111 protein-coding genes, 1 tRNA gene and 1 pseudogene (2 of these 113 cut by a window edge) are annotated in these 113418 nt (G+C 68.5%); 31 read left to right on the top strand and 82 right to left on the bottom strand.

What is annotated here, in order from left to right:
* The 8 genes from ACIPJI_RS10605 to ACIPJI_RS10570 all read right to left on the bottom strand — a co-directional run.
* On the bottom strand, positions 1-1251 hold the 5' portion of the coding sequence (locus ACIPJI_RS10605) for a methylmalonyl-CoA mutase (RefSeq protein WP_307708344.1). It extends 450 nt beyond the left edge of the window; only the first 1251 of its 1701 coding nucleotides appear in the window; the start codon lies at positions 1249-1251; its stop codon lies beyond the left edge, outside the window.
* A gap of 78 nt (positions 1252-1329) precedes the next feature.
* Positions 1330-1659: a DUF3817 domain-containing protein gene (locus ACIPJI_RS10600; protein WP_307708343.1), complete on the bottom strand. Its 330-nt coding sequence runs from the start codon at positions 1657-1659 to the stop codon at positions 1330-1332.
* A gap of 52 nt (positions 1660-1711) precedes the next feature.
* On the bottom strand, positions 1712-2221 hold the full coding sequence (locus ACIPJI_RS10595; protein ID WP_356621057.1) for a MarR family transcriptional regulator: 510 nt from the start codon (positions 2219-2221) through the stop codon (positions 1712-1714).
* Positions 2222-2340: 119 nt separating this feature from the next.
* Positions 2341-2973, bottom strand: a complete 633-nt coding sequence (locus ACIPJI_RS10590; RefSeq protein ID WP_402245574.1) for a TetR/AcrR family transcriptional regulator — start codon at positions 2971-2973, stop codon at positions 2341-2343.
* Positions 2970-3650: a DUF4166 domain-containing protein gene (locus tag ACIPJI_RS10585; RefSeq protein ID WP_307708340.1), complete on the bottom strand. Its 681-nt coding sequence runs from the start codon at positions 3648-3650 to the stop codon at positions 2970-2972. The genes ACIPJI_RS10590 and ACIPJI_RS10585 overlap by 4 nt, the downstream gene beginning before the upstream one ends.
* Positions 3647-4336, bottom strand: coding sequence for a hypothetical protein (locus tag ACIPJI_RS10580; RefSeq protein WP_402245572.1), 690 nt, complete (start codon positions 4334-4336; stop codon positions 3647-3649). Before ACIPJI_RS10580 ends, ACIPJI_RS10585 begins: the two co-directional genes overlap by 4 nt.
* A gap of 133 nt (positions 4337-4469) precedes the next feature.
* Positions 4470-4763, bottom strand: coding sequence for an MTH1187 family thiamine-binding protein (locus ACIPJI_RS10575; protein ID WP_137308723.1), 294 nt, complete (start codon positions 4761-4763; stop codon positions 4470-4472).
* Complete coding sequence (locus ACIPJI_RS10570; protein ID WP_307708338.1) at positions 4760-5104, bottom strand: DUF3817 domain-containing protein; 345 nt, start codon at positions 5102-5104, stop codon at positions 4760-4762. The genes ACIPJI_RS10575 and ACIPJI_RS10570 overlap by 4 nt, the downstream gene beginning before the upstream one ends.
* Positions 5105-5269: 165 nt before the next feature.
* Between ACIPJI_RS10570 and ACIPJI_RS10565 the strand changes: the two genes are divergently transcribed.
* From ACIPJI_RS10565 to ACIPJI_RS10550, 4 genes are all read left to right on the top strand, one after another.
* Entirely contained in the window at positions 5270-5908 is a 639-nt protein-coding gene (locus tag ACIPJI_RS10565; protein WP_005311786.1) for an AIM24 family protein, read from the top strand.
* On the top strand, positions 5908-6558 hold the full coding sequence (locus ACIPJI_RS10560; RefSeq protein ID WP_356621054.1) for an AIM24 family protein: 651 nt from the start codon (positions 5908-5910) through the stop codon (positions 6556-6558). The genes ACIPJI_RS10565 and ACIPJI_RS10560 overlap by 1 nt, the downstream gene beginning before the upstream one ends.
* On the top strand, positions 6555-7337 hold the full coding sequence (locus tag ACIPJI_RS10555; protein ID WP_402245569.1) for an AIM24 family protein: 783 nt from the start codon (positions 6555-6557) through the stop codon (positions 7335-7337). The genes ACIPJI_RS10560 and ACIPJI_RS10555 overlap by 4 nt, the downstream gene beginning before the upstream one ends.
* A gap of 123 nt (positions 7338-7460) precedes the next feature.
* A complete protein-coding gene (locus ACIPJI_RS10550) occupies positions 7461-7937 on the top strand; it encodes a MarR family winged helix-turn-helix transcriptional regulator (RefSeq protein ID WP_159687071.1) in 477 nt (158 codons plus the stop codon).
* A 68-nt stretch (positions 7938-8005) separates the two neighbouring features.
* Here the strand turns inward: ACIPJI_RS10550 and ACIPJI_RS10545 are convergent, their stop codons facing one another.
* Together ACIPJI_RS10545 and ACIPJI_RS10540 are read right to left on the bottom strand one after the other, a co-directional pair.
* Positions 8006-9415, bottom strand: a complete 1410-nt coding sequence (locus ACIPJI_RS10545; protein ID WP_402245566.1) for an ATP-binding protein — start codon at positions 9413-9415, stop codon at positions 8006-8008.
* A complete protein-coding gene (locus ACIPJI_RS10540; RefSeq protein ID WP_356621051.1) occupies positions 9412-10083 on the bottom strand; it encodes a response regulator transcription factor in 672 nt (223 codons plus the stop codon). The genes ACIPJI_RS10545 and ACIPJI_RS10540 overlap by 4 nt, the downstream gene beginning before the upstream one ends.
* Before the next feature lie 132 nt (positions 10084-10215).
* Between ACIPJI_RS10540 and ACIPJI_RS10535 the strand changes: the two genes are divergently transcribed.
* A complete protein-coding gene (locus ACIPJI_RS10535) occupies positions 10216-10830 on the top strand; it encodes a PepSY domain-containing protein (RefSeq protein ID WP_402245564.1) in 615 nt (204 codons plus the stop codon).
* A gap of 324 nt (positions 10831-11154) precedes the next feature.
* On the opposite strand, the gene meaB is transcribed toward ACIPJI_RS10535, so the two are convergent.
* The gene (gene meaB / locus ACIPJI_RS10530; protein ID WP_307708332.1) at positions 11155-12111 is read right to left on the bottom strand and encodes a methylmalonyl Co-A mutase-associated GTPase MeaB; all 957 of its coding nucleotides are present in this window, start codon (positions 12109-12111) and stop codon (positions 11155-11157) included.
* A gap of 61 nt (positions 12112-12172) precedes the next feature.
* Entirely contained in the window at positions 12173-13375 is a 1203-nt protein-coding gene (locus ACIPJI_RS10525; RefSeq protein WP_307708331.1) for an acetyl-CoA C-acetyltransferase, read from the bottom strand.
* Positions 13376-13518: 143 nt separating this feature from the next.
* On the opposite strand from ACIPJI_RS10525, the gene mce reads away from it, so the two are divergent.
* From mce to ACIPJI_RS10490, 7 genes are all read left to right on the top strand, one after another.
* Positions 13519-13947 carry a methylmalonyl-CoA epimerase gene (mce, locus tag ACIPJI_RS10520; RefSeq protein WP_100109188.1) on the top strand — a complete coding sequence of 143 codons (429 nt, stop codon included), beginning with the start codon at positions 13519-13521 and terminating at the stop codon, positions 13945-13947.
* A gap of 167 nt (positions 13948-14114) precedes the next feature.
* Positions 14115-18155: a polarized growth protein Scy gene (scy, locus tag ACIPJI_RS10515; RefSeq protein WP_356621048.1), complete on the top strand. Its 4041-nt coding sequence runs from the start codon at positions 14115-14117 to the stop codon at positions 18153-18155.
* 113 nt (positions 18156-18268) lie between these two features.
* Positions 18269-19207, top strand: a complete 939-nt coding sequence (locus ACIPJI_RS10510; RefSeq protein ID WP_005311808.1) for a cellulose-binding protein — start codon at positions 18269-18271, stop codon at positions 19205-19207.
* Positions 19208-19382: 175 nt separating this feature from the next.
* Entirely contained in the window at positions 19383-20378 is a 996-nt protein-coding gene (locus tag ACIPJI_RS10505) for an ATP-binding cassette domain-containing protein (protein WP_356621047.1), read from the top strand.
* Between the two features lie 3 nt (positions 20379-20381).
* On the top strand, positions 20382-21161 hold the full coding sequence (locus tag ACIPJI_RS10500; RefSeq protein WP_307708328.1) for an ABC transporter permease: 780 nt from the start codon (positions 20382-20384) through the stop codon (positions 21159-21161).
* Between the two features lie 124 nt (positions 21162-21285).
* Positions 21286-22434 (top strand): ABC transporter ATP-binding protein, encoded by a 1149-nt coding sequence (locus tag ACIPJI_RS10495; protein WP_356621046.1) that lies wholly within the window; start codon positions 21286-21288, stop codon positions 22432-22434.
* A complete protein-coding gene (locus ACIPJI_RS10490; protein WP_402245559.1) occupies positions 22431-23258 on the top strand; it encodes an ABC transporter permease in 828 nt (275 codons plus the stop codon). The genes ACIPJI_RS10495 and ACIPJI_RS10490 overlap by 4 nt, the downstream gene beginning before the upstream one ends.
* Positions 23259-23266: 8 nt before the next feature.
* Here ACIPJI_RS10490 and ACIPJI_RS10485 read toward each other — a convergent pair whose 3' ends face one another.
* Positions 23267-23596: an ATP/GTP-binding protein gene (locus tag ACIPJI_RS10485; RefSeq protein ID WP_356621044.1), complete on the bottom strand. Its 330-nt coding sequence runs from the start codon at positions 23594-23596 to the stop codon at positions 23267-23269.
* Positions 23597-23810: 214 nt separating this feature from the next.
* Here ACIPJI_RS10485 and ACIPJI_RS10480 point away from each other — a divergent pair, with 214 nt between their 5' ends.
* Positions 23811-24842 (top strand): LLM class flavin-dependent oxidoreductase, encoded by a 1032-nt coding sequence (locus tag ACIPJI_RS10480; RefSeq protein ID WP_356621043.1) that lies wholly within the window; start codon positions 23811-23813, stop codon positions 24840-24842.
* Positions 24843-24940: 98 nt separating this feature from the next.
* On the opposite strand, the gene ACIPJI_RS10475 is transcribed toward ACIPJI_RS10480, so the two are convergent.
* Positions 24941-25333, bottom strand: coding sequence for an SCO5389 family protein (locus ACIPJI_RS10475; RefSeq protein ID WP_005311822.1), 393 nt, complete (start codon positions 25331-25333; stop codon positions 24941-24943).
* A gap of 244 nt (positions 25334-25577) precedes the next feature.
* Here ACIPJI_RS10475 and nucS point away from each other — a divergent pair, with 244 nt between their 5' ends.
* The gene (nucS, locus tag ACIPJI_RS10470) at positions 25578-26240 is read left to right on the top strand and encodes an endonuclease NucS (protein ID WP_037773735.1); all 663 of its coding nucleotides are present in this window, start codon (positions 25578-25580) and stop codon (positions 26238-26240) included.
* 686 nt (positions 26241-26926) lie between these two features.
* Here nucS and ACIPJI_RS10465 read toward each other — a convergent pair.
* From ACIPJI_RS10465 to ACIPJI_RS10455, 3 genes are all read right to left on the bottom strand, one after another.
* Positions 26927-29368: an ATP-binding protein gene (locus ACIPJI_RS10465; RefSeq protein WP_402245556.1), complete on the bottom strand. Its 2442-nt coding sequence runs from the start codon at positions 29366-29368 to the stop codon at positions 26927-26929.
* Positions 29369-29771: 403 nt separating this feature from the next.
* Positions 29772-30095: an STAS domain-containing protein gene (locus ACIPJI_RS10460; RefSeq protein ID WP_018845393.1), complete on the bottom strand. Its 324-nt coding sequence runs from the start codon at positions 30093-30095 to the stop codon at positions 29772-29774.
* A 195-nt stretch (positions 30096-30290) separates the two neighbouring features.
* Positions 30291-31139 (bottom strand): 3-hydroxyacyl-CoA dehydrogenase family protein, encoded by an 849-nt coding sequence (locus ACIPJI_RS10455; protein WP_402245554.1) that lies wholly within the window; start codon positions 31137-31139, stop codon positions 30291-30293.
* Positions 31140-31384: 245 nt separating this feature from the next.
* On the opposite strand from ACIPJI_RS10455, the gene ACIPJI_RS10450 reads away from it, so the two are divergent.
* On the top strand, positions 31385-31957 hold the full coding sequence (locus ACIPJI_RS10450; RefSeq protein WP_189471091.1) for a cob(I)yrinic acid a,c-diamide adenosyltransferase: 573 nt from the start codon (positions 31385-31387) through the stop codon (positions 31955-31957).
* Here ACIPJI_RS10450 and ACIPJI_RS10445 read toward each other — a convergent pair.
* Positions 31954-32526 carry a hypothetical protein gene (locus ACIPJI_RS10445; RefSeq protein WP_307708321.1) on the bottom strand — a complete coding sequence of 191 codons (573 nt, stop codon included), beginning with the start codon at positions 32524-32526 and terminating at the stop codon, positions 31954-31956. The genes ACIPJI_RS10450 and ACIPJI_RS10445 overlap by 4 nt on opposite strands.
* 152 nt (positions 32527-32678) lie before the next feature.
* Here ACIPJI_RS10445 and ACIPJI_RS10440 point away from each other — a divergent pair, with 152 nt between their 5' ends.
* From ACIPJI_RS10440 to ACIPJI_RS10430, 3 genes are all read left to right on the top strand, one after another.
* Positions 32679-33884 carry a sensor histidine kinase gene (locus ACIPJI_RS10440; protein WP_402245551.1) on the top strand — a complete coding sequence of 402 codons (1206 nt, stop codon included), beginning with the start codon at positions 32679-32681 and terminating at the stop codon, positions 33882-33884.
* Positions 33881-34564, top strand: coding sequence for a response regulator (locus ACIPJI_RS10435; RefSeq protein ID WP_402245549.1), 684 nt, complete (start codon positions 33881-33883; stop codon positions 34562-34564). The genes ACIPJI_RS10440 and ACIPJI_RS10435 overlap by 4 nt, the downstream gene beginning before the upstream one ends.
* 157 nt (positions 34565-34721) lie before the next feature.
* On the top strand, positions 34722-36575 hold the full coding sequence (locus ACIPJI_RS10430; protein ID WP_402245547.1) for a glycosyl hydrolase family 18 protein: 1854 nt from the start codon (positions 34722-34724) through the stop codon (positions 36573-36575).
* Positions 36576-36676: 101 nt separating this feature from the next.
* Here the strand turns inward: ACIPJI_RS10430 and ACIPJI_RS10425 are convergent, their stop codons facing one another.
* The 25 genes from ACIPJI_RS10425 to ACIPJI_RS10305 form a co-directional block, all read right to left on the bottom strand.
* Positions 36677-37123, bottom strand: coding sequence for a DUF2550 domain-containing protein (locus ACIPJI_RS10425; protein WP_189471081.1), 447 nt, complete (start codon positions 37121-37123; stop codon positions 36677-36679).
* A gap of 128 nt (positions 37124-37251) precedes the next feature.
* Positions 37252-37626, bottom strand: coding sequence for a F0F1 ATP synthase subunit epsilon (locus tag ACIPJI_RS10420; protein ID WP_005311845.1), 375 nt, complete (start codon positions 37624-37626; stop codon positions 37252-37254).
* 110 nt (positions 37627-37736) lie between these two features.
* Complete coding sequence (gene atpD, locus ACIPJI_RS10415) at positions 37737-39179, bottom strand: F0F1 ATP synthase subunit beta (RefSeq protein ID WP_189887562.1); 1443 nt, start codon at positions 39177-39179, stop codon at positions 37737-37739.
* Positions 39179-40096, bottom strand: a complete 918-nt coding sequence (locus ACIPJI_RS10410; protein ID WP_307708316.1) for a F0F1 ATP synthase subunit gamma — start codon at positions 40094-40096, stop codon at positions 39179-39181. Before ACIPJI_RS10410 ends, atpD begins: the two co-directional genes overlap by 1 nt.
* A gap of 21 nt (positions 40097-40117) precedes the next feature.
* Positions 40118-41710, bottom strand: coding sequence for a F0F1 ATP synthase subunit alpha (gene atpA / locus ACIPJI_RS10405; protein ID WP_356621035.1), 1593 nt, complete (start codon positions 41708-41710; stop codon positions 40118-40120).
* A 133-nt stretch (positions 41711-41843) separates the two neighbouring features.
* Positions 41844-42659, bottom strand: a complete 816-nt coding sequence (locus ACIPJI_RS10400) for a F0F1 ATP synthase subunit delta (RefSeq protein WP_356621034.1) — start codon at positions 42657-42659, stop codon at positions 41844-41846.
* Positions 42656-43213, bottom strand: coding sequence for a F0F1 ATP synthase subunit B (locus ACIPJI_RS10395; RefSeq protein ID WP_307708313.1), 558 nt, complete (start codon positions 43211-43213; stop codon positions 42656-42658). Before ACIPJI_RS10395 ends, ACIPJI_RS10400 begins: the two co-directional genes overlap by 4 nt.
* 38 nt (positions 43214-43251) lie before the next feature.
* Entirely contained in the window at positions 43252-43488 is a 237-nt protein-coding gene (gene atpE, locus ACIPJI_RS10390; protein WP_307708312.1) for an ATP synthase F0 subunit C, read from the bottom strand.
* Positions 43489-43563: 75 nt separating this feature from the next.
* Positions 43564-44334, bottom strand: coding sequence for a F0F1 ATP synthase subunit A (gene atpB, locus ACIPJI_RS10385; protein WP_307710492.1), 771 nt, complete (start codon positions 44332-44334; stop codon positions 43564-43566).
* Positions 44335-44607: 273 nt separating this feature from the next.
* Positions 44608-45045, bottom strand: a complete 438-nt coding sequence (locus ACIPJI_RS10380) for a hypothetical protein (protein WP_307708311.1) — start codon at positions 45043-45045, stop codon at positions 44608-44610.
* 421 nt (positions 45046-45466) lie between these two features.
* Positions 45467-46807 carry an MraY family glycosyltransferase gene (locus ACIPJI_RS10375; RefSeq protein WP_356621031.1) on the bottom strand — a complete coding sequence of 447 codons (1341 nt, stop codon included), beginning with the start codon at positions 46805-46807 and terminating at the stop codon, positions 45467-45469.
* Between the two features lie 117 nt (positions 46808-46924).
* Positions 46925-48190, bottom strand: coding sequence for a serine hydroxymethyltransferase (gene glyA / locus ACIPJI_RS10370; RefSeq protein ID WP_356621030.1), 1266 nt, complete (start codon positions 48188-48190; stop codon positions 46925-46927).
* A 458-nt stretch (positions 48191-48648) separates the two neighbouring features.
* Positions 48649-49299: a low molecular weight phosphatase family protein gene (locus ACIPJI_RS10365; RefSeq protein WP_005311870.1), complete on the bottom strand. Its 651-nt coding sequence runs from the start codon at positions 49297-49299 to the stop codon at positions 48649-48651.
* Entirely contained in the window at positions 49296-49943 is a 648-nt protein-coding gene (locus ACIPJI_RS10360) for an L-threonylcarbamoyladenylate synthase (protein ID WP_005311872.1), read from the bottom strand. The genes ACIPJI_RS10365 and ACIPJI_RS10360 overlap by 4 nt, the downstream gene beginning before the upstream one ends.
* 40 nt (positions 49944-49983) lie before the next feature.
* Positions 49984-50829 carry a peptide chain release factor N(5)-glutamine methyltransferase gene (prmC, locus tag ACIPJI_RS10355; RefSeq protein ID WP_005311874.1) on the bottom strand — a complete coding sequence of 282 codons (846 nt, stop codon included), beginning with the start codon at positions 50827-50829 and terminating at the stop codon, positions 49984-49986.
* Positions 50830-50915: 86 nt separating this feature from the next.
* Positions 50916-51995, bottom strand: coding sequence for a peptide chain release factor 1 (prfA, locus tag ACIPJI_RS10350; RefSeq protein ID WP_307708308.1), 1080 nt, complete (start codon positions 51993-51995; stop codon positions 50916-50918).
* Positions 51996-52109: 114 nt separating this feature from the next.
* Positions 52110-52334 (bottom strand): 50S ribosomal protein L31, encoded by a 225-nt coding sequence (gene rpmE / locus ACIPJI_RS10345; protein ID WP_307708307.1) that lies wholly within the window; start codon positions 52332-52334, stop codon positions 52110-52112.
* 148 nt (positions 52335-52482) lie between these two features.
* Positions 52483-53622, bottom strand: a complete 1140-nt coding sequence (locus ACIPJI_RS10340) for an LCP family protein (protein ID WP_402245539.1) — start codon at positions 53620-53622, stop codon at positions 52483-52485.
* A gap of 278 nt (positions 53623-53900) precedes the next feature.
* Complete coding sequence (rho, locus tag ACIPJI_RS10335) at positions 53901-55994, bottom strand: transcription termination factor Rho (protein WP_356621028.1); 2094 nt, start codon at positions 55992-55994, stop codon at positions 53901-53903.
* Positions 55995-56398: 404 nt separating this feature from the next.
* Positions 56399-57316: a homoserine kinase gene (gene thrB / locus ACIPJI_RS10330; RefSeq protein WP_307708304.1), complete on the bottom strand. Its 918-nt coding sequence runs from the start codon at positions 57314-57316 to the stop codon at positions 56399-56401.
* A gap of 342 nt (positions 57317-57658) precedes the next feature.
* A complete protein-coding gene (gene thrC / locus ACIPJI_RS10325) occupies positions 57659-58729 on the bottom strand; it encodes a threonine synthase (protein ID WP_402245537.1) in 1071 nt (356 codons plus the stop codon).
* Positions 58730-58736: 7 nt separating this feature from the next.
* Entirely contained in the window at positions 58737-60026 is a 1290-nt protein-coding gene (locus tag ACIPJI_RS10320; RefSeq protein ID WP_307710491.1) for a homoserine dehydrogenase, read from the bottom strand.
* Positions 60027-60126: 100 nt separating this feature from the next.
* Positions 60127-61518, bottom strand: coding sequence for a diaminopimelate decarboxylase (gene lysA, locus ACIPJI_RS10315; RefSeq protein ID WP_307708302.1), 1392 nt, complete (start codon positions 61516-61518; stop codon positions 60127-60129).
* Positions 61519-61541: 23 nt separating this feature from the next.
* Positions 61542-62648 (bottom strand): ArgS-related anticodon-binding protein NrtL, encoded by a 1107-nt coding sequence (gene nrtL, locus ACIPJI_RS10310; RefSeq protein ID WP_402245536.1) that lies wholly within the window; start codon positions 62646-62648, stop codon positions 61542-61544.
* Between the two features lie 229 nt (positions 62649-62877).
* Positions 62878-63408, bottom strand: a complete 531-nt coding sequence (locus ACIPJI_RS10305) for a response regulator (RefSeq protein WP_402245533.1) — start codon at positions 63406-63408, stop codon at positions 62878-62880.
* A 274-nt stretch (positions 63409-63682) separates the two neighbouring features.
* Between ACIPJI_RS10305 and ACIPJI_RS10300 the strand changes: the two genes are divergently transcribed.
* The 3 genes from ACIPJI_RS10300 (at position 63683) to ACIPJI_RS10290 (ending at position 67000) form a co-directional block, all read left to right on the top strand.
* A tRNA-Arg gene (locus ACIPJI_RS10300) sits at positions 63683-63754 on the top strand.
* 308 nt (positions 63755-64062) lie between these two features.
* A complete protein-coding gene (locus ACIPJI_RS10295; protein ID WP_402245531.1) occupies positions 64063-64530 on the top strand; it encodes a hypothetical protein in 468 nt (155 codons plus the stop codon).
* Between the two features lie 664 nt (positions 64531-65194).
* Positions 65195-67000 carry a hypothetical protein gene (locus tag ACIPJI_RS10290; RefSeq protein WP_402245529.1) on the top strand — a complete coding sequence of 602 codons (1806 nt, stop codon included), beginning with the start codon at positions 65195-65197 and terminating at the stop codon, positions 66998-67000.
* Positions 67001-67025: 25 nt separating this feature from the next.
* On the opposite strand, the gene ACIPJI_RS10285 is transcribed toward ACIPJI_RS10290, so the two are convergent.
* The 13 genes from ACIPJI_RS10285 to ACIPJI_RS10225 form a co-directional block, all read right to left on the bottom strand.
* The gene (locus ACIPJI_RS10285) at positions 67026-68396 is read right to left on the bottom strand and encodes a tyrosine-type recombinase/integrase (protein WP_402245808.1); all 1371 of its coding nucleotides are present in this window, start codon (positions 68394-68396) and stop codon (positions 67026-67028) included.
* Between the two features lie 71 nt (positions 68397-68467).
* Positions 68468-68659 carry a helix-turn-helix transcriptional regulator gene (locus ACIPJI_RS10280; RefSeq protein ID WP_402245527.1) on the bottom strand — a complete coding sequence of 64 codons (192 nt, stop codon included), beginning with the start codon at positions 68657-68659 and terminating at the stop codon, positions 68468-68470.
* Between the two features lie 303 nt (positions 68660-68962).
* Positions 68963-70507 carry a YfjI family protein gene (locus ACIPJI_RS10275; protein ID WP_402245525.1) on the bottom strand — a complete coding sequence of 515 codons (1545 nt, stop codon included), beginning with the start codon at positions 70505-70507 and terminating at the stop codon, positions 68963-68965.
* Between the two features lie 93 nt (positions 70508-70600).
* Entirely contained in the window at positions 70601-71515 is a 915-nt protein-coding gene (locus tag ACIPJI_RS10270; protein WP_402245523.1) for a bifunctional DNA primase/polymerase, read from the bottom strand.
* Positions 71516-71601: 86 nt separating this feature from the next.
* On the bottom strand, positions 71602-72069 hold the full coding sequence (locus ACIPJI_RS10265) for a hypothetical protein (protein ID WP_402245521.1): 468 nt from the start codon (positions 72067-72069) through the stop codon (positions 71602-71604).
* A 2-nt stretch (positions 72070-72071) separates the two neighbouring features.
* The gene (locus ACIPJI_RS10260; RefSeq protein ID WP_402245520.1) at positions 72072-72680 is read right to left on the bottom strand and encodes a hypothetical protein; all 609 of its coding nucleotides are present in this window, start codon (positions 72678-72680) and stop codon (positions 72072-72074) included.
* 10 nt (positions 72681-72690) lie between these two features.
* The gene (locus ACIPJI_RS10255; RefSeq protein WP_307707147.1) at positions 72691-72879 is read right to left on the bottom strand and encodes a hypothetical protein; all 189 of its coding nucleotides are present in this window, start codon (positions 72877-72879) and stop codon (positions 72691-72693) included.
* A 6-nt stretch (positions 72880-72885) separates the two neighbouring features.
* Positions 72886-73167 (bottom strand): hypothetical protein, encoded by a 282-nt coding sequence (locus tag ACIPJI_RS10250; protein ID WP_402245518.1) that lies wholly within the window; start codon positions 73165-73167, stop codon positions 72886-72888.
* Between the two features lie 139 nt (positions 73168-73306).
* Positions 73307-75526 (bottom strand): cell division protein FtsK, encoded by a 2220-nt coding sequence (locus ACIPJI_RS10245; protein WP_402245516.1) that lies wholly within the window; start codon positions 75524-75526, stop codon positions 73307-73309.
* A 33-nt stretch (positions 75527-75559) separates the two neighbouring features.
* Positions 75560-75946 (bottom strand): RRQRL motif-containing zinc-binding protein, encoded by a 387-nt coding sequence (locus ACIPJI_RS10240; protein ID WP_402245515.1) that lies wholly within the window; start codon positions 75944-75946, stop codon positions 75560-75562.
* On the bottom strand, positions 75946-76791 hold the full coding sequence (locus ACIPJI_RS10235) for a DUF2637 domain-containing protein (protein WP_402245513.1): 846 nt from the start codon (positions 76789-76791) through the stop codon (positions 75946-75948). Before ACIPJI_RS10235 ends, ACIPJI_RS10240 begins: the two co-directional genes overlap by 1 nt.
* Positions 76788-77435, bottom strand: a complete 648-nt coding sequence (locus ACIPJI_RS10230) for a GGDEF domain-containing protein (RefSeq protein WP_402245511.1) — start codon at positions 77433-77435, stop codon at positions 76788-76790. The genes ACIPJI_RS10235 and ACIPJI_RS10230 overlap by 4 nt, the downstream gene beginning before the upstream one ends.
* Positions 77432-77749, bottom strand: coding sequence for a hypothetical protein (locus ACIPJI_RS10225; RefSeq protein WP_402245509.1), 318 nt, complete (start codon positions 77747-77749; stop codon positions 77432-77434). The genes ACIPJI_RS10230 and ACIPJI_RS10225 overlap by 4 nt, the downstream gene beginning before the upstream one ends.
* Before the next feature lie 712 nt (positions 77750-78461).
* Between ACIPJI_RS10225 and ACIPJI_RS10220 the strand changes: the two genes are divergently transcribed.
* Together ACIPJI_RS10220 and ACIPJI_RS10215 are read left to right on the top strand one after the other, a co-directional pair.
* Positions 78462-79220, top strand: a complete 759-nt coding sequence (locus tag ACIPJI_RS10220) for a helix-turn-helix domain-containing protein (RefSeq protein ID WP_402245507.1) — start codon at positions 78462-78464, stop codon at positions 79218-79220.
* A 2-nt stretch (positions 79221-79222) separates the two neighbouring features.
* A complete protein-coding gene (locus ACIPJI_RS10215) occupies positions 79223-79696 on the top strand; it encodes an NUDIX domain-containing protein (protein ID WP_402245505.1) in 474 nt (157 codons plus the stop codon).
* On the opposite strand, the gene ACIPJI_RS10210 is transcribed toward ACIPJI_RS10215, so the two are convergent.
* The 16 genes from ACIPJI_RS10210 to ACIPJI_RS10135 form a co-directional block, all read right to left on the bottom strand.
* Positions 79684-80256 carry an HD domain-containing protein gene (locus tag ACIPJI_RS10210; RefSeq protein WP_402245503.1) on the bottom strand — a complete coding sequence of 191 codons (573 nt, stop codon included), beginning with the start codon at positions 80254-80256 and terminating at the stop codon, positions 79684-79686. The genes ACIPJI_RS10215 and ACIPJI_RS10210 overlap by 13 nt on opposite strands.
* Positions 80253-80720: a GntR family transcriptional regulator gene (locus ACIPJI_RS10205; RefSeq protein WP_402245500.1), complete on the bottom strand. Its 468-nt coding sequence runs from the start codon at positions 80718-80720 to the stop codon at positions 80253-80255. Before ACIPJI_RS10205 ends, ACIPJI_RS10210 begins: the two co-directional genes overlap by 4 nt.
* A 157-nt stretch (positions 80721-80877) precedes the next feature.
* Entirely contained in the window at positions 80878-85335 is a 4458-nt protein-coding gene (locus ACIPJI_RS10200; RefSeq protein ID WP_402245498.1) for a hypothetical protein, read from the bottom strand.
* A gap of 607 nt (positions 85336-85942) precedes the next feature.
* Positions 85943-86239, bottom strand: a complete 297-nt coding sequence (locus ACIPJI_RS10195) for a GYD domain-containing protein (protein ID WP_402245496.1) — start codon at positions 86237-86239, stop codon at positions 85943-85945.
* Positions 86240-86483: 244 nt separating this feature from the next.
* Positions 86484-87857, bottom strand: coding sequence for a tyrosine-type recombinase/integrase (locus tag ACIPJI_RS10190; protein WP_402245494.1), 1374 nt, complete (start codon positions 87855-87857; stop codon positions 86484-86486).
* Positions 87854-88027, bottom strand: a complete 174-nt coding sequence (locus ACIPJI_RS10185) for an AlpA family transcriptional regulator (protein WP_307710490.1) — start codon at positions 88025-88027, stop codon at positions 87854-87856. Before ACIPJI_RS10185 ends, ACIPJI_RS10190 begins: the two co-directional genes overlap by 4 nt.
* Positions 88028-88038: 11 nt before the next feature.
* Complete coding sequence (gene repSA, locus ACIPJI_RS10180; RefSeq protein WP_402245492.1) at positions 88039-89418, bottom strand: replication initiator protein RepSA; 1380 nt, start codon at positions 89416-89418, stop codon at positions 88039-88041.
* Positions 89415-89609, bottom strand: coding sequence for a hypothetical protein (locus ACIPJI_RS10175; protein ID WP_402245490.1), 195 nt, complete (start codon positions 89607-89609; stop codon positions 89415-89417). The genes repSA and ACIPJI_RS10175 overlap by 4 nt, the downstream gene beginning before the upstream one ends.
* Before the next feature lie 91 nt (positions 89610-89700).
* Positions 89701-90006 carry a SpdD-like protein gene (locus ACIPJI_RS10170; protein WP_402245488.1) on the bottom strand — a complete coding sequence of 102 codons (306 nt, stop codon included), beginning with the start codon at positions 90004-90006 and terminating at the stop codon, positions 89701-89703.
* Between the two features lie 17 nt (positions 90007-90023).
* Positions 90024-90218, bottom strand: a complete 195-nt coding sequence (locus ACIPJI_RS10165) for a hypothetical protein (protein ID WP_402245486.1) — start codon at positions 90216-90218, stop codon at positions 90024-90026.
* A 14-nt stretch (positions 90219-90232) separates the two neighbouring features.
* Positions 90233-90424 carry a mobile element transfer protein gene (locus ACIPJI_RS10160; protein WP_402245484.1) on the bottom strand — a complete coding sequence of 64 codons (192 nt, stop codon included), beginning with the start codon at positions 90422-90424 and terminating at the stop codon, positions 90233-90235.
* 19 nt (positions 90425-90443) lie between these two features.
* A complete protein-coding gene (locus ACIPJI_RS10155; RefSeq protein ID WP_402245482.1) occupies positions 90444-91115 on the bottom strand; it encodes a DUF2637 domain-containing protein in 672 nt (223 codons plus the stop codon).
* A gap of 192 nt (positions 91116-91307) precedes the next feature.
* Positions 91308-91577 (bottom strand): hypothetical protein, encoded by a 270-nt coding sequence (locus ACIPJI_RS10150; protein WP_402245481.1) that lies wholly within the window; start codon positions 91575-91577, stop codon positions 91308-91310.
* Positions 91578-91657: 80 nt separating this feature from the next.
* Positions 91658-93016: an FtsK/SpoIIIE domain-containing protein gene (locus ACIPJI_RS10145; RefSeq protein WP_402245479.1), complete on the bottom strand. Its 1359-nt coding sequence runs from the start codon at positions 93014-93016 to the stop codon at positions 91658-91660.
* 2 nt (positions 93017-93018) lie between these two features.
* Positions 93019-93375 (bottom strand): hypothetical protein, encoded by a 357-nt coding sequence (locus tag ACIPJI_RS10140; RefSeq protein ID WP_402245478.1) that lies wholly within the window; start codon positions 93373-93375, stop codon positions 93019-93021.
* A 138-nt stretch (positions 93376-93513) separates the two neighbouring features.
* On the bottom strand, positions 93514-94293 hold the full coding sequence (locus ACIPJI_RS10135) for a GntR family transcriptional regulator (protein WP_402245477.1): 780 nt from the start codon (positions 94291-94293) through the stop codon (positions 93514-93516).
* A gap of 18 nt (positions 94294-94311) precedes the next feature.
* Between ACIPJI_RS10135 and ACIPJI_RS10130 the strand changes: the two genes are divergently transcribed.
* Entirely contained in the window at positions 94312-94779 is a 468-nt protein-coding gene (locus tag ACIPJI_RS10130) for an NUDIX hydrolase (protein ID WP_402245476.1), read from the top strand.
* Between the two features lie 10 nt (positions 94780-94789).
* Here the strand turns inward: ACIPJI_RS10130 and ACIPJI_RS10125 are convergent, their stop codons facing one another.
* From ACIPJI_RS10125 to ACIPJI_RS10115, 3 genes and pseudogenes are all read right to left on the bottom strand, one after another.
* Positions 94790-95632 (bottom strand): nuclease-related domain-containing protein, encoded by an 843-nt coding sequence (locus tag ACIPJI_RS10125; protein ID WP_402245475.1) that lies wholly within the window; start codon positions 95630-95632, stop codon positions 94790-94792.
* Positions 95633-96090: 458 nt separating this feature from the next.
* A complete protein-coding gene (locus ACIPJI_RS10120; RefSeq protein WP_402245820.1) occupies positions 96091-96693 on the bottom strand; it encodes a hypothetical protein in 603 nt (200 codons plus the stop codon).
* Between the two features lie 9 nt (positions 96694-96702).
* Positions 96703-97071 (bottom strand): annotated as a pseudogene (locus ACIPJI_RS10115) (restriction endonuclease); the annotation flags it as partial.
* Positions 97072-97232: 161 nt separating this feature from the next.
* Between ACIPJI_RS10115 and ACIPJI_RS10110 the strand changes: the two are divergent.
* From ACIPJI_RS10110 to ACIPJI_RS10100, 3 genes are all read left to right on the top strand, one after another.
* Positions 97233-98306: an HNH endonuclease gene (locus ACIPJI_RS10110; RefSeq protein ID WP_402245474.1), complete on the top strand. Its 1074-nt coding sequence runs from the start codon at positions 97233-97235 to the stop codon at positions 98304-98306.
* A gap of 212 nt (positions 98307-98518) precedes the next feature.
* Positions 98519-99166, top strand: coding sequence for a restriction endonuclease (locus tag ACIPJI_RS10105; RefSeq protein ID WP_402245473.1), 648 nt, complete (start codon positions 98519-98521; stop codon positions 99164-99166).
* A 777-nt stretch (positions 99167-99943) separates the two neighbouring features.
* On the top strand, positions 99944-100183 hold the full coding sequence (locus ACIPJI_RS10100) for a hypothetical protein (protein WP_402245472.1): 240 nt from the start codon (positions 99944-99946) through the stop codon (positions 100181-100183).
* 7 nt (positions 100184-100190) lie between these two features.
* Here ACIPJI_RS10100 and ACIPJI_RS10095 read toward each other — a convergent pair whose 3' ends face one another.
* The 5 genes from ACIPJI_RS10095 to ACIPJI_RS10075 form a co-directional block, all read right to left on the bottom strand.
* Positions 100191-103493 carry a type ISP restriction/modification enzyme gene (locus ACIPJI_RS10095; RefSeq protein WP_402245471.1) on the bottom strand — a complete coding sequence of 1101 codons (3303 nt, stop codon included), beginning with the start codon at positions 103491-103493 and terminating at the stop codon, positions 100191-100193.
* 1047 nt (positions 103494-104540) lie between these two features.
* The gene (locus tag ACIPJI_RS10090; RefSeq protein WP_402245470.1) at positions 104541-105026 is read right to left on the bottom strand and encodes a hypothetical protein; all 486 of its coding nucleotides are present in this window, start codon (positions 105024-105026) and stop codon (positions 104541-104543) included.
* Positions 105027-105120: 94 nt separating this feature from the next.
* A complete protein-coding gene (locus ACIPJI_RS10085; protein WP_402245468.1) occupies positions 105121-105387 on the bottom strand; it encodes a hypothetical protein in 267 nt (88 codons plus the stop codon).
* Positions 105388-106026: 639 nt separating this feature from the next.
* Complete coding sequence (locus ACIPJI_RS10080; RefSeq protein ID WP_307708280.1) at positions 106027-106758, bottom strand: hypothetical protein; 732 nt, start codon at positions 106756-106758, stop codon at positions 106027-106029.
* Between the two features lie 322 nt (positions 106759-107080).
* Positions 107081-109390 carry an LPXTG cell wall anchor domain-containing protein gene (locus tag ACIPJI_RS10075; RefSeq protein ID WP_402245466.1) on the bottom strand — a complete coding sequence of 770 codons (2310 nt, stop codon included), beginning with the start codon at positions 109388-109390 and terminating at the stop codon, positions 107081-107083.
* 196 nt (positions 109391-109586) lie between these two features.
* Here ACIPJI_RS10075 and ACIPJI_RS10070 point away from each other — a divergent pair, with 196 nt between their 5' ends.
* Positions 109587-110090, top strand: coding sequence for a hypothetical protein (locus ACIPJI_RS10070; RefSeq protein WP_402245464.1), 504 nt, complete (start codon positions 109587-109589; stop codon positions 110088-110090).
* A gap of 206 nt (positions 110091-110296) precedes the next feature.
* Here ACIPJI_RS10070 and ACIPJI_RS10065 read toward each other — a convergent pair whose 3' ends face one another.
* Positions 110297-110578: a hypothetical protein gene (locus ACIPJI_RS10065; RefSeq protein WP_402245462.1), complete on the bottom strand. Its 282-nt coding sequence runs from the start codon at positions 110576-110578 to the stop codon at positions 110297-110299.
* Between the two features lie 338 nt (positions 110579-110916).
* Between ACIPJI_RS10065 and ACIPJI_RS10060 the strand changes: the two genes are divergently transcribed.
* Together ACIPJI_RS10060 and ACIPJI_RS10055 are read left to right on the top strand one after the other, a co-directional pair.
* The gene (locus ACIPJI_RS10060) at positions 110917-111561 is read left to right on the top strand and encodes a hypothetical protein (RefSeq protein WP_402245460.1); all 645 of its coding nucleotides are present in this window, start codon (positions 110917-110919) and stop codon (positions 111559-111561) included.
* A 78-nt stretch (positions 111562-111639) separates the two neighbouring features.
* Positions 111640-111885: a hypothetical protein gene (locus ACIPJI_RS10055; RefSeq protein WP_402245458.1), complete on the top strand. Its 246-nt coding sequence runs from the start codon at positions 111640-111642 to the stop codon at positions 111883-111885.
* 144 nt (positions 111886-112029) lie between these two features.
* Here the strand turns inward: ACIPJI_RS10055 and ACIPJI_RS10050 are convergent, their stop codons facing one another.
* Entirely contained in the window at positions 112030-112488 is a 459-nt protein-coding gene (locus ACIPJI_RS10050) for a DUF6069 family protein (RefSeq protein WP_402245456.1), read from the bottom strand.
* Positions 112489-113091: 603 nt separating this feature from the next.
* Between ACIPJI_RS10050 and ACIPJI_RS10045 the strand changes: the two genes are divergently transcribed.
* Positions 113092-113418: the start of a PQQ-binding-like beta-propeller repeat protein gene (locus ACIPJI_RS10045; protein ID WP_356621405.1), read on the top strand. The gene runs 906 nt beyond the window's last position; only the first 327 of its 1233 coding nucleotides appear in the window; its start codon is at positions 113092-113094; its stop codon lies beyond the right edge, outside the window.

The raw sequence follows: 113418 nt of genomic DNA, 5'->3' as shown, positions 1-113418 counted from the left end.
GTCGAAGATCTTCTCCGCGTCGGCCTCGATGCGGTCGGTGAGCTGCTCGACGTACCAGGAACCGCCCAGCGGGTCGGCGACGTTGGCGACGCCGGTCTCCTCCATGAGCACCTGCTGCGTGCGCAGCGCGATCTCCGCGGCCTGCTCGCTCGGCAGGGCCAGGGTCTCGTCGAGGGCGTTGGTGTGCAGGGAGTTGGTACCGCCGAGGACCGCGGACAGCGCCTCGACCGCGGTGCGCACCACGTTGTTGTACGGCTGCTGGGCGGTGAGCGAGACACCGGCGGTCTGGGTGTGGAAGCGCAGCCACTGGGCCTTGTCGGTCTTCGCCCCGTACACCTCCTTCATCCAGCGGGCCCAGATCCGGCGGGCGGCGCGGAACTTGGCGATCTCCTCGAAGAAGTCGAGGTGCGCGTCGAAGAAGAAGGACAGGCCGGGCGCGAAGGTGTCGACGTCGAGACCGCGGGAGAGCCCGAGCTCGACGTAGCCGAAGCCGTCGGCGAGCGTGTACGCGAGCTCCTGCGCGGCCGTCGCGCCGGCCTCGCGGATGTGGTAGCCGGAGACCGAGAGGGGCTTGTACGCGGGGATGCCGGCCGCGCAGTGCTCCATCAGGTCGCCGATCAGTCGCAGATGCGGCTCGGGCTGGAAGAGCCACTCCTTCTGCGCGATGTACTCCTTGAAGATGTCGGTCTGCAGCGTGCCGTTCAGCACGGCCGGGTCGACGCCCTGGCGCTCGGCGGCGACCAGGTACATGCAGAAGACGGGGACGGCGGGACCAGAGATGGTCATCGACGTCGTCACGTCACCGAGCGGGATGTCCTTGAAGAGGACCTCCATGTCGGCTGCGGAGTCGATGGCGACACCGCAGTGGCCGACCTCGCCGAGCGAGCGCGGGTCGTCGGAGTCGCGGCCCATGAGGGTCGGCATGTCGAAGGCGACGGAGAGCCCGCCGCCGCCGGCGGCCAGGATCATCTTGTAGCGCTCGTTGGTCTGCTCGGCGTTCCCGAAGCCGGCGAACTGGCGGATGGTCCAGGTGCGGCCCCGGTAGCCGGTGGGATGCAGTCCGCGGGTGAAGGGGTATTCACCGGGCCAGCCGATGCGTTCGAAGCCCTCGTAGTGGTCCCCGGGCCGGGGGCCGTACACGGGCTCGACCGGGTCCCCGGAGAGCGTGGTGAAGTCGGCGTCCCGCTTGCGGGCCTTGTCGTAACGGGCCTGCCAGCGTCGGCGGCCTTCCTCGATCGCGTCAGCGTCCATACCTCGAATTTACTAGGACGTCCTAGTAAATGTCGATGGCAAAGCGCCGCGAGCCGTGCTCGCGGCGCTTTGCGGGTGCTACGCGTCGGCCGTCGCCGGGGTGGCGTCGCCGGCGATCAGGGCGCGCGCCTCACGCGTGATCTTCGGCTCGACGAAGAACGAGGCGAAGGGGATGCAGCCCGCGGCCAGCACCCACAGCAGCTTGCCGAACGGCCACTTCGCCTTGGAGCCCAGGTCGAAGGCGAAGACGACGTAGACGATGAAGAGCACACCGTGGACCTGCGAGATCAGCATGGTGTCGCCGGTGTCGAAGCCGTACTTGGCGACGATCGCCGCGGTGAAGACCAGCAGCCATACGGCGGTGACGTACGCCATCACCCGGTAACGGAAAAGCACATTCGCCTTCATGGCATCGAGCGTAACCGGGCGGCCGCGGCGATCCTCCCGCGGGGCGCGTGACCTACTTCTCGTCGAAGTCGCCGGCCGCGACCCGCAGCGGACGCAGCAGCGCGAAGATCTCCGCGCACTCCTCCGCGTCGTACGTGCCCAGGCCGAAGTCCATCGCCATCAGGTCGCGGGTGGCCGACTCCACCACCTCCCGGCCCTTCTCGGTGATGGACGCGAGCGTGCCGCGACCGTCGTTGGGGTTGGGCCGCTTGTCGACCAGACCGGACCTCACCAGCCGGTCCACGGTGTTGGTCACCGACGTCGGATGCACCATCAACCGCTCGCCGATCTTGGACATCGGCAGCTCGCCCGCCCGGGAGAAGGTGAGCAGCACCAGCGCCTCGTAGCGGGCGAAGGTCAGACCGTACGGCTTGACGACGGCGTCGACCTCGGCGAGCAAAATCTGGTGCGCGCGCATGATCGAGGTGATCGCTGCCATCGAGGGCACGGGCCCCCACCGCTGCTGCCACAGTTCGTCGGCGCGGGCGATGGGATCGAAGGGAAGGCTGAGCGGCTTCGGCACGGCACCGACCTTACCGACTGGTCACATGCTGGTCAGCCCTGTCTCGCTCTTCGGTCGATTCAGTCTTTCGGCCCAGCGTTCCTCCCGCTCCGGCCGCCCGGCCGTGCGGTTGGGAATTCTCACCGGAGCGCGGAACGCCCGAGGCGGTGCCGGACGGCGCGCCGCGCCACGGGTCCGAGTTCGTCGAGGGCGGCGACCAGGGCCGCGAGCTGCCCGAGGGCGTCCAGGGCGCGCTCCGCGCCGTCGGGGTCGACGCCCTCGTAGAGCTCCAGACCGACGAACGCGGCGGCGACGGCACGGGCCAGTCCGGCGGAATCGGTGAACTCGGCGAGCGGGGTCCCGGCGAGGACCCTCGCGAGCACCTTCTCGATCTCGGCGATCCACAGATCCAGGCCGGCGGCGGTGGCGGGCGCGAGACGGGGCTGGGTCTGAGCGCCTGCCAACAACTGGGAGAGGACGGCGACATGACCGCCGGCGCGCTCCTCGTCGTGCATCCGGCGGCCGAATTCCAGCAGCTCCGACAGCGTGGTGACCGCCGCGAGGCGGTCGCGGTAGCGGGCGACGCGCTGCTCCGCGCCGTGACGGCACGCGGCGGCGAGCAGTTCGTCGACGGAGCCGAAGTGGTAGAAGACGAGCGCCTGGTTCACGCCCGCCGCGGCGGCGACGGAGCGTGCGGAGGTCTTGGCGAAGCCCTGTTCCGTCAGGGTGCGCAGAGCCCCTTCCAGAAGCTTCTGCCTGGTCTCCTGGCTCACGCCCGTATCTCCTCGCGTACCGGGCGCAGCCCCGCGCGCACCCCGTGCGAGCGTACGTCGCTGTAGTGGGCGGTGAACGAGCCCTCGTAGCCGAAGAGCGGCCCGAAGCGGCGGTTGGTCACCCGCACCCGGATACGGAAGCGGCCCGTGGCGTCGTCGTACGACTCGCGGACCTCGGCGTCGCCGCCGATGAGGTCGGGCACACGGACGTCGACCGGCCCTTCGCGGAAGCGGTGCTCGCCGGAGCGGATGAGCAGCGAACCGTCCGGTTCCGCGGACAGGTGGAGATCGCTTGCCAGGTGCTGATGCGTACCGAGGTAGTCGAGCACGCGGTCGCCCTCGGGAGCGAGGACCATGGTGGCGTCGAACCGGCGCGGCCCGCCGGGGAGGGCGAAGGTGCGGACGAAGGTGACGGTCTCACGCCCGTGGGAGTCGGCGTAGGGGACGTTCTCGATGGTGAAGGGGACGTCGCGACCGGTGCGGGGGACGAGGATGTTGCGGCTGCCGCCGAGCGCGAGGAACGGTTTGACGAAGGCGGGACCGTGCCAGATGCGGTCCATGACCCCGTGCCCCGTGCAGACCTCGCCGCTGTCGAGGCCGACGGAGAAGCGCCGCCGGAGCTGGGGGTGGAGCTGCTCGAAGGCCTCTCCCATGGCGGTGCGGAAGATCGAGGTCACGAGTGCTCCAGGATGCCGAGGAGGGCGGGCTCCGAGGTGCGGGCCGGCGGGGTGCGCAGACAGCGCCGGGCCGCGGGTGTGACGGGCGAGGGCGGCAGGAAGAGGGCGGCGGCGGCCGTCACGACCGCGGCGGCGGGGGGCAGGTGCACGGCGGCGAGGACGACGGCGAGCAGCCGTACGGCGGATTCCGCCAGGGCGTGCGCCAGCAGCCGCTCGGGACGGATGCCCTTCTCGCACCACAGCCGCAGCCGGTCGAAGGACCATGCGGTCGCCCAGCCCATCAGGGGCCGGAAGAGCAGCCGGTCGGCCGCCCTGCCGAAGCGCCCCCACCGCGGCCGGTAGTCGTAGCCGGTCAGGAAGCGGACGCCGTCGGCGGTCGGGACGTAGCGCCAGTAGCCGCTGCCCTCCTCAAGGAGTGAGAGCGGATGCGGCGAGGCGAAGCGCAGCGCGGAGACCCGGTCGCCGTCGCGGCGCCTTTCGCCGGCACTCACGCCGGTTCCTGCGACCGTCAGGAAGGGCAGCACACGGGTCGCGTACCGGAAGCGCTGCGGTTCACCGTCGGGGCGCGGCAGGTAGGCGATCTCGGTGAAGCGCAGATCCCACCGCTGGTGCCGGGACGGTTCCTGCGTACGGTCCCACAGCGTCTCCATGTCGGCGCGGACCCGCGTCTCGATGTACAGCCTCATCCCGCCCCCTGTTCCGGCCTTTTGAGCGACTGCTCAAAACTCAGGTTAGCCGGGGGTGAGCAGTCACCGGGCCCGGGGTACGGGAAAGCCCCCGGCCGTTGTACGACCGGGGGCTTCGCGGCACAGGGCCGGGTCAGTCCGCAAGGTGGCGTTCCACCGTCTCGACCTTGGAGGTGAGCCCGTCGGTGACGCCTGGCCGGATGTCGGCCTTGAGGACCAGCGAAACGCGGGGGGCGCGGGCCTCGACGGCGGCGACCGCGCGCCTGACCACGTCCATCACCTCGTCCCACTCCCCCTCGACGGACGTGAACATCGCGTCCGTGCGGTTCGGCAACCCCGACTCGCGCACGACGCGGACCGCGTCGGCGACGTACTCGCCGACGTCCTCGCCCACTCCCAGGGGCGTGACGGAGAAGGCGACGATCACGCGTCGACCACGTTCTCGCGGCGGGCGCGGGAGGCGATGACGGCGTCGTCGGCCTCACGCTTGAGCTTGCGCTCGGCGAAGAAGCCGCCGAAGGGCAGCACCGAGAGGACGAAGTAGAGCGCCGCGGTCTTCAGGTCCCACTTGGTGCGGTTCCACGCGTCCAGCCAGAAGAGCACGTAGAGGACGAAGAGCAGACCGTGGATCGCGCCCATGACCGGAACCGCGTTGAACTCCGTCGTGCGCTTGAGGACCGAGCAGACGAGCAGCAGGAGGAACGAGACGGCCTCCGGCGCGGAGACGAGACGGAGGCGGTGGAGGGAGGAGGCGGTCTTGATGTCCACGGGTCACCTTCGGGGGCGAGGGGATGGGCGGGGGGCATGGATCTTGTGAACACATGCACAAGCTCGCGGACCATTGTGGCAGGCCACTTTGCGAAGTCTTTGTCAGGGTCCGGATCCTCCCCGAGGACGCTGTTCGGGGCAGGTTTCACCGGATAACGTCGGCCCGTGGCAACGTTTCGGCTCCAGGGGAGCAAGGTGCTCGCGGTCGAGATGACCGGTGACGCCGTCAGAGCGAAGAACGGGTCGATGGTCGCGTACGACGGCCAGATGGCCTTCAAGAAGATGTCCGGCGGTGGTGAGGGCATCCGGGGGATGGTCACCCGCCGGCTCACCGGCGAGCAGATGACCATGATGGAGGTGAAGGGGCAGGGCACCTGTTACTTCGCCGACCGGGCGAGCGAGATCAACCTCGTGCAGCTGCACGGCGACAAGCTCTACGTCGAGTCGAGCAATCTGCTGTGTACCGACGGCGGACTGCGCACCGGCACGACCTTCACCGGGCTGCGCGGGGGCGCGAGTGGCAACGGCCTCTTCACGACCACCGTCGAGGGCACCGGCCAGGCCGCCATCATGTCGGACGGCACCGCCGTGGTGCTGCGCGTGACGCCCCAGTACCCGCTCTCGGTCGATCCGGGGGCCTACATCGCCCACCAGGGAAATCTGCGCCAGGACTTCCAGTCCGGCGTGACGTTCCGGACCTTCCTCGGCGAGGGCGGCGGTGAGGCGTTCCAGATCCGCTTCGAGGGTGACGGGCTGGTCTACGTGCAGCCGAGCGAGCGCAACACCGTCGGAGGGGACGTCTGATGCCGTTCCGTGAGATCAACTCCAAGATGGTCGAGGCGACCGTGACGCCCGGCCAGAAGATGTTCAGCCAGCGCGGCGCGATGCTCGCCTACCGCGGCGAGGTCAGCTTCACGCCGAACATCACCGGCGGCCAGGGCGGGCTCGCGTCGATGATCGGCCGCCGCGTGGCGAACGAGGCGACGCCGCTGATGACCGTCGAGGGCAACGGCACGGTGATGTTCGGCCACGGCGGCCACCACATCCAGGTCATCCAGCTCACCGGCGACACCCTCTATGTCGAGGCCGACCGGCTGCTCGCCTTCGACGGCACACTCCAGCAGGGCACGATGTTCATGGGCTCGCAGGGCGGGGTCATGGGCATGGTCCGCGGTCAGGTGACGGGCCAGGGCCTGTTCACCACGACCCTGGGGGGCCACGGCGCGGTCGCGGTGATGGCGCACGGCGGTGTGATCGAGCTGCCGATCACCCCTGCCCGCCCGGTCCATGTGGACCCGCAGGCGTACGTCGCACACCACGGCGACGTGCGGAACAAACTCTCCACGGCGCTCGGCTGGCGCGACATGGTGGGGCGCGGCTCCGGTGAGGCGTTCCAGCTGGAGCTCAGCGGCAGCGGTGCGGTGTACGTCCAGGCGTCGGAGGAGAAGCTGTGAGCACGCCCCCGGTTTTCGACCCGACGACGTTGCCGAGCGACGACAACGTCAACGCGTACACCTTCTGTGTGGAGCTCAAGGGCTCCCAGTGGTTCCTCCAGAAGGGCAAGATGATCGCCTACTACGGGCGCATCGACTTCAACGGAATCGGCCACGGCCGCCTCGACCGGCTGCTGCGGACCTCGTTCCACTCCCCGCTGCACGCGAGCGACTGGGTGGTGGCGGAGGGCAGCGGCAAGATGCTGCTCGCCGACCGCGCCTTCGACGTGAACTCCTTCGACCTGGACGACGGCAATCTGACGATCCGCGCGGGCAACCTGCTCGCGTACCAGCCCACGCTGGCGCTGAAGCAGTCGATCGTGCCGGGCTTTCTGACCCTGATCGGCACCGGGAAGTTCGTGGCGGCGTCGAACGGGCCCGTGGTGTTCATGGAACCGCCGGTCCGGGTGGATCCGCAGGCACTGGTGGGGTGGGCGGACTGCCCGTCGCCCTGCCACCACTACGATCACGGCTACATGACCGGCGTCATGGGCGGCGTCCGGGCACTGACCGGCATCGGTGGCGCGTCGGGCGAGGAGCACCAGTTCGAGTTCGTCGGGGCGGGCACGGTGCTGTTGCAGTCGAGCGAGGCGCTGATGCCGGAACAGGCGACCGGTGCGGTCGGTGCGGAGCCCGGCGTTCCGGGCGGTCACGGGCCGGCCGGGGGCCCCGGCCAGCACGGTTCCGCACCGCGCCTTCCCGGCCAGCTGGGGGACCTCCAGCGTCGCTTCGGGCTGTGAGCGGTAGTCTGCGGAGTGTGACGTCGAACGTCTGCGCCCCTGTGCACCCCCTGGTGCGCGGGGTGCCAGGCGTCACACCCCCCAACTTCGTCCGCTTTTCAACTTCTTAGGTAGAATCCATATATGGAGACCGAGACGGCCACTCGCTGGCTGACCGATGACGAGCAGTGCACCTGGCGCACCCATCTGGAAGTCAACAAGCTGCTGATGCACCAGCTCGAGAAGGACCTCCAGCCGTTCGGCCTGACCAACAACGACTACGAGATCCTGGTGAACCTCTCGGAGTCGCCGGACCGGCGGATGCGGATGAGCGACCTCGCGGCGGCCACCCTGCAGTCCAAGAGCCGCCTGTCGCACCAGGTCACCCGTATGGAGAGCGCCGGCCTGGTCCGGCGGGAGAACTGCGAGTCGGACCGGCGCGGACTGTACGCCGTGCTCACCGACGAGGGCGTCGCGACCATGCAGAAGGTGGCGCCGCACCACGTCGCGTCCGTCCGCAAACACTTCATCGACCTGCTGTCGCCGGAGGCACTCGCCGAACTGCGGGAGTCCTTGACCCCGGTCGCCGAGCACCTGCGCGGACGGCGCGGCAAGCTCTAGCGGCAGCGTCCGGCGGCAGAGCCCGCGCGTTCTCGCGGCGGGCCGGCCACCGGCCGGTGACGGCGCCGCTAACCGCGGGCCGCGTCCGGCAGGGCCAGTTCGAACACCGCCCCACCGGCAGGCGAACGGCCGACCGTGAGGGTCCCGCCGTGGCGGTGTGCCACGTCGCGGGCGATGGCCAGGCCGAGGCCGGCACCGCCCTCGTCCCTGGTACGTGCGTCGTCGAGCCGTACGAACCGTTCGAAGATCCGCTCACGCTGCTCCTTCGGCACGCCCTCGCCGTCGTCGGCGACGGCCAGCACGATCCGGCCACCCTCCCGGCGGACGGAAGCGGTGACCGAGGCAACGGCGTGACGCTGGGCGTTGTCGAGCAGATTGCCGATCACCCGGCCCAGCTGGGCACGGGAACCGGCCACCTGCAATCCCTGGGTCACGGCCAGCTCGACCGGTACGCGGTCACCGGCCCTGCGCGCCACCTCCTCCGTCAGCAGCTGCGCCGGATCCAGAGCCGCCGATCCCGGCCGCTCCCCCGCGTCCAGCCGCGCCAGCAGCAGCAGGTCCGCCGCCAACTGCTGGAGCCGCACGGTGTCCTCAACCGCGCCGGGCACATCCAGCAACTCCGGGTGCGCCGCGCCCACTTCGAGCTGCGTGCGCAGCGAGGCGATGGGGCTGCGCAGCTCGTGCGAGGCGTCCGCGACGAAACGGCGCTGCCGCTCCACGGACGCCTCCAGGGCGGCCAGCGTCTCGTTCGTCGTACGGGCGAGCCTCGCGACCTCGTCGCCCGAGCCCGGCTCCGGCACGCGCCGCGAAAGGTCCTCGGAGCGGGTGATCGCCGCCATCTCGCGCCTGATGCCCTCCACGGGCCCCAGCGCACGGCGGGTCACCAGCCAGGTCACCGAGCCGACCACGGCGAGCAGCAGCGGCAGGCCGATGAGCATCGCGTCGCGCACGGTGGTGACCGCGTCCTGCTCGGTGGTCAGCGGCGCGCCCGCGTACACGGTCGCCGTCCGGTCGTCGTCGAGGCGGACCTCGACGGAGGCGAAACGGTAGTCGGCGCTGTCGCCGTCCACGGTGGCGGTGCCGGAGGCGAACCCCGGACCGTCGGAGGAGACCTCTCCCCGGCCGGGGTCGTCGTCGCCGTCGCCGTCGTCGTCACGGGGCTGCTCCCGGGGCCGGACGTCCGTGCTGCCGGTCCCTGAGACGGCCTGAAGGTGCTCGCTGACGGCGAGCACCCGGCCGTCGTCGCCGACGACCTGGACGGGGTGTTCGTCGTCCTCGTCGGGCAGTTCCAGCTTTCCGTAGGGCACACCGAGCGCGATCTGGGAGGCCACGTCGCGGGCGGCGACCTCGGCCTGCAGATCCGTGCTGTCGATCAGGTTCGCCCGCAGGGAGAGCAGGACGGCGGTCCCGGCGGCGATCAGCGCCACGGCGACCACCAGGGTGGCGCCGAGCCCGGCCCTGGCCCGGACCGACCTCATGACGACTCCACCGCCACCAACCGGTATCCGGCGCCGCGCACGGTCAGGATGCGGTCCGCGCCGAGCTTGCGGCGCAGGGCGCTGATGTAGACCTCGACGATGTTCGGATCGCCCTCGTAGGCGAAGTCCCAGACGTGCTCGAGGATCTCGGGCTTGCCGACGACCTCGCCGGTGCGCGTCGCGAGGTGCTCCAGCACCGCGAACTCCTTGGCGGTGAGGGTGACTTCCTCGCCACCCGTGTGGACACGGCGGGTGGCTGTGTCCACGCGCAGGTCGCCCGCCGTCAGCACGGGCGAACCGCCCGCCCTGCCGCGCCGCCGGAGCAGCGCCTTGACCCGGGCGACGAGGACGACGTACGAGAAGGGCTTGGTCAGGTAGTCGTCCGCGCCGGTGTCGAGGCCCTCCGCCTCGTCGTACTCACCGTCCTTGGCGGTCAGCATCAGGACCGGCACGTCGTGTCCCGCGGCGCGCAGAGCGGCGCAGACGCGGTAGCCGTTCATGCCCGGCAGCATGATGTCCAGCACCACCAGGTCATGGACGCCCTCGGTGGCGCGGTGCAGACCCTCGAGTCCGTCGTGGACGACGTCCACGGCATAACCCTCGGCGGTCAGGCCCGCGGCGAGGGAGAGCGCGAGCCGCCTCTCGTCCTCCACGATCAGCAACCTCATGCGCCCAGGGTCCCAAACGGAAGCTGAAGATCTCTTCAGGCGGCTTCAGGCTGCGTTCAGCAAGGCGCGGCAAGAGTGGATCCCGTTGCTGACGCAGCAGCACGACTCGGCACAACGACTCGGGAGAACCTCATGAAGCGCAAGCTTGTCATCGCGACCGTGGCGGCGGCGGTGCTGATCGGCGGCGGTACGTACACGGCCGCGGCGCTGTCGGACGACGACGCGTCGGGCGCCGCCGCGGGCTCGGCGCCCGTCACGGTCCAAGGCCGCGACGACGACCGCGACGACGACGCGTCCGAGGACAGGTCCGCGGGCCCCGCCGGGTCCGTCACCGCGGCGCAGGCCGTGGCCGCGGCCCTGAAGCACACGCAGGGAACGGTGAGCTCCGTCGACCTCGACGACGACGGGGACCGCCACTGGGAGGTGGAGGTCCTCGGCAAGGACGACCGCGAGCACGAACTGCGCGTCGACGTGCGGACCGGCGCGGTGCGGGAGGACAAGGCCGAAGCGGAGAACGACGACCGGGACGGCGACCGCGCCGCCCTGCGCGCCGCGTCGGTGGACGCCCGTGAGGCGGTGGATGCGGCGCTCAGGGCCCACCCGGGCGCGACGGTGACATCGGTCGACTTCGAGGACGACGGGTCGGGTCGCTGGGAGGTCGAGCTCGGCGAGGACGCCGCCGACGAGCGTGAGCTGACGATCGACGCGAAGACGGCGTCGGTCACGACCGGCCCGGCGGACGACTGAACCTTTCCCCACCCCGCCCCTTCCCGCTGTACCGAGGTGCGGCTCCGCCGCGGTGGGCTCCGCCCGGACCCGGTACCGCGCTCCGCGCGTGTCCTCGAACGCCGGGCGGGCCGGCTTTGTCGGCCCCGCCGGCGTTTGAGGCGCGGGGGTCCGGTGGGGGTCCCCCCACGCCGCCAGGCGTAGGGGGAGGAGCCCCTGTTTTCGGGAAGGGGCGGGTAGGGGAGACGCCCCGCGCAGCGGCCACCCCGCAAGACGGGCCCCGGGCGGAGCCAGGCAGCCCCGCCCGCGGGGCTCCGGGCCGAGCACGAGCGGGGAAGCCCCCGGTTACGACTCCGTCAGGCCCGCCACCAGCTCGTCCGCCGCCCGGTACGGGTCCAGCTCGCCCGCGACGATGCGTTCCGCCAGCGCGCCCAGGCGCCGGTCGCCGTGCAGGTCGCCGATGCGTTCCCGCAGCGCCGTGACGGCGATCGTCTCGACCTCCGTCGCCGCCCGGCGGGCGCGGCGCTCGGAGAGGACGCCGTGCTCCTCCATCCAGGCCCGGTGCTTCTCCAGCGCCTCGACGACCTCGTCGATGCCCTCGCCGCGCGCGGCGACCGTCTTCACGATCGGCGGGCGCCAGTCCCCCGGCCCCCGGGACTCGCCGAGGCCCAGCATGTGGTTGAGCTCGCGGGCCGTGGCGTCGGCCCCGTCGCGGTCAGCCTTGTTGACGACGTACACGTCGCCGATCTCGAGGATGCCCGCCTTCGCGGCCTGGATGCCGTCGCCCATGCCCGGCGCGAGGAGCACCACCGACGTGTCGGCCTGGGAGGCGATCTCCACCTCCGACTGGCCGACTCCGACCGTCTCGACCAGGACGACGTCGCAGCCGGCCGCGTCCAGGACGCGGATCGCCTGCGGCGCCGCCCACGCGAGGCCACCCAGGTGGCCCCGGGTGGCCATGGAGCGGATGTAGACGCCGGGGTCGGAGGCGTGCTCCGACATGCGGACGCGGTCCCCGAGCAGCGCCCCGCCCGAGAAGGGCGAGGACGGGTCGACGGCAAGGACGCCGACCCGCTTCCCGGCCTTCCGGTAGGCGGAGACGAGTGCCGAGGTGGATGTGGACTTGCCGACGCCCGGCGAGCCCGTCAGGCCCACCACGTACGCGCCGCCGGTCAGCGGGGCCAGCGCCGCCATGACCTCACGGAGCTGCGGCGACGCCCCCTCCACGAGTGAGATCAGCCGGGCCACGGCGCGCGGCCGGCCCTCTCTCGCCTGGGCGACCAGTTGGGGGACGTCCACCATCGTGCTGCTCCGATCGTTCTGCGCGTACGGGCTTCGGCGCCCAGGTTGCTGCTACGCGTGCTTACTTGGCGGGGACGCGGACGATGAGAGCGTCACCCTGCCCGCCGCCGCCGCACAGCGCCGCCGCACCGACACCGCCGCCGCGGCGCTTGAGCTCCAGCGCGAGGTGGAGCACCACACGCGCGCCGGACATGCCGATCGGGTGGCCGAGCGCGATCGCGCCACCGTTCACGTTCACCTTTTCCGGGGTGACGCCGAGGTCCTTCATCGACTGGTGGGCGACGGCCGCGAACGCCTCGTTGATCTCGATGAGGTCCAGGTCGGAGACCTCCAGGCCCTCCTTCTTCAGGGCGTGCCTGATGGCTCCCGACGGCTGGGACTGCAGCGAGTTGTCGGGGCCCGCCACGTTGCCGTGGGCGCCGATCTCCGCGATCCACTCCAGGCCCAGCTCCTCGGCCTTGGCCTTGCTCATCACGACGACGGCTGCGGCGCCGTCCGAGATCTGCGAGGACGTACCGGCGGTGATGGTGCCGTCCTTGGCGAACGCGGGGCGCAGCCGGCCGAGCGACTCGGCCGTCGTCTCCGGGCGGATGCCCTCGTCCTTGGAGAACAGAATCGGGTCACCCTTGCGCTGCGGGATCTCGACGGGCGTGATCTCCGCCTCGAAGAGGCCGTTCTTCTGGGCGGCCGCGGCCCGCTGGTGGGAGAGCGCGGCGATCTCGTCCTGCACTCCGCGCGGGATGCCCAGGCGGGTGTTGTGCTTCTCCGTCGATTCGCCCATGGCGACATTCTCGAAGGAATCGGTCAGGCCGTCGTGCGCCATCGAGTCGAGCATCTCGATCGCGCCGTACTTGTAGCCCTCACGGGACTTCGGCAGCAGGTGCGGCGCGTTGGTCATCGACTCCTGGCCGCCGGCGACGACCACGTCGAACTCGCCGGCGCGGATCAGCTGGTCGGCGAGCGCGATGGCGTCGAGGCCGGACAGGCAGACCTTGTTGATGGTGAGCGCGGGGACGTTCATCGGGATGCCCGCCTTGACGGCGGCCTGGCGCGCGGGGATCTGGCCCGCACCGGCCTGGAGCACCTGGCCCATGATCACGTACTGCACCTGATCTCCGCCGATACCCGCGCGGTCGAGCGCCGCCTTGATGGCGAAGCCGCCGAGGTCGGCGCCGGAGAAGGACTTGAGCGAGCCGAGCAGGCGGCCCATGGGCGTGCGGGCTCCCGCGACGATCACGGAGGTGTTGCCGGTCTTTCCAGACATGAGCACGATCCCCTTCCAGCCGCAGCTGAGGAGTGAACGAGGGTTTACTCAAATGTACTGAGCGGTACGGCTCCGGGTCACCGTGCCGCCGGTGTGATCGCGCGCACGTTGCGTAACCGGCCTCCGGGCGCTGCACTGGTCAAATGCTGACGCGAATCGACCACATCGGAATCGCCTGCTTCGACCTCGACAAGACTGTCGAGTTCTACCGGGCCACGTACGGCTTCGAGGTGTTCCACTCCGAGGTCAACGAGGAGCAGGGCGTACGGGAAGCCATGCTCAAGATCAATGAGACGTCCGACGGCGGCGCCTCCTACCTCCAGCTCCTGGAGCCGACCCGGGAGGACTCCGCGGTCGGAAAGTGGCTGGCCAAGAACGGCGAAGGCGTTCACCACATCGCATTCGGAACGGCTGACGTGGACGCGGACGCGCAGGACATCCGCGACAAGGGCGTACGTGTGCTGTACGACGAACCGCGTATCGGCTCGATGGGCTCGCGTATCACCTTCCTCCACCCCAAGGACTGCCACGGCGTACTCACCGAACTCGTCACGTCTGCAACGGAGCACTGACCCTAAGGATTCCCGGCCCGGTAGAGTGGGCCGTTCCGGGCCGGGGCCGGGTCGGGGCCGTGCCGCGTCTCCGTCGTTGATCTGTCACCATTCCCCGGGGGGCCGTTCGCCGGCGAACGGTGCTCGTTTGGAGACAGTTGCGACCAGGGGACGGATGGGACCGCGCAGTGCGGGGCTACGAACGCCAGGAGAGCCACCGAGCTGACGACGACCACCTCTCGCGGTTCGAAGCCGAGATGGACCGGCTGAAGACCGACCGGGAGAAGGCCGTCCAGCATGCCGAGGACCTCGGCTACCAGGTCGAGGTATTGCGCGCCAAACTCCACGAGGCGCGGCGCAATCTCGCCTCCCGTCCGGCGTACGACAGCGCCGACATCGGCTATCAGGCCGAGCAGCTGCTGCGGAACGCGCAGATCCAGGCCGACCAGCTCCGGCAGGACGCGGAGCGCGAGCTGCGCGAGGCCCGCGCCCAGACCCAGCGCATTTTGCAGGAGCACGCGGAGCACCAGGCGAGGCTCCAGGCGGAGCTGCACGCCGAGGCCGTCCAGCGCAGGCAGCGACTGGACCAGGAACTGGCCGAGCGCCGCCAGACCGTCGAGTCGCACGTCAACGAGAACGTCGCATGGGCCGAGCAGTTGCGGGCCCGCACCGAGTCGCAGGCCCACCGGCTGCTCGAGGAGTCCCGCGCGGAGGCGGAGCAGGCACTGGCCGCCGCCCGCGCCGAGGCCGCCCGCATCGCGGAGGAGGCCCGCAGGCGGCTCGGCAGCGAGGCGGAGACCGCACGCGCGGAGGCCGAGGCGATCCTGCTGCGTGCCCGCAAGGACGCCGAACGGCTGCTGAACGCCGCGTCCAGCCAGGCGCACGAGGCCACCACCCACGCCGAGCAGCTGCGCTCGACCACGACCGCCGAGTCCGACCAGGCCCGCCAGCAGGCCGCGGAGCTCAGCCGCGCCGCCGAACAGCGGCTCCAGGAGGCGGAGGAGAAGCTCCGCCAGGCCCGTGCCGAGTCGGAGAAGCTGCTCTCGGAGGCGAAGGAGTCCGCCGCCAAGCAGCTGTCGTCGGCCGAATCGGTCAACGAGCAGCGCACCCGCACCGCCAAGGCCCAGATCGCCCGGCTCGTCGAAGAGGCGACCAAGGAGTCGGAGACCCTCAAGTCGGAGGCGGAGCAGGCGCTCGCCGACGCCCGTGCCGAGGCGGAGAAGCTCGTCGAGGCCGCGGCCGAGAAGGCCCGTGCGGCCGTCGCCGAGGACTCGGCCGCCGCGCTCGCCAAGGCCGCCCGCACCGCGGAGGAGGTGCTGACCAAGGCGTCGGAGGACGCCAAGGCCACCACTCGCGCGGCGAGCGAGGAGGCCGAGCGGATCAGGCGCGAGGCCGAGGCGGAGGCCGACCGGCTGCGCGGCGAGGCCGCGGAGCAGGCCGACCAGCTCAAGGGCGCCGCGAAGGACGACACCAAGGAGTACCGCGCCAAGACGGTCGAGCTCCAGGAGGAGGCCCGCCGGCTGCGCGGGGAGGCCGAGCAGCTGCGCGCCGAGGCCGTCGCCGAGGGCGAGCGGATCCGCGGCGAGGCCCGCCGCGAGGCCGTCCAGCAGATCGAGGAGGCGGCGAGGACCGCCGAGGAGCTGCTGACCAAGGCGCGCACCGACGCCGACGAACTGCGCTCCCGGGCGAGCAGCGACAGCGAGAAGGTCCGTACCGAGGCCATCGAGCGCGCCACGACCCTGCGCAAGCAGGCCGAGGAGACGCTCGAGCGCACCCGCGCGGAGGCCGAACGGCTGCGCGCGGAGGCCGACGAGCAGGCCGACGGCGTACGGACGGCCGCGGAGGCCGCCGCGGCCGAACTGCGCGAGGAGACCGAGCGCGGCATAGCGGCCCGTCAGGCGGAGGCGGCGGAGTCACTGGCCCGTCTTCACACCGAGGCAGAGGCACGGCTCGCCGCCGCGGAGGAGCGGCTGGCCGAGGCCCGCGCCGAGGGCGAGCGGATCCGCCGCGAGGCGGCGGAGGAGACGGAGCGGCTGCGCGCGGAGGCCGGCGAGCGGCTGCGCGCGCTCCAGGAGCAGGCGGAGACCGAGGCGGAGCGGCTGCGCACCGAGGCCGCGTCCGACGCCTCCGCGTCCCGCGCGGAGGCCGAGGCCCTCGCCGTACGGCTGCAGAGCGACGCCGCCGCGGAGGCCGAGCGGCTGCGGACAGAGGCCCAGGAGACCGCCGACCGGGTACGCGCGGAGGCGGCGGCCGCCGCCGAGCGCGTGGGCACGGAGGCCGCGGAGGCACTGGCGGCCGCGCAGGAGGAGGCGGTACGCCGCCGTCGCGAGGCGGAGGAGATCCTCGGCTCCGCGCGCGCCGAGGCCGGCCAGGAACGCGAGCGGGCCCGCGAGCAGAGCGAGGAACTCCTCGCGTCCGCCCGCAACCGGGTGGAGGAGGCGCAGACCGAGGCGCACCGCCTGGTCGAGGAGGCCGACCGGCGTGCCACCGAGATGGTGTCCTCCGCGGAGCAGACGGCCCAGCAGGTCCGGGACGCCGTCAGCGGGCTCCAGGAGCAGGCCGAGCAGGAGATCGCCGGGCTGCGCAGCGCCGCCGAGCACTCGGCGGAGCGCACCAGGACAGAGGCGCAGGAAGAGGCGGACCGGGTCCGCGCCGACGCGTACGCGGAGCGGGAGCGGGCGGCGGAGGACGCCGGCCGGCTGCGGTCCAGGGCCCAGGAGGAGACGGAGGCCGCGCAGGCGCTCGCCGAGCGGACCGTCGCCGAGGCCATCGCGGAGGCGGACCGGCTGCGGGCGGACACCGCCGAGTACGTGCAGCGCATGCGCACGGAGGCGTCGGACGCCGTCGCCACCGCCGAGCAGGACGCGGCACGGACCCGCGCGGAGGCCCGTGAGGACGCCAACCGCATCCGTTCGGAGGCGGCCGCACAGGCGGACCTGCTGATCAACGAGGCGTCGAGCGAGAGCGAGCGGCTGCGCACCGAGGCCGCGGAACTGCGCGCGTCGGCGGACGCCGAGGCGACGCGGCTGCTCACAGAGGCCGAGCAGATCAAGGTCGACGGCGAGGCCGAGATCGAGCAGATGCGGGCGGCCGTACGGGCCGACCGCGAGCAGGTGCTGGACGAGGCACGGAAGGCCGCCGACAAGCGGCGGGCCGACGCCGCCTCCCAGGCCGACCAGCTCATCAGTGAGGCGAGGGGCGAGGCCGAGCGGATCACGGCAGAGACCGCCGCGGAGACGGAGCGCCTGCGGGCGGAGGCGAACAGCGACGCCGAGCGGCTGCGCGCGGAGGCCGCGGAGACGGTCGGTTCCGCGCAGCAGGCGGCGGAGCGGATCCGCGCGGAGGCCGAGCGCTTCAGGGCGGAGACGGAGGCCGCGGCCGAGCGGCTGCGGGCCGAGGCCCGCGCGGAGGCCGACCAGCTGCTCGACGAGGCACGCGAGGCTGCCGCGAAGCGCCGTGCGGACGCCGCAGAGCAGGCCGACCAGCTCATCGGCAAGGCCCAGGAGGAGGCGCTGCGCGCGGCCACCGAGGCCGAGGCGCAGGCCGACGCGATGGTGGGCGCGGCCCGCAACGAGGCGGAGCGGCTGGTCGCCGAGGCCACGGTCGAGGGCAACTCGCTGGTGGAGAAGGCCCGTACGGACGCCGACGAGCTCCTTGTCGGCGCCCGCCGGGACGCGACCGCCATAAGGGAACGCGGCGAGGAGCTGCGGGCCCGGGTGGAGAGCGAGGTCGAGGAGCTGCACGAGCGGGCCCGCCGGGAGACCGCGGAGCAGATGAAGACGGCCGGCGAGCGTGTCGACAATCTGGTCAAGGCCGCAGAGGAGCAGCGCGCGGAGGCGGAGGCGAAGGCCAAGGAGCTTCTCGCCGAGGCCAATTCGGAGGCGAGCAAGGTCAGGATCGCCGCCGTGAAGAAGGCGGAGGGGCTTCTCAAGGAGGCCGAGCAGAAGAAGGCCGAGCTGATCCGCGAGGGCGAGCGCGCCAAGGCGGAGGCCGACCTGGAGGCCGGCCGGACGGTCGAGGAGGGCAAGCGGGAGCTGGACGTACTGGTGCGCAGGCGCGAGGACATCCAGGCGGAGATCTCGCGTGTCCAGGACGTGCTCGAGGCGCTGGAGTCGTTCGAGGCCCCGTCCGCCGGCAAGTCCGGCTCGGGCGGCGGCTCCGGCGGGGGCGTCAAGGCCGGTGCGACAGCAGGGGTTACCCGTTCGAGTGGCAAGTCATCCGACGGCTAGCCACTCAAAAGGCTGGACATTCTCCAGATCAAACCGGCATCCGCTCGATGACACGCCGCTCGGGCCCCTAGGATTCCCTCTAACACCTCACCGGTCTCATTGACAGGAACCCCATGAGCGACACTTCCTCCCCCTTCGGCTTCGAGCTCGTGCGGCGTGGTTACGACCGCGGTCAGGTGGACGACCGCATTACCAAACTCGTCGCCGACCGTGATAGTGCTCTGGCCCGAATCACCTCTCTGGAAAAGCGCATCGAGGAGCTCCACCTCGAGACGCAGAACGCCCAGGCCCAGGTCAACGACGCCGAGCCGTCGTACGCGGGTCTCGGTGCGCGTGTCGAGAAGATCCTCCGCCTCGCGGAGGAGGAGGCGAAGGACCTGCGCGAGGAGGCCCGTCGCGCCGCCGAGCAGCACCGTGAGCTCGCCGAGTCCGCCGCCCAGCAGGTGCGCAACGACGCCGAGTCGTTCGCCTCCGAGCGCAAGGCGAAGGCGGAGGACGAGGGCATCCGCATCGTCGAGAAGGCGAAGGGCGACGCCCAGACGCTGCGCAGTGAGGCCCAGAAGGACGCGCAGTCCAAGCGGGAGGAGGCGGACGCGCTCTTCGAGGAGACCCGCGCCAAGGCCGCCCAGGCCGCCGCGGACTTCGAGACCAACCTCGCCAAGCGCCGGGAGCAGTCGGAGCGGGACCTGGCGTCCCGTCAGGCGAAGGCGGAGAAGCGTCTCGCGGAGATCGAGCACCGCGCCGAGCAGCTGCGCCTCGAGGCGGAGAAGCTGCGTACGGACGCGGAGCGCCGTGCCCGTCAGACGGTGGAGACCGCGCAGCGCCAGGCCGAGGACATCGTGGCCGACGCGAACGCCAAGGCCGACCGTATCCGCAGCGAATCGGAGCGCGAGCTGGCGGCGCTCACCAACCGCCGCGACTCGATCAACGCCCAGCTGACCAACGTCCGCGAGATGCTGGCCACGCTGACCGGTGCCGCGGTCGCCGCGGCGGGCACGCCCGCCGACGACGAGCCGATCTCCCGTGGAGTCCCGGCGCAGCAGTCCCGCTGACGCTCCCTCCGGCGGTTTTCGACAGGTGCCCGGTGCCGTTCAGGCACCGGGCACCGGTGCGTCCGGCCCCTCCCCGTCACCTTGTTGCCCCTCGGGGTCACCCTGATGCGGAAGGGACTCCTTCCCTTCCCGGAACCCGGTGGCGGACGCTTCCCGGCCCCCGTAGCGTGAACGCATGATCGAGCTCGAGGGTCTCACCAAACACTTCGGCAGCAAGGTCGCGGTCGACCATCTCTCCTTCAAGGTGCGCCCGGGGGTGGTGACCGGTTTCCTCGGCCCCAACGGGGCGGGCAAGTCGACGACGATGCGGATGATGCTCGATCTCGACAACCCCACCAGCGGCACCGTCAGAATCGACGGCCGGCACTACCGCGAGCTCGAAGAGCCGCTGAAGTACATCGGGGCGCTCCTCGACGCCAAGGCGATGCACGGCGGCCGCAGCGCGTACAACAACCTGCTCTGTCTGGCCCAGGCGAACCGCATCCCGCGGAGCCGGGTCGCCGAGGTCCTCGATGTGGTGGGACTGACGCCGGTCGCCCGGAAGAAGTCGAAGGGCTTCTCCATGGGTATGGGCCAGCGGCTCGGAATCGCGTCGGCGCTGCTCGGTGATCCCGAGATCCTGATGTTCGACGAACCGGTCAATGGTCTGGACCCCGAGGGAATTCACTGGATCCGTAATCTGATGAAAGCCCTTGCGCAGGAAGGCCGGACGATCTTCGTTTCTTCTCATCTCATGAGTGAAATGGCCCTGACCGCCGATCACTTGATCGTGATCGGACAGGGCAAGCTGCTGGCCGACACGTCGATGGCCGATTTCATCCAGCAGAACTCACGCAGTTATGTGCGGCTCCGCTCCCCCCAGCAGGAGGAGCTGCGGGACGCCGTGCACCGGGCGGGCATGACGGTCGTCGAGACGGACAACGGCACGCTGGAGGTCGACGGCGCGAGCACCGAGCAGCTCGGCGAGCTCGCGGCCGAGCACCGGATCGTCCTCCACGAGCTCAGTGCCCAACGCGCCTCGCTCGAGGAGGCGTTCATGCAGATGACCGCCGGCTCGGTGGAGTACCACGCGCACTCCACGGGCGCGGGCGCACCACCACCGCCCGGCCTCGAAGCCCCGCCGTCCGGCCACGGCGCCCCCCAGTGGGCCCCGCGCAAAGAGGGAGCCTGACCGATGGCATCCGTACCCGCCGTCCTCCAGTCCGAGTGGACCAAGATCCGTACGGTCTCCTCCACGCGCTGGACGCTGATCAGCGCGCTCGTCGTGACCGTCGCGATGGGCGCGGCCCTGTGCGCCCTGATGAACGCCACCTTCGACGATCTGCCGGACGCCGAGCGGCTGACGTTCGACCCGACCCTCATCAGCTTCTCCGGGATGGTGCTCGGGCAGCTCGCCATGGTCGTCTTCGGCGTCCTCGTCGTCGGCACCGAGTACAGCTCGGGCATGATCCGCACCTCGCTCGCCGCCGTGCCGCAGCGCGGCACGTTCATCTTCAGCAAGATCGCGGTGGCCGGGCTGCTGGCGCTCGCTGTCGGGATGGCGACCAGCTTCCTCACGTTCTTCCTCGGCCAGGCGCTGCTCGGCGAGCACCGCACCACGATCGGCGAGGAGAACGTGCTGCGGGCCGTCATCGGCGGCGGCATCTACATGGGTCTGATCGCGGTCTTCTCGATGGGCGTCGCCACGATGCTGCGCAGCTCGATGCTCTCGCTGGGCATCCTGATGCCGTTCTTCTTCCTGGTCTCGCAGATCCTCTCCGCGGTTCCGGGCGCCAAGGACGTCGCGCGCTACTTCCCCGACCAGGCCGGCGCGAAGATCATGCAGGTGGTCCCGAACGCCATGAACAGCGGGGACTCCCCTTACGGCCCTTGGGGTGGCCTCGGCATCATGCTGCTGTGGGTGGCCGCGGCACTCCTCGGCGGCTTCCTCGTGCTGAAGAAGCGGGACGCCTGAACGGGCCCGTAGCCGTATCTGCTTGGGCGGAACCATCAGGGCCCGGCTATCCTCCTAGCACTTACGGGGGCGTACGGCTGCACCGCCTGTGCCCCGACGACCCGAAAGTCGATGGGGCTGGAGAATGATCGAGGCAGTCGGCCTGACGAAGCGCTATGGCGCCAAGACGGCCGTGTACAACCTTTCCTTCCAGGTGCGGCCGGGCGCCGTCACCGGATTCCTCGGCCCCAACGGCGCGGGCAAGTCCACGACGATGCGCATGATTCTCGGCCTCGACCGGCCGACGTCGGGCCAGGTCACCATCGGCGGGCTTCCGTTCCGGCAGCTGCCGAACGCGCCCCGCCAGGTCGGCGCGCTGCTCGACGCCAAGGCGGTGCACGGCGGCCGCACCGCCCGCAACCACCTGCTGTCGCTCGCGCAGCTCTCCGGCATCCCGGACCGCCGGGTCGACGAGGTGCTCGGCGTCGTGGGCCTTCAGGGCGTGGCGAAGAGGCGCTCCAAGGGCTTCTCGCTCGGCATGGGGCAGCGGCTCGGCATCGCCGCCGCGCTGCTGGGCGACCCTCAGGTGCTGCTCTTCGACGAGCCGGTCAACGGCCTCGACCCGGAGGGCATCCTCTGGGTGCGCAACCTGATGAAGCAGCTGGCCGCCGAGGGCCGTACGGTCTTCGTCTCCTCGCACCTGATGAGCGAGATGGCCCTCACGGCCGACCATCTGATCGTGATCGGACGCGGTCAGCTCATGGCGGACATGAGCGTGAAGGACTTCATCTCCCACAACTCGGCGGACTTCGCCCGGGTCCGTACACCGCAGACGGAGCCCGAGCAGCGTGAGAAGCTCCTCGCCGCCCTGACCGAGGCGGGCGGCCAGGTGATGCCGGAGCCGGACGGCGCGCTGCGGGTGACCGGCCTGCCGCTGCCCCGCATCAGCGACCTGGCGCACGACGCGGACGTGCGGCTGTGGGAGCTGTCGCCGCACCAGGCCTCCCTGGAGGAGGCGTACATGCGGATGACGCAGGGCGCGGTGGACTACCGCTCGACGGCGGACGAGAAGTCCGGGCTGATGCAGCAGCAGCCGATGGGACACGTCCCGCCGCAGCCGCACATCCCCGAGGTGCCGCAGCAGGGGTTCTACGCCCCGCCGCCGCCCCACCCCGGCCAGAACCCGTACGCGGCGCCGGCGCCGGCCGCACCGCCCGCCGCCGCCCCGGCCGAGGCCCCCGCTCCCCCGGCGGCCGCCCCCGCCGACCTGACCAAGCCCGAGGACGCACGATGACCACTCCCTACCAGCAGCCCGGCTCGTACGCCTCCCCGATCCCGGTGCGCGGGGCGAGCCTCGGTGACGCGCTCCTGTCCGAGTGGACGAAGATCCGTTCCGTGCGCTCCACGATGTGGACGCTGGGCGTGATGATCGTGCTGATGCTCGGCATCGGTCTCGGGGTCGCCGCGCTCGTCGCGGCCGCCGGCGAATCGGCCGGCATCGGCGACTCGTCCGCCCTCGGTATGGGCTTCTTCGGTGTCCTGCCCGGCTCGATCTGTGTGATGACCCTGGGCGTGCTCACCATCGCGTCCGAGTACAGCACCGGCATGATCCGTACGACGCTGACGGCCTGCCCGAGCCGCGGCCGGGTGCTTGCGGCCAAGGCCGTCGTCTTCTTCCTTCTGGTCCTCACGATCACGACCCTGGTCGCGGGCATCGTCGCGGTCATCCAGAACGCGATGGTGGAGGCGGTCGAGCCCACCGGTGACGAATGGCTGCGCGCCTCCGTCGGCGTGGGTCTCTACACCGCCTCGCTCGGGTTGCTGTCGCTGGCCGTGGGCGCCATGATCCGGCACTCGGCCGGTGCGATCACCACCATGATCGGTGTGATGCTGCTGCCGCTGGTGGCGGCCATGTTCATGTTCTCCGAGTCGCTCCAGGACCTGCAGCAGTTCCTGCTGGAGTGGGCCATCCCGAGCCAGCTCATCGGCATCTACGGTGAGGCGGCGTCGGGCGGGTCCTCCGGTCCCCTCGGCTGGGAGCCGGTGTGGATCATGCTCGGCCTCTCGCTCGTGGCGCTCGGCGGGGCGTACGCGACGATGAGCAGCCGGGACGTCTGACCGCGCGCTCAGTACCTCGGCGCGTTCCTGGACCGCTGCACCTTCGAGGTGCGGCGGTCCTTCGCGTTCCAGCACGCCTTGTGCCAGTGGCGGCGGTCCTCCACGCCGCCGTGCTCGGGCCAGGCCACCACATGGGGCATCCCGGAGGCGATCTCCTGGTCGCATCCGGGGCAGCGGTACCGCTTGCCGGCGGCACTCGCACCCGCGACGTGGCGCACCGACCACTCCTCGCCCTGCCAGGACTCGCTGCTGCCGAAACCGCCGTACCGGCCCGCGGGGTCGCTCGCTCGCTCGGTGGGCTTCTCGCCGCCTCGGGGGCGGTTGCGGCGCGGGGACACGTGACACCTCACGGGGCAAGTCAGGACAGTTGCCCGTACAGCGTACGGGCCCGGGCCCTGGCGCCGGTCCCTCTCACGGGTGCGCGCACGCCCTGCATCAGGGCCAGTTACCGGAAAATCGCAACAACTTCACGCCTGCCCGTGCCTTTGGCACGTGTCAGGCGTTGTTGCCTGTAGGGGGAGTGACGCGTCGGCCGCAAGGAGGCAGAAGGCGATGCGCGTTGGAACGTTCGTATTGGCGGCCCAGTTTCCGGGCCAAGGACAGGGGGAGGCACTGCACCGGGCGGTGCGTTCCGCCGAGGTGGCGGAGGAAGCGGGCCTCGACGCCGTGTGGCTGGCCGAGCACCACTTCGTGCCGTACGGGGTGTGCCCGTCCGCCGTGACCCTCGCGGCGCTGCTGCTCGGTCGCACCCGCCGGATCCGTGTGGGCACGGCGGTGAGCGTGCTGCCGAGCGCGCATCCCGTGGCGTTGGGCGAGCAGGCCGCGCTGCTGCATCTCACGTCCGGCGGGCGGTTCACCCTCGGGGTGGGACGCGGCGGGCCGTGGGTCGACCTGGAGGTGTTCGGCGCCGGCCTGGCCGCGTACGAGCAGGGCTTCCCCGAATCCCTGGACCTGCTGCTGCGCTGGCTGCGCGAACCCCGCGTCGGCGCGCGGGGCGAACGGTTCGCCTTCCGGGAGGTCCCGGTCGTCCCGCGCCCCGACGAGCTGATCGACGGACCGCAGGAAGGACCCGAGGTGGTCGTCGCGTGCACGTCCCCGCAGAGCGTCAGGCTCGCAGCGGAGCGAGGCCTGCCGATGCTGCTCGGCATGCACTGCGGCGACCAGGAGAAGGCGGACATGGTCGCCCTGTGGCGTACGCACGCCCTCTCCGCGGGACACCCGGCCGAGCAGGTCGCTACGGCCGGGCATGTGTCGGCCGGCGTCGTCCAGATCGCCGACCGCGCTGACGAGGCGGCGGAGACCCTCGTCAAAGCGATGCCCGGCTGGCTGAAGCAGGGCCTGGACGCGCATGTGACCGTCGACGGACGGCAGCGCGCGATGCGCGACCCCGTCGCGTACACGGAGCTGCTCTGTTCCTTGCATCCGGTGGGGCCGCCGCGCCTGGCCGCGGACCGCCTTGCGGCGACCGCGGAGCGCACCGGCATCACTCGCTTCGCGCTGCTCGCGGAGGGCTCCGGCGACCTCGCCACCACCGAGGAGAACGTCCGGCGGCTGGGCACGGAAGTGCTGCCCCTGCTCGACTGACGCTCGACCGTGTCCATGGTTGCGAGGTTCCGGGTCCGATGGTGCCGCCGCTCCGACATCTGTGCACCTCCAATGATGCGGAGCGGCAGCAGAAGACTTCAGCAGTCGCGCAGTTCGGGCGACTGATTGAGCAACTGGCCCCGGATCGAGGTGAAGCGGGCGAGCCGCTCGTCGACCGAGGGGTCCAGCGGGAACACCGCGACGCGGTGGCAGTTCTGGAATGCCAGTCGGACTCCGAAGTGCCGCTGGAGCGCGCCGCGAATCGCGTCACTCGCGAGCGCGCGCAGCAGCTGACCACGTGCCTGCTCGTCCGGCGGAGGCGTCTGGTTGTCGGCGAACTCGCCGCCGTCCACCTTCAGCTGAGCCACCAGAGAACTGATCATCTCCCATGCGTAGGGCAGGGAGGTCCGGACGCAGTCGACGAAAGCTGCTTCGTCGACCTCGCCTCGCTCGGCCTGTTCCAACAGCGCCGGTGAGACGTCGAGCGACATGGGTTCTCCTCTCGCGGCCCCGCATAACGGGGCCTTACGGGCAGGGAAGGAGGAAGTGGACCGAACGACGGCATACCAATGCTGTACGGCGACGCAGAGTGCACGGCCGACGACCTCCCGTCTTCCACGGTAAGTGCGCCGACTTGAGCGCACCAGGAGATTGGGCACACAACCGGCCAAATAACGAAGGGCGCTTCCGGGGCGAATCGCGCGGCGCGGCGTCCGTCGAGTAGCGTTGCGGACCATGCGTCTCGTCATCGCCCGCTGCTCCGTGGACTACGCCGGCCGGCTCACCGCCCACCTGCCCTCCGCCCCCCGTTTGATCCTGGTCAAGGCGGACGGCAGTGTCTCCATCCACGCCGACGACAGGGCGTACAAACCGCTGAACTGGATGTCCCCTCCCTGCACACTGAAGGAGGGCGACGACAGCGTCTGGACCGTCGTGAACAAAGCGGGCGAGAAACTGATCATTACGATGGAGGAGATCCTCCACGATTCGTCGCACGAGCTCGGCGTCGACCCCGGCCTTATCAAGGACGGCGTGGAAGCGCACCTTCAGGAGCTTCTCGCCGACCGGATCGAGACACTTGGCGAGGGGTACAGCCTCATCCGCCGTGAATACCCCACGGCCATCGGCCCGGTGGACATCCTCTGCCGCGACGCCGACGGCGCGACGGTGGCGGTGGAGATCAAGCGCCGCGGCGAGATCGACGGCGTGGAGCAGCTCACCCGCTACCTCGAACTCCTCAACCGCGACCCGCACCTGGCGCCCGTGAAGGGCGTCTTCGCGGCCCAGGAGATCAAGCCCCAGGCCCGGGTCCTGGCGACGGACCGCGGCATCGGCTGCGTGGTCCTGGACTACGACGCGATGCGCGGCATCGAGGACGACAAGCTCCGCCTGTTCTGACGCCGCGCGCCCGCCGGGGCGGTGCGGTAAAGGTGCGCGCCGCCCTCGCGGGCCGGCGCAAGGGTGCGGTCGCGCCCGTACGCCGCGTCGGGGCGTACGGTCCCGCAGGACACTGCGGCTCCGAGGTCACCCCGATGAGGCAGCGCTGATCGCCGACGCCTCCCGTGGGCGGGGGCGCCCGACGAGTGGGCGGACCCTTCCTCGGTGCACCCGGGATCGAATCAGGCGTGGTCCTGCCGGGAACGAGCCACGGCCGAGCGCCACAGCAAGACAGCCGCACACCACCCTGCGGCACCGCGCACGGCCACACCCGGTCGCCGGCGCGCAACGCAAGGGCGGCGCGGAGCCGCCGCCAGGGGGCGGGGCGCCAGCCCCGACCTCGTTCGGGAGCGGCCCCCAGCCCCGCCAAGGCATCAGAGGCCCAGGCCCGATTCCGGGCGCCCCGCGGCCCCGCTTCCGGGCGCCGCCCCAGTCCCAGGCGGTTGGGTGCCCCGCTCCAGGCCCGTCAGGGTTTTGGGGCGCAGCCCGGCCCCGTTTCGCGGGAGGGGCCCAGCCCGGTCAGGCGATGCGCGGCACAGACCCAGTCCGGTCAGGGGGTGCGGGACGCAGCCCCCGTCCCGTCAGGGTTTCGGGGAGGGGCGGGGTGGGGGGAGACCCCCGCGCCGGCCCTCCCGCACCGCGTCGTGTCAGATGATCGACGGCGACGCGGACGCCGCCCCGCCGCCGCTCGTCATCGTCGCTTCGCTCGGCTCGCTCGCGGACGCGCTTCCGCCCGGCGCCGTGGACGTTTCGGAGGACGTCGGACTCGGGGGCGGGGTCGTGGTAGGCGTCGGGTCGGGGGACGGGAACGTCGGCGGCTTCGCGCTCGGCGGAGGCTTCGGACTCGACGGCGGCTTCGGACTCGACGGCGGCCGCGAGTCCGAAGGGCTCTGAGGCCGCGACGAGCTCGGCGACGGGTCCTCCCCCGGTGCCGACGGGCGTCCCGTCGACGCCGGCGTCGTGGCCGACGAGGACGACCCCGTCGGCTTGGCGTCGTTCTTGTCCGCCGACGGATCGTCGGAGACGTCGGCCGTCGGGTCCTCGGCGGTCCAGTCGTCGTCGACGTCGTCCTCGTTCACCGGCTGGCCGTTGCGTACGTCGTTCCCCGGCGGCTCCTCCTGGTCGGAGGTCATGCCCAGGGTGACCACCGTGCCGAGGACCACCGCGAGCAGCGCGCCCGCTCCCGTGGCGACGAGGTTGCGACGGGCGCCCATGAGGATGGCCGCGCCCCGGCCCGCGGGGCGGTCGGGGCCGTCCGCCGGGGTCTCCTGCTGGTGGCCCGCCACCGGTGCGACGACGGCGCGGTCCTGCGACCCGGTCCGCGGCAGCCGCTTCGTCAGCGCCGCACCGGGCACGCCCCTCGGAGGCGACACGGGTCCCGCATCACCCGTGGCGACGGGCGGCGCGGGCACCAGCCCGGACTCGCGGTCGGCGACGAGCGCGAGGGCCCGGCGTCCGGCGACGGTGCCGCTCTTGTCGGCGAGCGCGCCGCGCATGCCGATCGACGCCTCGAGCTCGGCCCTGGCCCGGTCCACGTTCCCGGTGCACAGCGCGAGGACGCCCAACTCGTGGTGGAAATAGGCCTCTTCCGCGACCTCACCGGCAATGCGGGCGGCCTCGGAGCCCATCCGCAGGGCCCGCTCCCAGGCGGCCCACTGCCGTCCGGCGGCGAAGGCCGGCGCCGCGCTGCGGGCGAGCAGCACGGCCGTGCTGGGGTGTCCGGCGTCCCGGCCGGGCACCAGGGCGCTCAGGGCGGCCAGCACGGCGTCCGCCTCGGCCACGGCCCGCTCGGGAGTGACGGAGGGGTGCCCGGCCCACCAGGCGTAGTGCTGGGCGGCGGTGTGCGCGTGGCCGACGGCGTCCTCGTCGTAGCCCTTCTCGCGAAGCTGGGCGAGCACACCGGCCGCCAGCCGGTAGCGCGGGCCGGCCGGGGAGAGCAGTCCGCAGTTCATCAGTTCGCCGAGCGCGGCGTCGGCGTGGGTGTCCCCGACGAGGGCCGGCAGGTGGGCCTGGTGCGGCACCTCGCCGCCGAGGGCGACCGCGAAGCGCAGGGTCTGCCTGGCCGACGCGCTGAGCCGTGAGGCGAGCAGTGAGGCGGGCGCGGCACCCTCGCCGAGCGACGGCAGGGGTACGTCCTTGCCGCCGGCGGCCGCGAAGGGGGCGAACTCCTCGAAGGCCTCCGGGTCGGCCCGAAGCTCGTCGCACTGGCGCAGCAGCGCGGCCGCCTGGACGAACCGCAGGGGCAGGCCCTCCGACTCGAACCAGAGGTCACCCGCCCAGTTGGACTCCTCCTCCGTCAGCGGCCGGTCCACGGCCTTGCGCAGCAGTTCGAGCGCGGCGGCGCGGCCGAGGCCGCTGAGGAAGACCTCTTCGAGGTGCGAGCCTGCGCCGGGAGCGGCGATGTCCGGGGTGGCCGCGACGAGGAACGCGCATTCCGGTGCGGCGTCGAGCAGCTCGTCGAGGGACGCACCGCCGAACTCGAGGTCGTCCAGGACGACGATGGCTCCGATGTCACGCACGAAGCCGGCGAGCGCGTTCCGGTCGGGGCGCAGGCCCGGCGAGTCGTAGACGACCGTGAAGAGTTCCTGGAGCAGCTCGGCGGGTGTGCGGCGGTGGCCGTTGAGACGTACGACCCCGTCGGGCGCGAAGGCGCCGCACTTCGCGGCGACGGCGTCGAGCAGGGAGCTGCGGCCGGAGCCCGCCGGGCCGGTGAGCCGGACGGACCGGCCGCTGCCAAGGAGTCGTACGAGCCGCGCGAGTTCCTCGTCGCGTTCCAGCAGCGGCGGGCGGGGAGCGGCGGGGCCGGGTGGCACGGGCGGCTGCGCGGCGCGGAGGAGCTCCGCGCGTTGCGCGGTGCTCCGGCGGGTCGGGCGGCCTGGCTGCTCTCCCCCTTGGCCGTCGGCCCGGACGGGCCCTCCGGGCGGGCAGACTTCGATCTCGCTGCCGTCGACCGGGTTGATCGTGAGCAGGAAGTCGCCGGAGACGAGCTGGACCGTACGCCTGGGCGTGGGCGTCGACTGTCCGGGCGTGATGGCGTCGCGCGGCGGTCGCACCGGTCCGGCGCCCTCGCCGAAGCTGTCGTTGTCCATGGTCAAAGCTCCCAGATCAGGTTCGCCCGGCCTTGTCGCCGCCAAGATCACTGTCTTGGTGCCGAAGCCGCGTGCGGTGCCTCCCGGCATTCCTGCACGCCTTGTCGCCTCGGTCCGGAGCCCGCCTCACGGGTCCGTCGAAAGGGCAGGCGATCGAACCCTAGACGTTCGCCGCGCATCGCGAAACCTTCGGGGTGCCGCGCGTCCCCGACGTCACGGTCTCAGGAGGATTGGGTTGCTCGCCCTGTTCGTGCCCCCGTCACACATGACGGGACGATTCATCCGTGGCGGCCCTGACCGCCGGCCGCCGGACGGCCGGCCGCGCGGCCGCGTCGCTCCGTACCCGCACCCACCCCGCCGCCGTCGTGGCCGGCCTCGCGCCGGTCACCTTCGGCGGCGGGGATCACACCCGAGGAAGCGATTCCGCAGCGAGGCCGCCCTCGATCGCGAGGATGCGGTGCAGCCGTGTCGCCACGAGCAGGCGCTGCATCTGCGGCGGCACACCACGGAGCACCAGCCGGCGGCCGCATCTGCCGGCCCGCCGGTGCGCCCCCATGATGACCCCGAGCCCGGTGGCGTCCCAGGAATCAAGGTGGGTCAGGTCGAGCACCAGGTCGCCGGCTCCGTCGTCGACGGCCGAGTGCAGGACCGTACGGGCGTCCGCCGCGCTGCGGACGTCGAGGCGGCCCCCGACGACCAGCTCGGCGTGGTCGCCCCTGATGTGCATATACGCTCCCCGAGTGTGCTTACAGTGCCCCGTGTTGGCCCCGTGTCGACTGTGCGGCTGACTGTTCTTCGGTTCTTCTCTGTCCTGCAACAACTGACTGCCGCATAGGCGCAGGGGTTGCTACTTGTAAGCGAACCGATACCGAATTCACCCCGCCGGGTGATGCCGAACCGGTCGATAACGCCTGTGGCGACGTCAGTGCTTGTAGAAGCCCTGCCCGCTCTTGCGGCCGATGTCACCGGCGTCCACCATCCGGCGCATCAGCTCCGGCGGTGCGAACTTCTCGTCCTGCGACTCGGTGTAGATGTTGCTCGTCGCGTGGAGCAGGATGTCGACGCCCGTCAGGTCGGCGGTGGCGAGCGGCCCCATCGCGTGTCCGAAGCCGAGCTTGCAGGCGATGTCGATGTCCTCGGCGGTCGCCACGCCCGATTCGTACAGCTTCGCGGCCTCGACGACGAGCGCCGAGATGAGGCGGGTGGTGACGAAGCCCGCGACGTCGCGGTTGACGACGATGCAGGTCTTGCCGACCGACTCGGCGAACTCACGCGTGGTGGCGAGGGTTTCGTCGCTCGTCTTGTAGCCACGCACCAGCTCGCACAGCTGCATCATCGGGACGGGCGAGAAGAAGTGGGCGCCGACGACGCGCTCCGGGCGTTCCGTCACTGCGGCGATCTTGGTGATCGGGATGGCGGAGGTGTTGGAGGCGAGGACCGCGTCGTCCCGTACCAGCTTGTCGAGCGCGCGGAAGATCTCGTGCTTGACCTCGAGCTTCTCGAACACCGCCTCGACGACGATGTCCGCGTCGGCGACGGCGTCGAGGTCGGTGGTGGTCGTGATGCGCGCCAACGCCGCGTCGGCGTCGGCCGCTTCGAGCTTGCCCTTGGCGACGAACTTGTCGTACGACGCCTTGATGCCGTCCCTGCCGCGGGTCAGTGCCTCGTCGGTGACGTCACGCAGAACGACGTCCCAGCCTGCCTGGGCAGAGACCTGCGCGATTCCGGAACCCATGAGTCCGGCACCGATGACGGCGAGCTTCCTGGCCACTGCGGCACTCCTTAACGACTGTTTACATGTGCGCTCTCTGCCGGAGATTAGCGGTCGTGAGGGGCCCCTGTGACCGTGAAGAGATGCGCGTCACGTCTCAGATGACGGACATCACACCGGGACGGCCCCTCATGCCTCGCGGACCCCGCTCCAGGGCCCCCTCGGCGCCGTCGGCCGAGCGGCGCCGGCCGTGACGGTGGGCACACGGGTCTGCCGCCGGCCCGGTGCCTAACTAGGCTGGCCACATGGTCAATCTGACGCGCATCTACACCCGCACCGGCGACCAGGGCACCACCGCCCTGGGCGACATGAGCCGCACCGCCAAGACCGATCTGCGCATCTCCGCGTACGCCGACGCCAACGAGGCCAACGCGGTCATCGGCACGGCCGTCGCACTGGGGAAGCTGGACGAGGAGGTCGTGAAGGTCCTCGTCCGGGTGCAGAACGACCTCTTCGACGTGGGGGCGGACCTGTCCACGCCGGTCGTCGAGAATCCGAAGTACCCGCCGCTGCGGGTGGAGCAGTCGTACATCGACAAGCTGGAGGCGGACTGCGACCGCTTCCTCGAGGAACTGGAGAAACTGCGCAGCTTCATCCTTCCCGGCGGCACCCCGGGCGCGGCGCTGCTGCACCAGGCCTGCACGGTCGTACGGCGGGCCGAGCGCTCGACGTGGGCGGCGATGGAAGTGCACGGCGAGACGATGAACGCGCTGACGGCGACGTACCTCAACCGCCTCTCCGACCTCCTGTTCATTCTCGCCAGGGTGGCGAACAAGGAGGTCGGAGACGTGCTGTGGGTGCCGGGCGGAGAACGCTAACGCTCGGCGCGGACCGGTTCGCGTTCCTTTTCGTCCGCCGGGGCCTTCTTCGGCCAGATCACGTAGGTGAGCGCGATCAGGCCGTGGATGCCCGCCGCGCGCCAGGCGCCGTACATCCAGCTCCGCAGCGAACCGGTCTGCCCGGCGTCGCCGACGTACCAGATCGCGATCTGGAGCAGCGCGGTCGCGACGATCGCGCCCACCGCCGTGCCCAGCCAGATCCGGCCCTCGTGCCGGGCGCGGGCCATGCCGTAGCGCGGCGGCTTCGGCGGCGGGGGCTCGCCGGCGAGGCGGTGCGCGGCATGGCCGTCGAGCCACTTGACGGTGCGGTGGCCGTGGCCGACCGTGTAGCCGATGTAGAGGGCGGCCAGGCCGTGTTTCCAGTCCGGCTCGGCGCCGTTCTTGAGGTCGATCGCCGTGACCACCAGCAGCAGGACCTCCAGCAGTGGTTCGCACAGCAGCAGCGCGGCGCCGGTGCGCGGCATCCTCAGCAGGTAGCGGACGGCCAGTCCGGCGGCCAGCAGCACCCAGAAGCCGACCTCGCAGATCACGATCAGCGTGACGATCACGGCAGCTCTCCCTTCGTACGGTCCAAGCCTGGCCGCCGACGGGCACCGATTCGTCGTCGCCGTTGACGAACTGCGACTGCATCCTTCGATGTACTACGGGCTCGCCCCGTGCGCGGAGGCACACGGGCGGTGGTGCCGTGTTTGATGGACGGGTGACCTTCCCCCGCCCCCACCGTGACGATGTGCTCATCGCGGTCGTCGGCCTGCTCGGTGGCCTGTTGCTGTGGTCGCTCGGAGTGCACACCAACGGGCCGAAGGCTCCGCTGCCGTCCTGGGTGACGCTGGTGCCCCTGTTCGTGATCTCCGGACTGGAACTGCTGCGGCGGACGATGCCGCGCACGGCCCTCCTCACGGGCACCGCCGCCGTCCTGGTCGACCCGTTCACGCCCGGCAGCATCGTGACGCTCCTGATGTTCGCGGACCTGGCGTACGCGGCCGTGGTCTACGGCACCCCCGCCTCCGCCCGGCGCATCCCGGTCACCACAGGGCTGATCACGATCGCGGTGACGATCGGTTTCCTGGCCTGGCTGCGGGAGCCCGCCGCGCTGCTGATCGGAATGGTCACCGGGCTCGTCTCGTTCGGCCCCGCCACCACCGGCGCGATCGTCCGCAACCACCGGGAGGCGGCGAACGCCGCCCGGCTGCGGGCCGAACAGACCGCGCTGCTCGCGGAGATGGACCGCACCCAGGCGATCGCGGCCGAGCGCGCCCGCATGGCCCGGGAGCTGCACGACATGGTCGCGGGCCACCTCTCCGCGATCGCGATCCACTCCACGGCGGCGCTGTCGCTGGACGACGAGGCGACGACGAGGCAGGCGATGACCGTGATCCGCGAGAACAGCGTCGAGGGCCTGGCCGAGATGCGCCGCCTCATCGGACTGCTGCGCGACAGCAGCGGCGACGTGGAACCGGCAGCCGCGCCCACCCTGGCCGGACTCGACGCCCTGGTGGAGCAGGCGAGGACCACCGGCGGGCAGAGCGGGCTGAGCTTCGTGCTCCGGGACGACCGGGAGAAAGGCACCCGGCTGCCGGCGCCCGTGGAGCTCGCCGGCTACCGCATCGTCCAGGAGTCGCTGACCAACGCGATCAAGCACGCGGAGGCCGGCGAGGTGCGTGTCGAGGTGTCCGGCGGGGCGGGCGACGTGCTGCGGGTGACGGTGACCAGCCCGTTCGGACGGCGGCCGGGACCGAGGGCGCCCGGCTCCGGTGCGGGCCTGGTGGGGATGGAGGAACGGGCCGCGCTGCTGGACGGGACGTTCGAGGCCGGTCCGGTCAAGGGCCCGGTCGGCGGGCCCGACAAGATCTGGCGCGTACGGGCGGTGCTGCCCCTGACGGACGACAAGGAGCCATCGGCATGACGGCGCAGGCGGACGACTCGAAGGCCGGGGCCCGGATCCGGGTCCTGGTCGCGGAGGACCAGAACGCGGTACGGGCGGGGCTGGTCCTGATCCTGCGCAGCGCGCCGGACATCGAGGTGGCCGGGGAGGCCGCGGACGGCGAGGAGGCGGTGCGCCTCGCGCGCGAGCTGCGCCCGGACGTGGTGCTGATGGATGTGCAGATGCCCCGGCTGGACGGGGTCTCCGCGACGCGGCAGGTGGTCGCGGAGAAGCTGGCCGATGTGCTGGTGCTGACCACGTTCGATCTCGACGAGTACGTCTTCGGGGCGCTGCGGGCGGGGGCGGCGGGCTTTCTGTTGAAGAACACCGAGGCGGGCGATCTGCTCCAGGCGGTGCGGACGGTGGCGCGCGGCGAGGGAATGATCGCGCCGGCGGTCACCCGGCGGCTGATCGCGGAGTTCGCCGCGCCCGGTCCCGTACGGTCGGCGGACGCTCCTGATCCGGCGGTGCTGGACACGTTGACGAGGCGGGAGCGGGAGGTGCTCTCGTGCCTCGGTGAGGGGATGTCGAACGCGGAGATCGCGGTGCGGCTGTCGATGGCGGAGGCCACGGTCAAGACACACGTCAGCAGGTTGCTGGGGAAGTTGGAGCTGCGCAGCAGGGTGCAAGCGGCCGTCCTGGCACAGGAGTTGGGGATCTGACCGGGGGTCGGACGGCAGGGCGCGGACCGTTGGTCTGGACCTATTGACGATTGGTCCAGACCACCCTAATCTCACCGAGCACACTGCGGTGAGCCCCGCGGTGTGCACAGTGCACGGACCACCCCTGACATGTCCGCACTCAACTCGAGGAGCATCCTTGAGCACCGAAGCGCCCCCACGCCCGCGATCACGGTTCAGAGCCAGGGCCACCGCGGGACTGACCGCCCTTCTCCTCCCCCTCGCCGCCATGGTCGGACTCGCCTCCCCCGCGGAAGCCGCCACCTCGGCGACGGCCACCTACGCCAAGTCCTCCGACTGGGGCACCGGCTTCGAGGGCAAGTGGACGGTGAAGAACACCGGCACCACGACCATCAACTCCTGGACCGTCGAGTGGGACTTCCCCTCCGGCACCCGCGTCACCTCCGCCTGGGACGCCACCGTCACCAACTCCGGCGACCACTGGACCGCCAAGAACGTCGGCTGGAACGGCACGCTCGCCCCGGGCGCCTCCGTCTCCTTCGGCTTCAACGGCAGCGGCCCGGGCTCGCCGTCCAACTGCAAGCTGAACGGTGCCTCGTGCGACGGCGGCAGCGTGCCCGGTGACAACCCGCCCTCCGCCCCCGGCACCCCCACGGCCTCCGGCGTCACCGACACATCGGTGAACCTCAGCTGGCGGGCGGCCACCGACGACAAGGGCATCAAGAACTACGACGTCCTGCGCGACGGCGCCAAGATCGCCACGGTCACCGGCACCACGTACACCAACACGGGCCTGACCGCCGGCACGGACTACTCGTACTCGGTCCAGGCGCGGGACAGCGCCGACCAGACCGGCCCGGTCAGCGGTGCGGTCGCCGTCCGCACCACCGGCGGGGGCGGCGGGGAGCCCGGCCCCGGCGACAAGGTCAAGCTGGGCTACTTCACCAACTGGGGCGTCTACGGTCGCAACTACCACGTGAAGAACCTGGTCACCTCCGGCTCCGCGTCGAAGATCACCCACATCAACTACGCCTTCGGCAACGTCAGCGGCGGCAAGTGCACCATCGGTGACGCCTACGCCGACTACGACAAGGCCTACACCGCCGACCAGTCCGTCGACGGCAAGGCCGACACCTGGGACCAGCCGCTGCGCGGCAACTTCAACCAGCTGCGCAAGCTGAAGGCCCAGTACCCGCACATCAAGGTCCTGTGGTCGTTCGGCGGCTGGACCTGGTCCGGCGGCTTCGGCCAGGCCGTGCAGAACCCGGCCGCCTTCGCCCAGTCCTGCTACGACCTGGTCGAGGACCCGCGCTGGGCGGACGTCTTCGACGGCATCGACCTCGACTGGGAGTACCCGAACGCCTGCGGTCTGACCTGCGACACCAGCGGCCCCGCCGCGTTCAAGAACATGATGCAGGCCATGCGCGCCAAGTTCGGCGCGAACAACCTGGTCACCGCGGCGGTCACGGCCGACGCCACGTCCGGCGGCAAGATCGACGCGGCCGACTACGGCGGCGCCGCGCAGTACCTCGACTGGTACAACGTGATGACGTACGACTTCTTCGGCGCCTGGGCGGCCAAGGGCCCCACGGCCCCGCACTCCCCGCTCACCTCGTACCCGGGCATCCCGCAGGCCGGATTCAACTCCGCCGAGGCGATCGCCAAGTTCAAGGCGAAGGGTGTGCCGGCCAAGAAGCTGCTGCTCGGCATCGGCTTCTACGGACGCGGCTGGACCGGTGTGACCCAGTCCGCCCCGGGCGGTACGGCCACAGGGCCGGCGGCCGGCACGTACGAGCAGGGCATCGAGGACTACAAGGTCCTCAAGAGCAGCTGCCCGGCCACCGGGACGATCGCCGGCACGGCGTACGCCCACTGCGGCACCAACTGGTGGAGCTACGACACCCCGGCGACCGTCACCTCCAAGATGAACTGGGCCGAGACACAGGGCCTCGGCGGTGCGTTCTTCTGGGAGTTCAGCGGTGACACGAGCAACGGAGAGCTGGTCAGCGCGATCAACAGCGGCCTCGGATAGCACTTCGGTCCGATGACGAAGAAGCCCGGGAGAGTCACCTCTCCCGGGCTTTGTCATGCACGCCGACGCGACAACGGATGTCCGTACGCGCCGGGTGACGGCTACGCGACGTTGACCCTCTGGCCGGGCGGTGCCGCCTCCAGCCAGGCGAGGAAGCCGGTCAGCGCGTCCTCGCTCATCGACAGCTCCAGCCGGGTCCCGCGGTGCCGGCAGGCGAGCACGACGGAATCGGAGAGGAGCGCCAGCTCCTCCTCACCCTCCGGCGTGCGACGGGCCAGCACCTCGATCGCGGAGCGCTCGAGCACCCGGCGGGGCCGGGGCGCGTACGAGAAGATCCGGAACCACTCGATCCGGTCACCGCTGTACCGGGCGACGCCGTACACCCACCCCTTGCCGGAAGCATCGTGATCTTCCGCGAGGTTCCAGCGCAGACTGCAGTCGAAAGTACCGCCGGAGCGCTGGATGAGCCTCCTGCGCAGTCCGAAGACGAACAGTCCGATCAGCACCAGTGCGACGACAGAACCGCTCACAAGCAGAGCGAGGAACATCTCCACCGACCTCCTCGCATCGTCCCGTAACCGAATATCACGTGCACCTGCATCGCCTCAGCCGCGGCACGGCCCGAAGGAGATCCGGGCCGGCCGCGGCTGAGGGACAAACTTCTCGTGGGGCGCGACTAGCGCACCGCCACCGCACGCAGACGGACGTCGGCGCGCCGCTCGGCGGCGGCGTCCGTGTCCGACTTGGCGCGCTCCAGCGCGCGCTCGGCACGCTGGACGTCGATCTCGTCCGCCAGCTCGGCGATCTCCGCCAGCAGCGACAGCTTGTTGTCCGCGAACGAGATGAAACCACCGTGCACCGCGGCGACGACGGTCCCACCCTCACTCGTGCGAATGGTCACCGGGCCCGATTCCAGCACACCGAGCAGCGGCTGGTGACCGGGCATGACGCCGATGTCGCCGGACGTGGTGCGCGCGACGACCAGGGTGGCCTCGCCGGACCAGACACTACGGTCGGCGGCGACCAGCTCGACGTGCAGCTCAGCAGCCAAGGTTGGCTCCTCGGGTCACCACCCGGCGGTCATGCCGGGTGTTGGGTCAATTCTAAGGGGCGTGAAGAAGGGGGCGGGACGTGCCCGCCCCCTTCAGCGAGTCATGCGACTCAGGAGACGCCGAGCTCCTTGGCGTTGGCCTTGAGGTCCTCGATGCCACCGCACATGAAGAACGCCTGCTCGGGGAAGTGGTCGTACTCACCGTCGCAGATCGCGTTGAACGCGGCGATCGACTCGTCGAGCGGCACGTCCGAGCCGTCCACGCCGGTGAACTGCTTGGCGACGTGGGTGTTCTGGGACAGGAAGCGCTCCACGCGACGGGCACGGTGGACAACCAGCTTGTCCTCCTCGCCCAGCTCGTCGATACCGAGAATCGCGATGATGTCCTGGAGGTCCTTGTACTTCTGCAGGATCCCCTTGACGCGCGTGGCGGCGTCGTAGTGCTCCTGCGTGATGTAGCGCGGGTCCAGGATGCGGGACGTGGAGTCCAGCGGGTCCACGGCCGGGTAGATGCCCTTCTCGGAGATCGGACGGGAGAGAACCGTCGTCGCGTCGAGGTGGGCGAAGGTGGTGGCCGGGGCCGGGTCGGTCAGGTCGTCCGCGGGGACGTAGATCGCCTGCATCGACGTGATCGAGTGACCACGCGTCGAGGTGATGCGCTCCTGCAGCAGACCCATCTCGTCGGCCAGGTTCGGCTGGTAACCCACCGCGGACGGCATACGGCCGAGCAGGGTGGACACCTCGGAGCCGGCCTGGGTGTACCGGAAGATGTTGTCGATGAAGAAGAGCACGTCCTGCTTCTGCACATCGCGGAAGTACTCCGCCATGGTCAGACCGGCCAGGGCGACCCGCAGACGGGTGCCCGGGGGCTCGTCCATCTGACCGAAGACCAGGGCGGTCTTGTCGATGACGCCGGACTCGGACATCTCCTCGATGAGGTCGTTGCCCTCACGGGTACGCTCACCGACGCCCGCGAACACCGACACACCGTCGTGGTTGTTGGCGACGCGGTAGATCATTTCCTGGATCAGAACGGTCTTGCCGACACCGGCACCACCGAACAGACCGATCTTTCCACCCTTGACGTACGGGGTGAGAAGGTCGATGACCTTGACGCCGGTCTCGAACATCTCGGTCTTGGACTCGAGCTGGTCGAAGTTCGGAGCCTTGCGGTGGATGGGCCACCGCTCACCGATGTTGGCGTTCTCCTCGGGGACGTTCAGCACCTCACCGAGGGTGTTGAACACCTTGCCCTTGGTGAAGTCACCGACGGGAACGGTGATGCCGTTGCCCGTGTCGGTCACCGGGGCCTGGCGGACCAGACCGTCGGTGGGCTGCATCGAGATCGCGCGGACCAGGCCGTCACCCAGGTGCTGGGCGACCTCGAGGGTCAGCGTCTTGAGCGCGCCCTCCAGAGCCGGGTCGGCGACCTGAACGGTCAGCGCGTTGTAGATCTCCGGCATCGCGTCGACGGGGAACTCCACGTCGACGACCGGGCCGATGACCCGGGCGACGCGGCCCGTGGCAGCGGCCGTCTCAACTGTCGTCGTCATTACTTGTCACTCCCCGCGGTCGCGTCGGCCAGGGCGCTGGCTCCACCGACGATCTCGCTGATTTCCTGGGTGATTTCGGCCTGGCGGGCCGCGTTGGCAAGCCGGGAGAGGCTCTTGATGAGCTCTCCGGCGTTGTCGGTCGCCGACTTCATCGCGCGGCGGGTGGCGGCGTGCTTGGAGGCAGCCGCCTGGAGCAGCGCGTTGTAGATCCGGCTCTCGACGTAGCGCGGCAGCAGGGCGTCGAGGACGTCCTCGGCCGACGGCTCGAAGTCGAACAGCGGAAGGATCTCGCCCTTCGTCGCCGTCTCCTCCTTCGCCTGCTCGAGGCTGAGAGGCAGCAGCCGCTTCTGAACCGGCGTCTGCGTCAGCATCGAGATGAACTCGGTGAAGACGATGTGGAGCTCGTCCACACCACCCTCGGCCGTGTCCTTCTCGATCGCCGCGATCAGCGGGGCCGCGACCATCTTGGCGTCCGCGTACGTCGGGTTGTCGGTGAAGCCCGTCCACGACTCCGTGACCTTGCGCTCACGGAAGCCGTAGTACGCCACACCCTTGCGGCCGACGATGTACGCGTCGACCTCCTTGCCCTCGCCGCGGAGCCGCTCGGTGAGCTGCTCCGCCGCCTTGAGGGCGTTGGCGGAGTAGCCGCCGGCCAGACCGCGGTCGCTCGTGATGAGCAGGACCGCGGCCCGGGTCGGGTTGTCCACCTCGGTGGTCAGGGCGTGGTTCGTCGTCGACCCCGTCGCCACCGCGGTCACCGCGCGGGTGAGCTCGGTCGCGTACGGCGTGGAGGCGGCCACCTGGCGCTGCGCCTTGACGATGCGCGAGGCGGCGATCATCTCCATCGCCTTGGTGATCTTCTTGGTCGCGGTGACGGATTTGATGCGACGCTTGTAGACCCGGAGCTGGGCTCCCATGAGTCAGGTCCCTTCCGTCGTCTACTTGGCGGTGCTGACCGGAACGTCCTCGCCCAGAAGCTTGCCGTCCGAGGTCTCGAACTGCTTCTTGAACGCGGCGATGGCGTCAGCGACGGACTGGAGGGTGTCGTCCGACATCTTGCCGCCCTCGGCGATGCTGGTCAGGAGCTCCTTGCGCTCACGGCGCAGGTACTCCAGCAGCTCGACCTCGAAGCGACGGATGTCCGCGACCGGGACGTCGTCCATCTTGCCGGTGGTACCGGCCCAGACGGAGACGACCTGCTCCTCGACGGGCATCGGCTGGTACTGAGCCTGCTTCAGCAGCTCGACCATCCGCTTACCGCGCTCCATCTGCGCCTTGGAGGCCGCGTCCAGGTCGGAACCGAAGGCGGCGAACGCCTCCAGCTCGCGGTACTGGGCGAGGTCCACACGCAGACGGCCGGAGACCTGCTTCATGGCCTTGTGCTGGGCGGAACCACCCACACGGGAGACCGAGATACCGACGTTCAGGGCCGGACGCTGGCCGGCGTTGAACAGGTCGGACTCCAGGAAGCACTGGCCGTCGGTGATGGAGATGACGTTGGTCGGGATGAACGCCGACACGTCGTTCGCCTTGGTCTCGACGATCGGCAGACCGGTCATCGAACCGGCGCCCATGTCGTCGGAGAGCTTGGCGCAGCGCTCCAGCAGACGCGAGTGCAGGTAGAAGACGTCACCCGGGTAGGCCTCACGGCCCGGCGGGCGGCGCAGCAGCAGGGACACGGCGCGGTAGGCGTCGGCCTGCTTCGAGAGGTCGTCGAAGATGATGAGGACGTGCTTGCCGTCGTACATCCAGTGCTGGCCGATGGCCGAGCCGGTGTACGGGGCCAGGTACTTGAAGCCGGCCGGGTCGGACGCCGGGGCGGCGACGATCGTCGTGTACTCGAGCGCGCCGGCCTCTTCCAGGGCGCCGCGAACGGACGCGATGGTCGAGCCCTTCTGGCCGATGGCGACGTAGATGCAGCGGACCTGCTTCTTCGGGTCGCCGGAACGCCAGTTGTCACGCTGGTTGATGATCGTGTCGACAGCCAGAGCGGTCTTACCGGTCTGACGGTCACCAATGATCAGCTGACGCTGGCCGCGGCCGATCGGCACCATCGCGTCGACGGCCTTGTAGCCGGTCTGCATCGGCTCGTGCACCGACTTACGGGCCATGACGCCCGGGGCCTGCAGTTCAAGGGCGCGCCGGCCGTCGATCGCGATCTCGCCGAGGCCGTCGATCGGGTTGCCGAGCGGGTCGACGACACGGCCGAGGTAGCCCTCGCCGACACCGACCGAGAGGACCTCACCGGTGCGGGTGACCGGCTGACCCTCCTCGATACCGTTGAACTCGCCGAGGACGATCGCACCGATCTCGCGCTCCTCGAGGTTGAGGGCGAGACCGAGGGTGCCGTCCTCGAACTTCAGCAGCTCGTTCGCCATGGCCGAGGGAAGACCCTCGACCTTCGCGATACCGTCGCCGGCCAGGCTGACCGTGCCGACCTCCTCGCGCGAGGCCGCGTCCGGCTGGTACGACTGGACAAAGTTCTCCAGCGCGTCCCGGATCTCCTCCGGCCGGATCGTGAGCTCCGCCATCTGGGTTCCCTGCTCTCCTTGTTGGGCCCGAAGTTTCTTTGGGGGTCTGGGGGCCGACCCCCAGGAATCTTCTGCAATCTCTGCACGGCCCAACCGGGCCGCTGGTCTTGCTGTTCTGTTCTGCGCTGCGCCGTCAGCCGGCCATGCGACGGGTCGCCTCTTCGAGGCGCTCCGCGACGGTGCCGTTGATGATCTCGTCACCGACCCGCACCGAGATCCCGCCGAGGACCGTGGGGTCCACTTCGAGGTTGAGGTGCATGTCACGGCCGTACATCCGCGCCAGACCCGCGCCGAGACGCTGCTTCTGCGCCTCGGTCAGCGGCACCGCCGACGTGACGACGGCGACCATCCGGTCCCGCCGCGCCGCGGCGAGCTTGGACAGGGACTCGAGTCCCGACTCCAGGCTACGTCCCCGCGGATGCGTGACGAGACGGACGACCAGACGCTCGGTGACCGGGTCGGCCTTGCCGCCGAGCAGGCTGCCGAGCAGCTCACCCTTGGCGGACGTCGTGGCCGACTGGTTGGTCAGCGCCGACCGCAGGTCGTTGCTGGACGAAAGGATCCGGCCGAAGCGGAACAGCTCGTCCTCGACGTTGTCGAGCACACCGGTCTTCTGCGCCGCGGTGAGGTCGGCGGTGTTCGCCAGTTCCTCGAGCGAGTCGACCAGGTCGCGCGACTGCGACCAGCGGGACCGGACCATGCCCTGGACCAGGTCGGCGGTCTCGCCGCTGATCTGACCGGCGAAGATGCGTCCGGCCAGCTCGGCCTTGGCCGCGGCGGCCTGCGCCGGGTCGGTGAGGACCCGACGCAGCGACACCTCTCGGTCGAGCAGCGCGGTGACGGCGGCCAGCTCGCCGGCGAGCTTCGCCGCGTCGACCGACGTGTTGTCGGTCAGCGCGTCGAGCGACTCGTGCGCGGCGGCCAGCGCCTCGCGGCTGGCTCCGTTCATCGGGTGGCCTCGGCCTTCGAAGCGCCGTCCTCGAGCGAGTCGAGGAAGCGGTCGATGGTGCGGCTCTGGCGGGCGTGGTCCTCGAGGGACTCACCGACCAGCTTGCCGGCCAGGTCGGTGGCGAGCTTGCCCACGTCCTGACGCAGCGCCGCGGCCGCGGCCTTGCGGTCGGCCTCGATCTGGGCGTGGCCGGCCGCGATGATCTCCTCACGCTGCCGCTGGCCTTCCGCCTTCATCTCCTGGATGATCGCGGTGCCCTGCTCGGTCGCCTCCTGGCGCAGCCGAGCGGCCTCGTGACGGGCCTCGGCGAGCTGAGCCTTGTACTGCTCCAGGACGCTTTCGGCCTCGATCTTGGCCGCGTCGGCCTTCTCCATGCCTCCTTCGATGGCCTCGCGACGCTCTTCCAGAACACGGTTGATGTTCGGGAGGAGCTTCTTCGCGAAGAAGAAGAAGACGATGGCGAAGGCGATCAGGCCGACGAGCAGCTCGGGGCCGGGCGGAACGAGCGGGCTCTGCTCCTCCGTGGCCGCCAGCTGAACGATGTTGGCGATCACATCAATGCCTTTCGTCGAAATGTGTCAGCGGCTGTGGATTAGCGACCGAACACGAACGGCATAACGATGCCGATGAGGGCGAGCGCCTCACAGAAGGCGAAGCCCAGGATCTGGTTGGCACGGATCAGGCCGGCAGCCTCGGGCTGGCGGGCCAGAGCCTGGGTGCCGTTACCGAAGACGATGCCGACGCCGATGCCGGGGCCGATCGCGGCGAGGCCGTAGCCGATGGAGCCGAGCGAACCAGTGACCTGGGCGAGGGTCTCAGTGGCAGCCATGCTGATTCTTCCTTTTCATTCACGGACCGGTGGGGGTTGGCCACCGGACAGCTATGGGTGGTTGTGCGGGATGGCTCAGTGGTGCTCGGCGAGAGCGCCCTGAATGTACGAGCAGGCCAGCAGCACGAAGACGTACGCCTGGACGGCCTGCACGAAGAGCTCGAACAGGATCATGACCATCGTCATCACGAAGGAGACGCCGGCGGCCGGGATCATGTAGCTGTTCAGCAGGTACCAGGAGGCGACGGTGAACATCACCAGCATCAGGTGACCGGCGAACATGTTGGCGAACAGTCGCACCGCGTGCGTGAACGGCCGGACCAGCAGGTTCGAGAAGAGCTCGATGAACGAGACGAGCCACTTGATCGGACCGAGCGAGTTGTCGTAACCGGTGATGTTCTTCCAGCCGCCGACGAAGCCGTGGCGCTTGAAGGTCAGCGACACCCAGAGCACGTAGACGATCACGGCGAGGACGATCGGGTACGCGATGATCGACGACACCGGGAACTGCGCCAGCGGGATCACGGACCAGATGTTCATGATCCAGACGAAGAAGAAGATCGAGACCATGAGCGGGACGTACTTCTCGCCCTCACGCTTGCCGAGGGTCTCGTAGACGATGCCGCGGCGTACGAAGTCGTAGCCCGCCTCGCCGATCATCTGCAGCTTGCCCGGGACGACCTTCGCCTTTCCGAAGGCCATCGTGAAGAAGGTGACGACAATCAACGTGGTGAGCAGCGCGAGCAGCATCACCTTGTTGAACTCGAAGCCACCGACGGTGAAGATCGGCTGGAAGAGGAAGGAGTGCAGGCCCGGTGCCGGAAAGCCACAGCCGTTGTCGGCCATGATGCGGCAGCTCCAGTCAAAGGCGAGCGTGGTCTGTTCAGCACTCACCGCGGGCTCCTTCGGCGTGACGCATGGGTTCGGCAACCTCGTTGTGTCGGAGCGGCGCGCAGCCGCGAGTCGGCACCGGACTGGTGTTTCGGATGTGGGGGCGGCAATCAGGCATCGAAGCCTCGCGTCGAGCAGGCGTCAGCTCAGATGCCCGCGCCCGCAGTGCCGCAGTTGGCACCGGACGATAGCAGGGTCTCGAACGGGCATTTATACCGGCCCTACCCCTCACGTCGCCGACCCCGTCTTTTCGCCCTGACGGGGAGCAGACGGTTCGGGTTCGACGTAAAGGATCTTCGCCTTCATGTGGGCACGGGCCTGTGCGGCCACCCATACGACGGTGGCGGCGACGAGCGTCGCGGCGAACGCCTTGGGGTTGAACAGCGTCGTGTCCTTGAACATCGCGACGAAGACGAAGAGCACCAGCAACTGCGTCGTGTACAGCATCAGGCCCATGGCCTGGAAGAGCTGCGGGAACTGCTTGGCCGTCCGCTGCAGGACCACGATGCCGATCCCCATGAAGACGATGACCACCAGTGCACCGACGGCCGCGCCGAGTGCCCCCTTGCCACCGGCGACCACACCGCTGATCACAGCGGCGATCGCGCCGGCGGCAGCGGTGGGTACGGCGGTGAGAAGAAGTGAGCGTGCGTCGTTGGACGGCATGGCGGCATCTCCGCTTGCTGGTGGGGGCAAAGTGGTGTCGTCATGGACGAGCGTAGGCCCGGTCCCGAGATGGGCCTCGGGGCCAACGAACCGTCGCACTACGGTCCTTCGGCGCTGTCTCCGGGTCTCGTGAACGGTATCACAAACTATTTGATGAGGTCTTTACCCAGTGGTGTGCCAACTCTCACACATGAGAGTGAACGCGCCCGTGTGTGCACGACAACTGGGCGGTATGTCTGGTAATGCAACGGTCTGGCCTCGAGTCGTCATCCCACGACCGCGTACATGCCTCCATAGGAGTACAAGGATCCGGCCGTTCCCGGACGCGCCGGGTGCCGGGAACGAAGCGTCACGCGGTGCGACACACGCCCATGGACGGTCGGCGTCTGTCAAACCTCACGGCCGGACGGCCTAGATCCGGTCAGCGGGTGGAGTCCGCCCTGCCCCGCTCCGGGAATCGGGCCCGTGGTCCCACGGCCGTCGCGCCGTTGACGCCGCTGACACCCACACCGACCGGAACGCGCTCCTCCTCGTGCTCGGGAGCAGCCTTGCCGTGATGTTCGTGAGCGCCGACCGTGGCCGCCGCAGACCTGGAACGGCGGCGATAGCGCGGCGGGACCATGCCCTCCGCCCACCGCGGCGCCCGCGGCGTGAAGCGCGGCAGCAGCAACAGCACCAGGCCGATCGCGCTCAGGACCACCACCGCCAGCACGATCCACATGGACTTCGAGTGGATGGAGTACGCGACGACGCCGAAGGCGATCAGCGCCGACCAGAAGTACATGATCAGCACGGCCCGGCTGTGCGAGTGGCCGACCTCGAGGAGGCGGTGGTGGAGGTGGCCGCGGTCCGCCGCGAACGGGGACTGGCCCTTCCAGGTACGGCGGACGATCGCCAGCAGCAGGTCCGCGACCGGGATCGCGATGATCGTCAGCGGCAGCAGCAGCGGGATGAAGACCGGCAGCGCCGCGTGCGTGGCCTGGCGGGTGCCGCCCTCGAAGATCCGCAGGGCGTCCATGTCCACCTGACCGGTCACGGAGATCGCGGCCGCCGCGAGGACGAGTCCGATCAGCATCGAGCCGGAGTCGCCCATGAAGATCCTGGCGGGGTGCATGTTGTGCGGCAGGAAGCCCAGGCACATGCCCATCAGGATCGCGGTGAACAGGGTGGCGGGGGACGCCGCCTCGATGCCGTAGCTGAACCAGATCCGGTACGCGTAGAGGAAGAACGCCGCGGCCGCGATGCACACCATGCCGGCCGCGAGACCGTCGAGGCCGTCGACGAAGTTCACCGCGTTGATGGTGATGACGACGAGGGCGACGGTGAGCAGCGTCCCCTGCCAGCTCGTCAACGAGACCGTTCCCACGCCAGGAACGGGGATCCACAGGATCGTCAGGCCCTGTACGACCATGACGCCCGCGGCGATCATCTGGCCGCCCAGTTTGATCAGGGCGTCGATCTCGAACTTGTCGTCCAGGACGCCGATGATCCAGATCAGGGCGGCGCCGGAGAGCAGCGCGCGTGGTTCGTTCGACAGCTCGAAGACGCTGTTCAGGTTCTCCAGATGGTCTGCGACCAGCAGCCCGGCACACAGGCCGAAGAACATGGCGATGCCGCCGAGCCGGGGTGTCGGCTCGCGGTGGACGTCGCGGGCGCGGATCTCCGGCATCGCGCCGGTCGCGATGGCGAACTTCCTCACCGGCCCGGTGAGCAGATACGTCACCGCGGCCGTGACACATAGCGTCAGCAGGTAATCACGCACGGGCTGCCCCACAGGAATCGCTGGCCATCTCAGCCCCACACCTTAGCTGTGGTAGCCACATGCTTGAGGACACGCGAGGCTCTGTGATGGTTGCACGGCCACGGCACAGCAATGCTGCTACCCCGCGAACGGCGGGAATCCCGCGACGAGACCCTGTACCTTTCCGCGGATCTCGCGCGGCTCGCCCTGATCCCGCAGCGCCGCCGTGAACAGGGTCGCGATCCGGTCCATCTCCGTGCGTCCCATGCCCTGCGTGGTGACGGCGGCGGTGCCGAGCCGGATGCCCCGGCCGTCCCCGTAAGGCAGCGCGCAGGTGTCCAGGACGATGCCGGCGGCGGCGAGCCGGCCACGGGCCACCCTGCCGTCGACGCCGAGAGGTGCCGGGTCCGCGCCGACGATGTGGGTGTCCGTGCCGTCCGTCAGCACGGCGAAGCCCTCCGCGGCGAGCGCCCCGGCCAGCTCCCGCGCGTTGGCGACGACCTGATGCGCGTACGCGGTGAAGGCGGGCGTCGCCGCCTCTCCGAAGGCGACGGCCTTCGCGGCGATCGTGTGCATCTGGGCCCCGCCCTGCGTGAACGGGAACACCGCGCGGTCGATGCGCTCCGCCAGCTCCGAGCCGCACAGGATCATCCCGCCGCGCGGACCGCGCAGGACCTTGTGGGTGGTGGCGCACACCACGTCCGCGTACGGCACCGGATTCGGCGCCGCGCCGCCGGCGACCAGACCGATGGGGTGCGCGGCGTCGGCGATCAGATAGGCGCCGACCTCGTCCGCGATGTCGCGGAACGCCTCGTAGTCGGGGTGGCGGGGATAGGAGATCGACCCGCAGACGATCGCCTTCGGCCGGTGCTGCCGGGCCAGATGGCGCACCTGGTCGTAGTCGATGAGCCCGGTCTCCGCGTCCACTCCGTAGGCGACGAAGTCGAACCAGCGGCCGGAGAAGTTCGCCGGCGAACCGTGCGTGAGGTGCCCGCCGTACGGGAGTCCCATGGCGAGCACCGTGTCCCCCGGTCGCAGCAGCGCCGCGTACGCCGCGAGGACCGCGGAGGAGCCGGAGTGCGGCTGCACATTGGCGTGCTCGGCGCCGAACAGGGCCGTCGCCCGCTCGATCGCGATCCGCTCGGCGGCGTCGACGAGTTCGCAGCCGCCGTGATGGCGGGCGCCCGGATAGCCCTCCGCGTACTTGTTGGCGAGCGGCGACCCGAGCGCGGCGAGCACCGCGGGAGAAGTGAAGTTCTCCGCGGCGATGAGCTGAAGGGTGGTCGCCTGCCGCTGCGACTCCCCGAAGAGGATGTCCGCGATCTGGGGATCCTGGCGGCGCAGTGCCTCGAAGGACGTCGACGGCACGGAAGGCACTGCGCGGGCTTCATCGGTGACGGACATGACGGCTCCGGGGCCTCGGGGGGGAGCTGCGGCACATCCAATGTAGAACCGGCGGGGCGTGGCCGCGCGGCGCGTGCGCGACATGGTTACGTGCGGGGGCGGCCGCTGCGCGGGGCCTGTCCCCTCCCCGCCCCTTCCCGTGACCGGGGGCTCCTCCCCCTACGCCTGGCGGCGTGGGGGGACCCCACCGGACCCCCGCGCCTCAAAACGCCGGCGAGGCTGGATCCGCCGATGGAGCTGGATTGCCGCGCAGCGGCATTCCAGCCCGCCTGGGGCACCTCCCACGGCCGCCAGGCCGAAGGGGCAGATCGAGGGCACCGCGCGAATCGCGGTACGGGGCCCGGGGCTTGCCCGCCACGCGGCGGAGCCGCACATCGGCACAGCAGGAAGGGGCGGAGAGAGGAACAAGCCCGCCGCAGGCGCCCACGTACCCGCACCCGCGGCCCGCGCACGCGCCGTCAGGACCGCGCCCGGACCCCCGTCAGCGCCGTGACGACCGGGTCCAGCGCCTGATGGATCTCGTCGCCGATCGAGCGGAAGAACGTGATCGGCGCCCCGTACGGATCGAACACCTCGTCCGCGTCCGGGCTCGGCGCCAGCAGCCATCCCCGCAGGGCCGCCGCCGCCCGCACCAGCGCGCGCGCACGCTCGACGACACCGTCCTCGCGCGGGTCGGGGAGGGTCGCGGGGTCTATGGCCCGTACGAGGCGGGTGAACTCCTTGAGTGTGAAGGTCCGCAGGCCCGCCGAGTGGCCCATCGAGATGACCTGCGCGCGGTGGTCGCGCGTGGCCGTCAGGACGAGGTCCGCGCGGATGACGTGCTCGTCGAGCAGTTCACGCCCGACGAACCCGCTCGCGTCCGCTCCGAAGTCCGCGAGGACGATCTCGGCGTTGGCCTCCATCGGGGCGCCCTCGTGGCCCCAGGTGCCCGCGCTCTCCACGATCAGGCCGCCCGTGAGGGGATCGCCGAGGCGGTCGCTCAGGGCATGGCGGGTCAGCCGCTCGGTGATGGGCGAGCGGCAGACGTTGCCGGTGCTGACGTGGAGGATGCGGAAGGCCTGGCCCGTGCTGCTGGTTTCCGCTATGCCACGCCCCTCAGGGGCGGTCAATTGGCCACCTCGAGGTCTGGTACGACCTTGCGCAGCTCGTCCGCGGACAGGGCACCCTCACGCAGCAGGACCGGCACCTTGCCGGTGACGTCGACGATCGACGACGGCACGATGCCGGGCGTCGGACCGCCGTCGAGGTAGACGGAGACGGAGTCGCCGAGCATCCCCTGGGCGGCGTCGCAGTCCTCGGGCGAGGGGTGTCCCGTGAGGTTGGCGCTGGAGACGGCCATCGGGCCGACCTCGGTGAGCAGTTCGATCGCGACGGGGTGCAGCGGCATCCGGATCGCGACGGTGCCACGGGTGTCCCCGAGGTTCCACTGCAGGGACGGCTGGTGCTTGGTGACGAGGGTCAGCGCGCCGGGCCAGTAGGCGTCGACGAGCTCCCATGCCTGCTCGGAGAAGTCGGTGACGAGCCCGTGCAGGGTGTTGGGCGAGCCGATGAGGACAGGGGTGGGCATGTTCCGGCCGCGCCCCTTGGCCTCGAGCAGGTCGGCGACGGCCTCGGGGCTGAAGGCGTCCGCACCGATGCCGTACACGGTGTCGGTGGGCAGCACGACGAGCTCTCCGCGGCGGACGGCCGATGCGGCCTCGCGCAGGCCGGTGGTGCGGTCCGTCGCGTCGTTGCAGTCGTATCGCCGAGCCATCAGCGGGCCTCCTGGTACACGTGCTGGGTCATGTGCTTGGTCATGGCATGGCCTTGCGGGCGGTGGCGAACCGCGGCCGCTTGTTCAGGTCGGGGTGGTCGGCTGCGTCGGCCCAGCCGGATTCCTCGTTGAAGATCCACGGCACCTGCCCGCCCTGGGTGTCGGCGTGCTCGATGACGACGAGGCCGCCGGGCCGCAGCAGCCGGTGCGCGGTGCGTTCGATGCCGCGGATGGTGTCCAGGCCGTCCTCGCCGGAGAACAGGGCCATCTGCGGGTCGTGGTCACGCGCCTCGGGTGCGACGTACTCCCACTCGGTGAGCGGGATGTACGGCGGGTTGGAGATGACCAGGTCGACCTGGCCGTCGAGCTCGGGCAGCGCGGTGAGGGCGTCGCCGTGGTGGACGGTGACGCGGGATCCTTCAGCGTTCTTGCGGGTCCACTTCAGGGCGTCCTCGGACAGCTCCACGGCGTGCACGCGCGAGCGCGGCACTTCCTGGGCCATCGCGAGGGCGATGGCCCCGGAGCCGGAGCACAGGTCGACGATGAGCGGCTCGACGACGTCCATGGCGCGTACGGCTTCTATCGCCCAGCCGACGACCGACTCGGTCTCGGGGCGCGGCACGAACACTCCGGGGCCGACCTGGAGTTCCAGGTAGCGGAAGAAGGCACGCCCGGTGATGTGCTGGAGCGGCTCGCGCGCCTCTCGGCGGGCGACGGCCTCCCAGTAGCGGGCGTCGAAGTCCGCGTCCTTGACGTTGTGGAGCTCTCCCCGCTTCACGCCGTGCACGAACGCGGCGAGCTCCTCCGCGTCGAACCGCGGTGACGGCACGCCGGCGTCGGCCAGCCGCTGGGTGGCTTGGGCCACCTCGGCAAGCAGCAGGTTCACGTGCCTACCCTTCCTGTGACGCTCGTGCGGACGATTCTCTGACCTACGGGACTACGGGAACTGCACCGGCTCCGCCGGGTCGCGGGCTACTGGGCAGCCGCGAGCTTGGCGGCGGAGTCGGCGTCGACGCACGCCTGGATCACTGCGTCCAGGTCGCCGTCGAGCACCTGGTCCAAGTTGTACGCCTTGAAGCCGACGCGGTGGTCCGAGATCCGGTTTTCCGGGAAGTTGTACGTACGGATCTTCTCCGACCGGTCGACCGTTCGGACCTGGCTGCGGCGGGCGTCCGCGGCCTTGCTCTCGGCCTCCTCCTGGGCTGCGGCGAGCAGCCTGGAGCGCAGGATACGCATGGCCTGCTCCTTGTTCTGGAGCTGGCTCTTCTCGTTCTGGCAGGAGGCGACGATGCCGGTCGGCAGGTGCGTGATGCGCACGGCGGAGTCGGTCGTGTTGACGGACTGGCCGCCGGGTCCGGAGGAGCGGTAGACGTCGATGCGCAGGTCGTTGGCGTGGATCTCGACGTCGATCTCCTCGGCCTCCGGCGTGACCAGCACACCGGCGGCGGAGGTGTGGATACGGCCCTGGGACTCGGTGGCGGGCACGCGCTGCACGCGGTGCACCCCGCCCTCGTACTTCAGCCGTGCCCAGACGCCCTGGCCCGGCTCGGTCGCGCCCTGGCCGCCCTTGGTCTTGACGGCGACCTGGACGTCCTTGTAGCCGCCGAGCTCGGACTCGGTCGAGTCGATGATCTCGGTCTTCCAGCCGACGCGCTCCGCGTAGCGCAGGTACATCCGCAGCAGGTCGCCCGCGAACAGGGCGGACTCGTCGCCGCCCGCGCCGGCCTTGACCTCGAGGATGACGTCCTTGTCGTCGCTGGGGTCGCGCGGGACCAGCAGCAGCCGCAGCTTCTCGGTGAGCGCCTCGCGCTGCTTCTCCAGGTCCTTCACCTCGGCGGCGAACTCCGGGTCGTCCTGGGCCAGTTCACGGGCCGTCCCGATGTCCTCACCGGTCTGCTTCCAGGCGCGGTACGTGCCGACGATGGGCGTCAGCTCGGCGTAGCGCTTGTTCAGCTTGCGCGCGTTCGCCTGGTCGGCGTGGACCGAAGGGTCGGCGAGCTTCTTCTCGAGATCGGCGTGCTCGCCGATCAGTTCCTCGACCGCTTCGAACATCGATGGCTCCTGGTTTCGTACGCGAAGGGGTGGCTGCGGTGGCTGCTCAGAACGGACAAAGCGCCGGTCCCGGCCACCCCGCGGGGGGCGGCCGAGGACCGGCGCAGTGGCTCGCTACTTCGTGGCGGAGCCGGCAGCCTTGCCGAAGCGGGCCTCGAAGCGGGCCACACGGCCACCGGTGTCGAGGATCTTCTGCTTGCCCGTGTAGAACGGGTGGCACTCGGAGCAGACCTCGGCGCGGATGTTGCCGCTCTGGATCGTGCTACGCGTGGTGAACGACGCACCGCAGGTGCAGCTGACCTGGGTCTCGACGTACTCGGGGTGGATGTCGCGCTTCAAGGTGTCTCCTAGGTTCGGGAGGGCGCCGGGTCGCACGGGCGGGGATGCTCGTACGTGAACCGGGGCCGACGTACCAGTCTGCCAGGACCGGCCGTATCTCCCAAAACCGGGGTGGTCGCCGAAGTATTCCTGACGACCGAAGTGGGTATTACGGGCTCTTCACGACAGTGGCGGCGTCGCCCTTGTCGCCCGCCGAGTCCCGCACCGCCGAGGCCGGGATCGGCCTGTCCTGCTTGAGCGCCGTCCACACCTGCCGGGCACCGGTCTCGACGGGGACGACGCGGTTGGGGTCGGCGGGGTCGTACTCCACCGGCATGGTGATCATGTTGACGTCCTCGGCGCCCAGGGCGCTGAGGCCCTTGGCGAAGCCCATCAGCTCGTTCACCGAGTCCAGTTCCGAGTCGGGCGTGATCGCCTTGGTGCCCGCGTCGGCGAGGTCCAGGAGCTTCTTCGGGCTGCTGAACACGCCGACGTCCTTGACCTGCTGGATGAACGCCTTCATGAAGGCCTGCTGGAGCTGGATGCGGCCGAGGTCGCTGCCGTCGCCGACGCTCTTGCGGGTGCGTACGAGGCCGAGCGCCTGCTCCCCGTCCAGGCTGTGGGTGCCGGGCGGCAGGCTCAGGTGGCTCTTGCTGTCGTTGATCGGCTGCGTGGTGGTGATGTCGACGCCGCCGAGCTCGTCGATGAGCTTCTTGAAGCCCGTGAAGTCGACCTCGATGTAGTGGTCCATGCGGATGCCGGACATCGCCTCGACCGTCTTCACGGCGCACGCGGGGCCGCCGAGCTCGTAGGCGCTGTTGAACATCGCCCGCTCGTCGCCGGGGACGTCGGTGCCGTCACGGCCGGTGCAGTCGGGCCGCCCCACCATGGTGTCGCGCGGTACGGACACGACGCTCGCGGTCTTGCGGCCCTGGTAGACGTGCACGACCATCGCGGTGTCGGAGCGGGCGGCGCCGTCGTCGTCGCCGTACCCGGAGTTCGCGCCGGAGCGTGAGTCGGAGCCGAGCACCAGGATGTCCATGGATCCGTTGTCGACGTTCTTCGGGCGGTCCTCGCCCAGTGCCGTCTCGATGTCGACGCCCTGGAGGTTCCCGTTGAGCTTGAAGTAGAGAAGGCCGAGACCGGAGCCGCCGACGAGCACCAGGGCGGCCGCGACCCATGCCACGACCGTCCAGGCCCGGCGGGCCTTCGTGGGCTGCTTGCGGCGTCTGCCGCCGCTCGGAGGTCCCCCCACGCCCCCTGGGCGTAGGGGGAGTATTCGGCCGCCGCTGCTGCTCTGCTCGCTCATGCTCTCCTCGGCTCTCGCTGCTCCCGCTACCCCCGGGGGTGGTGTTCAGGCGCGGTTCGTCGTAGTTGCTCAGACGTCGGAGCAGCGAGAAGCGTTGCACGGCCCGGTGAGAACTCCCTGAGAACGCCTCGGGCCCACCGCGCCGTGCGCGGTGGGCCCGAGGGACAGCTCCAGGGACCGGGTCCGCCTTGTCACCAGCGGTCGGTGCCGGTGGTGGAGGCGGAGGCGTGGTCCCGCGCCGGGCCCGTGACGGGCCCGGCGGCTGTGGCGAAGCTCTCTCAGTCGTTGCCGTTGCCGGCCGACGGAGTCGTCTTCTGGATCTGAAGCAGGAACTCGCCGTTCGACTTGGTCTGCTTCATCTTGTCGAGCAGCAGCTCGATCGCCTGCTGCTGGTCGAGCGCGTGCAGCACACGACGCAGCTTCCAGGTGACGGCGAGCTCGTCGCTGCCGAGCAGGATCTCTTCCTTACGGGTGCCGGACGCGTCGACGTCCACCGCCGGGAAGATGCGCTTGTCGGCGAGCTTCCGGTCGAGCTTGAGCTCCGCGTTGCCGGTGCCCTTGAACTCCTCGAAGATCACCTCGTCCATCCGCGAGCCGGTGTCGACCAGCGCGGTGGCCAGGATGGTCAGCGAGCCACCGTCCTCGATGTTGCGCGCGGCACCGAAGAAGCGCTTCGGCGGGTACAGCGCGGTCGAGTCGACACCACCGGACAGGATGCGTCCGGAGGCCGGGGCCGCCAGGTTGTAGGCGCGGCCGAGGCGGGTGATCGAGTCCAGCAGGACGACCACGTCGTGACCCAGCTCGACGAGGCGCTTGGCGCGCTCGATGGCCAGCTCGGCGACGGTCGTGTGGTCCTCCGCGGGACGGTCGAAGGTCGAGGAGATGACCTCGCCCTTCACCGACCGCTGCATGTCGGTGACCTCTTCCGGACGCTCGTCGACCAGGACGACCATCAGGTGGCACTCGGGGTTGTTGTGGGTGATCGCGTTGGCGATCGCCTGCATGATCATGGTCTTACCGGTCTTCGGCGGGGCCACGATCAGGCCTCGCTGGCCCTTGCCGATCGGCGCGACGAGGTCGATGATCCGGGTCGTCAGCACGCCCGGGTCGGTCTCGAGACGCAGCCGGTCCTGCGGGTACAGCGGGGTCAGCTTGTTGAACTCCGGCCGTCCGCGGCCGGATTCGGGCGCCATGCCGTTCTGGGAGTCCAGACGGACCAGCGCGTTGAACTTCTCGCGGCGCTCTCCGTCCTTGGGCTGACGGACGGCGCCGGTGACGTGGTCACCCTTACGCAGGCCGTTCTTGCGGACCTGGGCGAGGGAGACGTACACGTCGTTCGGGCCGGGCAGGTAGCCGGAGGTCCGGATGAACGCGTAGTTGTCGAGGATGTCCAGGATGCCCGCGACGGGGATCAGGACGTCGTCCTCGGAGACCTGCGGCTCGCCGGCCTGGAAGTCGTCACGGCCACGGCGGCCACGGCGGTCGCGGTAGCGGCCGCGGCGTCCGCGACGGCCACCGGCCTCGTCGTCGAAGTCGTCCTGGGGGCCGGTGCTCTGCTGGCCGCCCTGACGCTGCTGGCGCTGGCCGCCACCGCCCTGCTGCTGGTCGTCGCCCTTGCCACGGCGGTCACGCTGACGCTCACGGCGCTCGCCGCGGTCCCCGCGCTCGCCCCGGTCGCCACGCTCAGCGCCGCGGTCGGCCCGGTCCCCGCGGTCGCCGCGGTCGCCTCGCTGGCGGTCACGACGGCCTTCGGCGGTGTCCACGGCGGCGTCGGCCTTGGCCTCGGGCCGCTCGTCGGTCTTGACATCGGTCTTGACCTCGACGGCGGTGTCCCCGCGGGCCTCGGTACGGGTCTCCGGGCTGCCCGCCTGCGCCGTGGCGCGACGGCGGCGGCGCTCACCGGCCGGCTGGTCGTCTCCCCCAGAGCCTGCGGCCTGGGCGGTGCCCCCAGCCGGCTGTCCCGGGATGTCGATCTGCTGCTGGGCGACAGCCTTCTCGGGCTTGTCGGCCTTCTCCGCCTTCTCGGCGGCGGGGGCAGCGGCCTCGTCACCCGTGCGGGTCTTGGACGTGGCGCGGCGCTTGGGCTTGGCAGGGGCCTCGCCGGCGCCCGCCTCGGCGCTCTTCGCCGGGGAGGTCCCTCCGGCCTGCGCCTCCTTGATGACCTCGATCAGCTGGCTCTTGCGCATACGCGCGGTGCCCCTGATGCCGAGGCCGGACGCGACCTGCTGCAGCTCGGCCAGGACCATGCCCTCGAGGCCGGTGCCGGAGCGGCGGCGCCGTGAGGTGGTGCCCGAGGCAGCACCTGCGGCGGGCGCGGCGTTGTCGACGTTGTTGTCGGCAGTCACGCCCATCAGATCGGTGGTGTCGCTCACGAAGGGTCCTTCCCTGGAGCGGACGTCGGCCTTCTGGCTCGGCGACCGGTTGTGCTGTCCGGCTGCGGTCCCGGGTGTGGGCCGTGCCGGAGCGGTGGTCCCGCCGGAGAATTGACGGCGGAGAGAGATACATGCATACGTGCAAGGTCCGGCCCGAGGTCCCCCTGCTCGGCCCACTCCTGGAAAAAGCGAGGGGTGTCGTGCCGGTTCCGGAGCGTGCTCGAAACTGCTCAGGCAGGCTGCTCAGGCAGTTTGGGGAGGCTCACGGAAGAATGGTGGCCCCTATGAGGGACGCAAAGCGCCGCGTCGTGAGGACGACGACCGCTGACTTGAGGTTAACACTACCGGCTCCAACAAACATTCCCCCTCTCTCTCACCGGCAATCGTGTGGCAATCGTGTGTCCCTAGGGCGCGAGCGGCAGAACGCTCGCACCCGCGGCGTCGAAGGCGAGCCGGTTGGCCGCCCAGCCCTCGCCCGCCAGCCGTGCGACCTTGTCGGCCGCACTGTCCTCGGCCAGCGCGAGCACCGTGGGGCCCGCGCCGGAGATGACTGCGGGGATGCCGTCGGCGCGCAGTCGGTTCACCAGATCGACGCTCTGCGGCATCGCCGGGGCCCGGTACTCCTGGTGGAGACGGTCCTCCGTGGCGGGCAGCAGCAGCTCAGGACGCCTGGTCAGGGCCTCGACGAGGAGAGCGGCCCGGCCGGCGTTGGCGGCGGCGTCGACATGCGGGACGGTGCGCGGGAGGAGCCCGCGGGCCGTCTCCGTGAGCACCGGCTTGGACGGAACGAAAACCACCGGAACGACGGAATCGGCGGGATCCATCCTGATCGCGCGCGCCGCTCCCGATTCGGTCCAGGCGAGGGTGAAACCGCCGAGCAGACAGGCGGCGACATTGTCCGGGTGGCCTTCGATCTCGGTCGCGAGCTCGAGCAGCGCCACGTCGTCGAGCTTCGCGTCGCCCCCTATCGTCACGGCGCGGGCGGCGACGATGCCGGCGCAGATCGCGGCCGAGGAGGAGCCGAGACCGCGGCCGTGCGGGATGCGGTTGGCGCAGACGACCTCGAGGCCGCGCGGCTGTCCGCCGAGCAGGTCGAAGGCCGTGCGCAGGGCCCGTACCAGCAGGTGGTTCTCGTCCCGGGGCAGGGTCGACGCGCCCTCACCGGCGATGTCGATGTGCAGACCGGAGTCCGCGACCCGGACGACCACGTCGTCGTACAGACCGAGCGACAGCCCGAGGGCATCGAAGCCCGGACCGAGATTGGCGCTGGTTGCAGGGACGCGCACCCGGACGGCGGCGGCGCGGAACGCTGGACCGGCCATCGCTCGACGACTCTCCTTGGTTCTGAACTGCGGGATGTACAAGATTTGTTCGAGAAGCTGCAACACCCGTGGGCCTCGGCGGCGGCAGCAGCGCGACGGCAACGACACCGCGCATATGCGGCGGGCCGGGTTCGGGTACAGCCTATCGAAGGAAGGTTCACCTGCGACATAGGGCGCACAGGAGGCGCACGATGCGTGTCGCGAGCCTCCTGTGCCTCTACGTGTGACGTTGTCCGGGTTGCCATACTTTCCAGTAGGGCAACCGGACGGGCGCAAGCGGTCTTCCGGCCGGATCAGGGCCGCGAGCCGCCCCGTTCACGCCAGAGATGCAGCGCCGGGCGGCTACGCGAGCCCGAGGCGTTCCGCCGCCGCGGCCGCGTCGACCGGGACGGTGACCGGCTGGGGCGCTCCGGCGACCGCCCAGTCGGGGTCCTTCAGACCGTTGCCGGTGACCGTGCACACGATCTTCTGGCCCGCATCGACCTTGCCCTGTTCGGCGGCCTTCAGCAGACCGGCGACGGACGCGGCCGACGCCGGCTCGACGAAGACACCTTCCTGCGACGCCAACAGGCGGTAGGCACGCAGAATCTCACGGTCCGTCACCTCGTCGATGAAGCCGCCCGACTCGTCACGCGCGGCGATCGCCTGCGTCCAGGACGCGGGGTTGCCGATCCGGATCGCGGTGGCGATCGTCGACGGGTCCTTCACGACCTCGCCCCGCACGATCGGCGCGGAACCGGAAGCCTGGAAACCCCACATCCGGGGAGTGCGGGAGGACATGCTGTCCGCGGCGTACTCCTTGTACCCCTTCCAGTACGCCGTGATGTTGCCGGCGTTGCCGACGGGCAGCACATGGATGTCGGGGGCGTCGCCGAGCGCGTCGACGATCTCGAAGGACGCGGTCTTCTGACCTTCGATCCGGTACGGGTTGACCGAATTGACCAGCGCCACCGGGTAGTTCTCCGAGAGGCTGCGGGCCAGGTTCAGGCAGTCGTCGAAGTTGCCGTCGACCTGGAGGATCTTCGAGCCGTAGACCAGCGCCTGGCCCATCTTGCCGAGCGCGATCTTGCCCTGCGGCACGAGGACCGCGCAGACCATCCCGGCACGCACCGCGTACGCGGCGGCGGAGGCGGAGGTGTTGCCGGTGGAGGCGCAGATGACGGCCTGCGCGCCCTCCTCCTTGGCGCGGGTGATGGCCATCGTCATACCGCGGTCCTTGAAGGACCCGGTGGGGTTGGCGCCCTCGACCTTGAGGTGCACCTCGCAGCCCGTGCGCTCGGAGAGGACCTGCGCCGGGACGAGCGGCGTGCCACCCTCACGGAGCGTGACGACCGGCGTCGTGTCCGTGACCGGAAGGCGGTCCCGGTACTCCTCGATGATGCCGCGCCACTGGTGGGTGCCGTTGGTGGTCATGGGTCCCTTACTCCCCTTCAACACGCATGATGCTGGCGACACCGCGCACGGTGTCGAGCTTGCGCAGCGCCTCGACGGTCCCGGAAAGGGCGGCGTCGGGCGCGCGGTGGGTGACGACGACGAGAGAGGCCTCGCCGTCCTTGCCCTGCTGGCGCACCGTATCGATGGATACGCCGTGCTCGGCGAAGACCGTCGCGACCTGGGCGAGAACGCCCGGCTTGTCGGCCACGTCGAGGCTGATGTGGTAGCGCGTCACCACGTCGCCCATGGGGCTCACGGGCAGCTGGGTGTACGCCGACTCGCCGGGCCCCGTTGCCTCGGCGAGCTTGTTGCGGCACACGGCGACGAGGTCGCCGAGCACGGCGGACGCGGTGGGCGAGCCGCCGGCGCCGGGGCCGTAGAACATCAGCTGCCCGGCGGCCTCGGCCTCGACGAAGACGGCGTTGTACGCCTCGCGGACCGACGCCAGCGGGTGGCTGAGCGGGATCATCGCGGGGTGCACGCGGGCCGTCACCGACTGCCCGTCCGCCGCTCGCTCGCAGATCGCGAGGAGCTTGACGGTGCAGCCCATGCGGCGGGCGGAGGCCATGTCGGCGGCGGTGACCTCGGTGAGGCCCTCGCGGTAGACGTCGTCGAGCCGTACCCGGGTGTGGAAGGCGATCCCGGCGAGGATGGCGGCCTTGGCGGCCGCGTCGAAGCCCTCGACGTCGGCGGTCGGGTCGGCCTCGGCGTATCCGAGGGCGGTCGCCTCGTCCAGCGCCTCCGAGTACCCCGCCCCCGAGCTGTCCATCTTGTCGAGGATGAAGTTGGTCGTGCCGTTGACGATGCCGAGGACGCGGTTGACCTTGTCGCCGGCGAGGGACTCGCGCAGCGGCCTGATCAGCGGGATCGCGCCGGCGACGGCGGCCTCGAAGTACAGGTCGCGGCCGTGCTGCTCGGCGGCGGCGTACAGCGTCGCGCCGTCCTCGGCGAGCAGCGCCTTGTTGGCGGAGACCACGGAGGCGCCGTGCTCGAACGCGGTGGTGATGAGGGTGCGGGCCGGCTCGATGCCGCCGATGACCTCGATGACGACGTCGATGTCGCCGCGTTTGACGAGCGCGGTCGCATCCGTGGTGACGAGCGCCGGGTCGATGCCCTCGCGCACCTTGGACGGCCGGCGCACGGCGACCCCGGCGAGCTCCACCGGGGCGCCGATGCGCGCGGCGAGGTCGTCGGCGTGCGTCGTCATGATGCGCGCCACCTCTGAGCCGACCACTCCACAGCCCAGCAGCGCCACCTTCAGCGGACGCGTACGCATCATCCGACCTCGCTTCTCATTACTTCTTGGGTGTGGACCAGTCTCGCCCACCGAACCGGAGTTTCTGTCCTCCGTCCGGCATGCGAGACATCTATCTCAACTATCCGACGTCGAGACGCAGGAGATCTTCCTCCGTCTCACGCCGGACGATCACCCGCGCCTCGCCGTCCGCGACGGCGACGACAGGCGGGCGAAGTGCGTGGTTGTAGTTGCTGGCCATGGAACGGCAGTACGCGCCGGTGGCCGGCACGGCGATCAGATCGCCGGGGGCGAGGTCGGCCGGCAGGAACGCGTCCTTGACCACGATGTCGCCACTCTCACAGTGCTTGCCGACGACCCGGCTGAGCATGGGAGCGGCTTCGGAGGTCCGCGACACCAGGGCGACGCTGTACTCGGCGTCGTACAGCGCGGTGCGGATGTTGTCCGACATGCCGCCGTCGACGCTGACGTACGTACGCAGTCCCTCGAGCGGCTTGACGGTGCCGACCTCGTACAGGGTGAACGCGGTGGGCCCGACGATCGCCCGGCCCGGCTCGACGGAGATACGGGGCGACCGCAGCCCGGCGGCCTCACACTCACGGGTGACGATCTCGGTCAGGGACTTCGCGATCTCGTGCGGCTCACGCGGATCGTCCTCGGAGGTGTACGCGATGCCGAGGCCGCCGCCGAGGTCGATCTCGGGCAGCTCGACGCCGTGCTCGTCCCGCACCTCGGCGAGCAGCTGCACGACCCGGCGGGCGGAGACCTCGAAGCCGGCCATGTCGAAGATCTGCGAACCGATGTGGGAGTGGATGCCGATCAGCTCGAGCCCGTCCAGCTTCAGCGCCCGCCGCACGGCCTCCGCGGCCTGACCGCCGGCCAGCGCGATGCCGAACTTCTGGTCCTCGTGGGCGGTGGCGATGAATTCATGCGTGTGGGCCTCGACGCCGACGGTCACCCGGATCTGCACCCGCTGCCGCTTGCCCATGCTCTGGGCGATGTGCGCGACCCGGACGATCTCCTGGAACGAGTCGAGCACGATCCGCCCGACGCCGGCGCCCACCGCCCGCTCGATCTCCTCCACCGACTTGTTGTTGCCGTGGAAGGCGATGCGCTCCGCGGGCATCCCGGCGGCCAGCGCCGTCGTCAGCTCGCCGCCCGAGCACACGTCGAGGTTGAGCCCCTCCTCCTTCAGCCACCTGACGATCGCCCGGGACAGGAACGCCTTGCCCGCGTAGAACACGTCCGCGTCCTTACCGAAGGCGTCGGCCCAGGCGCGGCAACGGGCACGGAAGTCGGCCTCGTCGAGGAAGTAGGCCGGGGTCCCGAACTCCTCCGCCAGCCTGGTCACTTCGATCCCTCCGACGGTCACGACACCGTCGGCGTTACGGGTGACGGTGTCGGCCCACACCTTCGGGTCGAGGGCGTTCAGGTCGGTGGGCGGTGCGGTGTAGTGCCCCTCGGGGAGGACATCGGCATGACGGGGACCGGCGGGGTGTGCGGATCGGCTCATCGGAATCTGGTCTCTCTCACGTCTCACAGATGGTCGGGCGCGCTGATACCGAGCAGGGACAGGCCACCGGCGAGCACCGTCCCGGCGGCTTCAGCAAGGGCGAGCCGGGAACGGTGGGCGGCCGAGGGTTTCTCGTCCCCGACGGGCAGCACGCTGTGCTGAACGCTGCTCTGGAAGGAGAGGAGAGCGTCGGCGGTGACTTCCAGATGCCGGGCAAGCCGGTCGGGCGCCCTGAGCCGGGCAGCGTCAGCGAGAACGGCGGGATGATCGCCGATGGCGGCGGTGACAGCGGGGGCGTCGACATGCTCTTCCGGACTGCCGGCGAACCCGAGCCGCGCGGCGTTGCGTACGAGGGCCCGCGCGCGGGCGTGGGCGTAGCGCACGCGGAAGAGGGGGTTGCGCTCGTGCTGGAGGAGGAGGGCGTGGGGGTTCAGGGTTGGGCGATCCGTCGTGGACCCAGGGCCCCGGGTCGGGCGGTCGGTCAGGGGCCGGTCGTGCGCAGCGGCGGCGATCAGGCCCCAGCGGGTGGCGTCCACGCCGAGTCTCCGTAGCAGCGTGGCCGCGTCGTCGGCGGCGGGAACGGGCGCGATGTCCGTACGGAGTCGGCCCCGCGCGTGCTGGGCCTCGATGCGTACGCCCAGGTCGGCCCAGACGGGGTCGGCGGCGCCCTCGCAGGAGGTCCGGCTCAGGGTGCCCTGCGAGAGCAGGATCCGGCGCAGGGTGTCGGCCATGACGGCGGCCCGTACGTCGGCGCGGCAGGTGGGCTGCTCGACGCGCCCTGTCAGGTCGGTCCAGCCGTACTTCTCACCGCGCTCCAGGACGTCCCGTACGAGCCGCTGCTGGTTGTCGGGCTCGAGGGTGATGTTGAGGAAGCCGGGCCCGGTGATGTCGACGGCGGCGATTCCGGGGGCGGCGGCGATGCGGTGCCCCAGCTCCGCCGCCACCTCGGCGGCAGGCCGGCCGGCCTGCCGCGCCAGCCGCAGCGCGATCCCGGTGGCGTAGTCCCCGCGCCCGCCGGGGCGGGGCCGCTCGACCTTGACGTCCCCAGGAGCGTCGACGCGCAGCGCACCGTCCTCCACGGCACGGCACACGGCGTGCCGCACGGTACGGGAGAGCTCTGCGGGGGTCACGGGACAAGCGTATGGGAGGAAGGGGGGCACTCCGCGAACCGGTTTCGCGATGCGGGCACTGGGGTGGTGGTCGCGGGGGCGGGGGTGGTGGTCGCCGGCGCGGGGGTGCGGGTGGTGGTCGCCGGGGCGGAGGTGCGGACTGGGGTCGCGGGGGTGCGGACTGCGGTCGGGGGCGTCGCCGGTCTCCGGCACGCCGTGGTCACGGACCACGCCGTGGTCACGGACGCGGTCAACCTCTGGCGCTCTCCGCCCGCCCTGCCTCGTGCCTGCCGTCGACGGACGGCGGGCCACCCTCCCCGGACTCGCGGGAGTCCCGGGGTCCCCTCGGGTCTCTGGGCTCCCGGTGCGTCAACTGCCGCACGACCCGCACGAGCTCGGCCGGCTCGAAGGGCTTGGCCAGGAAGGCGTCGACCCCGGCGGCGACACCGCAGTCGACCTCGTACTGCGTACAGGCGCTGATGATCGCGAGGGGGATGTGCCGGGTGCGCGGGTCGTCCCGCAGCAGAGCGGCGGTCCGCAGGCCGTCGAGCCTGGGCATGACGACGTCCAGCGTGACGACGTCCGGCTGCACCTGATGCACCACATCCAGACACTCGGCACCATCGGCCGCGGTCACGACCTCGAAGCCCTCCAGCTCGAGGTTGACCCTGATCAGCTGCCGAATCACCCGGTTGTCATCGACAACGAGCACTCGGCCGGACACGCCGGACACAACTCGAGAGTAGGTCCGCGGACAGGGCTGCGTCCGGGTTTTGCCCACTTCCGCCCCGTGCGGGCGAAGGGCGGGAAGGAGGGGGACGGGTGGACGGTCGATCGTGTACGGGGCGGGCGGCTCCACGCCACAGGTCGGTAGGCGGCTCGGGTCGGGCTGCGGGAGGGTGCGGGGGTCGCTGTCCGGGCAGCCGGCCCGGACCGGAGAAACCCGTTCCGCAGGTCCTCGGAATCCCGTCCCCTGGGACCCGAAATACCTGTTCACGATGACCCTTCGGGAGCTGGTAGGGTTCTACCCGTCGCCACGCAGCAGCGCGGCGCACGCCCCCGTAGCTCAGGGGATAGAGCAACGGCCTCCGGAGCCGTGTGCGCAGGTTCGAATCCTGCCGGGGGCACAGAAGCCGGAACAGCGTGATCACCCCGCTGACCTGCGGAAGTGCCAGACATTGAGAGCCGGACCCAGTCCCACTGGGTCCGGCTCTTGCACGTTGCTGCGCAGTGATTGCGATAGACCTGCGATAAGGCCACCGCTCACATGCCAGTGATGGGGAGCACCTGCGAGCGTGGACAGCCCGGGTCGGCCAGCTCCCCAGGTTGGCCGCTCCTATGTCGCCATCGGTTCTTTCGCCCCTGCCACAGCATCGTGGGCCGAGTGGGCACTGGCCGATTTGTCGCCGCAGTCACCAAGCAGGATAATTTCTATATGACCAGCTGGAAGAAAGGGCTGGCGTGGGGTGGGTTGACCCTTGGCGCGGCCACGGCGTGTGGGTTGATTATCGTCGCCATTGTCGTTGATCTCGATACGGCGGACAGGATCGCAAGCATCATCGGAGCGGTATGCGGTCTAGCAGCCATCTGCATCTCGATCCTCACACTCGTCCGCGCCAGGATCCCCGCCGGAGGTGTTCACGAGGTGAGCCAGGAAGTCGAAGGCTCAACGATTCGCAAGAATAACACCATGATCGGCCGGGTGGGTGGATACCTCCGATACGGCAGGCCTCAAGGAGGCACGGCTCCTGCATCACCACCACGAACCCCCAATCCATCCTCCCCAGTCTCAAACAGCCCTGATTCGACTACGAAACAGAGGTTGAGCAATTCGGAAATCGATGGGGACAATCTACACATAGGACAGGTCGAAGGAGACGCCGACATCGAGCGCGAACCCTGACAAGCACATACGCCCCTTGCATTCAAGTGGAGGGAAAACGTCAGTGTTCGGAAATTCGCCCTCCGTACGAGAGAGCCGGATCGGTGGGCATAACATCCAAATCGGGTCAGCGGGCGGCAACGTGGCTATCTACCTGACTCAGCCAGATTATCGACTGGAGTGGTTGCTGCCTGCGTCAAGCGACTGCTGGGTGCCTTCTTACAGGCGGACCCCAAGTTACCTGCTGGACGCCGGGCGAGCCGTGGTCCCATTCCATCATCGCCCTCCAGAGGAGGCGCTTCTGGACAATTGGTGCAGCAACGAACCAGACCCAATCTCGGTGCTTCTTGTACATGGAGCGGCAGGGCAGGGAAAGACTCGGCTCGCTAATTGTTTGGCCACGGCGGCATACGAAGCGGGGTGGGCAGCCGCTCAGATTCTACCGAACTTTCCCGGCGCCGAAGTGAGCGAAACGGACTGTTCGCAAGACTCACGGCACACCGTGAGTCCCGTTCTGGTAACGATCGATTACGCCGATGGTTGGAGAGCCGACCTTCTAAGTAGGGCAATTCGAAGGCTTCCACACGAACTACCCAACCGCCGGATTCGCGTACTACTACTGGCTCGCAGCGCTTCCGACCTATGGCCCGCACTGCGCGCCCAACTTTCCCAGTCTCCCGCCAACTTGACCGATCCAATCCATCTGCGCGGCCTTTATAGGGATGCTGCGGACCGTATTAAAGGTTTCGGTGTAGCTGTTAGAGCCTTCCAGGAAGCGCTCGACATCACGCCTGAGACCATTGACCCGCCGATTGGCCTCGACCACGACGACTACCATTCTGCCCTCACCCTTCAGATGCACGCGCTCGGGTTGGTTTGCGCCCACCGCGACCAGGAGAACGATCCTACACGCGAAGAACTTTCGACCTATTTGCTCGAGCACGAAGCCCGTTATTGGCATACCAGCAAAACTGCGAGTGTCACCGGCGACCAAGTCGCCGCAACTGTCTTTTATGCAACCGCATTTGGGCCCGCCGATAATGCCGCTGCCGCACGCCAACTACTCATCGATTCCAATTTGGCCAGCGGAAACGCCGCAGCTCGTCAGCTTGTCGAGGCCCACGAACGCTTGTATCCGGCTCGGCCCGGCGCGCAGGAAGGCAGTAGAAGTTCATCAATCAGCAACACAAACGCTAGTAAGCATCAGTATCTAATCCCCTTGCGTCCAGACCGGCTCGGCGAGGACTATCTTGCCGAATACCTGTCAAGACACCCCCAGGACCGTGAGCACCTGAGCCACCTACTCACAACAGAAGCCAGCAAAGGATCCATCGAATCCACTTCACGGCGTCGATGCCTGAGAATCCTGGCCGCTGCATCCCAACGCCACCCGACCGCACGTGAGACACTATGGGCCGCCCTTCGAGCGCGTCCCGATATCGCAACTACTCCTGTTATCCGTGCCGTTATAAATAACGCACCTCGCGACTTGGCGGAGCTGGTAAGCGCCAACATCCCCCGTCATCACAGGGAGATGCTCGCCGCTTCCCGCGACCTCTCCCAACACCTTCTGTTGACTCTTCCGCCGAATACACCGCCTGAGCAGCGGGCGGCCCTCTTGTACTCTTTCGGCATACGGTCTGGGCGCGCGGGATACCTACGAGAAGGCGTTAGTGCCGCGGCAGATGCAGTTGACATTTATAGCAATCTAGCTGCCTCTCAACCGCGCGCATACAGGGCACAGCTAGCCGCTAGCCTGAACTCTCTAGGGTTCGTTTTGGCCAAGGCTGGAGAGAAACGAACCGCTCTCGCCCGAACGAAGGAATCAGTTTGGCTCTACAGACGCCTTGCCGCAGCTGAGCCCTTGATCTTTAGACAAAAACTTGCCATCACCTTGGGACACCTAAGCATTCGATTGGGACAGGCGAATGATAAGTGGGGCTCCCTGCGCGCGATCCGGGAAGCTGTCCACATACTAGAAGAACTCGAAAGCGACAACCCAGAAACCTGCCGTCCTCACCTGGCTAGGAACCTGCATAACCTAGGGCGGGCACTAGCTAGGACTGATAATGAATCTGAAGCGCTCATTCATACCACGGAGGCCGTACGCCTCTACCAGGAATTGGCGCACGAAGAACCAGACAAGTATCGGTACCGCCCAGAGCTGGCGAGAAGTTTGTTGAACAAGAGCGTCTTGACACAGAAGGGCAATATAGACTCTGCTCTCCGCGACATCAGTGACGCAGTAACCATAAACCGATCACTGGAGAAGGCTGTGCCGGATGCGTACCGCCCCCAGCTTGCCCGGTCGCTGGAGGTAGCGGCACGCATGCGGCAGACCAAGGACCTTACTGGCGCCTTGCGCTGCGCTCGTGAAGCCGCCCAAATCTACGAACACTTGGCGGCTGAAGCACCGGGCCTCTACACGGACTCTCTCCGGGCAGCGCTCTCACACACGGAGCAGCTCAAAAGGTTGGCCGAGGCCACGTGACGCTGATCAGGGCGAGGCCCGAACGTCATGCATCGAGCAAATCGAGTGCGACCTCGATCTTCCGGTTCATCACCTGTTCTTGGCCGTAAATGCACCCCTCGTACACGCGGTGAATCACCTCGGGCGAGTTCCCTACGCGACGGGCAACCTCGGCTACGGGTACACCTGCATTCAGCCACGTCGTGATACACGCATGCCGGAGGTCGTACGGCCGGCCACCAAGAATGGACGCCTGCAGGTCCGGCGGAAGAGCGTATTCCCGGGCGTCACGCCACACTCGCCAGTAGGTGCTGCTCCCCACGAGCCCACCCCGCTCGTTGGTGAACAGCCGCCCATCCTTCGCTGAGCCGAACAGGATCAGATGCTCCCGCAGCATCGCTACGAGCGGCGGCGGGATTGGCACCGGCCGATCCTCCGCTGCCTCGCGGGACTTGAGACCGCGCTGCTCATGGCGTTCCCCCGTGTCGGTCCACTTCTTGCCGGAGACGGGCCTCGTCTCACGCAACGTGAGGGTCCCCCAGCCCCTATCCGGGAGGTAGCAGTCGGACTTGCGGAGCCCCACCGCCTCGCTGGGCCGCAGCGCCGCGAAGTACATGACGGCGTAGAACGCCACGAGCCGACGTCCCTTGCTCCTCCCCCACGTGCCGACGTACGAGACGGCCGCCAACAACTGCGCCGCCTGAACCTTGTTCACGAGCACACGCGGGTCCACGCGGTCCGACGCTGAGCGCTGAACCTTCTTGATTGCGCCCAACGGATTCTCTGCGAGTGCGCCTCGTTCGATGGCGTACTCCACAGCCGTGTTCAGCACCCGTCGCCTGCGGCGGGCGGTTTCTCCCGCCGCAGGCGCGCCATCAAGCTTGAAGGCGATGCGGTACTGAACGTCCCGGAGGATGCGCGGGTCGGCTAGCGACGAAACCGGCAGGGACCGCTGAGAGATCCAGGCATACGCACCTTCCAGCTCGGCCGGCGGGTCCTCCCCCGCGTGCTTCGGAACAACTGCCCATCGCAGTGCGAGTCGGATCTCTTCAACCGGAGGCGCCTCGCTGCCCTGTTCCACCATGGCCAGCGTCACCGCCGCCAGGCCGTCCGCGATTCCCTCCCTTGTCTTGGCCGCGCTGGTCGGCCATCGCATCGCCATGTACTCACGGCAGAAGTCGAACCAGGTCACTTCCTCACGGACCTCAGCAGCAGCCACGGCCGCTCGGACCTCGGACTCCGGCAGGCCGTCCCGGATGCGGAATGCCTCCCCTCGCCGCATCGCCTGCCAAAGTTCGGACCTTCGGCTCTCAGCGAGCGCCACCGTGGCAAACGTGGCGCTGCAGACCTTGCCGCCAACTTTCCAGCGAAGCTGATAGGGCCGGGTCTTGCTCTGCGCCTTCGTCACCTTCCACAGGCGTACATCGAGGGAAAACCCCTCCGGGGCCGGGCGGTTGCTTTGCCCGACCCCACGGTTGCCGCCCGACGTCACGCGGTCTCCTCCAGCGTCTCCAGCCACCGGCTCAGCTCCGAGCGGCGGATACGCACCGAGCCGTTCGGGAGCTTGATCGACTTCGGGCCCTTCTTGCACTGCCGCCAGCGGTAGAACGTCGCTCGCGGCACTCCGATCTCTTCAATCACTTGGGGGATGGTCAGCATCTCTTCGCGGGACTTGGCCACGAATGGGCTCCTTACATCGCACGTTTTCTGTGGCTCGTAGGCCGGAATCGCTGACAGAACTGACAGAACCTGCCGTGTAGGGCGCTGACCTGTGGTTTTGGTCGCTTCGTCCGTCGTGACAGAACCCACGAAAACTCCGACAGAACTCTGGGTGCGTGGTTTTGTCACGACGGGCCGCAGGGGGCGGCGTTGGTTCTGTCGGAGTTTCCGGAGGTTTTGTCACAGCGCCTGATACGGCCGTTGCCGCAGGTCAGCGCCGCACTTCGGGGGTTGTGTCAGTTCTGTCGGTCCGGCGGGGTTCTGTCAGGCGCTGCGGGTAAGGCGGGGGTGTACCTCGTAGCGGGGCGAGGGCGGTCGGCCGCCGCGTCCGGTGCGCGGGGGCGGGGGGAGTTGGCGGAGCCAGCCGTGTTCCTCGAGCAGCGCCAGGGCGGGATCGAGGTCGGCGATTGCGGGAAAGTCGCCACGGGAGAGCTGCCGGAACAACTCGCGTTTGGTGAAGCCGCTGAACCGGGCGTCCCGAAGGTGTGTGAGGACCTGGTGGGCGGCTTCCTGCGCGGGGTCGGCGCCCATGGCGTCAAAGACGTGCTGGGCATGGGCGGTGAAGTAGTCGCCCAGCTCGGTTGCCGCCGCGAGCGTGGCGGCCTCGATGGGGCGCTGCCATCCGCCGTCGGGGTGGGTGGCGAGGTGCAGTAGTCCGGCGATGCGGGCCACGGCTCCGTCGCGCTTGCTGGCCCACTTCACGACAGCCGCGAGCGCCCCGCCCTTGCCGATGCGGGATTCGGTGACCTTCTGATAGGCGAGCATCACCGCATCCGCCTCCGGCGTGAGCGTGAGCAGCGCGGGGTCCGTCCATCCGTTCATGGCCATGGCCAGCCCTCCGAGACGCTGCGCGTAGGTGGCCGCGACGTCGTCGGGGATCAGCTCTGGCGTGAGGTTGCGCCGGCCTACCAGCGATTCGGGCTGGGCGTACAGGAAGCGGGCGAGCAGCCCGCGCCCGTCGGCGCCCTTGATCTGCCCGATGGATTCGAGCACTTCCGGCTGCACCGCGAGCCCCATCGTCACGGCGGGCCGCTCGATGTGCTGGGCGTCGCGGCCCTGCCGGTTGACCCGGACCATGTCCCCGGCGTGACCTTTAAGGAAGACCTCCATGTTCGGGGCGCCGCTGTAGCGTCCGGCGATGATGTCGAAGATGCCGCCCTCTGGTGACAGCACCGAGATCCGCCCCTCCTGTTCGGTGAGCAGGGTGGCCAGGTTCTCCGGGGTCACGTCGTCCGCGACGAGCTGAGGCTTGCAGGGGACCTTGATTTCCTCGGCGGCCTGCGCGAGCGCGACGGCTTCGGCGGTGAGCTGGTCGCGCATCCCGGCTTCCGCGTTCGCGGCCTTGGCCGCTGCTTTGTCCGCTGCTGCCTTGGCCAGACGCGCGGTGGTCTCAGCTTCCGCGCGGGCCGGGCCGGACAGTTCCACGAGGGTCTTCTCCACGGCCATCAGCGGCTCCGTCATGAGCGCGAACACGGCGCTCTTGCGGTTGCCCGGATCGAGCGCGACGGCGGTGTAGAGGTTGACCGGCTCGCGCCAGCGTCCCCGGACGCAGACCATGGCCCGGCCGCCGGCCGCCGTGGCGATGACCGCGAGGGCCAGGCACCCGGCGAGGTCTGCCGGGGTCTGGGTCTCCTCGGCGACGGCCGCGACCATGTTCCCGAGCCAGTTGGGCAAGGCGTGCACGGGGAAGCCGGGCAGGTCTCGGCGGCCGGTGAGCGGTACCGGCTCGTCCCACACAGGACCGGTGATCTCTTCGACGGCGAGAGGGTCGAAGCCCTCCCACAGGTCGGTGTCATTCGTGGCGGTCATGCTGCGGTCCCGTTCCGGCGGTCGCCTGGTGTTGGTCCTCGGCAGGCTGGTCAGAGCGAAGGGCAGAAAGGACGCCCTGTCGGGCGGCGACTTTCATGCCGCCCTCCCAAGCACGGCGGTGAGGCCGTTGGCGACCGCCCGTTGGGCGTAGGGCTCGGGAACGCCGACCGATACCGCAGCGGCAACGATCTCGGCTGCGATGGCGTCCAGTCCGCACGGACCGGGGCACTGCGCGTGCTGGGCTCCGAGGAACTGGGCGACCCCGAACGCCTGTGATCCGGCACCGGATTCAGTGCGAGCGCGAACCTTGGCCAGGCCTCGCTCCAAGCCGCTGCGCACGTAGCGCTCTGTGTGGCGGCATCCGGTGGCCACGGTGTGGTCCCACGCTGCGCGCTCGGGAGGTGAAGAGACCACGACGCGGCCGGGAGTGGTCTCTTCCTTGTCCAGCAGGGCGCGTACGGCCGACGGGAGTTCGGTCATGGCTCCGGTGCCCGGTGCGAGCCAGCGGGCATAGGCCATAGCGGATTTGATGTCCACGCCTGGCCGGACGGAGTTGGCCGACCGCATCGTTCCCCGGTAGATCCAGTGCTCTCCGCGCGTCGTCGGGACGGTCCTCGTGGCGGGCAGCGTTGCGCGGGCCCAAGCGACGGCCTGTGAGTCGTCCAGGTCCACGACGGTGAGCCCCGCCCCGGCGGGGTGGTAGGCGACGGCTGCGGCGATGCGCCACATCGGCGCCCAGGCAGTGGAGGTGATGACGTCGGGGTCGGTGGTGGCGGCGGCCCAGCCGTGGCACACCTGCGGGCAGCGGCACCGACCGGCGGCCTTCATGTGCGGCCGGTCGCCGCACACACTGCCCGCGCAGGCAGGGCAGTTCCCGAACGGGACCTTGCCCTTGCGCAGGGGCAGCACGGGCACGCCGGCCGATGCGAGACGGAGCGCGGAGTGCAGAGGGTCCGGCAGGGGCGGCCGGTGGCCGGGCGCTCGCCCGGCGGGGGTCGGTTGCGTCATGCTGGGGGTTCTCCTGTTTCTTTCGGAGGGACGGAGAGCCGGGGCGGTCGCGGTCTTTGGCGAGAGAGCGACCGCCCCGGGCGTATCTACTTGCTGGTGACCCACTGGGCGTACTGCTGGCGGACGTAGCCGCGCGGGTCTTCCACGTCGGCCTGGTCGTCCAGGTCCATCACGCGGCGCGCTGCTTCGATCGCGACTTCTCCCGCGTCGCCGGGGGCGTCGTCGGTGAGGGCGATGCGATCGAGGACGGCAGCCTTGCGGAGCCAGAACTCGCGCCCGAGCCATCCGTAGGTCGGCCGGCCGATGGCCTCGTTGGCGGTCCATCCGATCTCGCTGATGATGCTCGGGGCGAGGGCGTACGCCTCTTCTGGCGTCGGCCACGTCTCCGGCTGCGGCTCACCGTCGGTGAAGTGGTCGGCGGTGACGTACAGACGGGCGCGCTCTCCGTCGCGGGTGGCGTACTGGCGTACCGGGCCGGTGGCGAACGCTGCGGCAAGGGTCTTGGTCACGCGGTCGGTGTCGGCGGGGTCGCAGATGATGCGGATCTCGAACATGGTCAGTTCTCCTCGGTGGTGTCGATGGTGGGGAGTTCCGGGAGTCCGGCGCGGGTGAGTTCGATCGGGTCGAAGCCGGGCAGGGCCGCGCGGGCGGTGAGAGCCTGGGCGAGGGCGGTGGCGTAGGCGGCGCCCTCGCGGGCCACCTCGATCTGTGCTCCGGCGCGCAGCGCTTCCACGCGTTCGGTGTGGGCGTGCGTCTCGCGGCGCTCGATGGTGTTCCGCTCGTAGGCGACGGTGTCGCGGTGGTCGGTGCGCCAGTGGCGGGCGGCGAGCCCGTAGGCGACGGCGGTGGCGAGCGCCCACAGCAGGATCGGCAGCGACCATCCGTCGGCGTATCCGGCGACCCCGGCGAGCGCGAGCCCGCCGGAGGCGGCGAACGCAGTCCCGGCGATGACGCTGTCACCTCGGCGACCGGCGGAGGCGAACGCGCCAGCCGCCGCGGCGCCGGTGGCGAGCACGACCATCAGCGCGGCGTTGCCGACGGAGTGTTCGGCCCCGTTCGCGTTCCAGATCCGCCCGAGGATGAGCACGGTCGATGTGGCGAAGGCCGGTGCGGCCTTGGGGGTGACGTGGGCGAGCGTGCTGCGGGCGACGATCGGTTCATTCATCGCAGGCTCCCTACAGGTTGCCCACGGCGTCGATGACGGCCGTGGCGAGCTGGTTGATGGGGCCGGAGGCTCCGGTGGAGGCGAGGAAGAACCCGAAGCCGGTGGCGACGAACGCCGAGCCGTAGCCCAGGGACTTGGAGCGGAGCAAAAAAAACAGGACCAGGGCGAACAGGGCGACGAGGGAGACGGTGACTGCCATGGGTGGTTATCCCTTCTGGGCGGGGTGCTTGGGGGCGGGAGTGGTGCCTTGGCGGTAGGTGCGGGCCCACAGGTTGTAGAGGTGTCGGCCGCGCCGGATGCGGATGCCGTGGCCGTTGCAGCGGCGGCAGTGCTTGCCGCGCTTGGGCCGTCCCTTGCGGTCGTGCTTGAGGGCGAAGCCGAGTCCGTCGCACTTGTGGCAGCGGCCGAACGGCTGGGCCGCACACACGCAGGCGTAACAGAGCGTGATTATGATCAGGAAGGTGATAGCGAGCAGGGGAAAAGTCATGAAGGCCTCCGGGGTAGGTTTTCGGGGTTTCCGCAGGTGGGTCGCTATCTGCTAGCGACCTGATCAGGTGTGGTTTGGGTCGCTAGCGGGGTCGCTTGCGCAAGCGACGGTTGATGCTTGCGCAAGCGACCTTCGGGGCCTAGCTCGCGTCCCGCTTCTTGTTGCGCTCCGTAATCGCCTTGGAGAGGTCGGCCCGGAGGATGCCGCGCTTGTTGACGGTCTTGCCGTCGATGCGGCGGCTGATCTGCTCGGTGCCGATGCCGTACGGCTTGAGCGCTGCCGTGAGCTGTTCGGCCTTAGGCTTGGGGTCCATCTCGGCCCACGGTCCGTAGACGTCGGGCCGCAGTTCGGCCAGGCGGTCCACGATGGTCTCGGACCAGAGCTTGGCCTCGCCCTTGCCGAGCACGGCGGCGATGTCGTCCAGGATCGTCGCCAGGGCGGCGTCGGCCGGCGCTTCCCCGGTGGCGTCGCCGGTGAGGGTGCCCTCGGCCTCGCGCAGGGCCTGCGCACGGGTGAGGATCGTCTCCACGTCGCGGCCGTCGGCGAAGTAGGTGCGCACGATTCCGGCGTCGTCGGTCATGCCCTTGAGCAGTCCAACGCCCTTGTGGGACTTGAGCAGCCGGGAGGCGTCCAGCCCTTCGCCGTACGATCCGGCACCGAGGATGGTCTCCGAGACCTGGTAGGCACCGACCCGCAGCGCGAACCGGGCCTGGTGCTGGTCGCGCAGCACGGACGGGCAGGCGGTGTCGTCCGGCTTCTGCGTCGCGGTCATCACCGAGACACCGACGGCCGGGGCGACGCGGGCGAGGAAGACCAGCAGTTCAAGGATGGTTTTCCCGTGGACGGGGTGCACCAGGTACTCCTGTACCTCGTCCACGACGAACAGCACGAGTGGCATGTCGTACTTCTTGTCCCGCGAGATCGCCGGGGTGAGCTTGCCCTCCGGGCAGACGTGCAGCGGCAGTTCGGAGAGCCGGTGGTAGCGGTCCTCCACATCGGCCTTGAGCTCCTGCAGCGAGTTGACCAGGTGCATCACCGGATCGATCCCGGCCTGCGGGACGGTGCCGAAGCCGACCCGGTGGGCGACCTTGGAGAACTGGCGCCAGTCCGGCGAGGCCTTTCCGTCGAACACGTACAGCCTCACGTACGGGTCCAGCGCGGCGGCGAGCGCGATCGCGCGGGCGGAGAACGTCTTGCCCTGCCGGGGTACTGCGCCGACCAGCAGCGAGACCCACAGCATGCTGATCTCCACCTCGTTGCCGCGCTCGTCACGGCCCCACGGGAACGGCTTCCAGAAGTCGACGCGGTCCATGCCCAGCAGCGGGGTGCGGCCGGTCGGGACGGCGAGCGGGTCGCGGTTGGCCACCCACATCGACACCCGGCGTGAGCTGGTCGCGTCGCGGTCCAGGAACACCTGGGTCTCTGCCACGTCGATGCCGGAGGCGAGCGCGTCGCGCTTCTTGACCGCGTCGGAGAACGTCTTGCCGTACGGCAGGTCCACCACCACCCGCCAGCCGTCGCCGTCCTGCCGGATCGGCTGCGGGAACGCGACACCCTGATCGGGCTTCGTGAGCCCGGCCGCGAGAAATGCGCGGGTGACGATGTCGGAGGTGAGCTTGCGGTGGCGGAACTTCACCTTGGCCGCATCGATCAGCGGCCGGTCGGCCGGCGTCCCCGCCCACCCGAGCACCCCGGTGAGCGTGAGGGTGACCAGCGTGAGCAGCCAGGCCGGGGCCAGCACCCACAGGGCGAGTGCCGCACCGAGCCCGAACACGGTGGACAGCACGGCGATGATGCCGCGCAGCTTCACCCGCGCATCGCGCTGACGCGACAGCTTCAGGTACTCCCCCGCATCCTCGGCTCGCACGGCCGCCAGGCGCACCGGCAGCCCTTCAGCGTCCGAGACCCAGCGGCTTGCGGCGCCGATCCAGCGGAAGCCGCCGCGCGGCGCGTAGGCGATGAGCTTTGCCGAGTACACCGGGGTCCTGACCAGGTGATACAGGCTGGTCTGGCCGTAGTGACCGGCCGCCCAGCGGGCGACCGCGGCGCGCTGCTTGGCGCTGGTCAGCCAGTCCGGCAGCACCGGGCGGCGGGCCTTGTCCTTGGCCTCGATCACTTCCGCGATTGAGGGCGGGAACTCGTGCTTGGGCGGGTCGACCGGGTCGCCCTCCGACACGGTCCCGTCGTCGTCGGGCTGGTCGTCGGGAAGTTCGGCCTCCCACTCGCCGGGCTTCACCTCGCCCGGCGCGGGCGGCTCGCTCTCGCTCTTTTTCCGGAACGGCAGCACGGCCGCCGTTTCCTCGTTCGTCTCGGTGCGGTCCGGCTCTTCCGGCTGGTCGATGGTGTGGATCTCGGACACGGTGGGGCTCTCCCTCATGTCGAGTGGGAAGGGTCAGGCGGTGTGCTGGTCTTGCGGGTAGGCGCAGGTCACGCACATGCCGAGTGAGGTCGGGATGCAGTAACCGGCGTCCGTCCGGCACTTGGGGCAGGTGCGGCGGGCGCGCATCGCCTTGGCGAGCGCGGCAGCGCGGCCCGGCGTCATCGGCCGGACGGGCTTGGCCTGGTCGATCCGGTACAGGTAGGCGACCAGCACCCCGGCCCGACGTCGGCGGGCGCGGCGCATCACCTGCGCCGCGACCGGCTGGCCACCGGGCCGTAAGCCGCGGGGCCGAAGCTGCCGACGGGTGGCGTAGCCATCGGGGGCGAACTTCCAGGGGAACGTCGGCACCCCGTACGTCGCGCCGGTCGGGTTGAAGCACTTGCCGAACGTGAGCGACATCAGGCAGCCACCTCGTCCGGCTCCTGGGCGCGCTCTGCCTTGAGGGTGTCGCGCAGGGTGCGGCCGTTTGCGGACGATGTGCGGACCGCCTTGCGGATCGCCTCCGCAGTCAGCTCGCCATCCGACCAGTCGGCCGTGACCGACCGAGCCTCATCGAGCAGTTGCTCCGGGGTGCGGGTCGGTCGGGGCGTGCGGGCCGACTCGGGCACCCGACCGGTCGCCCGGCGCGGGGTCGACTCGGCAGCGGCGACCGCGAGCGTCGGAGCCGACTCGACCGGCTCGTTAACCGGCGGGTCAGCCGACTCAGGAGCGGGGAGTTCGGCCGCCACGGTCGGTTCCTCAGGGGCCGACTCGTGCTGGTCAGACACCAACCGATTTGCGGTGGGCTGAGGAATTTCGTCCTGACCTGCGACCGGTGCCGGTCGGTGGTGCAGCACCTTCGCCACAAGGTCAGAGCCGAAGTAGATCGACCCGACCGGCAGCGACGTGGCCAGCAGCACGAGCACCCAGTTCGCGGGCGCCCAGTCGGCCAGTCGACTCCAGTCGACCGCCCGGCCGTGCAGCTCGGGAACGAGCCCGTGCACGTAGTTGAGGACCAGGGAAGCGAGCGTGTACCCGGCCAGCACCCGCAGCGCGAACCGACGGGCGTCGCCGGTCAGTACGAGCGTGGCGACCAGCGCCAGGGCCATCAGGCCATCGACCACGAACGGGTACAGGGTGGCCGCCGTAGCGTCCGCGCCGGTCGCCGTGGCGACGTCCCGCAGGGCGTTCCAGGACACCCGGAAGGCCATGCCGACAACGGCGACCAGGGCGACAACGAGCAGGCCCTTTGCTGTGCGGTTCACGACGCCACCCCCGAACCGCCCGCAGTGCCACGGCGGCCGGCACGACGGCCGTTGACCGTGCGGTGAACCGGTGTGGGACCGTCCGCGAGGAAGCGGCCCCCGCCGTTCTGTTTCGCCCCGTACATGGCTTCATCTGCCCGCCGCAGCAGCGCGGACAGGTCCGGGCCGTTCGAGTCACAGGGGACCGCGCCGATCGACGCACCGACGACGAACTGGCGGCCCTCGAAGCTGACCGGTGCCCTGAGCAAGCGGGCCAGCTCGTCCGCTTGCGAGATCAGGTCGGTACGGCTGAGTACGCGCGTGACGGCGGCGAACTCGTCGCCGCCGAAGCGGGCCACGATGCCGGCATTGGTCGGCGCCCAGTGCGTGAGCCGCTTCGCCGTGGCGCGGAGCACCGCGTCCCCGGCGGCGTGCCCGTGGGTGTCGTTGATCTGCTTGAAGCGATCCAGGTCGATCAGGTAGACCGCGCTCTGTCCTTTCCTGAGGACCCGCGCGGCGCGCTCGGTGAACACATCCCGGGTCACGAGACCGGTCAGCGGGTCACGACGCGCCGCTTCGACCCGACGGCGCAGGCGCAGGCTGTGGAGCGACCAACCGGCCGCCACCGGTAGCGCGGCAGAAACAGCCGTCAGCGTGTAACTCATGCCGCTTCCCCCGTTCCGGAGAAGCGGCCGGCCGCGCGAGCCGCGCGCAGGAACGGCACCGTACGGGTCAGCGCGTCGGCGTACAGCGCGTCCCACGCGGCAACCTCGTCACCGCCCTTGCCTTGGGCGACCAGGTCGGCGATGACGTCGCGAGCCACATCCAGGCGGGCCGCCCGCTCTTCGGGCGTCTCGTGTGTGAGCGGACCGCAGAACAGGTCGCGGTCGATACCGGCGGGCAGCTCGTCGAAGCCGAGCGCCAGCTCTTCGAACTCGGCCGCGTTCGCGGCCTCGTGGTTTCCGATGTACGTGCGCATGCGGTGCTCCTGAGTCGGAGGGACGGAGAGACCGGGCGCTCGGGTCTTTGGCGAGAGACGAGCGCCGGGGCATAGAGCCTTGTTCCAGCTCCCCTCTGCCCTGTCCGTACGGAGCAGGCTCCGGACGGGCAGGGGAGGCAACCGGCCGCGGCATCAGCCGCGCAGATGACCTGAGTCCGCGAGTCACCGGCTGTCCCGGTGCACGTCAGTGGCGGATCAGGGAGACGCATGAGGCCTTACCGCTCGTGCCGGTCCAGCACGAGCAGCGCCTATGTACTTAACTGCCGCATCAGGACTCCTCTGCTCGCTGGTTATCTGTGGTGTCGCACTGCAAGGGGGACCTGCGTCCCCACCCTCCGGCCGTTGCTCGCGGTCGCCGGGCCACCTCGCCAGTACGGGCCGAAACCCTGTTCCACCTGGCCTTTAGCGGGATTGCAGCGTCCCCGCCCTCTGCTGTTGAGCAGCCCAAAGAAGGCCCCTCACGAGTCGCTGAGAACCGCGATCGAGCCGAGGCCGATGCGGTACCTCTATTACAGGTACTGCATCGAGGCCCGTCAAGCTTGTCGACGGACTCTCCGGTTCTCGCGCCGGATCTTCTTGGCGCACCATCAGAATCGATGCAGGTGGCGGGCGTTGTTCACCTCGCGCGTGGACACCCGGGGGCGATCTCGCTACCGTCAGGAAGTCCCTAGACGTCCCATCGGGGGTTGAGATGTCCAACGAGCGCTTAAGATCGGCCCTCTTGGCGCAGGGCATGACCGTGCAGGACCTGGCGGACGCGATCGAGGTCAATCCGAAGACTGTCGAACGCTGGATCACCCAAGGAAAAGTCCCGTATCGGCGCCATCAGTACGCGACGGCGTCACTGCTCAAAGTCGATGTGACGACGCTGTGGGAAGACTCCCGCACAGTCGAAAGCGCCTCCGACCTGAGCAAGGCTGAGATCGTCACGGTCTACCCGCACCGGCACATGGTGCCCCCCGGCTTGTGGCGGGAGATCTACGGGCGCGCCCAGTCCCACGTCGACGTTCTCGTCTACTCCGGACTGTGGCTGTCGGAGGACCCGCTCTTCCACGAGCTGCTCAAGGCGAAGGTCGGGGCGAACGCCCAAGTGCGCATCCTGCTCGGGGACCCAGGTTGTTCTGCGGTCAAGCAGCGCGGCATAGACGAGGGTCACCAGATCATGGACGGCAAGATTCGCAATGCGCTGATGAACTATCGGCCCTTGTTCGCCAGTCATCCAGACATCGGCTTCCGGCTCCATGACGCGACGCTCTACAACTCGCTGTTCCGGGCGGATGACGAAATGCTCGTGAACACGCACGTCTACGGTATCGGCGCATACATGGCGCCCGTCCTGCATCTCCGACGGCTGCCAGGCGGCGGCCTCTTCGACACCTACGCGAATAGCATCGAGCAGACCTGGGGAGGCGCGCGCCAGGTGACGGACCACGACTTCACGGGAGCTTGAGCATGGGACGCATTGACTACCTTCACGACCCCGACGCCCCGCCGGCCAACTCCGTCGTGCCGTCCGTCGTCGCGTTCGTCCAGAACGACGCAGGCGAGGTGCTGGTGATCCAGCGGTCCGACAACGGTCGCTGGGCACTCCCTGGCGGCGGACACGACGTCGGGGAATCCATCAGCGACACCGTGGTCCGCGAGGTGTGGGAAGAGACCGGCATCAAGGCTGAAGTCATTGGCATGTCCGGGATCTACACCGACCCCGGACACGTGATGCTCTACGACGACGGCGAGGCACGGCAGCAGTTCAGCATCTGCTTCCGGGCGCGGCCCGTCGGCGGCGACGTGCGTACGAGCAACGAGACAACACAGGTCCGCTGGGTCGCCCCGGCGGACCTCACGGAACTCGACATCCACCCCACGATGCGCCTGCGCATCGAGCACGCCATGGACCCGACGCGCACCGCCCCCTACATCGGCTGACGCTTCACCGCGGCAACCCGCTCCAGCACACGGGCAGTACTGGCCAGGATCTCCGGTTCGGCGCGCCGAATGAACGTGCCGATCAGGCTGTCAGCCCCGTACCGCCCGGCGATCTCGTTGACGCGGTCCACCGGGTTGGTGGGCATGCCGTCCGGCGTGGTGTTCATGTCGCAGTAGCAGAGCGCGTCAGTGAGATGCGGATGCCCGCGAGGGAACTCCCCCTCCAGCTCGTCCCGCAGGCCGCGCGCTTCCGCTTCCATCCATGCGCACGAGTGGTGCGCGACGAGCCGGATCACCCGCTCGTCTGCGCCGGCCACGTCCCGGAGGTACCGGGCACCATCGAGCGGGTGGAAACCCGTCTTGGCGAGGTCTGGCGCATACCCGATGTCATGGAGCACCGCCGCGGCCTCCAACAGGTCGGCGTCAGTACCGAGGATCGGCGCGATGGATCGCGCCCGCTCCGCAACACCGATGGAATGCTGCCACCTGCGTGGCAGCGGTTCGGCGAGCAGCGACTCCGCGAGCGGAAACGCCCACCCGGCCAGTTCTCTTGTACTCACCCTTCGGCACGCTCCTCTTGCCCAGGCAGAGCCAATACAGTGCGCTGCTTCCCCTGTCGCCCTTCGGACAGCAGCCCCGCAGCCTCCAGCTTGTCCAGCGCCTTGGCCACAGTCGGGCGCGAGACGCTGAATCGGGTGGCCAGGGCGGACGTGCTAGGGAACGCCTGCCCCACTTCGAGGTTGTCCGAATCGATCACTTCGGCAAGGACCTCCGCAATCGGTCGGCGCTCCTGACGCATTCCCTCTCGGATCACGCGCCATCGGCCTCCCGGCACCGGTTCTGCCAGGCCTTCCTCCCGAAGCACTCCGAAGGCTCGGATGACCACGCCTCTGGATACCCCGTGCTTCTCCATGAGGTCCCCGAGTGTTGGCAGCTGCGTCATGTCGGGCCTGGCCTCGATCTCGGCCTTCACCGCTTCGGCAATCTTGGCGAAGGTGCCCCGCGGGCTAGCCTGCTGCGGCACTCGACCTCCCTCCCTATCCTTCCTGGACCAAGCGTCGCATGAGGCCGGAGCTTGCGGCTGCGGGGCTGGCACCGCGCAGTGTCGCATCAGCCCCGTATTGCCCGAGCGACGAGCCTACGCCGCTGGACACGTCCCGATGGCTATCCTCGGCCCGTATCTAGCGCTCAGCGTTCAGAATCAACTCCGCAACACCGAATGCACCAATTAGAAGCAAGTTGTCAAGGATGTCGAGAGCCTTGCGTCGGGCCGACACACTTCCCGATTGGGCATAGGCACGGACTACTAGCTCGCCAATGTACCTCGCATCTGCAGCCGCGCCAGTTCGAACGTCAGCAGCGTCAGGACCGTTGACTTCCACAAAACGTTCAGCACATGCAAGCGCCAGGTCGTCCACCCGATCCGGTGCATGCTGCAGAGTGATAAGCAGTTGCGTCAGCGCTTCATCAAAAGCGGGAGAGTCGATCAACTCCTGGATAGGACCGCGCAGAGGGCGCATTCGCGCACCACGGATCGCGGGGGCGAATTCGGCGATAGCCTTGCGTACATCCATTTCGGAATCCCGAACAAACTGGGAGAAGGCTCTCCGGATCACTGTGGAGTTGGGGGCTTCAGCCAGTTGGTGAGCGCATACCGACGCGGCCCCTCTCCTAGCGGCCACATCGTTGCCGGCGACGACCAATTCGAGAGCGTCTAGCGCACCCCATTGAGCAGCAGCAACAGCGGACAGCTGACCGCCCACTTCACGCACCTCATATTCACTGGACGCCAGCATTCGGTCAATCACCGGCCTAATGAGCGCAACGTCATCCTTACCGATGTAAACCATGAGTCGCACTACAGGCCGCGTAGCAAGCAATGCATCCTCAGCTTCAATCAGCTCCCAAAAGGCTGCTAGCGCCTCCGAACGAGCATGTCGCATAGACGCGTGGATGAGGTGCGCGGCACATGCACGTACGGTAACTGCTGGATCGACAGCCAAGCGAAGCATGCTTGGTAGGACGAGCGAAGTTCGGGAACCGTCTGCATCGTAGACGAGGATGTCACCCAGCGTTTCCGCGAGGCTTCCACGGGCAGTGTTAAAGCCAGAGGTCCAAATATCTCGAGCTTCAGTATTCTCCTGATTCGAAGTTCGAATCGCTCGGGTTCCATCTTCTGGATCGGTCGAACTCAAGGCGCGGTCAATCAAAATTTCGAGGAGGTCTTCGGGAACCTCCTGGAGATACATTCGAAGACCGGTGCCAAGCCAACGATCGTTGTCATGGTTGCCTAGAGAGGCGATGTGCCTGACAGCGGCGAATACGGGGCTCGCATCGGAGAGCGGCTCTGCTTCTGCAAGCCCCATAAGGACTGCATTGCCATAGGCAGAGTTGGTGGCCTCGCTGAATTCCAAGGCAAGCCGGGCGAATCGAGCAGGATCCCGTTTGGTCTGTTCCTTTAGAACACTCGCCTGCTCACTAGCGCCCCCCGTAAGCTTCTCCCAATCTCTTCGGTCGTCATGGTGCTTAGCTATAGCGCGCAGCCACTGGGCATCACTCATTCGCTCGGCAGCAGTGAGGGAAATAGGGGGGCCTAGGAATCCTCCGGTTATTCCCTGGGGTTCGGCAGGGTGGTCGGCACCGTGGCGCCGGCGAAGTTCAGCGAGCCGCCGTCGCCCCACCTCCGAGATGCGAACCTCGTCCAGTGCAGACAGAAGATTAAATTGATGCCACCCAGACGACCTGCCGTCTTCCCACGGGAATCGGACATGCAGGATCAGGCCTTCCAGCTGATTGAATACCTCGTCAGGCATGAAGGAACTGGTTGCGAGGAGAAGTTCCCGTGTCTGCCAAACAAGATTTGATGTTGGATACCCACTGATGAGCCTCTGGACACCTTCGAGCAACAACTCTCCAGCCCATCGGGCATGCGTGTCACCTGCAGCCTTGAGACCCTCATATAGGAGCCACTGAGCAGTGTCGTGAGAGTCAGTAGCAAGCATTCGCAGTGTTGGCACTGCCGCCACCGGGTCGTGGAGCACGACTGCCCGGATCGCGGATACAGCGCCGGCCAATATCGAGTCCTCCAACTCGTGATTCCCCGTCCCTGGGAAGCGGTAGGAGAATTGTCGATCCAAAACGGGCTGGTTGGCTGCGCCCCTGATGGCAGTAGCCGACATGACACGCAGCATGTACGGGAGCAAGAGTTCACAGAACTGCTGAGGCGCCCTCGCAGCACCAACTTCCATCAGTTGGTTTGCACTATAGTCCCGATCAAGGAGGGCAACGACCTTTCCGTTACCGTCCACAACCATGCATCCCGGGCGTTCAGCGAGATGCGCGTTCAGCAGCTCTATCGCCCATGAAGGCTGTTGATCGGCAAGCCCATGCGCGGATATCCAAAGCGCGGAAGCAGCTTCCGCATATACACCATTCCGCACTGCTTCAAGCAACAGGTTGAAAAGCGAGCGACTATTGTGAAGCTCGGCTACTTGCACTATTCCCAGCAGCCACGTCTGGTAGTGGTTCGAAGTCTTGTGGGCTCCTAGAATCTCGGCAAGTCGGTCCGGATTGATCCTTGCCGCCCCTGCCATGGTTTCAAGGGCGAGTGAGTGCTCCTCCTTATCGCTACCTGCCAACCAACCTTCGACCACTCCCTCTGCATCAATTCGTTCAAACCATGGGGCCGTCCGCAAGGAGCGTCGGAGTCGTTCGGCGAACGGAGGATGGGTAGCTAGAACTCTTTCCACCATCTCCCACTCATGTGGCGTGGGATCTAGCAGCGCCACCAGCAATGCGAGAACCACATCCTTGATGTGGAAACGCACCTCCGAATGTGTCAGCACTGATTCCACATCATTTACGAATCTTTCAGGGTCCTCCTCACGCAGGTGGTTTAGCACCTGCCGAACCTGTGCTCTACGAAAGAGCTCCTGCTCACCATCCAGTAGGAAATCGACCACTGACTCATGGCCGTCAATCCACCTGCGCGCAAAAGCATAGTCGAAGAAGCTTTCATGGAAGAACGCGATTTGTTGACCGTCCTGAACCAAGACACGCTCGGAGATCAGGATTCCGGCGTCAACGGCCAGGTTTTCAGCATCAAGTACGGTCACCGACACGGAGAGCCGCTGGCGCCTACTTACTGCCTCAGTCAGGGTCGAAATCACTTTTTCAAACCTGACAGTTTCCTTCCTTTGAACGCAGTCTGTCAATTTACGTCGCCAGAAGCTGTCAAAGAGTTGCTTCGTTGTTCTAAACGAGAGCGCTGAAGAGTCGTCGCAGATATTGCTGAGCAGTACCAGGTTCAAGGGGGAGCGAAGGAGTTTCCTCTGGTGAGCGTTTACTTCTCCGCTCAGCAGCCCCATCGTTGCAATAGCGGAATTGACTTGCTCGTCTGTTAGGTCCGGAACCTCAATGTGGGCGCAGCGCTCTTTGTCGACGAGCTCACGAATTCGATAGTCATTCTGAACATCAAACTTTCGACAAGCAAGCACGATGCGCATGTTCGGAAACGCTTCAGCTTCACGTACGAGGTTGGCAACAGCATCAAAGTTCCTTGGCATTCTCCCGGAGGCCAAGCTCACTGCGTCTACCTGATCAACTACCAGGACGCTCGCTCGCTCTCCAGCCAGCGACGCCAAGGCCGTGACAGGGGAAGCATCGAGACCGATCCGCTGCCCAAGCTCGGTCGTCGTAGAGAAGGGATCCAGTCGGTCCAGACGGAAGGCAAGAACGGGTGTTTGGGATGAATCAATGCTGCTGCAGAACTGGTGAAGAACAGCGCTCTTGCCCCCGCCCGCGGACCCCATCAGAAGGATCAACTTGTCGGGCCCTGAGGTCACCTCCTCAAGGCTGAGAAGCTCGCTTCGGGGGATAACTGGACACAAGAGTTCCCGCCCGACGCTCGAAACCCACCCGGCGGTGATAGAGGTGACCTTTTCAGTGAATGTTTCGGCTCTATGCCGCGAAGATCGCCTTAGCCCGTACTGATCCAAGCGTGACTCAATTGCAGCGCAATCCAGCTCGACGCCGAGATTGTGTTGAACCAAGTCTCCTAGGGTGAGCGCGGCCGAGAGCCCAGAGGAACCATCTAGCAGGAGTTCGGCTAGCGCGGCATTCATTTTGATGAGGTCTTGCTCGTCGGGCCACGAGATCCAAAACCCTTGAAGTACGTCCCAGGCTGTTTCTGCCGACCCAAAAATGGTCTCTGATGAGAGTTGATCGAAAGGGTCTCTCAGCTCTTCCGTCAGCCATTGCTCCAGGAATGACTTCAAGTCGCGAGACCGTCTGACTCGATCAGTAAGTTCTTGCAGCGGCTTAGCCGGCAGCGTAGACACAAAGTGGAACTGTCGCCCGGCCTTAATGTGCCAGTGAGCGTCCTCCCAGATTCCTTTTTCTTGCAGGCTAGCGACTGACCAATTATTCACATTGCGGTTCTGGCGCTTAAGCTGATGCACTTCCTCCACCGTGGAACGGCGATAAGTGAATTCAGCGCCTCGCTCCCGCTCTGGATCGGGATCTTCCACCGTTATGGATTGAGCACTCCCGAGCAGCACATAGAGCAGATGCCTGACAGTCCAAGCACCTTCATAGCGGTTGCCGAACTTGTCAGTTTCACCACCCGGACGAGGGCTCATTCTTCTCCCAGTCTCTGGTGCTGGCCGACCTGCACGATAAGACAGCAATGCTAGGGGCTTGCTGCGTCAACAGGTACCCAAAGGTACAAAGTTGGGCTCAGCCCGTCTGCAGGCATGGGACGACTGTGCGGGCCCCGTCACGATCGAGTGCACGTTCGACAGGTTGCCGACGGGTCGTGCAACTCGGAGAAAGCCAGGCCCGGGGTGCCCGCCTGAAGGCCTGCGCACGGTTTGCGATAGAGCTCCGAATCCGCAGCACGATGCTCGGTCGTTTAAGCAGGTCACAGCCAGTCTAGGCGTCGTTGGCGGCATGCCCTCCGGAGCCGTGTGCGCAGGTTCGAATCCTGCCGGGGGCACCCTGTATGAGGTGCCCAAAGACCCCGTCACCAGCGGAAACGCTGAGGCCGGGGTCTTCTTGCGTGTGCAGGCGTATGCCGCTCAGAGCGGGCGTATGTCGGGGTCCGTGGACTATTCGTGGACAGGATCTTGAGGCATCGGCGCAGGTCATGCCCGGAAACGGCGAAGGCCCCGGACAGGTCCAGGGGCCTCGATCCGTACCGCGCTGAGCGTGTCACTCGTACCAAGAGATCCTCAACGCGGAAGTCCCTCAGCCAGTGGCCTTGGCGATGATGCCGTCCATCTCCTCCCGGCCGAAGGCTCGCAGGGTCGTGCTACGGACGTTGCCCAGCGCGCCGACCTGTAGGAGCACTGCGGTGGCAGTCTCGTCATCGGGCGCCTCCACGACAGCCACGATGTCGTACGGGCCGACGGTCCAGAAGAGGTTCAGGACCTTCACCCCGAGCTTCTGCGCCGCTGCCGTGAAGGCTTCAGCGCGTTGCGGAGTGTCCTTGTAGCCGCGGACTCCCTGGTCGGTCCAGTTCAGCAGCGCAACAAACGTCGGCATGATCCTTTACCCCTGAAAGTAGACGCAACAAGTCGTGGTCAACTCTGGGCACCATGCGCGCAATGCGCATGAGAGGCGCATCCGAACGAGTGATAGAAGCCGGCCTGACTTCATGGCCCGGCCCGGACACAAACCCCGAAGCCACCGGCGCGGAAATCCTGAGGACAAGAACGCCGGTCTCAGCCAAGGCATGGCGATGCCCCCGGAACAAGTCCGAGGGCATAAGAGCTACCGACGTCTGCGATCACTCGTACTCGCGCAACAGATCCTCAATTCGGCGGTTGGCGACCTCTTGGCGGCCGTCGAGGCACTTTGCGTATCGACTGAGAAGGACCTCCACGCTGTTGCCGGCGCGCTCGGCCACCTCGGTGGCGTCCACTCCGGCGTTCAGCCATGTGGAGAGCGCGGAGTGCCGAAGGTCGTACGGGCGCCGCGCGAGTGGCGAGGCGACCGCGGCCGGCGGGAGCGCGAGAGTCCGGGCTTCCTGCCACGCCCGGTAGTAGGTCGACGAGGAGACCACTCCCCCGTTCTCGCTGAAGAACAGCCGGCCGTCGTGGGCGGTCCCGAAGGTGTCGATGTGCTCACGGAAGATTGCGACGAGCTGGGGAGGGATGGGCACCCGCCGGACGTCCTCGTTCGGGCGGTTCTTCAGTCCGCGGTCGTCGTGGCTCTCGCCGGAGTCGGTCCACTGCTTGCCCACGCTCGGACGTGTCCGATGCAGAAGCGCCGAGCCCCACCCGACAGTCGGCAGCGTCAGGTCCGGCTCAGCCAGGCCCACCACCTCAGCTGGGCGGAAGCCACCGAAGTACATCCCGGCGAACAGGCCTACGAGCCGTCGCCCACGGGCGCGTCGGTAGCCACCGACGTACGAGACGGCATGGAGCAGAGACCGTGCCTGCTCAGGGTTGGCCACGACCCGTGGGTCGACCTCGCTCGACACCTTGGGCTTCTGCCACCGGATCGACGTGAGGGGGTTCTCCGGGAACTCCCCCAGGTCCACCGCATAGTGCACTGCGTTGACAAGGGTTCGGCGCTTCCGGCGCACAGTCTCGGCAGCCGCCGCGGTGCCGTCCAACTTGAGCTTGAGCGAGTCGAGAACGGCCCGCCCGATCACCGGGTCGGCCAGGTCTGAAAGCGGTCGCGATGCTTTGGCAACCCAGTGCAGAACGTTGCCGATCTCTGTCGGTAGCTCGTGCTCGTGGGGGCCGGGAAGGACGAAGGCCCAGTTCCGCAGCGTCTTCCGCAGCAGCTCATCGGAGGGGCGCCCAGGCCGGTCATCGAGCAGAGCGACCGTCACAGACGTGAGAGATTCGTTGATTCCGTCGCGCGTGTTCGGCGCAGCATGCGGCCATTTCATGGCGAGGTATTGCAGTGCGAAGGCGTACCAGGTCAAGGCCGACTTCTTCTCAGCCATGGAGCCCGGGAGCCCGGATTCCGTACCGAATTCCTCGCCGTCTCGCGCCGCCCGCATCAGCTTGGAGCGGTAGTTGTCGGCGAGCCCTTTGGTCCTGAAGGACTCCGAGAAGACCCGGCCGGCCACTGACCAGCGCACGTCGTATGACGGCTTTTGGGTGTTCCTCTTTCGAACACCCCAGATCTTGACGTCGAGCGAGTTCACGCGGCAGCGCCCTCCAGATTGCGGAGCCACGCGCTGAAATCGCTCCGCCAGACGCGCAGTTCGCCGTTGGGCAGTTTGAATGCCGCGGGCCCCTGCCCCAGCTCACGCCAGCGGTAGAAGGTCCGGCGGGAAACGCCACCCAGCTCCGCGAGAATCTGCGGAACAGTCATCAGCTCGTCTTTCACATCAGGCTCCCTTCCAGGGCGAGTTGGTCGTGCAGGGCTTCGCGGGCGGTTTCGCGGTTGAGTTGGATGTCGCGGGCGATGGAGGCGGCGAGGGCGGATTCGCCGGGGGTGTGGCCGTGGCCGGCGTACTCCCAGGAGGCGAGGACCAGCACCGTGTCCGGGTCGCCGAGGGCGTCGTGGTCCTGGGCGGCGCGGTAGTCGGCGCGGATCTGGCGCAGGGCGCCGAGGGTGGTGGAGTAGCGGCGGGATTTGGTGGAGAAGTGGCCGCGGAAGCCGAGCATGTGCGCCCAGGCGTCCAGCTTCCGATCCGGGTAGAGCGGGGCCAGGTCGAGGCATGCCTCGATGAGACGGCGCGGATGGTCGGGTACGTCCAGGAGGTCGAGCACTTCCCGGTTGCCGATCCGGCGGTCGAGGCTGCCGGTCGACTCGGCCGCTTTGGTGGCGTACTTGGCGACGTAGGCGGCGACGGCCTGCTCGGTGATGTCAGACCCGTCGCCGAAGGCCTTCACGGGTCGGATGTCGAGCTGGCGGCCCCAGCGGAACGGCCGGCGCGGCTGGTCCCCGGCGGCGGGGACGGTGATCGAGGTGTAGGAGTGGGCGACGGCGGCCCGGATCGAGTCCTCGAGCAGCTGCACGCTCGCCCACGACGGGGGCGGCGAGTCGGGGCCGTCGGGTCCGTCGAGGCGGATCACGGCGTGGAAGTGGATCGCGCCCCGCTTCTGGAACTCCGCGACCTTGCCGTAAGAGAGGCGCAGCACGTCCTTGAGTTCGCGTTGGGTGAGTCCGGCGCGGGCGGCGATCTCACGGCGGAGCCGGGTGGTGAAGCGCTGCCACAGCTGCCCGGCGTGGTTGTTGAACAGGACCGTGCCCGCGTAGTCGTAGGTGGCCGGGTCGAGGGCGGTACCCAGGGCGGGGTCGTCCTCGAGGTGGCGGGTGCCGCAGCGACAGACGCCACGGTCCGGCCGGTTGTGCACCGGGCCGAACGAAGGAGCGGTGAGCGTCGCGAAGACGCGCGGGTGATCCCGGACAGTCGCCGGGATGTCCTTGGACTCGTCGCCCGCCAGGCCCGCGCGGATGAGGTGGTAGGTGTCCCCCGCGTACGTATAAGCGCAGGTGGGGCAGCGGGAGGCGCGGCGGTTGCCGCAGGCGACGCGGAGCCGTCCGTCCGGCTCGTGCTCAGTCGAGTAGCGGCGCAGGATCTGGCCGGTCGTGCGGTCTTTGGCGAGGGTCCAGCCGGTGAGGTGGATCGGGTCGGAGCAACCGCCGGTGCGGTGCACCTGGTCCTTCCAGCGGTCGAAGCCGGGAGACCCGGCCACCCGGAGGACATCCACGAGGGTGGCCGGGTCCAGGCCCGCCGCAGTGGCGGTGTTCGTCACGCGGCCACCTCGACGCGGGCAGGGATAGGCCGGCGGGCGGGGCGGGTGCCGGTGCCGTGGCAGGCCGGGCAGTGGACGGTGATGGTGCGCAGGTTGCCGCGCCGGTCGCGGCCGCCGAGGGTGATGCGCACGGCGGGGAAGCCGTCGCAGTTCGAGCAGACCCGCACGGGCCTGGTGGTGGGCTGGGCCATGATGGGTGTCCCTTCTTGTCCTTTGCGATGGGTTGGGGCACGGCTCCCGGGGCGGGCAAGACTTGGCGGTTGAGACCGTCCCGGGGGCCGGTCAGCGGCGCTTGTGCTCGGAGGCGATCAGCGAGCGAACGACGAGCGCGCACACGGCGACCGAAGCCGCGGTGACGGCGACCGCCAGGAGCATCGAGACCAAGACCGCGCCGACGACCAGGACGACGGCGGTGCCGCCACCAACGAGGGCGAGCGCGGTGCCGGGCGTGGGCCGGGCCGGTACCGCCGGGGCGACGGCGACCGGGGCCTGGGCTGGGGTGTGCTGGACGATCGCGGTCGGCTCGACGACCGGCCGGGTGACGATGCCGGTCGGGGTCGGCATGGTCGGGATCTTCGGGCGGAGCATGGCGGTTCTCCGTTCGGTCACTTGGTGGTGTCGTTCACGGCGTCGACGCCGGTGCGGGTGCCGGACTCGATGGCGGGGGCCAGGAAGGTGTCGGCGAGGAGGAAGCCGCCGAGGAGGAGCACCACGATCAGCCAGGTCGGCGGGCGGAAGAGTCGGATACCGAAGTAGCCGAAGACGGCGATGACGAGGATGAGCGGGAGTTCGACGTTCATCGGACGGTCTCCTGTCAGGCGATGCGGCAGCGGTGAGTGCGGGCGGCGAGCTGGGCCGCGGAGGAGCTGGAGTAGTCGGCGGACCAGCCGCAGCGGTCGGCGGTGCAGACGGCGGCGTGCTTGGTGCGCCCGTGCCGGTCGCGGTGGGTGCCGACCTGAACCGGGCCGATCCGCATCACGGAGTGGAAGTGCTCTCGGGCGGGCATGACGGGGTCTCCTTTCGAGTCAGGCGAGCTGGGCGGCGATGGCGTCGGCCATCGGGGCCGGGACGCCGAGGCGAGCGCGCAGGGTGTCGGTGTCGATCCGTGTGCCGGTGGCGGCGCGGTGCGCGTCGGCGACCTTGCGGGCGTGGTCGACCAGCGCGGCCGGGACCGGCGGAGCCGGGGCGGGCTCCGGCTCGGGCGCTGCGGGCAGGGCCGGGGTGGGCTCCGGCTCGGTGACGGGACCCGGCTCAGGTGCGGAATCCGGCTCGGCCGGCACAACCTCCACCGCCTCCGGCTCCGGCTCCGGTTCGGGGCCGAGGGCGGGGCCAGCCGTGGTCGGCGAGTGGGCGAGAAGCGTGCCGCCGAGGAAGGCGAGCGCGGGCCATCCGGCGATGCCGAAGCGCAACCAGGCGGGCGGATGCGCCAGGTCGAGGAATCCTGCGGTTGCGACGTTCGCGCCGAGCGAGGCCACCAGGGCGATCAGGAACCAGCACCAGGCGAGCCGGGACGGCCCGTCGTTGCGCAGCCGTCGCCAGGCGGCGACGAGGAGCAGGTCGACGGAGACCGGGTAGGCCCAGGCCTTCCATCCGGTCTGCCCGGCAGCGGCGGCAAGGTCGTGCAGGTGGGCGAAGGACAGGGCCCCGGCGATCACGGCTTGCACCAGGACGGCGTCGACGCGGAGTGAGCGGGTCATGTCTTCACCTCCTCTTGGGGTGTCAGGCGGTCGGGGCGGTGCCGGAGCCGAGGCAGGTCAGGCAGAGCGCGGCCTGTCGGTCGGTGGTCTCGCGGAACTTGCGGGCGGAGCCGACGCGGACTGATTCAGCGGTCTCGCCGGCGCCCTTGCAGTCCGGGCACTTCCTCGCGCGGGGCTAGCGGGCGCTGGCCATCACTGCCGCCGCGGAGCGCGACCCAGGGCGCGGGCCACCGCATCGAGGTCAGCCGGCGTGTAGGCGGTGCGCACGCCGGAGATCGACATCCCGGCGGCCTCGGCGAGCTCGGCCAGGGTGTAGGGCCGAGGGCGTGTGAACTCCCGTGCATAAGCCAGGTACTCGCGAATGTCGCGGTCGAACTGATCACGCGTGGACCGCAAGGCAGCGAGCTGACCGAGGAAGTCGTCAGGGGCGAGACCGTCCAGGGTGGCCAAGGGGTGAGGCATGACAGGTCCTCTCAGGTTTCGGGCATGGCGGGGGTAGGGAGTTGGCGCGAGGTGGTCGCGTCGACCGGGTGCGGGGTGTGTCAGGCGGAGGCGGGTGCCTCTGTCGGAGCCGGGATCTTGACGAGCGGCACCGTGGGCGGCAGTTCGGGCCGGAAGGCGGCGAGCGCGGGCAGTTCCGGAGTGCGGTGGGCGTGCCGGTTGCAGGCGTTGACGGCCTGGCGCATCGAGGTGTGCGGGGTGCGGATGCGGGCCCAGCCGCCGGTCGAGTCGCCGGTGACGGCGAGGCCGGGGGTGTCGGTGGGGATGGAGATGGCGGCCAGGACGGCGTCTGGGGAGATGTCGCCGAAGGCCATGTTGGCGCTGGTTTCGTCGTTGACGCGGTGGGCGGTGCGGGCGGTGAGCTGGGCGCGGAGCATGGTGATGCCCTTGCCGAGTTCGGAGCCGAAGCGCTGGCCGCAGATCTCCAGATAGATGCCGGCGGCGCGGCCGAGCTGGGCCAGGCGCACGAGGGCGGTGATGATGCGGTCCCGACGCGGTTCGTCCGCCTTGGTTGGGGACAGTGCCAGTTCTGCCACCTCGTCCACGAGGACCACGATCGGGACAGGCCGCAGAGGGGCCGGGAGGTCCCAGATGTCGGCGGCGATCTCCGCGTCGGGGATGTCGGCGGTGATGCGCTGGTCGGCGCGAACCAGTTGGTAGACGCCCTCCATGTGCGACACGAGCGCGTCGAGGAGGTCAGCTGCGGTGTCGGGGTTGTCGGCCAGCGCGGAGAACCGGCGGGCCAGCGGGAACAGCTCCACCCCCTGTTTGCAGTCGATGCCGACCAAGGCCACGTCTTGCGCAGCGAGTTCGGCGACCAGATGACGCTGGTACACGGACTTGCCGGAGCCCACGGCCCCGATCGTCAGTGCGTGCGGTGAGGTCCGGTAATCGCGGTAGTGCACGGCACCGTCCTCCCGCAGCGCGACCGGGACGCGCATCGGCATGCGGTCGAGCTTGGCGGGCATCTGCACCCGGGCAAGGACGTCGTAGCCGGTCATCCGCAGTTCGACCACACCCGAGCGGATCTCGCGCGAGGTGACGCCTTGCATGGTGAACGAGTGCCGCAGGCGGTCCGTGGAGGCGGCGAAGTCGAAGGCGTCTTGACCGGGCCGCAGCCCCAGCCGCAGCACCAGCCCGGTACGGGTCGGGCGCAGGCTCAGGATGCGTGGCGGCCGGGGGCCAGGGACCGGCCGGCGGGCGATTCGAGCCCAGGCCAGCCGCCACCGGGACGGCGGGGCCGCGAGCCCGCACGCGTCCATGACCGAGGCGTACCGGACCAGGACCCGCAGGGCCGCGATGCCAATGCCGAAGGCGAGCCAGTACCAGGCGGGGCGGCGCCACTTGAGCAGCAGCGCCAGCCCGACGACGACCAGCAGGCCGATCGCTGTCCCGGTCATGATCAGGCCGCCTTCGGCTTGCCGGCGTCGGCCGCCAGGGAGGTGACGGCGATTGCGCGGAAGCTGATGCCGTGCCGCTTCTGACCGTTGAAATCGTTCTCCCACGGCCGGGCCACGACGCCGGTGAGGCCGACCGGGGTGCCGGTGGTCAGCTCGCCGGTGAACCCGGTCTCCGGAACGGTCAGGCTCAGGATCTCGGCGTTGCCGTTCATCACGAACATGACGTCGATCGTCATCAGCGGTGTACCGGTGTCCCGGTCAGTGGCGACCTCTCCGGTCTGACGGTTGGCGATCTTCGGCTGCGGGGGCTGGGCCACCATCACGACGGCGCCGGTGGTGTCGACGGGGATCTGACGCACAACGATCACTCCTCTAGAAGTGCTGGACTCCGCCACTCATGTACATGAGTGACATGAAGAAGAGTGCATGACTCCTATACATGAGTCAACCCGCCAGGACGAAGAAGTCCCGGCGGGTTGAGGGGAGTTGAGCGAGCGTCAGTCCGATGCGGGGATGCGGTACTCGAAAACGAACTGGTCAGCAGCCATGAGGGTGTCGCAGACCTCCACGACGCGACCCGCTTCGGTGACCGCATTGCGGAGCAGATGAACGACGGGTGCGCCGGGGCTGAGCGCCAGTTCGGATGCTTCAGCCTTGGCGGCCGGGCGCGCTGTCAGCGTCTCGACGAACTCGGCGAAGACGTGGCCGTCGCCCTCCAGCCGAGCGTAGATGCCGCCGGGGCCGGGGTTCTCGGCGAACAGCTCGGGGATGTCCTTCACCACGTCCCACGGCAGGTATGACGTGGCGGTTTCCACCGGGACGCCGTTGCGGAAGTAGAGGCGTCGCCGGGCGAGGACCTGAGTGCCGGCGGGAACGTCGAGCCGTTCGGCGATCTCCTCGGGAGCTTCCATCGGGCCGATGTAGAGGACGCTCACCTTGGCCGTGGCGCCAGACTGGGCCGACTCGGCGAGGTAGGCCGCCTTGCCGCCGCGGCGGTGCGAGGCGCGGAAGCGATCCGAGGAGCGCAGCCGCACGGGCGGCCGGTCCTTCACAATCGAGCCCTTGCCATGGCGGGTGTCCACCAGGCCACTGGCCCTGACCTCCACCATGGCTTTTCGGATGGTGCCGCCGGAAACGCCGTAGCGCTCCACCAGCTCGGATTCGCTGGGCACCAGGTCACCAGGCTTGAGGACGCCTGCCCGGATCTGCTGAATGATCTCGTCGGCGATCTGAACGTACCGAGGTACGGACCTGCCACCTCCTACGGGAGTTCCCACAGTCCTTCTCACTCTCCTATGCTCCTGTACATGAGTAACAGCGCCAGCGAGACCCAGTCAACGCCACTGCACTCCGTGTCCGTGGCGGGAGCAGTGGTGCGCGAGGACGGGCGACTCCTGGCGATCCGTCGAGCGGACAACGGAACCTGGGAGCTGCCCGGCGGGGTCCTCGAACTCACCGAGGCCCCTGAGGAGGGCGTAGCCCGCGAGGTCTGGGAAGAGACTGGTATCCGGGTCGAGGTCGACGAGCTGACCGGGGTCTACAAGAACACCACGCGTGGCATCGTTGCACTGGTGTTCCGTTGCAAGCCCGCTGGCGGGGTAGAGCGAACCTCAGTCGAAACGACGGCAGTTGATTGGCTCACCCCGGAAGAGGTCGCCGAACGCATGGCCGAGGTCTACGCGGTTCGCCTGCTCGATGCGTTGGACGGTAGCGGCCCTCATGTGCGCAGTCACGACGGCAAGCGTCTCCTGAAGGCCGGCTAAGGCGATCGGATCAGGCGTCGAGCCAGACACGGCGATCTCGGGCGACGCCGTACACATGCTGCACCTGCGATTGATCAAGAACGCCGGACAGGGGCCCGAGAGCGGAGACCTCACGCTCGCGGTAGACACGAACGGTCACCTGCGTAGCTACAACGTTCAGCTCGGAGACCCCTACGAAGACCAGGACCGGCTGAACCGGGACCGCAAAGCCTGAGTACTTTTCGAGCACTCGTTGAACTCGCTTCGCCTCAGCTCGACTCTTGATCGCGTACGGCTGTGGCTTGCCGCGGTTGACCCTGATCATATCGTCCCCGACCCAGACGGCCTTGCCCTGATGGTTTTTGGTGTTGATGCTGAACACCCCGCCGGGGCCGATGAGTAGGTGATCAACGTCGACGTCACGAGGTAGCGGGACAGCGTGAAGGACGTGCCAGCCCTGCCGCGTGAGACGGTTCAGCTCGGAGCCCACTCTCTTCTCACCGGCCAGCCCAGTTCGCCATGACTGCATTGGGCTTGGCCGGCGCAGGAGCCAAGCCAAGGCCCGTTCTGCCAGCGTTGGGCCGGTCTTGTTCAGCCGGTCTCGAAGTGCGGTGCCAGGCGCGTTGGACGCTAAGTCGAACTCAGGGGACAGCGGCGGCAGCTGCGGTGCCGCGGGCAAAACAGGCTTGGTCGTTGACGGCCCATGCATGTGCAGCGCGAGCGCATCCAGAGCAGCCTGTCGATACTTCGGTTCCACAATGGTGACCTCACCGGACCGGCGGTCGAGCCACGCGACAGCGGTGCCGTCAGCTAGATTCGCGTAGAGCCGATCATGCCCGAACCGCTTCCACGACGTGATGCGCAGCTCTTCCACTGATCCCCCAGCGCTCGTAACGACGTTGTCGCTATCGCAGCAGCGGGACCCACGGAGCCACAAGAGCGCCCATGCGGTAAGAGTTTCTCTACTTCATCAAGGCGGCTCGCTCCGCTCGCCGCGCGCGCTCCCCGGCGTCACCGCCGGGGACGACGCTCCTGTCTCCGCCCCGCTCCGTCCCCGGCTACGCCGGTCACGCGGCTAGAGCGAGGCATCTTGCCCGAGGTGAGAACAGGCCGGCACGGGGCTGGGGCGGTCGGCTCCGCAGCTTTAGGCAGCCACCATGGGGCGAGCCTCGAAGATCGGGGCCCACATCGGGCCTTAACGGGCAGGTCCACAGACTGCCCGATTTCGCTGACCAGCGTACGGGCCCCGATCTCTCGCCCCATGGCAGCTCCCGCCCAAAGCCGCTCCACCGACCTGGTTTTCCCCGCGATCCGGGGTCGAGACCTGAGCCTTTACAGTCCCAATCGGAAGTCCTCAATCTTCTGCCGAACAAGCTCCGCTGGGTCATTGCCGAAGGACTTGTCAGTGAGCATCTGCAAGACGTCGCTATCTTGGAGAACTACGATCATCTTGTTATGGAGAATCCATTGCTCTCTCATGGTGTACAAAGCCGACTGTTTCGCTTCGCTGCGAGTCATAATGAGCGCGAATAGACCGGTTCCATGGTGCGAGAGGTAGTTAGCGATTTGGAGCACTTGCTCCTTCTCGATTCCCTCTCGATAGTTCTTGGCGTCGACCACTACGTAATGAGCTCGATACTCGTCTCGGAGGAATTTCCAGAAACCATCAGTAGAGTAGTTAGGCAGGATGAAGTCTCTCTTGTTTACCTCGGCCTCGTTGGTGCTCTCCCAGATCGCGGGTCGTAGCGGTGGGCAGAATAGGTACTCTGCTATCTGGCGGCATAGCCGCTGGTAAGCGGACCACGCGGCGCGGCCAGGCGGAATTTTTGCAAGCTGCTCAGCGAAGTCGGGTTGTTGACTACGCGACATTTCTGAAAAATGCTCGTTGCTCAGAAATTGAGAAGCTTCCCCCTCCATCCCGGCTGCTGCTGACATTTGTGCGAGCAGGCGCCCATCCCAGAGTGTTACGCCTTTCCGGGAGAGGCGCTCCCTGGTGTCCCTTGCTAGATCTCCGGGGGTTGCCAGAATCAGCCGATGCGGACGCCCTGAGTCGGCGTCACTTTGAACCAGGGAGGAGTACCTTTCTAGTTGCTCTACGCTTTCCCTGAGCCGCCGAAGTGTCTGGGGAGATGTCCCCTTCACCTCGATGATCAGAGTTTCGTCTGGCGAACCGGCGATGATGTCAACCCGCCTGTCTCCAGACACCGCAACTTCTGATTGGGTTTTTGTGTACCCAGACTTCCGCAATAGCTCGACCAAGAATTGCGTGAATTCTGCCTCACGAAAGTTGGGTCCGGGCGGTGGAACGGACATACTTCCCCCTGTGCTCTGGTGGCTTTCTGCCGTCCGAGTCAACAGCTAGCGTACGGCTCCTAGTTGCGTGCCGACGGTGCAACCAGGTCCGTGACACAGTCGATCACGGTTCGCTGTTCGATGCCCTCGGTGCTGTCAGTGCTCAGTCGTACCCTTCAGCCATGCGTAGAGGAGCGATCACACGGGAGTCCGTGCTCAAGGCCCTGGCGGAGCACGATGAGTTGGGGCGTGATGCCTTCTTGGCAAGCTACGGCTTCGGGGAGGCGCGGTCGTACGTCCTGGTGCATGAGGGGCAGGAGTACGACTCCAAGGCGGTCGCCGGGGTGGCGCACAAGTGGACCCAGGAGCGGGCCCTCACTCCGGACGAGTTCAGCGGGGGCAAGGACCACGCCGCGGCGTGGCTCAAGCGGGCGGGCTTCCAGGTCAAAGTCATCAGGAACCCGGATTGGGCACGCGACGAGATCATCCTCGCCTGCCATCTGGTGATGGCCAACGGCTGGAGGGGGCTGGACGCCCAGGACAGCCGGGTGGTGGAGCTGTCTACCCTGCTCCAGCTGCTTCCCATCCATGCTGAAGCGGAGCGCAACGAGAAGTTCCGCAACCCCAATGGTGTCGCGCGCAAGACGTTCGACATCGCTACCCGGCACCCGGAGTATCAGGGCAAACCGACCAACGGCGGCGTCCTCGATGTCGCAGTGCTGCACGAGTTTCTTGCCCGGCCGGAGGAGATGAGCGAGGCCGCGCAACTCATCCGTCAGGGCATCGCGACAGGCGAGTTGCAATCCCTTCTTCCGACGGATGAGGAGGAGTTCGACGACGACTACAGCGCGCCCGAAGGGCGACTTCTCATGCGCCGGCACAGGGCGCGTGAACGGAACAAGGGCCTGCGTAGGAAGAAGATCGATTCCGTTCTTCAACGCGGCGGGCGGCTCGCTTGTGAAGCGTGCGATTTCGACTTTGAGCAGGTCTACGGCGACCGCGGCGCCGGATATATCGAGTGCCACCATGTTGTTCCGCTGCATGAAGCGGGGGAGGGCCGGACGAGGCTCAGCGATCTCGCGCTTATCTGCGCCAACTGCCACCGCATGATCCACCGTCAGGCACCCTGGCCGACCCCCGCAGAGCTGAGGACCATTGTCGAGCTTAGGAGGCAGAAAGGGAGTCGGGGCGCTGAGGGCATCATGAAGCAGCGCGATGTGGTTGGGGGCATGGTCCCGCAACCGAGCGGCAGCTAGTTCTGCGGCACTTGCGCCGCTAGCCGTCTGTGAACCGCTTCCAGTCCTACCAATGGGGTAAGTGCGACGTGCGCAATTCGCCACAATTTCCGTACAGAAAGATCGCCAGTTGGAAGTTGGGATTGGTGATGCTTGGCTCCCTTGGTTTGCCAATCGCGAACAACATAGCCATGGGACTGCCTATAGCATCCGCTAATCCAGGGAATGGATTCATGAGAATCCAGGACATCTCTGCATCAGTAACGCTAGGGCTACTGCTTGCACTTCCAATCGAATTCCTTGCCCAGAAACGCCATGGTCGCCAGACTAGGCTTTACAAGGAGGAAATTAAGCGGCTCGAAGAAGAGAATCTCAGGGTGCGCGCTCAAATTAGCCGGGAACGAGACCGTAGGAGGATAGCTTGGCTGGCTGGACTTGAATCCAGTCGAAGAAAGAGGAGGGCGGCATACAGTCCGTCGATGCGGGATATTGACAAGGAATCACCCTCCGGATTCGAGGCTACTATCCAGAGGCTATTGGAGCGCGATGGCCTGAAGGCTGAAGTTATCGGGGGTAGAGGCGATCAGGCTGTCGACGTCCTCGCAGAGAATTTGGCTGGCTCAAAGATTGCGGTGCAATGTAAGCATACGGTTAGTGGTCGCAAGGTCGCCGCTCCCGTCCTATATCAAATTAATGGTACTGCGCGTGCGGTTTACGGGGCGTCAGAGATTGTTGTGGTAACTAACGGGTCATTTACCCGTGACGCCGAGGAGTGGGGATCAAGGCATGGGATCGTTTTGATCGGCCGCGAGACCCTCGGGAAGTGGTCAGAAAGGGCGGATCACCTGTATCAGATAACCGACCTTTCAATTCCCCTTTGATCGCCAGGAATTCCTGTAGGGCGGCTGGATAATATATGATGCGGAATCGACGCTATGCCGACCAGGGCGCCGCTCTGGAACGAAGTTACAAGGCAGACTTCGGCGACGCCGCGCGTGCCAGATCCGTCCCAGAATGAGCGGTCTCTCACGGGCAAAATCGGGGTGTGAGGTTGTGCATGCAAGTGCGGACAGGCTCAGTGCTGTTGTACGCCTGTTGACTAGCCAAGACCGGCCTGGGACCGGCGCCGGGCTTACAAAGCAGCGAACGACGCACTCGTTGCTGTACAGCAGCGGGGTACAGCAACCACGCCGACCGCAGCGGACCTTCAGCACACGTGAGAAGCCGAGAAGCCAGCCTGGCAGACCTCAGTGACCGCCCCGCCGATAGTTCGCATCGAGGGGGTCGGTCGTGCACACCCGTGCCAGAACGGGCAGGGAACCACGGGGAATCAGGGTTGCTGGCAGCCACGAAGGTCGCAGCAAGCCGTAGCAGCGTACGGTCGGGTACGGCCTCGATGCCCTCTTCCCCCGAGCAAGCCAGGGATAATGATCTGATTCAGGTGGAAGTTGGATCGAGCTCGGTCCTGATGCACGGGACTGACCCCCTGTGCTGCTAGACATACAACCGTGCACTCAGCTCTCTCCCCTTCGCAGCTTCAACTTCTGCAACACCTCATGCTCGCCGAGGTCCCACACCCTGATACGGATCCCGTCTCGGTGGCGGTCCGAGACCTCGAAGAAGCGAGCATTGCGGATGACGTGCGAACTCTCAGCTGGATGGGACTGTTGGAGGTCAGAGGGGACCGCCTGGCCATCACGCCGCGCGGAAGGGCAGTGCACTTCGAAGCCGAGTGCGCCGTGCTCTCGACGCGCCTGGCCGAGGTGAGCGTCTTCGCCGACGAACTCCAGCGACGCACACCCTCACTCAGTGCAGAACTGCACGCGCTCCGCCAGCTCGCCAACGGGGCATGGAGCGTAACGGAGGCGATGGCGTACGTGGAGCGTTGGTCGCACTGACCAGGCCCTACGCTTCCTCGCCGGTCTCCGGGGGGAGCACGACTCGGCGGTGGGGTTTGCGGGCCTTGTCGGGGACCGGCAGGATACCGACCTTCTCAAGGTCAACTGTAGTAATCGTGGGTGCGGCGAGGACGCGATCCAGTAGGTCCTGCTGGGCAGGCGCGAGGTCAACAAGTCGGCGTAGCACGGAGAGCAGTTCCATGAGCTCCCGCGACCAGTCGGCCGGCCAAGACTCGACATGCAGGTCGTCCAAGGGGCTGGTCTTGCGGCTGTTGGGGTTGGCCTTTCGGTAGCCGAACCATTTCTTAATGATCTGCATGCCGCCGACGTCGTAGTTCCACACGTCGGCGGGGACAGGGCTGACGTGCCCGCCGCCCAAGTGCAGGGTGCCGGTCATCTCGGCATACCGGATTTCGGCGGGGACTTCCGCCCCTATGTGCTGGTCGTAACGGAGCCGGCGCGCATCGCCTAGCGGAAAGAGGACGTCTCCGGCCGGTCGGCCATCTTCCGGATCGGCATAGCGCTCCCCGTACGTGGAGGCCCACAAGAGGCGCTTGCCCAGTTGCACCGCTTCGTACCACAGGGCGGAATCGCGGGTGAGCGGCAGCCGCACGCCTGGAGTGAGGAGCTCCTCGGTGAACCGCTTGGTGAATCCAGCGTGCCCGGCAACAGCCGCCACATATGCAGCCAGATCGTGCACCGTGACGTCGTCGATGCCAAGTTCGGCAGCGAGGTACGCGAGAAGGCGCGGATGCACGTTGGGAGTGCCGTCCGGATGGAGGATCGGCATGATCTTGCCACCGCGGCCGTTGAAATGGTGGGTGTCGGGGAGTAGGGAAGTGGCGACGATCGCCGGCCCGGTTTCGATCTCGTGCGAGGACTGCTGGTTCAGGAAGAGCTGATCTGGCTGCATGGCTTCCCACAACGCCGGCCGGGCGAAGTCGATGACACGGCTATCGGAGATCAGCCACTGCCGGTCGAAGCTCCGCATGGCGATGCGTACCAGGTCAGGCGCCAGGTTTGTTTCGACTGCGAGTTCCTGGGTGTGCTCAGGCTGCCCGGGCAAAGGATCCCTACTGGCGTGCAGCGAACGGTCCCTTGTCTCCTTGAGCAGCTCCGTCTTCTTGGCTAGATCGTTCTCGTGGATCAAACGCGCCCATCGCTTCTCAAGCACCTGCCTGCTGGGGCCGTTGACCCAGGAGCGGTTGGCCGTGATGCCCAGGCTCCCCCAGCGGAAGAGATCGCCGAGAGCGGGGCAATCCTCCCACCCCGTCTCAGTGGCCGGGCGGAAGGGGCGGATGGCATCCGAGTGCGTGTCCTGCCAGCCGTCGTCGTCCAGCCGGATCTCCTTGAGCTGGCGGTACTTGACGCCTCGCTTGCCGTGGACGGCGCGGTAATGGACACGGGCGGGCCGCTCAGGGTCGGTGTCTTTACTGCGGACGAAGATGCAGATGGCCAGAGGCTGGGCGACACCTGGGAAGATCCGGCTGGCCACATCCGGGCGGTGCCCTTCCGGAGACAGGTCGATAATCCAGCCCTCGTCACAGGTGCGCCGCAGGTAGTCCCGCATGCCACGCCCGCCAGGCCCAGTAGTGAACCCCGAGGGCGTGATGAAGCAGACGACTCCCTGCTGATCCTGCGGATGGGCGTCGAAGACCTTCCACGTCGCCCAGCGCCAGAAGTAGACGTAGAGGTTCTTCAGCACGTGTTCATAGCGGCCGTTGCCAGGCCACTTGAAGGCCTCGATGGGAGCCACGCCCTGCGCGGGTGTGCCCTTCTCGACCCAGCCACCTCGACCCTTGGCCTTGTCGTCGTAGGGCGGGTTGCCGATCGCAACGGTGACCGGCGTGCTGGCCTTCACCTGGTTCGCCCGCTTACGAGACTCCGAGATCACTCCGTACGTCGAGGCGAGGGTTTCCTCGGCCAGATACGGGTCGTCCAACGTATCGGTGACGAAAAGCTTCATCCCATCCGGCGGTGCGACCGCTTGATGCCGCTTAAGCAGATCCGAGGTCCGCAGCTCGGCGACAGCGAAGGGCCCCATCTGCAGCTCGAAACCGATCAGGCGCTTCGCCAGATCACCTATTGCATCAGGCGTTGCTCCGGGGCCGATGTTCTCCGCGGCCCAGGCGGCGACATGTTCAATGACCGCGTGAAGGTACGTGCCTGTTCCCATGGCTGGATCGACGATGCGCACGCTCTCGTCCGCATATCCGTCCGAGCGGCCCAAGCGGGTACGCAGCACGTCCTCGGTGAGACGCACCATCTCCTCGACCACTTCGCGCGGGGTGTAATACGAGCCGCTCTTCTGCCGTAGCTTCTCGTCGTACACCTCCAGGAACGACTCGTATAGGTGCAGATATGCATCCCGCCGGCCCTTACGAATCGCCGCCCAGTCAACCGCGTCAATCACCTGAATGAGCAGATCGAGGCTGACCTCGAAGCTCACCGTGATGTTGTCGGTGAGGAGTTGAAGGGCCTTCCCCATCAAGGCATGCCCGGCATCCAGCCGCCGACCGACCTCATGCAGCCCCACCCCCTTCAAGGAGATGTCCTCGGTGCGCGCCAGTAGCAGCGCGAAAGTCACTGCCTGGGCGTAGCCGTCGGCGAAGGTGGCATCATCGGCCGTCGGAAAAAGCAGCCTGCGCCAGTCGTTCTTCAGCCCTGTGAACCGCAACTCCTCAGGACGCGCGCCCTCCGCCGCATACCTGCTCTCGAATTCCAATTGCTCTAGGACCGCCGCGCGCAACAGGCGGCACAGCGGCGCAGTGCGCCGAACCAGAGCCGAGGCATGGCGGATTGGCTCGGGAACCCAGTGCAGGAAGGTTCTCAGGAGACTGTTGAACGCTGCAGGCTCACGAGCGGATAACGACCGTCCTGCACTGGCCAAATCGCCGTCGAAGAGGACCGGAGTGCCGATCTGCTCCCCGGTGCGAAAAAGCCGCCACTCCGTGCCGTTGGTGTAGAGCACGTTCGGCAGGTCACGCAGTCGCTCCCACTGCTTCTTGTTACGTCCCGTGAACTTTTCCGGATCAACAGAATGCCCGGGACGCTTGACTTCGATGTAACCGACGATGTCGCCGTGTACCTCGACTGCATAGTCGGGGCGCACACCGACATCACGCAGAGGAGTTTCAGAGTGCCACAGAACGCCGTCCAAGGCATCGTGACTGCCCACAGTCTCTAGAAGCTTCTGCATCGGCGGGCGGATGGACGCCTCGGGGTCGCCCGGTCCGTTCACCATGTCCTTGCACGACGCGCCGAAGGTCGATATGGCCTCCGAGAGCCAGCCGAACTGCTCCTGCGTCACTGCCGCACCCCCCACGCACTGCCGATCACGACTTGAGGGTATGTCAGGTTCGCAAGAAGATCCAGACGAAGTCTTAGCGTGGCCTGCGGAGTTGAGGGGCGAGCGTGGAGCATGGCCCGGGTCGACACTCCGCGGAGGCGTAGAGGGTCAGACGAGGTCGCGCCAGAACGGAACCGTTGCTCTTGGGTCCCCGGCTCTCGTCGACGTCGGAGCTCAGCCTCCGGTCCACAGACTGCCCAACGCTCCGGAAGCTTACGGGGCCGTGATCACTCGCGCCAAAGCAACCACGGACGCCCGTCGTTGCCCACCGGGAGCCGTTCGGCAGTTCCTGCTCCGTGCCATCCCCCCACCTGGATCCTGCCGTACAGCAGCCGGATACAGCGACCGGCACCATCCCGTAGCGTCCCCTTTGAAACTCCCCCCGACCGGGCGGGCTCACGGAGAGATCCTCGAACGACCACACTCGACCCGTTAGGAGCCGTGGACCACTCGTGGACCGATAGGCGGTACTCAGCCGATTGCAGGGCGCTGAACAGGAAGGATACTGCCAGGTGCAAGGCCCTCCGGAGCCGTGTGCGCAGGTTCGAATCCTGCCCGGGGGCACAGAAGCCGGAACAGCGTGATCATCCCGCTGAGCGGCGGAAGTGACAGACTATAAAGAGCCGGACCCAGCCCGCTGGGTCCGGCTCTTTGTCGTTGCGGCTCGCTGATCGCGAGTGCGTGGCGAGTGGGTCCACCGGCGGTGGCGAAACCGGCTCGGCGCCGCTCACCGGTCACCGCGCTCGCGCCGGCCTTCGCGGAACAGCGGCGACCCTGGGGGGTCGACCGGCGCGGACCAGGGCGCCGTTGACTCCTGCTCCGCGCGGCCGGCCGCCGCCGGGAGCATCCCGGAACACGAGCCGCCCCGCTCTCCGCGTCGCGGTGCGTCGCCTGGGCACGACGTGCCCGGTCGTCCCGGCCACCCGAGCGGGCCGAGGGAGCGGCGCGGCCGTACACGGGGCCGAGGAGGTCCGGCCCGGTCGACGACCGCCCGAGTCGGTCCCCGCGTCAGTCCCCGCGCGGCCCTCGGAAGTCCACCGAGGTGACAAGGGCGTAGTCGAAGTAGAGCGGGTCCCCCTCCTCGTCCATCGGGTACTCGAAGCTGCTCTCGTTCGACAGGATCACCTTGAGGTCGGGAAGGGTGTCCACACCGTCGTCGTTCTCCTCGACCGTGTGGCCCCGTTCCTCGAGGCGCTCCAGCAGTTCTTCGCTGGGAGTCCGGAAGACGTCGAGCCCGTCGAGGAGGACCGTCACATCCGCGCCCTCGATCCGGAACCGGTACACGTGGATGTCGGTCAGCGCGCCCTTGGTGAAGCCGAGGTTGAACTCGGTCTGGGAGTCCCCGTGCTCGCAGAGCACCTGTCCGGGCGCGTCGCCGTAGTCCGGGTCGGAGGGGGCGAAGCCCAGTTCGCGCGCGGCCCCGACCGCCTCGTCGGCCGTCATGCCGAGCCTGAGTGTGGCCACTCCCACCTCCGGCAGCAGCTCCAGAATCATCGCCGTCCCTTCCGACCGTCCGATACGTACCGCCGCCTACTCCGCATCCACCGTGTGCCTATCCCGGTGGGCGGTACAGATCGGCAGCGGGTCCTCATCGCAGCAGTTCGTCTTCATCGATCGTCCAGCCCTTTTTCGTGAGCAGCGCCTGGATGTTCTTGTTGTCCTTCAGGCTCTCCACCATCTCCCGGATGTGGTCGTCGTATTTTCCGGGGAACTTGTGCTTGATGTCGTCGATGCCCATCCGCATCGCCTCGGTGATCCGCCCCTGGCTGATCAGTTCGCACTGCCACTGGTGCCATGCCTGGGCTACCAGGTCGTTGTCGGTGCTGTTCAGCTTCTTGTGATCGGCGCGCTCCATGCGAATGGCCGGGCCGTTGTTGACCTTCTGCTTCTTGTGCGGCTTGCTCGCGACGTAGAAGCCCGGCTCGATGACCAGCTTCCAGGTGGCGATCAGCCCTTCGGGGTCCGGATTGGCGGCCGGATCCCCGTCGCCCCCTCACCGCGCCTGGTCCCCCGCCCGTCGGCACGCCCCCGGACGTGGCGGGACCCGGGAGTCGTATCCAGCTCCCGGGCCCCTGGGGATGCCACCCAATTGCGCACGCCAGTGGCGTTTAAGAGTACGGATCAGTCATAAGGCCGACGTGTTCTTCCTTTGAACTACCGCACCGTGTGAGAGGTGCAGGCTGGATTCGAACCCGCATCCGCCGGCGTTCGTCCGTACCCGGTCGATCTGGCGATCGGTGGCGATGCTGAAGCTGGAGCGAGAGTCTGAGTTTGATCACGGCTGCCTCTGCCAAGTTGGGCCACCCCGGCGCGTAGTGCCGGGGGAAGGACTCGAACCTTCACTGTCACCGTGTCGTCAGGCTGAACCTCAGTTTCAGCTTGCGCCCATCGCGCGAGCCGGTCCTCATTTCCGGCCCGCGCCTGTTGCGCACCCCCGCGCTCGCACGCGGGGGCGATCGTGGGGCCGACGCCTGGGGCGTCGGCCGGTGTGCCGTCAGCCGAAGAGGTAGCCGAACACCGCGTCGCCGACCCGCTGGTCGGAGACTTCGGCGCTGTTGGCCTCCTCGCGGGCGAACTTGACCGCGGTCTGGAGCTTCTCGACACGTTCCAGGAGTTCGTTCACCCGCCGCGCGGGGAGCGCTCCGGAGAACTTGACCGTGGTCCAGTACCCGATCGGAACGTCCTCGTAGTAGACCTCGACCTGGGCCGGGTGCTTGTCCGTCGCCTCGGCCTTGACGTGGTTCCGCGGGACCTTCTTCGTCCGGATCGTGCGTACGGGGTCCGTCTTCCACCAGTCCGTCGACGGGTCGAGCGACCAGGACTCGGCGGCGTCCAGCACGGGCAGCTTCTTCACGAAGGTGTGCAGGTCGACGAGCTGCTTCTCCAGGAAGAGCAGGTAGCTGACCGGGGCCTCGGCGACGATCGTCCGCCCGTCGACGACGACGTCCGCGCGGGCCGAGCAGTTGGCCCAGTCCTTGGTGGCGGTCACGTCGAACAGCCGGGTCAGCGACGCCGACATCTCGCGGAGCACGTCCTCGGCCTTGACCTGGACCCTGGTGGACTCGGGCGGCAGTTGCTCGCCCTCCTCGTCCTTGGGCTGGTACGTACGCGAGATCCCGGCCAGCAGTGCGACCTTCTGCACTCGCTGGTGAGCCGTGGTGATGTCCTGGAACGACTTGCTCTTGACACCCTTTTCCACGGCGATGATCTGATTGAGCTTCGCCACTTCTCCCCCTTCGAACAGCAGCGAACTTACCGGAGGAGGCAGGGGCTGGTCCTGTGATTTTTCGGCGTCGGCCCGAGGTGGTCCGCGCGCCGCTGCGGTCAAGGCGGACAACGAGCCAACCTGCCGCCGGCACATATCGGTTGGCCGGCGGGGCGGCGGCCTCATCGGGTGAACACCCCCGATCCGGTTGAGCCGCGGGCCGTTGGGGACAGGCAGGTGGTCCCGCCCCGCGGCAGCGGGAGTGAGCCGATGAACGGGTTCGGCCCCGCCCCCGGTTGCCGGGGGCGGGGCCGAAGCCGCTATGAGCGGTGCTGTGGTGGGGCTACTCCTGGCCGGCGGTGCGGCGGCGCTTCCACCACACCAGGCCTCCGCCTGCGGCAGCGAGGGCCGCGGCGAGTCCGGCGATCAGTCCGACCGGAGCGCTGGAGCCGGTGTCGGCGAGATCGCCTCCCGGGCCCTTCCCGCCGTTGCCACCGCCGTTCCCGCCGGTGGCCGGGGGCGTGGTGGGAGCGGTGGGCTTGCCAGTCGGCTCACCCGGCTCGGTCGGCGTGGGAGTCGGCGTCGGTGTGGGAGTCGGCGTCGGATCCGGGGTGTCGCCGCCGCCGGAGACGTCGGAGGCGACGGTGTTGCCGCCCAGGAGCAGCAGGTTCGCGTCCCCGCCCTTGGCGTTGTCCGTCAGCGTGCGCACCGATGACTTCGTCTCGCGAGGGAGGTAGGGGTGCTCGGTGTCGAAGCGGGCCTTGACCATGTTCTGCTTGGGCTGCTTGGAGAAGTCCACCCCGCCCACGCTCATGGTGTAGGGGCCGCCGCCGGCGTCGTGCTCCCACTGCTGCTCGCCCTCACGCAGCGACTTCAGGTACGCCTGGAACACGCTCTCCCGCGTCCAGTCCTTGTTCTCGCCGCGCAGCGGCCACGAGGAGACGTCGTTGCTGTTGATGACCTTGTGGTAGTCGGTCGGGGCCTTGGCGTCCTGCTGGCGGATGAACTCGGCCGCCACCCGGGCCGTGTAGACGCGGCGCAGGTCGGCGTAGCGCGGGTCGTTGTTCACGCGCCGCTCGACCTCGGGCATGATCAGCCGGTTCATGCGGTCCTCGGTGGCCTTCTTCTCGGCCTCGTCGAACTCGCACAGGTAGGGGTCGCCGGGCATGTTGTCGATCTTCAGGTACTGGGCCTTGACCTTCAGCGGCGTGTCCAGGATGTGGATGCCGCCGTTCTCCTCGCGGACGACCGCGGTGTCCGGCTCGATCCAGTTGCGGACCTGGAACCAGCAGGGAATGCCATCGGCGTTACGGGGCAACGACTTCCAGTACTGGTCGGCCTCCGGGCGCTTCTTCGGGTTCATCGCATCGGCGAAGTCCCTCTTCAGCTCCAGGTCGGCTTCCAGCAGGACCCGTCCGGCGTCGGTCTTCCCGAACGCGCTGTCCATGATCTTGTCGGGCTGGTCAGGGTTGAGGTTGACCCAGAACTTCTCCGGCGTCAGGGCGAGCCAGGTGAAGAACGCGTCGTTGATGAGCTGCGCCTTCTCCTTGCCTCCCCAGCCGGCGGTGTCCTCGGCGACTTCCTTCGCGGAGAAGCTGTAGTCGACGCCCTGGCCCTTGACCGGCTTGCCGATGTACCGCAGCTCCAGAGTGGTGAAGTCGACTCCGCCGGGCCCCTTGGGCTGGAGCCGGTTGGGGTCGGCCGCCTTCTTGCGGTCCAGGAACTCCTTCATGTCCTTCGGGTTCGGGCGCGACTCGCGGATCAGGTCCTGCGCGCCGCCGCCGGTGACACCCTTGGAACCCGGGGGCTGCATGGTGGTCGTCTTGTCCCGTACGCCGCCGCCCGGGGCCAACTCCACCTTCTTGGAGCGGTAGTTGTACTCGGTGACCTTGCCCGGGGCGTTCTTCCTGAGTTCGTTCAGGTGGTCCCTGGCGGACTTGTCCTGCGGCTCGGCGAAGACGTACTTCAGGGACTTGACCGGGCTTTCCTTCTGCTTGGACCAGGCGATGTCGCCGGGCTTCTGCTTGGGGTCCGGGTGCCCGTTGGACTTGATCTCCAGCGACTCGCCGGTGCGCTTGTTCCAGGCGTCCGCCTGGCGCCGGTGGGTCTTGCCGGTGTCAGGGTCGGTGAAGTCGAACTCCTTCTGGCAGATCCAGTCGTCGCCGACGAGCCCGTGATCCTTGATGATCTTCTTCTCGAACGCCTTGCCCCGCGGGTCGTTCCCGGCGTTCTTGATGAGGATGATGTCGCGCCAGTAGGTGAAGTCACCGTAGGCGTTCGGGTTCTTCTTGCTGGCCCTGATCCACTTCCACCAGACCCGGTCGACCGCCCGGGACTTCGGCGGCTCCTTGGGCTCCTTCTCCAGCCGCGCCACGTCCTCTGCGGACGGCGGACCGAGGCCGTCCCACTTCTTGCCCGGGTTCTCGTACTCGTATTCGTCCCAGTGGGCCTTGGCCCGCGAGGCGTCGCCCTCGGGCAGCTCCACGATGGCCACGAGATCCTCGGCCAGGTCGAAGTAGTCCCGGCAGAGCATCCCCGGGTTCGGCGGCTTGGCCGGCGCGGCGTCCGCGCTGGAGGTGAGGCCCGGCAGGCCGGTAAGCGCGAGGGTCGCCGCGGCGGCGACCGCGACGGCGGACGCCAGACGCGCCCTCACGCGTGAACGTATGGATTGCAACTCTTTGTCCCCTACCTGCGGGGGCTTGAGGGACAGGTAAGAGCGGTGTGAGCCCCCGTGACATGACACCGCCAACGGCAGAGTCTGTATCGCAACTCGAGGTGACCGCAAGCTGATTGGGCCGCGACACGCCGGCCCGGCCCCACCGGTAGAGAGACCGGTAAGGTCGGCCGGCATGGAGATGACCGAGGACGAGTACCAGGAACTGGCCGAGCTGGATCGGATTCGCTCCAGCAACCCTGTCCTGGACGCCTGGCTCCAGATCCAGCGGCAGGAGTTCCCCGCCTGGGCCCGGCAGTACGGCGGAAATTGGGACTTCACCCCCAGCTCCCTCGAGCGCCTGGAGGCTCTCGTCCGCTCCCGCTACACCAGCAGCGATCAGGCTTGGGAGGAACGCGGCAGCGACTTCCTCCAGACAGCCGCCTGGTACGTCGGCGAGGTCCACAACCGCACCTGCGGTACCCAGTGGCAGTACCACCCCGACTCCGCTGCCGCCGACCCGGCCGTGTGGCCGTTCGTCACCGTGCCGTTCGACCGGATCTTCGACTTCGAGGACGAGGACGGCATCGAATCCGACGCCAGGCCCTTGTACACGCCGGTCAACCGCCTGTGCGGAATCCTCGACGCGGACGGCGGGAGCCTCGTCACCGACCTCGACATCCACACGCCTCCGCAGTAGCCCTACGCCGCGGGCCGTCGCCCTCGTGGCCGTCACCGTCCCGGCGGCTCGGTCTACCGGTCACCCGGGCACGTGCGCGCCGCAGGCACGGTGTAGCGGCAGGCGTCACGCGTGGAGCGGTGCACCTCGTCGAGAACGGTGCGGGAGCGGCGGGTGCCCTGTGCCCCGACCGTCTTGCCGAGGGCGTCGAGGCGGGGTACCGGCCCCTAAGTGTCCGCCGGTTGGGAGACGAGGAGGAGGCTGCGGCCCGACTCCTCGGGGCCCTGGTCCGCAGGGCTGGGCCAGGAAGCTGATCGGGCGGCAGCGCGAGGGCGAACATGCTGGGTCCCCGTGCGCAGGGCTTCGCCGGCCAGGCACGGGTCCTCACGCAGCCGTTCGGCCGCCTTGGCGTCATAGCCGTCGTACGAGTCACCCACCGCGGCCATGCGCGGTTCGGCGTCCCGGCCGAGCCGGCCGGGCTGGACAGCCAGACCGCCGAGGACGGCCAAGGCGGTGACGGACGTGACGGCAGAGGTGAGGTCGCGGACATGCGGGATCTGGGTTTGAACAACCCTGGTCCAAGTCGCAAAGGATCACCTTCGTAGCGAACGAGGGCAGGCGGGGGCGACCGCCCAAGGAGGTGGTGATGATGAACCGGGTCAGCCCGCTGTCCCGTCGTTCAGAATCCAGCTGGACACCCCGGGTTCGCCGGGAACCCTCTACCCGACCACCGGCGTCGCGCACGCGCGTCCGGCCGGGAACTGGGTCTCCATCACCCTGAAGAGGTCCAAGCACAAGCCTGGGCACATGGTCTACACGTCGCACCCGGAGTGAGAGTGACCTGGTAATGGAGCGCAAGGACATCTGGATCGATTTCGGCTTCAGCGGCCTCACCAAGTGGTACGGCAGCACCTTCGAGTTCACTCCGCTGGAAATCGTCGTGGATGCCGCGGACTGGGGGGAGGGTGCCTACGCACCCACCCTCCGGGAAGACGCTCTCCGGCTGCTGGAGTCACCCCTGCCGACCAGGGTGATCGACATCCTGTGGTGTGCGGCCGTGCGCTCCAAGTTCGTCCCGGATGAGCGCTGGATGGACGGACGCGACTGGCTCCGCCAGATCGTGGACGTCTGCGAGGAACGCATCCGCCGGGACGAACCGCGATCCCTTGCCCACCCGCAGGCACCCGCGTGGGATCCGGAGTTGAAGGACGCGGTCCTCGCCGAGGTACGAGCTCTCGCACCGGAGTTGGACCGCGCCACCGCCGACCACCCCTACTACGAGGTGCCGGAAGTGGTCCCGTCGCTGGAACGGGTCGTCACCGAGGTCGACCCCGACCTCGGGTTCAGACTCTTCCTGCGGGTCCTCAAGGCGTACTTGATTCCGATCAGCGACTCGCAGCACCTCCGGTACCGCGAGCTGGGCGAGAGATTTGGCTACAACGAGTTCGTTGTCGATGACGGCACTCTGCAGCTCATGCCGCGCGTGGACTGACCGCTGAGCAGTACCACCGAGGGCGGCATCCGGTCTTCCACGGGTACCGCCCTCGGCTCTTCGTCCTCCGCACCGCTCTTGGAGGACAGAACCGTCAGCCCGCACTGGCAGGGGATCGCCGGGCCAACCGCGGTGCGCGCGATTGAGGAAGCCGTCGGCCAGGTTGACCCCGACCTCGGATTCAGACTGTTCCTGCGAGTGCTGGCGGTGCTGTCCGTACCAATGACCGAGGAGCAGTACACGCGGTATGTGGGCATCGGTGCACGACTCGACTACTGCGAATATCACGTCTACCAGGTGGAAGACCTGATCAGCCACGGCTGACAGCCGTTGGGTCGCAATACCGGCGGACACGGGCACCCCTCATGACGAGGGGTGCCCGTGCCGCACAGGCGGTCCTGATGGCACACCGCGGAATCCGCGAGTGAGGCGAGCGCCGACTTCTCAGGTCGGCTCACGGTCACAGCGTCAGAGGAGCCGGTGGCGGCGGTGAAGCTCCAGAGCGGTGACGACCGCCACGCCGACGGTGATGTGCATCAGGGTCAAGGCTGCGACGGTGCCGCCATCGGCGCCGGACGACAGCGGGCCGGCGACCGACAAGAGTGCCAGGCCGCCGCCCATGTACTGCGCGATCCGCAGGAAGACCGGTTTCCACAGGGACAACAACAGGGCAGCCCCCGTCCCGACGACCAGCGGGACGACTGAGGCGCCGATGACGCCCCCGACCGTGATCGGATGCTCTTCGCCGCCGTCGACGATGACGAGCGAGGCACCGGCCAGCTCGGCGACCGCGAGAACGATCAGATTGACGACGACCGCGCAGACCGCCCCGGCGACCAGGGCCTTCCACCAGGTGAGGCCGGAGCGGGGGACCTCGGACGCGTCAGGCCCAGCGGGGCCGGGGCTCTGAACCGTACTGCTCGACATGCGCTTCTCCAATGGGTGAAGTGCCGCGCCGCCCCTGGCCGTCGGCGGCGCGTACGAGTCAACTCTCCAACCTGAACCACACTTGAGGTCAAGACCCGTCTGGGTGACATTCGGTGACGCGAGGGTGGACCTTCTCCTTCAGCCGCAGACGCCTCGCCGTACACCGCCACCAGCTACGCCGAGGCCCAGGAGGACACCAAGCGCTCGCTTGTCGCCGTCCACCTCAAGAACCCCGCGTCCCGGGGAGACCGCCCCCGGGGCGCTTGACCGGATGCGCTCCAGGACGGATGTCGACCGAGGACTGTCGCCCAGTGACCGGTCGCTATCAGACCGCTGTGGCATGCGATCGGAAGCGGGAAGCCGGACCGACGGCCCGGGCAGGGCGCACGGTTCCGGGCCGGAGTACGCGCGCTCGGACCGGCCACCCGGTTCCGTGCCTCCTCGGCGACGATGCCGCTGATCCCGTGTGACAGGAGCTTCACGGCCGCGTCCCGGTTGCGTACTGCCCGGCCGACGGCCGAAAACCGGCGGCTAGTCTGACCGCGCTCGAGACGTCCGAGGGGCGTCGGAAACATCCGGGCGCAACGGGGACGGGGAAGCGACATGGGCAGACGTGACGGGAACGCGATGTCACGCAGGCAGGCGCTCAGGCTGGCCGGTACGGGGCTCGGGCTGGCGGTGCTGGGGGCAGGCGCCTGGGGATGCTCCCCCGAGGAAGAGGTCGGCGTCCCGGGCGGAGGGGCGACCACTCCCGGTGGGGACAAGGGTGGTGACACCTTCACCACCCCGCCGCCGGGCACCGCGCCGAAGCCGCTGTGGCAGCAGAACGCCGCCAACGACGACCTCGCCGGGATGCACTCGCTCGCGGTGGTCGGGGACACGGTCGTGGTGTCGGGCGACCCGCTCGTGGGGCGTGACGTCGTCAGCGGC

Origin of the sequence: Streptomyces sp. NPDC086835 (genome assembly GCF_044745705.1) — a bacterium.
Taxonomy (GTDB): Bacteria; Actinomycetota; Actinomycetes; order Streptomycetales; family Streptomycetaceae; genus Streptomyces.
Note: the sequence above shows the minus strand (reverse complement) of the source record. Positions and strands in the feature narration are given on the sequence as shown.

Bases quoted from the DNA above. Each gene is read 5' to 3' on its own strand.
- ACIPJI_RS10600 (WP_307708343.1), bottom strand. From the start codon at position 1,659: ATGAAGGCGAATGTGCTTTTCCGTTACCGGGTGATGGCGTACGTCACC.
- ACIPJI_RS10580 (WP_402245572.1), bottom strand. From the start codon at position 4,336: ATGAGGCTGTACATCGAGACGCGGGTCCGCGCCGACATGGAGACGCTG.
- ACIPJI_RS10560 (WP_356621054.1), top strand. From the start codon at position 5,908: ATGCCGTTCCGTGAGATCAACTCCAAGATGGTCGAGGCGACCGTGACG.
- ACIPJI_RS10550 (WP_159687071.1), top strand. From the start codon at position 7,461: ATGGAGACCGAGACGGCCACTCGCTGGCTGACCGATGACGAGCAGTGC.
- ACIPJI_RS10545 (WP_402245566.1), bottom strand. From the start codon at position 9,415: ATGAGGTCGGTCCGGGCCAGGGCCGGGCTCGGCGCCACCCTGGTGGTC.
- ACIPJI_RS10540 (WP_356621051.1), bottom strand. From the start codon at position 10,083: ATGAGGTTGCTGATCGTGGAGGACGAGAGGCGGCTCGCGCTCTCCCTC.
- ACIPJI_RS10535 (WP_402245564.1), top strand. From the start codon at position 10,216: ATGAAGCGCAAGCTTGTCATCGCGACCGTGGCGGCGGCGGTGCTGATC.
- meaB (WP_307708332.1), bottom strand. From the start codon at position 12,111: ATGGTGGACGTCCCCCAACTGGTCGCCCAGGCGAGAGAGGGCCGGCCG.
- ACIPJI_RS10525 (WP_307708331.1), bottom strand. From the start codon at position 13,375: ATGTCTGGAAAGACCGGCAACACCTCCGTGATCGTCGCGGGAGCCCGC.
- mce (WP_100109188.1), top strand. From the start codon at position 13,519: ATGCTGACGCGAATCGACCACATCGGAATCGCCTGCTTCGACCTCGAC.
- ACIPJI_RS10510 (WP_005311808.1), top strand. From the start codon at position 18,269: ATGAGCGACACTTCCTCCCCCTTCGGCTTCGAGCTCGTGCGGCGTGGT.
- ACIPJI_RS10505 (WP_356621047.1), top strand. From the start codon at position 19,383: ATGATCGAGCTCGAGGGTCTCACCAAACACTTCGGCAGCAAGGTCGCG.
- ACIPJI_RS10500 (WP_307708328.1), top strand. From the start codon at position 20,382: ATGGCATCCGTACCCGCCGTCCTCCAGTCCGAGTGGACCAAGATCCGT.
- ACIPJI_RS10495 (WP_356621046.1), top strand. From the start codon at position 21,286: ATGATCGAGGCAGTCGGCCTGACGAAGCGCTATGGCGCCAAGACGGCC.
- ACIPJI_RS10490 (WP_402245559.1), top strand. From the start codon at position 22,431: ATGACCACTCCCTACCAGCAGCCCGGCTCGTACGCCTCCCCGATCCCG.
- ACIPJI_RS10480 (WP_356621043.1), top strand. From the start codon at position 23,811: ATGCGCGTTGGAACGTTCGTATTGGCGGCCCAGTTTCCGGGCCAAGGA.
- ACIPJI_RS10475 (WP_005311822.1), bottom strand. From the start codon at position 25,333: ATGTCGCTCGACGTCTCACCGGCGCTGTTGGAACAGGCCGAGCGAGGC.
- nucS (WP_037773735.1), top strand. From the start codon at position 25,578: ATGCGTCTCGTCATCGCCCGCTGCTCCGTGGACTACGCCGGCCGGCTC.
- ACIPJI_RS10465 (WP_402245556.1), bottom strand. From the start codon at position 29,368: ATGGACAACGACAGCTTCGGCGAGGGCGCCGGACCGGTGCGACCGCCG.
- ACIPJI_RS10460 (WP_018845393.1), bottom strand. From the start codon at position 30,095: ATGCACATCAGGGGCGACCACGCCGAGCTGGTCGTCGGGGGCCGCCTC.
- ACIPJI_RS10450 (WP_189471091.1), top strand. From the start codon at position 31,385: ATGGTCAATCTGACGCGCATCTACACCCGCACCGGCGACCAGGGCACC.
- ACIPJI_RS10435 (WP_402245549.1), top strand. From the start codon at position 33,881: ATGACGGCGCAGGCGGACGACTCGAAGGCCGGGGCCCGGATCCGGGTC.
- ACIPJI_RS10425 (WP_189471081.1), bottom strand. From the start codon at position 37,123: ATGTTCCTCGCTCTGCTTGTGAGCGGTTCTGTCGTCGCACTGGTGCTG.
- atpD (WP_189887562.1), bottom strand. From the start codon at position 39,179: ATGACGACGACAGTTGAGACGGCCGCTGCCACGGGCCGCGTCGCCCGG.
- ACIPJI_RS10410 (WP_307708316.1), bottom strand. From the start codon at position 40,096: ATGGGAGCCCAGCTCCGGGTCTACAAGCGTCGCATCAAATCCGTCACC.
- atpA (WP_356621035.1), bottom strand. From the start codon at position 41,710: ATGGCGGAGCTCACGATCCGGCCGGAGGAGATCCGGGACGCGCTGGAG.
- ACIPJI_RS10400 (WP_356621034.1), bottom strand. From the start codon at position 42,659: ATGAACGGAGCCAGCCGCGAGGCGCTGGCCGCCGCGCACGAGTCGCTC.
- atpE (WP_307708312.1), bottom strand. From the start codon at position 43,488: ATGGCTGCCACTGAGACCCTCGCCCAGGTCACTGGTTCGCTCGGCTCC.
- atpB (WP_307710492.1), bottom strand. From the start codon at position 44,334: ATGGCCGACAACGGCTGTGGCTTTCCGGCACCGGGCCTGCACTCCTTC.
- ACIPJI_RS10380 (WP_307708311.1), bottom strand. From the start codon at position 45,045: ATGCCGTCCAACGACGCACGCTCACTTCTTCTCACCGCCGTACCCACC.
- glyA (WP_356621030.1), bottom strand. From the start codon at position 48,190: ATGTCCGTCACCGATGAAGCCCGCGCAGTGCCTTCCGTGCCGTCGACG.
- ACIPJI_RS10360 (WP_005311872.1), bottom strand. From the start codon at position 49,943: ATGGCTCGGCGATACGACTGCAACGACGCGACGGACCGCACCACCGGC.
- prfA (WP_307708308.1), bottom strand. From the start codon at position 51,995: ATGTTCGAAGCGGTCGAGGAACTGATCGGCGAGCACGCCGATCTCGAG.
- ACIPJI_RS10340 (WP_402245539.1), bottom strand. From the start codon at position 53,622: ATGAGCGAGCAGAGCAGCAGCGGCGGCCGAATACTCCCCCTACGCCCA.
- thrB (WP_307708304.1), bottom strand. From the start codon at position 57,316: ATGGCCGGTCCAGCGTTCCGCGCCGCCGCCGTCCGGGTGCGCGTCCCT.
- thrC (WP_402245537.1), bottom strand. From the start codon at position 58,729: ATGACCACCAACGGCACCCACCAGTGGCGCGGCATCATCGAGGAGTAC.
- ACIPJI_RS10320 (WP_307710491.1), bottom strand. From the start codon at position 60,026: ATGCGTACGCGTCCGCTGAAGGTGGCGCTGCTGGGCTGTGGAGTGGTC.
- lysA (WP_307708302.1), bottom strand. From the start codon at position 61,518: ATGAGCCGATCCGCACACCCCGCCGGTCCCCGTCATGCCGATGTCCTC.
- ACIPJI_RS10295 (WP_402245531.1), top strand. From the start codon at position 64,063: ATGACCAGCTGGAAGAAAGGGCTGGCGTGGGGTGGGTTGACCCTTGGC.
- ACIPJI_RS10275 (WP_402245525.1), bottom strand. From the start codon at position 70,507: ATGACCGCCACGAATGACACCGACCTGTGGGAGGGCTTCGACCCTCTC.
- ACIPJI_RS10270 (WP_402245523.1), bottom strand. From the start codon at position 71,515: ATGACGCAACCGACCCCCGCCGGGCGAGCGCCCGGCCACCGGCCGCCC.
- ACIPJI_RS10265 (WP_402245521.1), bottom strand. From the start codon at position 72,069: ATGTTCGAGATCCGCATCATCTGCGACCCCGCCGACACCGACCGCGTG.
- ACIPJI_RS10260 (WP_402245520.1), bottom strand. From the start codon at position 72,680: ATGAATGAACCGATCGTCGCCCGCAGCACGCTCGCCCACGTCACCCCC.
- ACIPJI_RS10255 (WP_307707147.1), bottom strand. From the start codon at position 72,879: ATGGCAGTCACCGTCTCCCTCGTCGCCCTGTTCGCCCTGGTCCTGTTT.
- ACIPJI_RS10250 (WP_402245518.1), bottom strand. From the start codon at position 73,167: ATGACTTTTCCCCTGCTCGCTATCACCTTCCTGATCATAATCACGCTC.
- ACIPJI_RS10240 (WP_402245515.1), bottom strand. From the start codon at position 75,946: ATGTCGCTCACGTTCGGCAAGTGCTTCAACCCGACCGGCGCGACGTAC.
- ACIPJI_RS10230 (WP_402245511.1), bottom strand. From the start codon at position 77,435: ATGAGTTACACGCTGACGGCTGTTTCTGCCGCGCTACCGGTGGCGGCC.
- ACIPJI_RS10225 (WP_402245509.1), bottom strand. From the start codon at position 77,749: ATGCGCACGTACATCGGAAACCACGAGGCCGCGAACGCGGCCGAGTTC.
- ACIPJI_RS10220 (WP_402245507.1), top strand. From the start codon at position 78,462: ATGTCCAACGAGCGCTTAAGATCGGCCCTCTTGGCGCAGGGCATGACC.
- ACIPJI_RS10215 (WP_402245505.1), top strand. From the start codon at position 79,223: ATGGGACGCATTGACTACCTTCACGACCCCGACGCCCCGCCGGCCAAC.
- ACIPJI_RS10200 (WP_402245498.1), bottom strand. From the start codon at position 85,335: ATGAGCCCTCGTCCGGGTGGTGAAACTGACAAGTTCGGCAACCGCTAT.
- ACIPJI_RS10195 (WP_402245496.1), bottom strand. From the start codon at position 86,239: ATGCCGACGTTTGTTGCGCTGCTGAACTGGACCGACCAGGGAGTCCGC.
- ACIPJI_RS10185 (WP_307710490.1), bottom strand. From the start codon at position 88,027: ATGACTGTTCCGCAGATTCTCGCGGAGCTGGGTGGCGTTTCCCGCCGG.
- ACIPJI_RS10175 (WP_402245490.1), bottom strand. From the start codon at position 89,609: ATGGCCCAGCCCACCACCAGGCCCGTGCGGGTCTGCTCGAACTGCGAC.
- ACIPJI_RS10170 (WP_402245488.1), bottom strand. From the start codon at position 90,006: ATGCTCCGCCCGAAGATCCCGACCATGCCGACCCCGACCGGCATCGTC.
- ACIPJI_RS10165 (WP_402245486.1), bottom strand. From the start codon at position 90,218: ATGAACGTCGAACTCCCGCTCATCCTCGTCATCGCCGTCTTCGGCTAC.
- ACIPJI_RS10160 (WP_402245484.1), bottom strand. From the start codon at position 90,424: ATGCCCGCCCGAGAGCACTTCCACTCCGTGATGCGGATCGGCCCGGTT.
- ACIPJI_RS10155 (WP_402245482.1), bottom strand. From the start codon at position 91,115: ATGACCCGCTCACTCCGCGTCGACGCCGTCCTGGTGCAAGCCGTGATC.
- ACIPJI_RS10150 (WP_402245481.1), bottom strand. From the start codon at position 91,577: ATGCCTCACCCCTTGGCCACCCTGGACGGTCTCGCCCCTGACGACTTC.
- ACIPJI_RS10145 (WP_402245479.1), bottom strand. From the start codon at position 93,016: ATGACCGGGACAGCGATCGGCCTGCTGGTCGTCGTCGGGCTGGCGCTG.
- ACIPJI_RS10130 (WP_402245476.1), top strand. From the start codon at position 94,312: ATGCTCCTGTACATGAGTAACAGCGCCAGCGAGACCCAGTCAACGCCA.
- ACIPJI_RS10120 (WP_402245820.1), bottom strand. From the start codon at position 96,693: ATGTCAGCAGCAGCCGGGATGGAGGGGGAAGCTTCTCAATTTCTGAGC.
- ACIPJI_RS10110 (WP_402245474.1), top strand. From the start codon at position 97,233: ATGCGTAGAGGAGCGATCACACGGGAGTCCGTGCTCAAGGCCCTGGCG.
- ACIPJI_RS10105 (WP_402245473.1), top strand. From the start codon at position 98,519: ATGAGAATCCAGGACATCTCTGCATCAGTAACGCTAGGGCTACTGCTT.
- ACIPJI_RS10100 (WP_402245472.1), top strand. From the start codon at position 99,944: ATGGGACTGTTGGAGGTCAGAGGGGACCGCCTGGCCATCACGCCGCGC.
- ACIPJI_RS10090 (WP_402245470.1), bottom strand. From the start codon at position 105,026: ATGATTCTGGAGCTGCTGCCGGAGGTGGGAGTGGCCACACTCAGGCTC.
- ACIPJI_RS10085 (WP_402245468.1), bottom strand. From the start codon at position 105,387: ATGGAGCGCGCCGATCACAAGAAGCTGAACAGCACCGACAACGACCTG.
- ACIPJI_RS10070 (WP_402245464.1), top strand. From the start codon at position 109,587: ATGGAGATGACCGAGGACGAGTACCAGGAACTGGCCGAGCTGGATCGG.
- ACIPJI_RS10060 (WP_402245460.1), top strand. From the start codon at position 110,917: ATGGAGCGCAAGGACATCTGGATCGATTTCGGCTTCAGCGGCCTCACC.
- ACIPJI_RS10050 (WP_402245456.1), bottom strand. From the start codon at position 112,488: ATGTCGAGCAGTACGGTTCAGAGCCCCGGCCCCGCTGGGCCTGACGCG.